General features: G+C 69.2%; 95 protein-coding genes (2 of these 95 only partly in view). 61 read left to right on the forward strand and 34 right to left on the reverse strand.

Annotated features, from left to right (window positions below; translation table 11 throughout):
• The 18 genes from T333_RS27310 to T333_RS27395 form a co-directional block, all read left to right on the forward strand.
• Positions 1-519 carry the 3' portion of a 2-amino-3,7-dideoxy-D-threo-hept-6-ulosonate synthase gene (locus tag T333_RS27310; RefSeq protein ID WP_357246902.1) on the forward strand. Its footprint begins 294 nt before the window's first position, so 519 of the gene's 813 nt are visible here — the last part of the coding sequence; its start codon lies beyond the left edge, outside the window; its stop codon occupies positions 517-519.
• An 839-nt stretch (positions 520-1,358) separates the two neighbouring features.
• Positions 1,359-1,616: an acyl carrier protein gene (locus tag T333_RS27315; protein WP_357246899.1), complete on the forward strand. Its 258-nt coding sequence runs from the start codon at positions 1,359-1,361 to the stop codon at positions 1,614-1,616.
• A gap of 4 nt (positions 1,617-1,620) precedes the next feature.
• Complete coding sequence (locus T333_RS27320; protein ID WP_357246896.1) at positions 1,621-7,557, forward strand: aminotransferase class III-fold pyridoxal phosphate-dependent enzyme; 5,937 nt, start codon at positions 1,621-1,623, stop codon at positions 7,555-7,557.
• Positions 7,554-8,399, forward strand: coding sequence for a nucleoside/nucleotide kinase family protein (locus tag T333_RS27325; protein WP_355003501.1), 846 nt, complete (start codon positions 7,554-7,556; stop codon positions 8,397-8,399). The genes T333_RS27320 and T333_RS27325 overlap by 4 nt, the downstream gene beginning before the upstream one ends.
• The gene (locus T333_RS27330; protein WP_496426289.1) at positions 8,396-8,647 is read left to right on the forward strand and encodes an acyl carrier protein; all 252 of its coding nucleotides are present in this window, start codon (positions 8,396-8,398) and stop codon (positions 8,645-8,647) included. The genes T333_RS27325 and T333_RS27330 overlap by 4 nt, the downstream gene beginning before the upstream one ends.
• Positions 8,644-10,365 carry a fatty acyl-AMP ligase gene (locus T333_RS27335; RefSeq protein ID WP_357246893.1) on the forward strand — a complete coding sequence of 574 codons (1,722 nt, stop codon included), beginning with the start codon at positions 8,644-8,646 and terminating at the stop codon, positions 10,363-10,365. The genes T333_RS27330 and T333_RS27335 overlap by 4 nt, the downstream gene beginning before the upstream one ends.
• Positions 10,362-11,747: a cytochrome P450 gene (locus tag T333_RS27340; RefSeq protein WP_357246891.1), complete on the forward strand. Its 1,386-nt coding sequence runs from the start codon at positions 10,362-10,364 to the stop codon at positions 11,745-11,747. The genes T333_RS27335 and T333_RS27340 overlap by 4 nt, the downstream gene beginning before the upstream one ends.
• 43 nt (positions 11,748-11,790) lie before the next feature.
• Positions 11,791-14,526: a PEP/pyruvate-binding domain-containing protein gene (locus T333_RS27345; RefSeq protein WP_357246888.1), complete on the forward strand. Its 2,736-nt coding sequence runs from the start codon at positions 11,791-11,793 to the stop codon at positions 14,524-14,526.
• Positions 14,527-15,831, forward strand: a complete 1,305-nt coding sequence (locus tag T333_RS27350) for an aminotransferase class I/II-fold pyridoxal phosphate-dependent enzyme (protein ID WP_355003506.1) — start codon at positions 14,527-14,529, stop codon at positions 15,829-15,831. It begins immediately after the preceding gene.
• Positions 15,828-17,228, forward strand: a complete 1,401-nt coding sequence (locus T333_RS27355) for a nucleotidyltransferase domain-containing protein (RefSeq protein ID WP_496426290.1) — start codon at positions 15,828-15,830, stop codon at positions 17,226-17,228. Before T333_RS27350 ends, T333_RS27355 begins: the two co-directional genes overlap by 4 nt.
• The gene (locus tag T333_RS27360; protein WP_496426291.1) at positions 17,225-17,962 is read left to right on the forward strand and encodes an HAD family hydrolase; all 738 of its coding nucleotides are present in this window, start codon (positions 17,225-17,227) and stop codon (positions 17,960-17,962) included. The genes T333_RS27355 and T333_RS27360 overlap by 4 nt, the downstream gene beginning before the upstream one ends.
• Positions 17,947-18,900 carry a diacylglycerol/lipid kinase family protein gene (locus tag T333_RS27365; RefSeq protein WP_355003509.1) on the forward strand — a complete coding sequence of 318 codons (954 nt, stop codon included), beginning with the start codon at positions 17,947-17,949 and terminating at the stop codon, positions 18,898-18,900. The genes T333_RS27360 and T333_RS27365 overlap by 16 nt, the downstream gene beginning before the upstream one ends.
• Positions 18,897-19,691, forward strand: coding sequence for an SDR family NAD(P)-dependent oxidoreductase (locus T333_RS27370; protein WP_496426292.1), 795 nt, complete (start codon positions 18,897-18,899; stop codon positions 19,689-19,691). The genes T333_RS27365 and T333_RS27370 overlap by 4 nt, the downstream gene beginning before the upstream one ends.
• Before the next feature lie 44 nt (positions 19,692-19,735).
• Positions 19,736-20,185, forward strand: coding sequence for a helix-turn-helix transcriptional regulator (locus T333_RS27375; RefSeq protein ID WP_355003511.1), 450 nt, complete (start codon positions 19,736-19,738; stop codon positions 20,183-20,185).
• Between the two features lie 5 nt (positions 20,186-20,190).
• Complete coding sequence (locus T333_RS27380; protein ID WP_355003512.1) at positions 20,191-20,601, forward strand: VOC family protein; 411 nt, start codon at positions 20,191-20,193, stop codon at positions 20,599-20,601.
• 226 nt (positions 20,602-20,827) lie between these two features.
• Entirely contained in the window at positions 20,828-23,248 is a 2,421-nt protein-coding gene (locus T333_RS27385) for an ATP-binding cassette domain-containing protein (RefSeq protein WP_496426293.1), read from the forward strand.
• Positions 23,249-23,433: 185 nt separating this feature from the next.
• Positions 23,434-25,785: an arylsulfatase gene (locus T333_RS27390; protein ID WP_496426294.1), complete on the forward strand. Its 2,352-nt coding sequence runs from the start codon at positions 23,434-23,436 to the stop codon at positions 25,783-25,785.
• 125 nt (positions 25,786-25,910) lie between these two features.
• Positions 25,911-27,518, forward strand: a complete 1,608-nt coding sequence (locus T333_RS27395) for an AMP-binding protein (protein WP_357246867.1) — start codon at positions 25,911-25,913, stop codon at positions 27,516-27,518.
• Here the strand turns inward: T333_RS27395 and T333_RS27400 are convergent.
• The gene (locus T333_RS27400; RefSeq protein ID WP_496426295.1) at positions 27,485-29,572 is read right to left on the reverse strand and encodes an MMPL family transporter; all 2,088 of its coding nucleotides are present in this window, start codon (positions 29,570-29,572) and stop codon (positions 27,485-27,487) included. The two genes, T333_RS27395 and T333_RS27400, sit on opposite strands and share 34 nt — an antisense overlap.
• Positions 29,573-29,661: 89 nt before the next feature.
• On the opposite strand from T333_RS27400, the gene T333_RS27405 reads away from it, so the two are divergent.
• On the forward strand, positions 29,662-30,183 hold the full coding sequence (locus T333_RS27405; RefSeq protein WP_355003515.1) for a MarR family winged helix-turn-helix transcriptional regulator: 522 nt from the start codon (positions 29,662-29,664) through the stop codon (positions 30,181-30,183).
• Between the two features lie 68 nt (positions 30,184-30,251).
• Entirely contained in the window at positions 30,252-30,458 is a 207-nt protein-coding gene (locus tag T333_RS27410; RefSeq protein WP_357246862.1) for a hypothetical protein, read from the forward strand.
• Positions 30,459-30,744: 286 nt separating this feature from the next.
• Here T333_RS27410 and modA read toward each other — a convergent pair whose 3' ends face one another.
• The gene (modA, locus tag T333_RS27415; protein WP_496426296.1) at positions 30,745-31,536 is read right to left on the reverse strand and encodes a molybdate ABC transporter substrate-binding protein; all 792 of its coding nucleotides are present in this window, start codon (positions 31,534-31,536) and stop codon (positions 30,745-30,747) included.
• Positions 31,537-31,636: 100 nt separating this feature from the next.
• Positions 31,637-32,608: a molybdopterin-binding protein gene (locus T333_RS27420; protein ID WP_496426297.1), complete on the reverse strand. Its 972-nt coding sequence runs from the start codon at positions 32,606-32,608 to the stop codon at positions 31,637-31,639.
• Between the two features lie 306 nt (positions 32,609-32,914).
• Here T333_RS27420 and T333_RS27425 point away from each other — a divergent pair, with 306 nt between their 5' ends.
• Positions 32,915-33,319, forward strand: a complete 405-nt coding sequence (locus tag T333_RS27425) for a pyridoxamine 5'-phosphate oxidase family protein (protein WP_357246853.1) — start codon at positions 32,915-32,917, stop codon at positions 33,317-33,319.
• A gap of 94 nt (positions 33,320-33,413) precedes the next feature.
• On the opposite strand, the gene T333_RS27430 is transcribed toward T333_RS27425, so the two are convergent.
• From T333_RS27430 to T333_RS27445, 4 genes are all read right to left on the reverse strand, one after another.
• Complete coding sequence (locus T333_RS27430; protein ID WP_496426298.1) at positions 33,414-33,896, reverse strand: hypothetical protein; 483 nt, start codon at positions 33,894-33,896, stop codon at positions 33,414-33,416.
• A 492-nt stretch (positions 33,897-34,388) separates the two neighbouring features.
• Entirely contained in the window at positions 34,389-34,550 is a 162-nt protein-coding gene (locus T333_RS27435; protein WP_355003522.1) for a hypothetical protein, read from the reverse strand.
• 245 nt (positions 34,551-34,795) lie between these two features.
• Positions 34,796-35,038 (reverse strand): FDXHR family putative zinc-binding protein, encoded by a 243-nt coding sequence (locus T333_RS27440; RefSeq protein WP_496426299.1) that lies wholly within the window; start codon positions 35,036-35,038, stop codon positions 34,796-34,798.
• A gap of 302 nt (positions 35,039-35,340) precedes the next feature.
• A complete protein-coding gene (locus T333_RS27445; RefSeq protein ID WP_357246847.1) occupies positions 35,341-36,090 on the reverse strand; it encodes a hypothetical protein in 750 nt (249 codons plus the stop codon).
• Between the two features lie 569 nt (positions 36,091-36,659).
• On the opposite strand from T333_RS27445, the gene T333_RS27450 reads away from it, so the two are divergent.
• The gene (locus T333_RS27450) at positions 36,660-37,127 is read left to right on the forward strand and encodes a hypothetical protein (protein ID WP_355003525.1); all 468 of its coding nucleotides are present in this window, start codon (positions 36,660-36,662) and stop codon (positions 37,125-37,127) included.
• A gap of 14 nt (positions 37,128-37,141) precedes the next feature.
• Here T333_RS27450 and T333_RS27455 read toward each other — a convergent pair whose 3' ends face one another.
• Positions 37,142-37,801: an SRPBCC family protein gene (locus T333_RS27455; RefSeq protein ID WP_355003526.1), complete on the reverse strand. Its 660-nt coding sequence runs from the start codon at positions 37,799-37,801 to the stop codon at positions 37,142-37,144.
• 154 nt (positions 37,802-37,955) lie between these two features.
• Here T333_RS27455 and T333_RS27460 point away from each other — a divergent pair, with 154 nt between their 5' ends.
• A complete protein-coding gene (locus tag T333_RS27460) occupies positions 37,956-38,597 on the forward strand; it encodes a TetR/AcrR family transcriptional regulator (RefSeq protein ID WP_496426300.1) in 642 nt (213 codons plus the stop codon).
• A 169-nt stretch (positions 38,598-38,766) separates the two neighbouring features.
• Positions 38,767-39,240 (forward strand): SRPBCC family protein, encoded by a 474-nt coding sequence (locus T333_RS27465; RefSeq protein ID WP_496426405.1) that lies wholly within the window; start codon positions 38,767-38,769, stop codon positions 39,238-39,240.
• A 5-nt stretch (positions 39,241-39,245) separates the two neighbouring features.
• Here T333_RS27465 and T333_RS27470 read toward each other — a convergent pair whose 3' ends face one another.
• From T333_RS27470 to T333_RS27515, 10 genes are all read right to left on the reverse strand, one after another.
• Positions 39,246-39,722 (reverse strand): DUF4442 domain-containing protein, encoded by a 477-nt coding sequence (locus tag T333_RS27470; protein ID WP_355003528.1) that lies wholly within the window; start codon positions 39,720-39,722, stop codon positions 39,246-39,248.
• Between the two features lie 32 nt (positions 39,723-39,754).
• Positions 39,755-41,245: a beta-ketoacyl [acyl carrier protein] synthase domain-containing protein gene (locus tag T333_RS27475; protein WP_496426301.1), complete on the reverse strand. Its 1,491-nt coding sequence runs from the start codon at positions 41,243-41,245 to the stop codon at positions 39,755-39,757.
• Positions 41,242-47,484 carry a type I polyketide synthase gene (locus T333_RS27480; RefSeq protein ID WP_496426302.1) on the reverse strand — a complete coding sequence of 2,081 codons (6,243 nt, stop codon included), beginning with the start codon at positions 47,482-47,484 and terminating at the stop codon, positions 41,242-41,244. The genes T333_RS27475 and T333_RS27480 overlap by 4 nt, the downstream gene beginning before the upstream one ends.
• On the reverse strand, positions 47,481-48,884 hold the full coding sequence (locus tag T333_RS27485; RefSeq protein ID WP_496426303.1) for an NAD(P)/FAD-dependent oxidoreductase: 1,404 nt from the start codon (positions 48,882-48,884) through the stop codon (positions 47,481-47,483). Before T333_RS27485 ends, T333_RS27480 begins: the two co-directional genes overlap by 4 nt.
• Positions 48,885-48,948: 64 nt before the next feature.
• The gene (locus T333_RS27490; RefSeq protein ID WP_496426304.1) at positions 48,949-49,809 is read right to left on the reverse strand and encodes a class I SAM-dependent methyltransferase; all 861 of its coding nucleotides are present in this window, start codon (positions 49,807-49,809) and stop codon (positions 48,949-48,951) included.
• Positions 49,806-51,335, reverse strand: coding sequence for a flavin-containing monooxygenase (locus T333_RS27495; RefSeq protein WP_355003533.1), 1,530 nt, complete (start codon positions 51,333-51,335; stop codon positions 49,806-49,808). Before T333_RS27495 ends, T333_RS27490 begins: the two co-directional genes overlap by 4 nt.
• On the reverse strand, positions 51,332-51,910 hold the full coding sequence (locus T333_RS27500) for a hypothetical protein (protein ID WP_496426305.1): 579 nt from the start codon (positions 51,908-51,910) through the stop codon (positions 51,332-51,334). The genes T333_RS27495 and T333_RS27500 overlap by 4 nt, the downstream gene beginning before the upstream one ends.
• On the reverse strand, positions 51,907-52,137 hold the full coding sequence (locus T333_RS27505) for a hypothetical protein (RefSeq protein WP_355003535.1): 231 nt from the start codon (positions 52,135-52,137) through the stop codon (positions 51,907-51,909). The genes T333_RS27500 and T333_RS27505 overlap by 4 nt, the downstream gene beginning before the upstream one ends.
• A 10-nt stretch (positions 52,138-52,147) precedes the next feature.
• Entirely contained in the window at positions 52,148-53,074 is a 927-nt protein-coding gene (locus T333_RS27510; protein WP_355003536.1) for a metallophosphoesterase family protein, read from the reverse strand.
• On the reverse strand, positions 53,071-59,529 hold the full coding sequence (locus tag T333_RS27515) for an SDR family NAD(P)-dependent oxidoreductase (protein WP_496426306.1): 6,459 nt from the start codon (positions 59,527-59,529) through the stop codon (positions 53,071-53,073). Before T333_RS27515 ends, T333_RS27510 begins: the two co-directional genes overlap by 4 nt.
• Before the next feature lie 386 nt (positions 59,530-59,915).
• On the opposite strand from T333_RS27515, the gene T333_RS27520 reads away from it, so the two are divergent.
• The 23 genes from T333_RS27520 to nicT all read left to right on the forward strand — a co-directional run bounded on the left by T333_RS27520 (position 59,916) and on the right by nicT (position 81,482).
• Positions 59,916-60,359 (forward strand): type II toxin-antitoxin system Rv0910 family toxin, encoded by a 444-nt coding sequence (locus tag T333_RS27520; RefSeq protein ID WP_355003538.1) that lies wholly within the window; start codon positions 59,916-59,918, stop codon positions 60,357-60,359.
• A gap of 34 nt (positions 60,360-60,393) precedes the next feature.
• Entirely contained in the window at positions 60,394-61,083 is a 690-nt protein-coding gene (locus T333_RS27525; protein WP_355003539.1) for an ABC transporter ATP-binding protein, read from the forward strand.
• A complete protein-coding gene (locus T333_RS27530; protein ID WP_496426307.1) occupies positions 61,080-63,575 on the forward strand; it encodes an ABC transporter permease in 2,496 nt (831 codons plus the stop codon). The genes T333_RS27525 and T333_RS27530 overlap by 4 nt, the downstream gene beginning before the upstream one ends.
• Positions 63,576-63,593: 18 nt before the next feature.
• Positions 63,594-64,091: a WKL family lipoprotein gene (locus tag T333_RS27535; RefSeq protein ID WP_355003541.1), complete on the forward strand. Its 498-nt coding sequence runs from the start codon at positions 63,594-63,596 to the stop codon at positions 64,089-64,091.
• 97 nt (positions 64,092-64,188) lie between these two features.
• Positions 64,189-65,685, forward strand: coding sequence for a sulfatase family protein (locus T333_RS27540; RefSeq protein WP_496426308.1), 1,497 nt, complete (start codon positions 64,189-64,191; stop codon positions 65,683-65,685).
• Positions 65,686-65,818: 133 nt separating this feature from the next.
• A complete protein-coding gene (locus tag T333_RS27545) occupies positions 65,819-66,190 on the forward strand; it encodes a hydrogenase maturation nickel metallochaperone HypA/HybF (protein ID WP_355003543.1) in 372 nt (123 codons plus the stop codon).
• Positions 66,151-67,014 (forward strand): hydrogenase nickel incorporation protein HypB, encoded by an 864-nt coding sequence (hypB, locus tag T333_RS27550; RefSeq protein ID WP_496426309.1) that lies wholly within the window; start codon positions 66,151-66,153, stop codon positions 67,012-67,014. The genes T333_RS27545 and hypB overlap by 40 nt, the downstream gene beginning before the upstream one ends.
• Positions 67,015-67,097: 83 nt before the next feature.
• Positions 67,098-68,153 (forward strand): NADH-quinone oxidoreductase subunit B family protein, encoded by a 1,056-nt coding sequence (locus tag T333_RS27555; RefSeq protein WP_355003545.1) that lies wholly within the window; start codon positions 67,098-67,100, stop codon positions 68,151-68,153.
• 10 nt (positions 68,154-68,163) lie between these two features.
• Positions 68,164-69,960 (forward strand): nickel-dependent hydrogenase large subunit, encoded by a 1,797-nt coding sequence (locus T333_RS27560; protein WP_357246797.1) that lies wholly within the window; start codon positions 68,164-68,166, stop codon positions 69,958-69,960.
• Between the two features lie 3 nt (positions 69,961-69,963).
• On the forward strand, positions 69,964-70,887 hold the full coding sequence (locus T333_RS27565) for a NifU family protein (protein ID WP_355003547.1): 924 nt from the start codon (positions 69,964-69,966) through the stop codon (positions 70,885-70,887).
• Complete coding sequence (locus tag T333_RS27570) at positions 70,884-71,516, forward strand: DUF5947 family protein (RefSeq protein WP_357246791.1); 633 nt, start codon at positions 70,884-70,886, stop codon at positions 71,514-71,516. The genes T333_RS27565 and T333_RS27570 overlap by 4 nt, the downstream gene beginning before the upstream one ends.
• A complete protein-coding gene (locus T333_RS27575; protein WP_355003549.1) occupies positions 71,513-72,160 on the forward strand; it encodes a DUF6084 family protein in 648 nt (215 codons plus the stop codon). The genes T333_RS27570 and T333_RS27575 overlap by 4 nt, the downstream gene beginning before the upstream one ends.
• Positions 72,157-73,509, forward strand: coding sequence for a hypothetical protein (locus T333_RS27580; RefSeq protein WP_496426310.1), 1,353 nt, complete (start codon positions 72,157-72,159; stop codon positions 73,507-73,509). Before T333_RS27575 ends, T333_RS27580 begins: the two co-directional genes overlap by 4 nt.
• A gap of 14 nt (positions 73,510-73,523) precedes the next feature.
• Positions 73,524-73,643: a DUF6893 family small protein gene (locus T333_RS27585; RefSeq protein WP_496426311.1), complete on the forward strand. Its 120-nt coding sequence runs from the start codon at positions 73,524-73,526 to the stop codon at positions 73,641-73,643.
• A gap of 18 nt (positions 73,644-73,661) precedes the next feature.
• Positions 73,662-73,985: a hypothetical protein gene (locus T333_RS27590; protein ID WP_355003551.1), complete on the forward strand. Its 324-nt coding sequence runs from the start codon at positions 73,662-73,664 to the stop codon at positions 73,983-73,985.
• Positions 73,939-74,460 (forward strand): hydrogenase maturation protease, encoded by a 522-nt coding sequence (locus T333_RS27595; RefSeq protein ID WP_496426312.1) that lies wholly within the window; start codon positions 73,939-73,941, stop codon positions 74,458-74,460. Before T333_RS27590 ends, T333_RS27595 begins: the two co-directional genes overlap by 47 nt.
• 3 nt (positions 74,461-74,463) lie before the next feature.
• Positions 74,464-74,706 (forward strand): HypC/HybG/HupF family hydrogenase formation chaperone, encoded by a 243-nt coding sequence (locus T333_RS27600; RefSeq protein ID WP_355003553.1) that lies wholly within the window; start codon positions 74,464-74,466, stop codon positions 74,704-74,706.
• On the forward strand, positions 74,703-77,021 hold the full coding sequence (hypF, locus tag T333_RS27605) for a carbamoyltransferase HypF (protein WP_355003554.1): 2,319 nt from the start codon (positions 74,703-74,705) through the stop codon (positions 77,019-77,021). The genes T333_RS27600 and hypF overlap by 4 nt, the downstream gene beginning before the upstream one ends.
• Before the next feature lie 18 nt (positions 77,022-77,039).
• Entirely contained in the window at positions 77,040-77,366 is a 327-nt protein-coding gene (locus tag T333_RS27610) for a HypC/HybG/HupF family hydrogenase formation chaperone (protein ID WP_141811080.1), read from the forward strand.
• Positions 77,363-78,475 carry a hydrogenase formation protein HypD gene (gene hypD, locus T333_RS27615; RefSeq protein WP_357246773.1) on the forward strand — a complete coding sequence of 371 codons (1,113 nt, stop codon included), beginning with the start codon at positions 77,363-77,365 and terminating at the stop codon, positions 78,473-78,475. The genes T333_RS27610 and hypD overlap by 4 nt, the downstream gene beginning before the upstream one ends.
• The gene (gene hypE, locus T333_RS27620; protein WP_355003556.1) at positions 78,468-79,550 is read left to right on the forward strand and encodes a hydrogenase expression/formation protein HypE; all 1,083 of its coding nucleotides are present in this window, start codon (positions 78,468-78,470) and stop codon (positions 79,548-79,550) included. Before hypD ends, hypE begins: the two co-directional genes overlap by 8 nt.
• A gap of 88 nt (positions 79,551-79,638) precedes the next feature.
• Entirely contained in the window at positions 79,639-80,343 is a 705-nt protein-coding gene (locus tag T333_RS27625; RefSeq protein ID WP_355003726.1) for a DUF6390 family protein, read from the forward strand.
• Complete coding sequence (gene nicT, locus T333_RS27630; RefSeq protein WP_496426313.1) at positions 80,340-81,482, forward strand: Nickel transporter NicT; 1,143 nt, start codon at positions 80,340-80,342, stop codon at positions 81,480-81,482. The genes T333_RS27625 and nicT overlap by 4 nt, the downstream gene beginning before the upstream one ends.
• Before the next feature lie 153 nt (positions 81,483-81,635).
• Here the strand turns inward: nicT and T333_RS27635 are convergent, their stop codons facing one another.
• The gene (locus tag T333_RS27635; RefSeq protein WP_496426314.1) at positions 81,636-82,844 is read right to left on the reverse strand and encodes an esterase/lipase family protein; all 1,209 of its coding nucleotides are present in this window, start codon (positions 82,842-82,844) and stop codon (positions 81,636-81,638) included.
• A 415-nt stretch (positions 82,845-83,259) separates the two neighbouring features.
• Here T333_RS27635 and T333_RS27640 point away from each other — a divergent pair, with 415 nt between their 5' ends.
• Positions 83,260-83,880 (forward strand): YdcF family protein, encoded by a 621-nt coding sequence (locus tag T333_RS27640; RefSeq protein ID WP_496426315.1) that lies wholly within the window; start codon positions 83,260-83,262, stop codon positions 83,878-83,880.
• 41 nt (positions 83,881-83,921) lie between these two features.
• On the forward strand, positions 83,922-84,869 hold the full coding sequence (locus tag T333_RS27645; protein ID WP_496426316.1) for an FAS1-like dehydratase domain-containing protein: 948 nt from the start codon (positions 83,922-83,924) through the stop codon (positions 84,867-84,869).
• 8 nt (positions 84,870-84,877) lie between these two features.
• Here T333_RS27645 and T333_RS27650 read toward each other — a convergent pair whose 3' ends face one another.
• Genes T333_RS27650 through T333_RS27665 form a run of 4 tightly spaced genes read right to left on the reverse strand, consistent with a single transcriptional unit; the run spans position 84,878 to position 88,972 of the window.
• On the reverse strand, positions 84,878-85,900 hold the full coding sequence (locus T333_RS27650; protein WP_496426317.1) for an LLM class flavin-dependent oxidoreductase: 1,023 nt from the start codon (positions 85,898-85,900) through the stop codon (positions 84,878-84,880).
• Positions 85,901-85,944: 44 nt separating this feature from the next.
• Positions 85,945-86,994 (reverse strand): alpha/beta hydrolase, encoded by a 1,050-nt coding sequence (locus T333_RS27655; protein ID WP_355003562.1) that lies wholly within the window; start codon positions 86,992-86,994, stop codon positions 85,945-85,947.
• On the reverse strand, positions 86,991-87,941 hold the full coding sequence (locus tag T333_RS27660) for an acyl-ACP desaturase (RefSeq protein WP_355003563.1): 951 nt from the start codon (positions 87,939-87,941) through the stop codon (positions 86,991-86,993). Before T333_RS27660 ends, T333_RS27655 begins: the two co-directional genes overlap by 4 nt.
• A 59-nt stretch (positions 87,942-88,000) precedes the next feature.
• Entirely contained in the window at positions 88,001-88,972 is a 972-nt protein-coding gene (locus T333_RS27665; RefSeq protein WP_355003564.1) for an RsbRD N-terminal domain-containing protein, read from the reverse strand.
• Between the two features lie 431 nt (positions 88,973-89,403).
• On the opposite strand from T333_RS27665, the gene T333_RS27670 reads away from it, so the two are divergent.
• Positions 89,404-90,954 (forward strand): acyl-CoA carboxylase subunit beta, encoded by a 1,551-nt coding sequence (locus T333_RS27670; protein WP_355003565.1) that lies wholly within the window; start codon positions 89,404-89,406, stop codon positions 90,952-90,954.
• A gap of 225 nt (positions 90,955-91,179) precedes the next feature.
• Here T333_RS27670 and T333_RS27675 read toward each other — a convergent pair whose 3' ends face one another.
• Both T333_RS27675 and T333_RS27680 read right to left on the reverse strand, forming a co-directional pair.
• Positions 91,180-91,782 (reverse strand): Rv1733c family protein, encoded by a 603-nt coding sequence (locus tag T333_RS27675; RefSeq protein ID WP_355003566.1) that lies wholly within the window; start codon positions 91,780-91,782, stop codon positions 91,180-91,182.
• A complete protein-coding gene (locus tag T333_RS27680; protein WP_355003567.1) occupies positions 91,779-92,438 on the reverse strand; it encodes a TetR/AcrR family transcriptional regulator in 660 nt (219 codons plus the stop codon). The genes T333_RS27675 and T333_RS27680 overlap by 4 nt, the downstream gene beginning before the upstream one ends.
• A 433-nt stretch (positions 92,439-92,871) precedes the next feature.
• Here T333_RS27680 and T333_RS27685 point away from each other — a divergent pair, with 433 nt between their 5' ends.
• Complete coding sequence (locus T333_RS27685) at positions 92,872-94,977, forward strand: AMP-binding protein (protein WP_355003568.1); 2,106 nt, start codon at positions 92,872-92,874, stop codon at positions 94,975-94,977.
• A 325-nt stretch (positions 94,978-95,302) separates the two neighbouring features.
• Here the strand turns inward: T333_RS27685 and T333_RS27690 are convergent, their stop codons facing one another.
• Entirely contained in the window at positions 95,303-96,247 is a 945-nt protein-coding gene (locus tag T333_RS27690) for a Sco1979 family transcriptional regulator (RefSeq protein WP_496426318.1), read from the reverse strand.
• A gap of 304 nt (positions 96,248-96,551) precedes the next feature.
• On the opposite strand from T333_RS27690, the gene T333_RS27695 reads away from it, so the two are divergent.
• Positions 96,552-97,826, forward strand: a complete 1,275-nt coding sequence (locus T333_RS27695; protein WP_496426319.1) for a hypothetical protein — start codon at positions 96,552-96,554, stop codon at positions 97,824-97,826.
• A 5-nt stretch (positions 97,827-97,831) separates the two neighbouring features.
• Here the strand turns inward: T333_RS27695 and T333_RS27700 are convergent, their stop codons facing one another.
• From T333_RS27700 to T333_RS27710, 3 genes are all read right to left on the reverse strand, one after another.
• The gene (locus T333_RS27700) at positions 97,832-98,884 is read right to left on the reverse strand and encodes a fused (3R)-hydroxyacyl-ACP dehydratase subunits HadA/HadB (protein WP_355003570.1); all 1,053 of its coding nucleotides are present in this window, start codon (positions 98,882-98,884) and stop codon (positions 97,832-97,834) included.
• A 47-nt stretch (positions 98,885-98,931) separates the two neighbouring features.
• Complete coding sequence (locus T333_RS27705; RefSeq protein WP_496426320.1) at positions 98,932-100,368, reverse strand: lipase family protein; 1,437 nt, start codon at positions 100,366-100,368, stop codon at positions 98,932-98,934.
• Between the two features lie 214 nt (positions 100,369-100,582).
• Positions 100,583-101,797 carry a lipase family protein gene (locus T333_RS27710; RefSeq protein WP_496426321.1) on the reverse strand — a complete coding sequence of 405 codons (1,215 nt, stop codon included), beginning with the start codon at positions 101,795-101,797 and terminating at the stop codon, positions 100,583-100,585.
• A 339-nt stretch (positions 101,798-102,136) separates the two neighbouring features.
• Between T333_RS27710 and T333_RS27715 the strand changes: the two genes are divergently transcribed.
• Positions 102,137-102,316 carry a hypothetical protein gene (locus T333_RS27715; protein WP_496426322.1) on the forward strand — a complete coding sequence of 60 codons (180 nt, stop codon included), beginning with the start codon at positions 102,137-102,139 and terminating at the stop codon, positions 102,314-102,316.
• 4 nt (positions 102,317-102,320) lie between these two features.
• Here the strand turns inward: T333_RS27715 and T333_RS27720 are convergent, their stop codons facing one another.
• Entirely contained in the window at positions 102,321-103,445 is a 1,125-nt protein-coding gene (locus T333_RS27720; RefSeq protein ID WP_496426323.1) for a lipase family protein, read from the reverse strand.
• A gap of 236 nt (positions 103,446-103,681) precedes the next feature.
• Between T333_RS27720 and T333_RS27725 the strand changes: the two genes are divergently transcribed.
• The 3 genes from T333_RS27725 to T333_RS27735 all read left to right on the forward strand — a co-directional run bounded on the left by T333_RS27725 (position 103,682) and on the right by T333_RS27735 (position 105,800).
• The gene (locus T333_RS27725; protein WP_496426324.1) at positions 103,682-104,233 is read left to right on the forward strand and encodes a DUF2599 domain-containing protein; all 552 of its coding nucleotides are present in this window, start codon (positions 103,682-103,684) and stop codon (positions 104,231-104,233) included.
• 29 nt (positions 104,234-104,262) lie between these two features.
• A complete protein-coding gene (locus T333_RS27730; protein ID WP_496426325.1) occupies positions 104,263-104,922 on the forward strand; it encodes an NAD(P)H-binding protein in 660 nt (219 codons plus the stop codon).
• Between the two features lie 650 nt (positions 104,923-105,572).
• Positions 105,573-105,800 (forward strand): hypothetical protein, encoded by a 228-nt coding sequence (locus T333_RS27735; protein ID WP_067778370.1) that lies wholly within the window; start codon positions 105,573-105,575, stop codon positions 105,798-105,800.
• A gap of 364 nt (positions 105,801-106,164) precedes the next feature.
• Here the strand turns inward: T333_RS27735 and T333_RS27740 are convergent, their stop codons facing one another.
• Together T333_RS27740 and T333_RS27745 are read right to left on the reverse strand one after the other, a co-directional pair.
• Positions 106,165-107,052 (reverse strand): Sco1979 family transcriptional regulator, encoded by an 888-nt coding sequence (locus T333_RS27740; RefSeq protein ID WP_355003576.1) that lies wholly within the window; start codon positions 107,050-107,052, stop codon positions 106,165-106,167.
• Between the two features lie 89 nt (positions 107,053-107,141).
• Positions 107,142-107,366 carry a DUF397 domain-containing protein gene (locus tag T333_RS27745; RefSeq protein WP_141811104.1) on the reverse strand — a complete coding sequence of 75 codons (225 nt, stop codon included), beginning with the start codon at positions 107,364-107,366 and terminating at the stop codon, positions 107,142-107,144.
• Between the two features lie 366 nt (positions 107,367-107,732).
• Here T333_RS27745 and T333_RS27750 point away from each other — a divergent pair, with 366 nt between their 5' ends.
• Both T333_RS27750 and T333_RS27755 read left to right on the forward strand, forming a co-directional pair.
• The gene (locus tag T333_RS27750) at positions 107,733-108,530 is read left to right on the forward strand and encodes an SAM-dependent methyltransferase (RefSeq protein ID WP_496426326.1); all 798 of its coding nucleotides are present in this window, start codon (positions 107,733-107,735) and stop codon (positions 108,528-108,530) included.
• A 426-nt stretch (positions 108,531-108,956) separates the two neighbouring features.
• Complete coding sequence (locus T333_RS27755; protein WP_245909838.1) at positions 108,957-109,106, forward strand: hypothetical protein; 150 nt, start codon at positions 108,957-108,959, stop codon at positions 109,104-109,106.
• 42 nt (positions 109,107-109,148) lie between these two features.
• On the opposite strand, the gene T333_RS27760 is transcribed toward T333_RS27755, so the two are convergent.
• Positions 109,149-109,793, reverse strand: coding sequence for a TetR/AcrR family transcriptional regulator (locus T333_RS27760; protein WP_355003579.1), 645 nt, complete (start codon positions 109,791-109,793; stop codon positions 109,149-109,151).
• A gap of 162 nt (positions 109,794-109,955) precedes the next feature.
• Here T333_RS27760 and T333_RS27765 point away from each other — a divergent pair, with 162 nt between their 5' ends.
• Together T333_RS27765 and T333_RS27770 are read left to right on the forward strand one after the other, a co-directional pair.
• The gene (locus tag T333_RS27765) at positions 109,956-111,329 is read left to right on the forward strand and encodes an FAD-dependent oxidoreductase (RefSeq protein WP_496426327.1); all 1,374 of its coding nucleotides are present in this window, start codon (positions 109,956-109,958) and stop codon (positions 111,327-111,329) included.
• Positions 111,322-113,106, forward strand: a complete 1,785-nt coding sequence (locus tag T333_RS27770; protein WP_496426328.1) for a hydroxysqualene dehydroxylase — start codon at positions 111,322-111,324, stop codon at positions 113,104-113,106. Before T333_RS27765 ends, T333_RS27770 begins: the two co-directional genes overlap by 8 nt.
• 6 nt (positions 113,107-113,112) lie before the next feature.
• On the opposite strand, the gene T333_RS27775 is transcribed toward T333_RS27770, so the two are convergent.
• Positions 113,113-114,342, reverse strand: coding sequence for an MCE family protein (locus T333_RS27775; RefSeq protein ID WP_496426329.1), 1,230 nt, complete (start codon positions 114,340-114,342; stop codon positions 113,113-113,115).
• Positions 114,343-114,475: 133 nt separating this feature from the next.
• Between T333_RS27775 and cyp51 the strand changes: the two genes are divergently transcribed.
• Positions 114,476-115,343, forward strand: partial view of a lanosterol 14-alpha demethylase gene (gene cyp51, locus T333_RS27780; protein WP_496426330.1) — the 5' portion only. Its footprint extends 494 nt past the window's final position; the window shows 868 of its 1,362 coding nt (coding positions 1-868); the start codon lies at positions 114,476-114,478; its stop codon lies off the right edge, out of view.

Below are 115,343 nucleotides of genomic sequence, written 5' to 3' on the forward strand. Positions count from 1 at the left end.
GGCGTCGAGGAGGCGTTGCGGCTGGGCGCCGACGCTGTCAGCGTGCACGTCAACCTGGGCTCACGCACCGAGTTCCAGCAGCTGGAAGACGTCGCGCAGGTCGCGCGGGCGTGCGACCGCTGGAGCGTTCCGCTGTTCGCGATGGTCTATCCGCGCGGTCCGCGCGTCGCGAACCCCACCGATCCGGAGCTGGTCTGTCACGCCGCCGCGGTCGCGGCCGAACTAGGCGCCGACATCGTGAAGGTGCCCTACACCGGCGACCCGGCGAGCATGTCCGAGGTCGTGGCCTCGGTCGACATCCCCGTGGTCGTGGCGGGCGGACCCGCGCAGCGCACCGACATGGCGGTCGCGCACGCGGAACGCATCCTGTCCAGCGGTGTCGCGGGTTTGGCGTTCGGCCGCAATGTCTTTCAGGCCGACGACCCCGCTTCGTTCGTCCACCGTCTGCACACCGCGGTGCACACCGATCGGCCGCACGCCGCCCCTGCGCCCCACTCCCCCGCGCTCGCGCGATCATGACGCGATCGCCGGAATACCCGGCCGAAGCGACCGCGCCCGATGTTCTGCGCGGGCCCGGCATGCGATTGTCGAAGCGGGGACGACAAACCGATTCCACGATTTCGGCGGATTTCCGAACAAACCGTACGAGTTGTGACACCCATTACAGACGTTTCTGCTACCAGACGGTAATGAAAGCGGTCACATTTTCCATCGCTGATGAAGGTTTGCCGAGCTCCGCAATAGCGCGCCGCACATGCGGCGTCGAGTAAAAACGTCGTGAATCGAGTGGGATTCGGCAATGAGATGTGGTACCGCCCAATTCAATTGGAAAGTACCGATAGGTTGGTTTCAATTTTCACCCGTCCGTTCGGTGAACCGATCGTGAACAGCGAACTTTCCCGTGAGCTACCGACCGGCGGTCTACCGCTGCCGATTCGGACGCATACCCGTAACTCGCACTCGCAGCTTCCACGGTTCGCCACGACGCGCCGTCATACCCCATTTCTTATGGGTTACAACACGTTTCACACACTGCGAACACGCTGATTAGCCACTCGATTGCTCGTCGGCCAGAGCCGCTGCGGGACACCGCTTTTCACATTGCAGCGCGCTGAGTACCGGTGTACAGATTGGTCGAAAGCGCGACTGTGATCGGTGACAGTTGTGCACAGTGACGAGATATGAGGCATAACAGTCTTGGTTGTCGATAGCGGAAGGCAAGTTTTCGAGGTTTCGGCAGTCGCCGAAACCTACGCTGACCAGGGAGAAGTCAAGCTCTGGCCACCACGGTCGAGCACTGCGGCGGTAGTCGTGCCGCTCGGGTACGGGGAAGACCCGAGCGCGACGGGGGGCTGGATATGAGCGCGCACGGAGACGTGTCCGAGCGCGTGCGAGAGCTGTTTCGCGCCGGTTTGCAGGTGCGCGACATCGATCTCGACACACCGTTGCTGGATTATGGCTTGGACTCGGTTCGATCGGCCGAGATCATCATCGAACTCGAGCGCGTCTTCGGCGTGGAGATCTCCGACGAGGAGGCCTCCGCATTGCATACCGCGCGTGACGTGATCGAGTGCGTGACGACCAAGACCGCACATCGCAGCGGGGTCGGTGCGTAACGGCATGGCCCCGAGAGCGCAAGACCATGATGCCGCGGCGTCCGGCTCGGACGCCGCGGCGCAGCAACTGTTCGACGACTTCGCGCGGCACAACCGGCCCGGGCTGGCACGCTTGCTGCGCGCCTGCCACCTGGACGTGGTGTACGCCGGAGCCGAGGGCGACCATCTGATCCGAGCGGACGGTGCGCGCGTGCTCGATCTGGTCGGCGGCTTCGGCGCGGCACTGTTCGGGCACAACCATCCGGCACTGGTGCGGGTTGCCACGGCGCGGCTGAACCAGCACACGCCGTTCGTCTCGCAGGGCAGTGTCCGTCCCGGCGCCGCCCGGCTGGCCCATCGGCTTTCGGACCTGGTCGGGGCGAGCACCGGGGGCGAGTACGTCGTCACCTTCGGGTCCACCGGCGCCGACGCGGTCGAGGCCGCCGTCCGGCACGCCGCGGTCGCGCACAACCGCCGCCTCGCCGAGTTGCGCACCGAACTGCGACGGACGCTGCGTCGGCTGCGTCGCGACGGACTGCACGCGGTACGTCCGCTCCAAGGACGCACTTCCGATCCGGAACAAGAGGAAACACGCTCGGCCGCAGCGGTTCTCGAAGACTCACTGCGTGTGGTCGAGGAAGTCGCGCGGCGCGGTCCGGTGTACGTCTCGCTGGCCAACGCCTTCCACGGCAAGACGGCGGGCGCTTTCGCGCTCACCGAGCAGGCCGACACGCCCGCGGACCTGGTGGTGCCCGGCCCCGAACGGCGCAAGCTCGACACCTGGGCGCCGGACGAAATAGCGGCGGCCTTCGCGGACGAGCTGCGACCGATCGACCGGATCAGCGTGGACGCCGCCGGACGCCCGGTACTGTCCCGGACCTCCCTCTCGCCCATCGCCGCGGTCTTCGCCGAGCCCATCCAGGGCGAAGGCGGGGTGCGCGAGGTACCTGTCGCGACGCTGCGCGCGCTGCGCGAACTCGCCGACCGGCACACGGCCGCGCTGGTTTTCGACGAGATCCAATCCGGCATGGGCCGCACGGGCACCTTCTTGGCCTCGGCGCCGTCGGGGGTCGCCGCGGACTACTACCTGCTGTCCAAATCGCTGGGCGGCGGACTGGTGAAGATCTCGGCGCTACTGGTCGAGCGCGGGGGGTCGGTCTCGGACTTCGGCAGGTACCACACCTCGACCTTCGCCGACGACGACCTGTCCTGCGCGGTCGCCGAAGCCGCGTTGGACCTGTTGCGCGACAACCAGATCCGCATCTCCGATACCGGTGTGCGGCTGCGGTCCCGCTTGGAGGCGGTGGCGCGCCGCTGGCCGCGGGTGCTGGCGGGCGTGCGCGGGCGCGGGCTCCTCCAGGGCATCGAACTCGTCCCGCCCGCGACGGAATCGGCCCTGCTGCGGGAGATCTGCGAACCCGACATGTTCGGCTACGTGGTCGCGGGCTATCTGCTGCACACCCACCGCATTCGGATGCTGCCGACGCTGTCCGCGCCGACCACGCTGCGCATCCAGCCTTCGGCGTTCCTCGCCGAAGCGGATCTGGCCCGGTTGGAGTCCGCGCTCGACGAACTCGCGGCCGTGCTGCAGCGCGGCGACATGGCCACGCTGCTCGCCCACCTCGCGGCACCGGTCACCACGAATTGGCAAGTGCCGGACAGCAAACCACTCACCGATCGGCACACCGCCGTGGTGGCGCGGGATTTCGGCGCACCCAATCGGGTGGCCTTCCTCGCCAACCTGCCCGAGGCGGCCGATCTGCGCCGATTCGCACCGGAGCTCGCCGAGTGGTCGGACGCGCAGTTCGCCGCGCTCTTCGAGCGACTGCGCGGTGTCGCCGAGCCCTTCGAGCTGACCAGGCAACTCGTCACCTCGCCCACCGGCGCCACGGTCGAGGTCTGCCTGATCGCGGTGCCGATCTCCGCGGAACAGATCATCGAATGCCAGCGCGCCGGGCACCGGGCCTGGCTGCGCGATCTGGTGCTCGACGCCGTCGAACAGGCGATCGCGCTGGGCGCCACGGTGATCGGTCTCGGCGGCTACACCTCCATCGTGACCAACGCCTCCCGCGACGTGGTGGAGGACTCCGTCACGGTGACCTCCGGCAATTCGCTCACCGCCGCCTCCGCCTACGAGGTGGTGCGCGGTGAACTGGCCCGGCTCGGTCCCGGGCGACGGCACGTCGGCATCCTCGGCGCGCTGGGCAATATCGGCGCGGTCATGGCGGAACTGCTTGCCCCGCACGCCGATTCGATCACGTTGGTGGGGCGTCCCGGCTCCGCGAGCCGACTGCGCCGCGTGGCGGACCAGCTCGGCGCGGGCGCGGTCGAGGTCAGCGAGGACCTCGCCGCGCTGCGGGACTGCGACGTCGTGCTCACCGCGACCAATTCCGCGACGCCGCTCGTCACCGCGGACCTGCTGGCGGCGGACCATCCGGTGCTGGTGTGCGATCTGGCGGTCCCCGGCGACGTGGATCCCACCGTCGCCGAGCGCCCGAACATCACCCTGGTCTCCGGCGGTCGCATGGCGCTGCCGCTCGGCCAGACACCTCCCTTCCCCGAAACCGGACTGCCCCCGGGCATCGTCTACGCCTGCATGGCCGAGACGGTGCTGCTCGGCTTCGAGCCCGACACCGCGAGCCCCTCGTACGGCGGGCTCACCGCCACGGGCGTGCACGCCGCGCGCGAACTGGCGGCTCGCCACGAGGTGCGCCCGGTTCTGCTTCCGACAGGAGCTTCCACCGTGTCCGACAACCCGACACTTGCGCCGATGTTCCTCGGCGCGGCGGATTTCGTCCCCGAACGAGCCGGCGGCAAGGCCGCCACCCTGCACGACCTGATCGTCGCGGGCTTCGAGGTGCCGCCGGGATTCGTGGTGCCCGCCGAACTCGACCTCGACGCGATCGGCGACGACGACCTCACCCGCTGGGTGCAGGCGCTGGGCGGATTCCCGGTCGCCGCGCGTTCCAGCGGCGTGCTCGAAGACCTCGACGATGCCAGCTTCGCCGGGCAGTACGAGTCCTACCTGGACATCACCGACATCTCGGCGCTGCGCGACTACATCGGGCAGTGCCGCGCCTCGGTCCACAACGACCGGGTGCGCACCTACCTCGCCAAGCACGGCTACACCGAGGCGAAAGCCACCGTGGCGGTGCTGGTGCAGCGAATGGTCGACGCGCGCTACGCCGGTGTGGGTTTCAGCATCGACGCGCTCACCGGCATCGAGGAACACGCGGTCGTCGAATGCTGCGTGGGTCTCGGCGAACGACTGGTCTCGGGCCAGCTGACGCCGACCCGGTACACGCTGCGGCTGTTCGACGGCACCGTCGTCGAGCGGGACGCGGGCGGTGAGGACGTGGAACTCGCGCCGACCGACACCACGGGACTCGCCGCGCTGATGCTGGCCGTGCAGGCGCACCGGCACCGTCCGCAGGACATCGAGTGGGCGATCGACGGTGCGGGCAAGCTGTGGCTGCTCCAGGCCAGGGCCATCACAGCGATCACCTGGCGCACCGACATCGACCAGTTCTCCGACGCGGATTTGCGCGACGGCGGTGTCTCGGCGCGTGTCTGCACACCGATGATGTTCTCGTTGTACGACAACGCCTTCCAGCATTCGATGCAGCGGTTCTTCGAGCGGCTGAAGCTCGCCGACCCCGGTGTGGAACGGGACTGGATGGCCATGTACTACGGCCGCGCCTACTGGAATGTCAGCGCGGTGAAGAACTGCTTCTTCAAGATCCCCGGCTTCGATGAGCAGCACTTCGACGACGACCTCGGCGTGCTCAACGAATACGGGCCCGAGGGTCCGCACCGCACCCCGAGCAATGCCAAGACCATCGCCAAGGCGCTGCCGGCGGCGCTGGCCGTCCAGCAGAGCTATCGCGACCAGCTGGCCGCGGTGGACGCCTTCGCGGCGGAATGGCCCGCGAAACACGCGCTCTGGCGGGAACGGGTCGCCGGCCTGGCGCAGACCGACGAGGCCACCTTCGCCGCCGACCTGACCGACTGCCTGCTGACCTTCCACGCCGGCACCGAACGCACCTACTTCACCACCATCTACAACAACTCGAGCGTGCAGACCGACTTCAAGCAGCTGCTCGACAAGGTCGACGCCGCCACGCAGGGATCGACCTCGGCCATCGACCTGATGGGCGGACTGGCCGAGATCAGCCACATGCAGTTGCAGCGCGGCATCGTCGAATTGCACCGCGTGGCAACCGAACACGGGCTCGACAGCGCCGCGTGGGACACGGCGCTCGCCGAATTCGTCGCCGAGCAGGGCTTCCACGCCGACGCCGAGCTTGATCTGACCTGCCCGCGCTGGTCCGAGGCGCCCGACCGGGTGCGCTCGATGATCGCGGTCATGCTCCAGCACGGCACCGCGCCCGCGGATCCCGACGTGACACAGGTGGAGCAGCGCAAACGCTACGAGGCCGAGCTCGCCGCACTGCGGACCAGGGTGCGGTCCAAGCCGCTGACCCGGGTGAAGTACGCCAAGGCGATCGACAAGCACGTCGACCGGATCCGGCGCTATCTGGTCGCGCGCGAACGGATGCGCGAGTTCTCCTCGCAGTGCTACGCGATCGTGCGGGCCTACGTGGTGGAAGCGGGCGTCCGGCTGGCCGCGGCGGGCACGCTCGAACACGCCGACGACGCGTTCCAGCTGAGCATCCACGAGTTGAGCGATCTGGTCGCGGGCCGCGTGGACATCGACGAGCTCGCGCCCCGAATCGCCTACCGCCGTGCGATGTACGCGGGATACCGGGATCTGACGCCGCCGCACGAACTCGGCGGCGGGGTCACCGTCGGGGCGGTCCGCGAGATCGGCGACGGCGACCTGACCGGGCTCGGTTGCAGCCCCGGCGTCGCCGAGGGCACCGCGAGGGTGATCACCTCGCTGGCCGACATCGATCAGCTGCGCGAGGGCGACATTCTGGTCACCCGCTTCACCGATCCGGGCTGGACCCCGGCGCTCGGCCTGGTGGCGGCCGTCGTCACCGAGGTGGGCGGCATGCTCTCGCACGCCGCCGTCATCGGGCGCGAATACGGGATTCCGGCGGTGCTGAACGTCGCGGGCGCGACGAGCGCGGTGCGGTCGGGTCAGCGCATCCGGGTCGACGGCAGCGCGGGCGTGATCAGCGTGCTCGACGCGGCGACGGATACTGGTGCGGGCGAAAGTGGCGGGACGGTCGCCCCGGCAACCGCGAGCGCCGAAAATGCCAGCGGCACAGCCGAATTCGACCGATCCGCAGCCGCGGCAACGTCGACCACCCCCTCCGAAGAACCACTCCGCCCGGCGCCCCCGCGCCCGGCGCCTAGAAGGGATGAACCACTGACCGCACGCAAACGCCTGATCTGCATCGCGGGGGGCGACGGGTCGGGCAAGACCACGCAGGTGGCGCGGATCGCCGCCGAGTTCGAGGCCCAGGGACAGAGCGTCGCCGCGGTCACGATCTGGGACGCCTTCCTGGATCCGAAGGTCTCCTCGAAGCTGCCGTGGCAGAGCCCGTCCGAGATCTACGGCTACCTGAAGCTGCTCACGCCGTTGAGCCGCGCGCACTTCCTGTTCCACGCCATGCAGCTGTCCTTCGATCTGGCCGCCGCGCGCGGCGTGGACATCGTGCTGGCCAACGCCTACTGGTACAAGTACTACGCCACCGAGGTCGCGCACGGCGGTGATCCCGCGGTGTTGCGTCAGCTCACGGCGGGTTTCCCGGAGCCCGACCGCACCTTCTATCTGACGGTGAGCCCGCAGGACGCGTTGGGGCGCAAGCAGTTGCGCAGCGATTACGAGAGCGGTTACGGCGACGAGAAGGCGTTCCTGGACTTCCAGCAGCGCAGCCACGAGGCGCTGGAATCGCTGTCCGAGGAGCTGGGCTGGGTGCGCTTGGACGGCACCGCCGCGCCCGCCGAGATCACCAAGGCCGTGCTGGCCCAGCTGCGGGAGGACGACCGATGACCCGCCGCGTCGCCATCGTCGGCATCGACGGCGCGGGCAAGTCCTCGGTCATGGCGCGGTTGCGCGAGCTGGCCCCGGCCGGGGATCACGTCTCGTTCGCCTCCATGACCTGCCCGGACTTCCACAACACCCGCGACGTTCCGCTCACCGATCTGTCCAAGCAGCTCAGGGCATTCAGCGTCGGCTGTGACGAGATCTCCAGCCTGGAGATGAAAGCCACCGCCATGTACCTGCAGATGACTCTGTTCGGTCCGGTGGAGCGGCACTTCCTCGACACCTGGGCGCCGGATGTCCTTGTCTTCGAACGGCATCCACTGATCGAGCTGCTGGTCTACGGCCCGCTCTACGTGGCGCTCGCGCGCCCGGAGTGGAACGGCCACGATCGCGAGGCCGAGATCGCCGAGGTGCTCGAACGGCACCGGCCGGGCACCTTCGACGACATTCTGGCCTGGCAGCGCTCCGAGTCCACCCGGCTCGGCAGCGCACCCGACATCTGGCTGCTGCTCTCCGAGATCGCCGACTTGGTCGGCCGCGACATCACCAGCTCGGTCGCGGGTTTCGCCGCCCGCTTCCGCACCACGCTGCCCGACGCCGTGCTGTGGCTCGACGTCCCGCCCGCGCAGGCGGCGGCCCGTTGTGCTGAACGATCCGGCGACGGCCCGACGGAGGCGCACGAGACCGCGGAGCGCCTCGCCGCCCTGCGCGACGGCTACCTGCGGGTGCGCGACACCCTGGCCGCCGCCTACCCGGAGGTCGGCTTCCATCGCATCGACACCGGCGACGGCGTCGATCTGGACGAGTCCGTCCGCGCCTGCGTCACGGAAGGAAAACTTTTCGGATGAGTGCACAAACCCGTTCCACCGCCGAGATCGAGGCGCGCGTCCGCGTCATCGTCGGTGAGGTGCTGTGGGTCGCGGCCGACGACATCGACACGGGCACGCAGCTGATCGACTACGGGCTCGACTCGCCGACCGCCATCGAGCTGACCATTCAGCTGGAACAGGCGTTCGCCATCGAGATCCCCGAAGACGTGGCGGCACAGTTGAATACGGTCGCCGAGATCGTCGAGTACGTGCGGGGCGAGTCGTGAACGCGCGCCTGGCGCCGCGGCATCCGAGCCTCGTGCACGCGCTGCTCGCGAACGCCGAACGCGGAACCGACGGCCCGTCCACGATCTTCGTGCCGGAACGCGGCACGGACGGCGAATTCTCCTGGCGGCACGATGATCTCGCGCTGGCGGCTGGACGCGCCGCGGCCGCGCTGTCCGACGCCGGGGTACGCCCCGGCGATCGGGTGGTGCTGTCGCTGCCCACCTCCCCCGAGTTCGTCACCGCGTTCTTCGGCGCGCTGCTGCTCGGTGCCGTGCCGACGGCGGTGGCGACGCCGGGCGGATTCGGTTCGGCGGAGCTGTTCTACGAGAAGTTCCACCGGCTGATCGGCTACCTCGAGCCGAAGGTGGTCGTCGCCACCGCGACCGTGCTTGCGGCGGCGGAACTCCCGTCGGGGCTGACCGGCCTCGACGGCGCGGCGCTGCACCGGCGCGCGGGCGATCCGGACGCGCCCGCGCTGCCGCCACGTCTCCCCGACCCCGGCGACCTGGCGTTCATCCAGGCCACCTCGGGCTCCACCGGGACGCCGAAGGGGGTGCAGATCACCCACGCCAATCTGGCCGCGAACTGCGAGCAGATCGCGCTGGCCGCGGCGATGGGACCGGGCGACACCTGGGTCGGCTGGCTGCCGCTGCACCACGACATGGGACTGATCGGCGGCTTCCTCACCCCCATGTTCCGCGGCATCGACGCGGTGCTCATGCCGCCGAGCCGGTTCCTGCGCAGCCCGGGCGACTGGCTGCGCGCGGTGAGCAAGTACCGCGGAACATTCACCGCCGCACCGAACTTCGCCTACGGCTACGCGGCGGCGCGGGTCACCGACGCCGAACTGGCCGGGGTGGACCTGTCGAGCTGGCGTTTCCTGTTCTGCGGCGCGGAGCCGATCCACCCGCCCACCGTGCAGCGCTTCGTCGATCGTTTCGGCGCGTGGGGACTGCCGTCGGACGCCCTGGTGCCCTGCTACGGCATGGCGGAAGCCTCGCTGGCCGTGACCGTAGCGCGCCCGCACGCGCCGGTCGCCTACGACTCGGTCTCCCGGCGAGGGCTGACCGGAGACGGTGTGGCACTGGATGTTTCGGCGGGCGATCCCGACGAGTTGCAGATCGTGGACTGCGGCGCGCCGGTGCTCGGCACCGAGGTCCGGATCGTCGACGGCGACGGCGTACCCTGCGGGGAGGATACGGTCGGGAGCATTCAGTTCCGCGGTCCGTCGACGACCGTCGGCTACTTCCGGCTCCCCGAGGCGACGGCCTCGGCGCTGTCCGACGGCTGGTGGGACACCGGCGATATCGGCTATCTGCGGGCGGGCAGGCTGCGCATCACCGGCAGGCAGAAGGACCTGATCATCATCCGCGGCGCGAACTACCTCCCGACCGATTTCGAGATCGCGGCCGAACAGGTGGACGGCGTGCGGCTCGGCGGAGTCGCGGCGGTCGGCCACGCGGATGCCGCTGGCCTGTCGGAGGAACTGCACCTCGTGGTCGAAACCGCCGTCGCCACAGACGAACACGAGGCGCTGCGGCGCGCGGTGCGGGTCGCGGTGAGCAAACGCACCGGCGTGCTGGCCGCCGATGTCCATGTGGTGGCGCCGCGCAGCATTCCCAAGACCACCAGCGGGAAGGTGCAGCGCGCCGAAGTACGTCGCCTGTTCGTCGAGCGACCCGCGCCGGAACTCGTCGACGCGGGAGGTGCGGTATGACGGCTCGTGCGCTCGCCGGTCCCGCGCTGCGGCATCCGCTCGGCGCCTACCTCGACTACCGCGCCGACCCGCTCACGCTGTTCTACGAGCAGGCCGTCGCGCACGGCGGCAGCGTCCGGCTGCGGCTGGTCCATCAGCAACTGCACCTGCTGGTGAATCCCGACCACATCAACCAGGTGCTGGTGACCAACGCGGCCAAGTACGCCAAGGGCATCAGTTACCAGAGCCTGAACTATCTGCTCGGCCCTGGCCTGCTGACCAGCGGCGGCGAACTCTGGAAACGCCAGCGCGCGTTGATCAAACCGGCATTCGCGCGCAGGCACGTCGACACCGAGATCCCGCTGATGATCGCGTGCGGGCAGCGGATGCTGGACCGGCTGGACAAGCGCGCCGCCGACGGCGCGGCGTTCGATCTGGTGCCCGAGGTGATGGGTTTCGCGGCGGATGTGGTGTGCCGCGCGACCATGGGCGCCGACATCGACGGTGTGCTGCCGCAGATCGAGGACGACGTGCGCGAGGGCGTCTCCTGGGTGATGCGGCACATGGCCGCGCCGATCCAGATCCCGCCGAACGTGCCCACCCCGGCCAACCGGCGCTTCCAAGGCGTGCTGAACCGCTTGCACCGGGTCGTCGACGACGTCGTCCAGGGACACCGCGCCGCCGCGTCCGGCGCGGCCGATTCGCTGCTCAGCCGCCTGCTCGTGGCTCGCGACGACGCGGGCCACGCGATGGACGACGAACAGCTGCGGCACGAGGTCCTGACCTTCCTGCTCGCCGGGCACGAGACCACCGGCGGCGCACTGGCCTGGACCATCTACGAGCTGTGCCGCAATCCCGCTGTGCTGGAACGGGTTCGGGCCGAGGTCGACGCGGCCCTCGGGACCGGAGACGTCGCGGGCGCGTTGCCCGCGCTGGAACTGACCGGCCGGGCCATCGACGAGTCGATGCGGCTGCACCCACCGGCGTGGGCGTTCAGCCGCACCGCTCTCGAGGCCGACAGCTTCGACAGCTTCGATGTGGAACCGGGCGCGATCGTGGTGATCAGCCCGTTCGTCAACCACCGATTCCCGGACTTCTGGGACTCCCCGTTGACCTTCGACCCGGACCGATTCACCAAGGAGCGCAACCGGGCTCGTTCGTCGTTCAGCTACTTCCCGTTCGGGTGGGGCGCGCACCTGTGCGTCGGCCAGCACATGGCGCTGACCGAGCTGCGCGTCGGTCTGGCGATGTTGCTGGCGCGGTACGACATCGAACTGGTCAACGGTCTGCGGGTGCGGGAGAACCCGGAGATCTCCAACACCCCCGATCCGGTGCTGGTGCGACTGACGCGGCGCGAACCGGTGGCCGCGACCACCGACAGCATGGCGGAGCCGGCCCGATGAGCGCACGCCCCCTTGCCCTTTCGATACGCAGAGGCACATACCTATGAAACCGACGAACACCGGCGCGGTGGTGCCCGCCGCGACGCTGGCCGCCCGGCCGGACGCGGCGCCGGAGCACACCGCGCGTTTCGGGGCCAAGGCCGCGAACCTCGGCCGCCTGCTGGCGGCCGGTCACCGGGTGCCGCCGTTCGCGGTGGTGACCACCGAGGCGTGCGCGGAGATCCTCGCACCCGTCACCGAGGGCATCGCCCAACTGCTGGAGACCCTGGACCACACCGACCCGGCGTCGCTGCGGTCGGTGTCGGCGGCGATCCGCGGCCTCATCCTCGGCCTCGCGCTGCCCGCCCAGACGGCGGCCGAACTCGACGCCGCGGTCGCGGAGTGGTCCGCCGACGTGCGGCTCGCGGTCCGTTCCTCGGTCAGCGGCGAGGACTCCGCTACGGATTCCTTCGCCGGGCAGCTCGATACCATCCTCAATGTGGCGCCGGACGGGGTGGCCCACGCCCTGCTGGAGGTGCTCGCTTCGGCCTATTCGGAGCGTTCGCTCTTCTATCGGGCGCATCGCGGCCTCGACAACGGCGGCGTCGAGTGCGCGGTCCTGGTTCAGGTGCTCGTGGACAGCGCGGTCGCCGGCGTGGTCTTCAGCTGCAATCCGCAGACCGGTGACCCGTCCGAATCGGTGGTCTCGGCGGCGTTGGGTCTCGGCGAAGGCGTGGTGGCGGGCACGGTGGAGTGCGACACCTACTTCGTCGACAACGCTTCGGGCGCCATCGTTTCCCGCAACGTCGTCGACAAGCGGAGCCGGGTCGTCGCCGAAGCCGGTTCCGGCACCGCCGTGGCGGAAATCGCCGGCGGCAGTGCCGATCCCGCGCTGACCGACGAACGGATTCTTCAGCTCACCCGTACCGCCGCCGCGCTCGCCGAAACCTTCGGCGCGCCACAGGACGTCGAGTGGGCCTATGACGCGGACGGCACGCTGTTCCTGTTGCAGGCCCGCCCGGTCACCGCGACGGGAGCCCGCGAGACCATCTTCGACAACGTCAATGTCGCCGAGTCCTACCCGGGACTGTCCAGCCCGCTGACGTTCTCGATCCTGCGCGCCGCCTACGAGCAGGTCTTCCGCGCCTGCCACCGGGATTTCGGCGCGACCGGGGCGATCGTGGACCGCAACGCGGCTAGTCTGTACCCGTATCTGGTCGGCACCGCGCACGGGCGGATCTACTACAACATCAGCAACTGGTACCGGCTGTTCCTGCAGATTCCCGGCATGGAGTTCGCGATCGAGGGCTGGGAGGCCGCCCTCAACATCGAGAACCGCTACCAACGCCCCGCCACACCGAAACGCGGTCTCGCCCAGCTGCGGATGTACGCGCTGCGGGTGCGGGTCTTCGCGATCATCGGTGCCGGTTGGCTGCGGCTGCCGCGCAGGCTGCGGGCGTTCTTCACCGAACTGGCCGCCTTCACCGCGGACCTCGACTACCGCCTCGACCCCGAAACGCCGGAGCGCGAACGCGATCCGGAGGCGCTGCTGCGGTGGATGGAGCGCTGCCTGCACGAGCTGGTGCCCGCGTACTCGGTGCAGATCTTCAACGACTTCCTCGCCCAGCAGCTGTTCCACGTCGTCGGGCTGCTGCTGGAACGCCAGGGGCTGGACGAGACCGAGGCGATCACGCTGCGCAACGAATTGTTCTGCGGCGAGGAAGGTGTCGACAGCGTCGACCCGGTGCGCTCGGCGCTCGCGTTGACCGCGACGATCCGCGACGACTCGGCCCTGCGCGAACTGTTCACCGGCCCGTTGGACGCGCCGACAGTGTGGAAGACATTGGCACAGCCCGAATTCACCGCCTTCCGCGCGGCCTGCCTGCGCCATATCGCTCTGTTCGGCGATCGCACCGTCGACGAGCTCAAGCTCGAGACCGACCCGCTCGGCGAGCACCCCGAGCGTCTGGTGCCGTTGTTGCGCAACTACCTGCGCGGCGGGCAGAACATCGACGAGATGGCGGCGCGCGAGAAGGCGATCCGCCGCGAAGCCGAGCGGACCGCGGCCACGCTGTTCCGCGACAGCTTCCCCCGGCGCCTCGCCTTCCGCCTCGCGCTGGGCCGCGCACGCGAGCACGTGAAGCAGCGCGAGAACATGCGATTGGGCCGCAGCCGTTCCTTCGGCTTGGTCAAGCGGGTGTTCCGGGAGTTCGGCAAGCAGATGCACGGCGCGGGCCTGCTCGACGATCCGCGCGACATCTTCTGGCTCACCTACGAGGAGATCGCGGCGCTGACCCGCGGCACCGCCGTCGACACCGACGCCGCCCGCACCGTCGCCACCCGCAAACGCGATCACGAGCGCTGGCGCGGCACCGAACTCCCCACCCGGATCGTCACCACCGGCATCGCCGCGGCGAGCATCGACGACCCCGCCTTCGACGCCTCGATTTCGGCAGTCGACGCGACGGCGCAGACCGTGCTGCGCGGCATCGGTTGCGCGCCGGGGCGTGTCGAGGCGCCCGCGCTGGTGCTCGGCACCCCGGATCCCGAAGTGGAGATCGACGGGCAGATCCTGGTCGCCGCGACCACCGATCCCGGCTGGGTCTTCCTCATGGTCGCCGCGGGCGGCCTGGTGAGCGAGAAGGGCAGTGTGCTCTCGCACACCGCCATCATCGGCCGCGAACTCGGCATTCCCACTGTCGTCGGCGTTCCCGGCGTCACCCGCCTTGTCGCGACCGGAGACCGCCTGGTGCTCGACGGACGCGCGGGCACCGCAACCATCGTGCACGAGGACAACTAAATGGGCGCCACTACTACCGCTACGACCGCCGGTCACGGCGAGAACTTCAGTCTCGAACACTATCTCGACCCCGCGGCGCACACCTTCGAGCAGCGCTTCGAGGAATTCCGGCCGTACGTCACGAACGCCAGGGGCAGCGGTTTCGTGCTGCGCGAGATCACCGGCCCGGCCGGGCCGGTCGTCCAGGTGCGCGACCCGGACGGCGGCGAGGTCCGGGAACTGATCATGCTCGGCTCCAACAACTATCTCGGGCTCGGCAGCGAGCCGGAGATCATCGAGGCCGCGGTCGCCGCGACCAGGGAGTTCGGCGTGGGATGCGGTGGACCGCCGTTGCTCAACGGCACCACCTCGCTGCACCGGCGGCTGGAGGAGCGCCTGGCGGAGACCAAGGGCTGCGAGTCGGCGATGGTGTTCTCCTCCGGCTACGCGGCGAACGTCGGCTGGGTGACCGGCCTGCTGCGCAACGGCGACACCCTGCTCTACGACGAGCAGAGCCACGCCAGCCTCTACGACGGCATCCAGCTGGGACGCGTCCGATCGATGGCCTTCCAGCACAACGATCTGCGCCACCTGCGGCACCGCCTGATGCAGGTGCGCTGGCGCAATCCTGGCGCGAACATCGTGGTCGCGGTCGAGGGCGTCTACTCCATGGACGGCGACATCGCCCCGCTGCCGGAGATCCGCGCGCTGTGCGATTCGTTCGGCGCCTGGCTGGCCATCGACGACGCGCACGGCACCGGCGTGCTCGGCGCGAAAGGCCACGGCACCGCCGAGCACTTCGGTCTCGGCGACGGGTCGGTGGAGCTGTACATGGGCACCTTCTCGAAGGTGTTCGCCACCACCGGCGGCTTTGTCGCCGGGTCCAAGGACCTGGTCGACACGCTGCGCTTCTTCGCACGCTCCTACATGTTCTCGGCGTCGCTGTCGCCCGCGGTGGTCGCGGCGGTGCTCGCCTCGATCGATTTCATCGACGCCCATCCCGAGCGGGTCGCCCAATTGCACGACAACACCGCCTATTTCGCGCGGGAATTGCGCCGGATGGGTTTCGCGGTGGATCCGCAGACGGCGATCATCCCGATTCTGGTGCCGCAGCGCCTGGCCGTCGCCGAGGTGGTCGCCGCGCTGCACCGGGCGGGCGTCTTCGTCAACGGCGTCGAATTCCCCGCGGTGCCGAGGGAGCAGCAGCGGTTGCGGGTCTCGATGATGGCCACCCTGACTCGCGATCAGCTCGACTTCGCGCTCGAACAGATCTCGACCGTCGCCAGAAGCTTCGGTTTTCATCCAGAACAGGAGGGTGCGGCATGACCGGAACCGAGATCGCCGCGGGCGGCACCGCCGTCGAACGGCTACTGGTGCACGCGGCACTGGCCGCACCGAGCGCCGACGAGCGCGCCGAGATGGCCAAGCTGGCCCACGACGTCACCGATTGGGCCGAGTTCTTCGCGCTGGCGAAGGTCAACGCGACAGTGCCGCTCGTACAGCGCAGGTTGGAGGCCGAGGAACTCTACGAACTCGTGCCGGACGCGATCCGCGCCGAGTTCGCCGCCGTCACCGACCACATCGCCGCCGTCAACGAGCGCAGGCTGGCCGGGGCACTGGAGTTGTTGCGCCGCTTCGACGCACGCGGCGTGCGGTGCGTGGTGCTCAAGGGGATGCTCTTCTCGACCGAGATCTACGGCGACCCGCGCTACAAGCGGATGAACGACCTGGACATCCTGATCGAGCTGGATCAAGTCGACACCGCCATCGAGATCTACCGGGAGCTGGGGCTTTTCGCCACCTCCGAGCTGCTCGGCAAGGCCCCGAAGATGCGGTCCGAGCGCTCGCACCATCTGCCCTCGTTCGTCTCGCGCGACGGCGCGCTGGTGGTCGGCACGCACTGGGGACTGATCACGCCGCTGGCCCCGTACACGATCGATTACGCCGCCATCTGGGATCGGGTGCGCCGCATCGACTTCTACGGTGTGCCCGCCTGGGCCATGGCGCACGAGGACAACCTGCACCACCTCGGCGTGCACCTGCCGTACTACAAGACCGGCGTGCGCGAACTCGGCGATCTGTGGAACCTCGCCCGTTACGCCACCGATCTCGACTACGACCTGCTCGCGGGCGAGATCGCGAAGGCGGGCACCGAAAGCCTGATGTACCACGCGCTCTCACTGAGCCACCGGCTGGTGCCGAACCCGGCGTTCGCCACCCTCGTCGACCGGGTGCGGCCGAGGATCAACCGCTTCACCCGCTACGACACCGCGCGCAAGACCGCCGACATCCACGCGCTGCTGCGCAGCCGCTCCACGCACACCTCGCGGATCGAGAAGGCCTACACCGAATTCAACATGACGGCGCAGGCGCACGAGAAGCGCGCCAGCTTCGGGCGGCTGTGGTCGGATCTGCTGCTGGTGCCCGCCGACGAGGCGGAGCGCATGAGTTCGCTGCGCGAGCCCAAGGCGCTCGCGGCACTCGGCGCGCGGGTGTCCGCCCCCTACCGGCTGACCCGGGTGTTCCAGCGCGATCTCGGCCGCTGGCTGTTCCCCGCGGCGCTGGCCAAGACGGTCGTCGACCTCGGGGCGGCCTACGGTGCGGAGCTCGCGCAGCGCGCGGGCCTGCGGACGGCCACCGCCCGGCCCGGGGTCGACGAGTACGCCGCGGAACTCGGGCTGACCCGCGCCGACCTGCAAGCCGTGCTGGACAGTCAGGAATGACCGGGGCACACCGCACCGTGCTGTGGGACCTGGACGGCACCTTGGTCGGCCTGCGCAGGCGCGGCTTCAAGACGCTGATGCCGCTCACGGCGGCGCTGGCCTTCCGCGACCTGACGCCGCCGCACCGGTTCCTCCGGGTGCTCTCCGGTGTCCTTCCGGAGGTGCGTCGCAACGAAACCGACCGCACCAATACCGAATTCATGGTCGACCTGCTCGCGGATCGGCTGGACATCGGACGCGAGCGGGTGGACGAGCGGCTACGGCGGCTGGCCGAGCACGATTTCGTCCGGCTGCGCCGCTGTTTCCCGGCGCTGCCCGAGGCGGTGTCGACGGTGCGCGAGCTGCGCGAGGCGGGCGTCCCGCAGATCGTCGCCACCAATCCGCTCTGGCCGCTGAGCACCGCGACCACCCGATTGCGCTGGGGCGGCCACGATCCCGGCGTCTTCGAGTTCATCACCAGCGGGGAGAGCATGCGCCGGTCGAAGCCGCGCGTGGAGTTCTACAGCGAGCTGCTGGACCGGCTCGGCCTCGCGGCGCGGGACTGCGTGATGATCGGCAACGACGCCGCCAACGACGCGCCCGCCGCCCGGATCGGTATCCCGGTCTTCCTGCTGGGTGTCGCGGAAACCGCTGTGCCGCAGGACTGTTCGCGGACCGGTCTGGTCACCACGGGAGATTGGACCCGGCTGCGCGTGTGGCTGGGCAACGAGGAGAAGTCATGCTCGTCATCTTGAATCCGCAATCCAACGCGGGGACCGCCCTGCGACGCTGGCAGCCGGTGGAACGTGCCCTGCGGGAACGTCATCCCGGCATGACCGTCGAACTGCCCGCCGATGCCGACCAAGCGGTGAAGCTGGTGCTCACCCACATCGAAACGGCCGACGGCGCGAAGCCGGAGGCGATCGTCGCGGCGGGCGGCGACGGCATGGTGAACCTGGTGCTCAACGCGATCATGGATCCGGAGACCGATCGGCCGCGCCGCGGCGCGGAGGAACTCGCGCTCGGCGCCATCGGACTCGGCAGCTCCAACGACTTCCACAAGCCGGTGCCGCCGTCGGCCCTCGTCGACGGCGTCGCGGTCCGGGTCGACGCGGCGCGCGCGGAGGCGGTCGACGTCGGCAAGGCGACGATGCTCCTGCCCGACGGCACCCGCGCGGTGCGCTACTTCCTGCTCAACGCGAGCATGGGACTGGTCGCGGCGGGCAACGATTCGTTCAACAACGCGACCGGCGCGCTGGCCTGGCTGAAGTCGCGAAACGTGGAGGCCGCCATCGTCGCCACCGCCCTGCGCAATATCGCCACCCACCGCCCGCTGCGTCTGGAGGTGCGCGGCACCGACTGGACGCACACCGCGCCGATCACCAATATCGGGGTGCTCAAGAGCGTGCACTTCGCGGGCGGCATGTACTACGACACCCCCGTCACCCGGACCGACGGCCGGTTCGACGTGAACATCTGGGCGGCCGCGGGACGACTGCGCGTCCTTGGCCTGATCGCCGGGCTGTACCGCGGCGCGTTCACCGGATCGCCGCTGGCGGTCTGTCATCGCGACACCGCCGTGGAGCTGCGGCCCGAACGGCCCGTCCCGCTGGAGCTGGACGGCGAGATCACCGTGGTCGAATCCGCGCGGCTGGAAGTGCTGCCGCGGGCGCTGAAGGTGTGTGCGGCATGAGCAAAGTCGTTTTGCTGACCGGCGCGGCCAACGGCATGGGTGCGGCGACGGCGGAGCATCTGGCGCGCGCGGGCTACACCGTGGAAGGTTCCGATCTCGTCGCCGGGCCGTCCCACGCGACCGTGGACGTCCGGGATACGGAGGCGGTGCGCGCCTGGGTGAAAGACGTGGTCGCGCGGCACGGCCGGATCGACGCCGTGGTCACCTTCGCCGCCTACGGCGTGGTCGGCTCGGTGGAGGAGACCGAACCGGACGAGGCAGCCGCCCTGTTCGACACCAATGTCCTCGGCACCCACCGGGTGGTGCGCGCGGTCATGCCGATCATGCGCGCGCAGGGCGGCGGCCGGGTGATCGTGGTCAGCTCCGGCGCGGGCGCGATCGCCGAGCCCTACGGCGGCTGGTACTCGGCCACGAAGGCCGCGGTGGAGCGGATCGGCGAGGCGATGCGGATGGAGGCGGCCGGGTTCGGCATCGCGGTGTCGGTGCTCGCGCCAGGGTGGACGGTGACTCCGATCATCGAATCGGCCGTGCGCGTGTCCGCGCCGCTGCCGGAATACGACGCCGATCGCCAGGCGGTGCTGGAACGGGTCAGCGGGTATCTGTCCGAGGGCCAACCGGCCGTCGCGGTCGCCAGGAAGGTGCACGACATCCTGAAGACCTCGCGGCCGCGCCAAACCTACTTGTGCGGCAACGATGTTCGACTGTCGTTCTGGACCCGCCGTCTGGTTCCGGGCCGGTTGTACGAACGGCTGGTCCTCGACTACTACGGACTCCCGCGCGCGCGGAGCTAGACCGTGTCACCCATGATCCGCCTCGACGTGGGACGATCGCGGAGGTGAGCAGCAATTCCGCCTCGGAGCCGTACCTGCGCGACCTCGCGCGGTTGCGCCGCGTCCGCGATCGTATCGACCGGGAGTACGCCCAGCCGCTGGACGTCGAGAAGCTCGCCCGCGACGCGCACATGTCGGCGGGGCACCTCAGCCGCCAGTTCAAGCTCGCCTACGGCGAGTCGCCGTACTCCTATCTGATGACGCGGCGTATCGAGCGCGCGATGGCGCTGTTGCGGCGCGGCGACCTCAGCGTCACCGAGGTCTGCTTCGCGGTCGGCTGCTCGTCGCTGGGCACCTTCAGCACCCGTTTCACCGAGTTGGTCGGCGTGCCGCCCAGCGTCTACCGGCGCGAGGCGGCGCAGGCGACCGAGGGGATGCCGTCGTGCGTGGCGAAACAGGTGACCAGACCGATCAGGAATAAAGAAGCGTCGGCTACCGCGCCGCATCTAGCCTGATCAGCATGGATATCAGCATTTGCGCGAGCTTCCTTCCGCAGAACGACCCGGACGCGGCTCTGGCCTTCTACCGCGACACCCTCGGCTTCGAGGTCCGCAACGACGTCGGGTACAGCGGGATGCGCTGGATCACCGTCGGCCCCGCCGACCAGCCCGGCACGTCCATCGTCCTGTACCCGCCGCAAGCCACGCCCGGCATCACCGACGAGGAACGCCGCACCATCGAGGAGATGATGGCCAAGGGCACCTACGCCACCCTGCTGCTGGCGTCCAAGGACGTCGACGCCGTCTTCGATCGGATCCAGGCCGGTGACGCCGAGGTCGTCCAAGAGCCGACCGATCAGCCCTACGGCGTCCGCGACTGCGCGTTCCGCGATCCCGCGGGCAACATGGTCCGCATCCAGCAGGTGAGCTGACCGGCCGGGCGGCACCACGAGCCGTCCGAACCGCATCGTGAAGTAGTCCCCGCCCACAGACGGTGGCCGCCGCCCGGCGACCACCGCGATGAGCAGGGCCCCTGCTTCCGACGTTTGGCCGGGCGGCTATGAAAAAGACACGACGCACTGCTCGAAGCTGGTTGGATCGAGCCAGGCCACTTCGACGGAGACCGCGAAACCGGTCCCCGAACCAAAGGGAGAAACGATGGCGACGGCCGCGAGGAAGAACACCGGAAAGGCCACGGGGACGGGCACGACATCGCCCGCACGGCACGCTGCCGACAGCCACGATCTGATCCGTGTGCACGGAGCGCGGGTGAACAACCTCCAGGACGTCAGCATCGAGATCCCCAAACGCAGGCTCACGGTGTTCACCGGCGTCTCCGGCTCCGGGAAGAGCTCGCTGGTGTTCGGCACGATCGCCGCCGAGTCGCAGCGGCTGATCAACGAGACCTACAGCGCGTTCGTGCAGGGTTTCATGCCGACACTGGCGCGGCCCGAGGTCGACGTGCTCGACGGCCTGACCACCGCGATCACGGTCGACCAGCAGCGGATGGGCGGCGACCCGCGCTCCACGGTCGGCACCGCCACCGACGCCAACGCGATGCTGCGCATCCTGTTCAGCAGGCTCGGCGATCCGCACATCGGCCCGCCCAGCGCGTTCTCCTTCAACACCGCCTCGGTCAAGGCGGCCGGCGCCATCACCGTCGAACGCGGCGAGGGCAAGACCAAGGCCGTCAAGGCGACCTTCTCCCGCACCGGAGGCATGTGCACCCGCTGCGAAGGCCGCGGGACGGTCTCGGATATCGACCTCACCCAGCTCTACGACGATTCCAAGTCGCTGGCCGAGGGCGCGTTCACCATTCCCGGCTGGAAGTCGGACAGTTTCTGGACGGTGCGGGTCTACGCCGAGTCGGGCTTCGTCGACCCCAACAAGCCAATCCGCAAGTACACCAAGAAGGAGATGCGCGACTTCCTCTACAAGGAGCCGGTCAAGGTGAAGGTCGACGGCGTCAACCTCACCTACGAGGGACTGATTCCCAAGGTGCAGAAGTCGTTCCTGTCCAAGGATCCCGAGTCGATGCAGCCGCACATTCGCGCGTTCGTCGAGCGGGCGGTCACCTTCGCCACCTGCCCCGAATGCGACGGCACCCGGCTCGCCGAGGGCGCGCGCTCGTCGCGGATCAAGGGCATCAATATCGCCGACGCGTGCTCGATGGAGATTCGCGATCTCGCCGAGTGGATCCGCGGCTTGGACGAGCCGTCGGTCGGGCCGCTGCTCGAAGCGCTCGGGCACACACTGGACTCGTTCGTGGAGATCGGCTTGGGCTACCTCTCCCTCGACCGGCCCGCGGCCACGCTGTCCGGCGGTGAGGCGCAGCGGGTCAAGATGATTCGCCACCTCGGCTCCTCGCTCACCGACGTCACCTACGTCTTCGACGAGCCGACCATCGGCCTGCACCCCCACGACATCCAGCGGATGAACGGCCTGCTGCTGCGGCTGCGCGACAAGGGCAACACGGTCCTCGTCGTCGAGCACAAGCCGGAGGCGATCGCGATCGCCGACCACGTCGTCGACCTCGGGCCCGGCGCGGGTTCGGCGGGCGGCACCATCTGCTACGAAGGCACGCTCGAGGGGCTGCGGGCCAGCGACACCGTCACCGGCCGCCATCTCGACGACCGCGCCTCGCTCAAGCCGACGGTGCGCAAGCCGACCGGCAAGCTGGCGATCCGCGCCGCGGCGACCAACAACCTGCGCGATGTCGACGTCGACATCCCGCTCGGCGTGCTCGTCGTCGTCACCGGCGTCGCCGGGTCCGGCAAGAGTTCGCTGATCCACGGTTCGATCCCTGCCTCGGAGGGCGTGGTCGCGGTCGACCAGGCGCCGATCCGCGGCTCGCGGCGCAGCAATCCGGCGACCTACACCGGACTGCTCGAGCCGATCCGCAAGGCGTTCGCCAAGGTCAACGGCGTGAAGCCCGCGCTGTTCAGCGCGAACTCCGAAGGCGCGTGCCCCACCTGCAACGGCGCCGGGGTCATCTACACCGATCTGGGGATGATGGCCGGTGTCGAGTCCCCCTGCGAGGACTGCGAGGGCAAGCGGTTCCAGCCCGCCGTGCTGGAGTACAAGCTCGGCGGCCGTGACATCAGCGAGGTGCTCGCGATGTCGGTGAGCGAGGCCGAGGAGTTCTTCGGCTCGGGCGAGGCGCGGATTCCGGCCGCGCACGCCATCCTGGACCGGCTCGTCGACGTCGGGCTCGGCTACCTCGGCCTCGGCCAGCCGCTGACCACGCTGTCCGGCGGCGAGCGGCAGCGGCTCAAGCTGGCCACCCACATGGCCGACAAGGGCGGCGTCTACGTCCTCGACGAGCCGACCACCGGCCTGCACCTCGCCGATGTGGAACAGCTGCTCGGCCTGCTGGACCGGCTGGTCGACTCCGGCAAGTCGGTCATCGTCATCGAGCACCACCAGGCGGTGATGGCGCACGCCGACTGGATCATCGACCTCGGCCCCGGCGCAGGCCACGACGGCGGCAAGATCGTCTTCGAGGGCACACCCGCCGAGCTGGTCGCCGGTCGTTCCACCCTCACCGGCGAGCACCTCGCCGACTACGTGGGCGGCTGACCCGAGACCTTCCGGTGGCGCTCCGGCGGTTTCACCGCGGGCGCCACCGGCCCGCGCAACTCGTAACTGAATAATTGCTGATATCTCGTCCGAGGCGGTGATTTCCGCCTCGAGCGGGGCGTAGTGCGCGTTATCCTCCAAACAGCGCGTCGGCAGCAATCTTCCAACAACGATCGGGGTGCTCGATGGCGACCGATTTCAAGGGCAAGATCGCACTGGACATCCGCGACTCCGAACCGGATTGGGGCCCGTTCGCGGCGCCCACCGCGCCGGAGGGGGCGCCGAATGTGCTCTACCTCGTCTGGGACGACATCGGCATCGCCACCTGGGATTGCTTCGGCGGCCTCGTCGACATGCCGAACATGACGCGGATCGCCGAGCGCGGCGTGCGGCTGTCGCAATTCCACACCACCGCGCTGTGCTCGCCCACGCGGGCGTCGTTGCTCACCGGTCGCAACGCCACCTCCGTCGGCATGGCGACGATCGAGGAATTCACCGACGGCTTCCCCAATTGCAGCGGCCGGATTCCCTTCGAGACCGCGTTGCTGTCGGAGGTACTCGCCGAACGGGGTTGGAACACCTACTGCGTCGGCAAGTGGCACCTGACGCCGCTGGAGGAGTCGAATCTGGCTGCCACCAAACGGCATTGGCCGCTGGGCCGGGGTTTCGAACGCTTCTACGGTTTCATGGGCGGCGAGACCGACCAGTGGTACCCGGAGCTGATCTACGACAACCACACCACCGCGCCACCGGCCACCCCGGAGCAGGGCTACCACCTGTCGAAGGACATCGCGGACAAGACCATCGAATTCATCCGCGACGCCAAGGTCATCGCGCCCGAGAAGCCGTGGTTCTCCTACGTCTGCCCCGGTGCGGGCCACGCCCCGCATCACGTGTTCGCCGAGTGGGCCGACCGCTACGCCGGTCGGTTCGACATGGGCTACGAGGCGTACCGCGACATCGTGCTGGAGAACCAGAAACGGATGGGCATCGTCCCGCCCGACACCGAGATGTCACCGGTCAACCCGTATCTCGCCGCCAAAGGTCCCAACGGCGAGCCGTGGCCGTTGCTGGACACGGTGCGCCCATGGGACTCGCTGAACGCCGAGGAGAAGCGGCTGTTCGCCCGCATGGCGGAGGTCTTCGCGGGGTTCCTGAGCTACACCGACGATCAGATCGGCCGGATACTCGACTATCTGGAAGAGTCGGGCCAGCTGGACAACACCATCATCGTGGTCATCTCCGACAACGGCGCGAGCGGCGAAGGCGGACCCAACGGATCGGTCAACGAGGTGAAGTTCTTCAACGGCTACATCGACACCGTCGAAGAGAGCATGCGGTTCTACGACCAGCTCGGCGGCCCGCAGACCTACAACCACTACCCGATCGGCTGGGCGATGGCGTTCAACACGCCCTACAAGCTCTACAAGCGTTACGCCTCCCACGAGGGCGGCATCGCCGATCCCGCGATCATCTCCTGGCCCAACGGAATTCGCGCGCACGGTACGGTCTGCGACAGCTACGTCAGCGTCTGCGACGTGACGCCTACCGTCTACGACCTGCTGGGCATCACCCCGCCCGACACCGTGCGCGGCATCCCGCAACGGCCGCTGGAAGGCGTGAGTTTCGCAGCGGCGCTTCATGATCCGTCGGCCGAAACCGCCAAGGACACGCAGTTCTACACGATGCTCGGCACCCGCGGCATCTGGCACCGCGGCTGGTTCGCCAACACCGTGCACGCGGCCACCCCGTCCGGCTGGAGTCACTTCGACCAGGATCGCTGGGAGCTCTACCACATCGAAAAGGACCGCAGCCAGAACCGCGACTTGGCCGCCGAGAATCCCGACAAACTCGAAGAACTGAAGGCCTTGTGGTTCTCCGAGGCCGCCAAGTACAACGGGCTGCCGCTGGCCGATCTCAACATCCTGGAGACGCTGAACCGCTGGCGGCCCTACCTGGTGGTCGACCGGACGAACTTCACGTACTACCCCGGCACCGCCGAGGTCGGCATCGGCGCCGGGGTCGAGATCCGCGGCCAGTCCTATTCGGTGCTCGCCGAAGTCACCGTCGACTCCCCCGCCGCCGAGGGCGTGCTGTTCAAACAGGGTGCGGGACACGGCGGACACGTCCTCTTCGTCAAAGACGGCCGGTTGCACTACCTCTACAACTTCATGGGCGAGGACGAGCAGTGGGTATCGGCGCCGGACGCCCTGCCGCTGGGCAGCCACCTGTTCGGCGTCCGCTACGAGCGCACCGGCACCGTCGACGGCAGCCACACCCCGCTCGGGGAGGTCTCGCTGTATGTCGACGACGCGGTCGTCGCGTCACGGTCCGGCATGCGTACCCACCCGGGCACCTTCGGACTGGCGGGCGGCGGAATCGGCGTGGGACGCAACGGCGGACAGTCGGTGTCGAGTGCCTACACCGCGCCGTATCCGTTCACCGGCGGCACCGTCGCCAAGGTGATCGTCGACACCTCGGGCACCCCGTACATCGACGTCGAACGGGAGCTCGCCGCGGCGTTCGCCAAGGACTGACGTCCGCGTCGCCGAATGCTCCCCCGACAACTAGAACATGTTCTACAGTTGGGCGTCGGTCGGCGCCCAACGAGGAAGATCCCGAACCTCTGCGGCCCGGCCAGCCGGTCTCGCGAGGAGTGGATGTGCAGTTCAACCTGGCCGATGTCTTCGAGACGGTCGCGGCCGCGGTCCCCGACCGCGTCGCGCTGACCTACGAGGGCGAGCACCACACGTACGCCCGGCTCGACGCCGAGGCGAACACGGTGGCGCGATTGTTGTCGGAGGCGGGCATCGGCGCGGGAGAACACGTGTCGCTGTTCCTGAAGAACAGCGTCGAACACGTCACCGCCATCCTGGGCCTGATCAAGATTCGCGCGGTGCCGATCAACGTCAACTACCGCTACACGCCCGCCGAGCTCGAATACATCTTCACCAATTCGGACTCCGTAGCCGTGCTCGTCGAACTGCCCGAACATCAGCGGACGCTGGCCGGGCTCCTCGACGCGTGCCCGCTGGTGCGGACCGTGATCGTGATCGGTGCGATCGAGGGCGAGCTGCGCGCCGCCGCGGACGCGCGCTCGATCGCCGTGGTACCGTTCGCCGATGCCGAAACCCTCTCCCCCGCCGTGGAATTCGCGCCGCGCACCGGAGACGAGCTGTATCTGCTATACACCGGGGGCACCACCGGGTACCCGAAGGGGGTGATGTGGCGGCACGACGATTTCTTCCGCAAGCCGCTCTCCGGCGGCAACCCCTACGGCGACGATGCCCGTCAGGATCTCGCCGAGATCGCCACCGCCGCCAAGGAATTCCCGGAACTGGCTTTCCTGATCGCCGCGCCGCTGATGCACGGCGCCGCGCTGTACTCCCTGTTCACCTTCTTCACCCTCGGGGCGCGCGTCGTCCTCATGCGCGACTTCGATTCGCGCCGTGTCGTGGAAGCGATCGAGCGGGACAAGCTCCAGGTGATCCTCATCGTCGGAGACGGTATGGGACTTCCGCTGGTCGACGAGATGGAACGTCGCCGGGGCGAGATCGACTTCAGCTCGCTGTTCTCGATCACCTCGGGCGGCGCGATCTGGTCGGTCGGCGTGCGCGAACGCATGCTCGCGATCAAGCCGGATCTCCTGCTGCGCGACAACTTCGGAGCCTCGGAGTCCGGCAACGACGGCGCCTTCACCGTCGACGAGCACGGCAATCTGCGCATGCCGCCTTCGCCGACGATGCTGCTCGTCGACGAAGACCTCGACGACATTCCCCCGGGCAGCGAGCGGATCGGATACATCGCCCGCGTCGGCAACATCCCGCTCGGGTACTACAAGGACGACGAGAAGTCCGCCCGCACTTTCCGCACGCGCGCCGACGGCACACGCATGTCGATCCTCGGCGACATGGGGCGCGTGGAGGCGGACGGCACCATCGTGTTCCTCGGCCGCGGCTCGCAGTGCATCAACACCGGCGGCGAGAAGGTCTTCGCCGAGGAGGTCGAGGCCGCACTGCACGACCACCCGTCGATCGCCGACGCGCTCGTCGTCCCCGTGCCCGACGAACGCATGGGGCAGAAGGTCGCCGCGGTCGTCGCGACCTACCCGGACGCACCGGCGCTCGAACTGGAGGAAGTCCAGCAGCACTGCCGAAAGACATTGGCAGGCTATAAGATACCGCGAACCATGGTCGTGGTCGACGAGGTCCGGCGCACACCGGCGGGCAAGGCCGACTATCGCTGGGCGGCCGCGGTCGCGGCGGGATAGAGGGCGCGCGCGGCAGGCTTGCCGGGCCACCAGACCCGGTCGCCGAGCATCGCGAACAAGGCCGGCACCACCAGTGTGCGCACCACGAAGGTGTCCAGCAGGATGCCCACGCCGACGACGATGCCCAACTGGGTCAGGGTGATCAGCGGCAGCACACCCAGGACGCAGAACACCGCGGCGAGGACCACGCCCGCGCTGGTGATGACCGCGCCGGTCGAGGCGACCGCGCGGACCATCCCCCGCGTGGTGCCGTGCGGGTTCGCTTCCTCCCGCGCCCTGGTCACCAGGAAGATCGTGTAGTCCACGCCGAGCGCCACGAGGAACAGGAAGCCGAACAGCGGGACGTTGGTGTCCAGCGCCGGGAAGCCGAACACGTTGTCGCTGAGCCAGCTGCCCGCGCCGAGCGCGGCGAGCGCGCTGAGCACCGTGACACCCACCAGCAACAACGCGGCGGGCAGCGCACGCAGCAGCACCGCGAGCACCAGCAGCACGACGGCGAGGATGAGCGGGATGACCAGAGCCTGGTCGCGGCGGGCGGCGTCGCGGATGTCGAGCGCTTCGGCATCGGATCCGCCGACCAGCGCCTCAGCACCGGGCACCGCCGCCATCGCCGACCGGATGTTCTCGATGGTGGTGAACGCCGCGGCGGAGGCCGGAGCCGCGTCGAGCACCACCGACCAACGGGTCCACCCGTTTTCGGATGTTCCCGTCACCGTGGCGCGCGAGACTCCGGAGACCGTGTCGAGCGCCGACTGGACCTGCGCGGTAGCGCCGCTCCGCGCGATCACGAGGGCCGGGTCCGACGCTCCGGGCGGAAAGTGCTCGGAGAGGACGTTCAAACCGTCGACCGACTCCGCTCGGACACGGAACTGTTCGGTGCGCGAGAGTCCGATGTCGGTGGCCGCCAGACCGGCGGCGAAGACGACGAGCACCGCCGACGCACCGCAGGCGACGACGGCCGGCCGGCGCACCACCCGCGTCGCGACCGCCGCCCACGCCCCGTCCTCGGCGGCGTCGCGGCCATCCGGCCGCGGCACGAACGGCCAGAACACCCGTCGTCCGCACAGCGCGAGAGCGGGCGGCAGGGCGGTGAGCACGAAGACGACCGCGACCACCAGGCCCGCCGCCGCGAACGCACCGAGGCTGCGGGTGTTGGGCAGCAGGGCCAGCAACAGGGTCAGCAGGGCGAGGACCACGGTGACGTTGCTGGCGACGATGGCGGGCCCGGCGTGCCGCACCGCCGCACGCAGCGCGTCCCGATGGTCGGTGTGGCGGTGCAGTTCGTCGCGGTAGCGCGACACCAGCAGTAGCGCGTAATTGGTTCCCGCCCCGAAGACCAGCACGCTGGTGATGCCGGAGGTCGATCCGTCGAAGGCGAGGCCGGTGAGGTCGGCGAGGGCGGTGCCGACGCTGGTGGCGACCCGGTCGGCGAGCCCGACCACCGTCAGCGGCACCAGCCACAGCACCGGCGAGCGGTAGGTCGCGATCAGCAGCACCATCACCACGATCGCGGTCACGGCGAGCAGCAGGGTGTTGGCACCCGAAAACGAGTCGGCGATATCGGCACCGAACGCAGGTCCGCCCGTCACTTGCAATCGGAGTCCCTCGGGCGCGTCGGCGGTGACGGCGGCGCGCAATTCCTCGATGCGTTCGGTGAGCGCGAAGCCGTTGAGATCCGCGGGCACCGCGACACGGCCGAGGGCTGCTCGACCGTCCGGGGCCACGATCACGCCGGTCGGTCGCGCCCCGGCATCGGCGCGGGTGAGCGCCGCTTCCAGCGCGGCGAGATCCGCTTGCGTCAATTCGCCGTCGTCGGAGCGAGTCGCGACCACGATGGCGGCGGCCGTTCCGGCGTCCGGGAACTGGTCGGCGACCACCGCGGCGCGAGCGGACTCGGTCGAGGCGGGTAGCGAATCGGGCGCCTGGCCCGCGCTGTCGTTGCCGCCCGCCAGCACCATGACCGCCATGGCCGCCGCCACGACCGCGAGCAGGACACCCCACGATCGTCGCCCGGTGACCAGCCTCGCGAATCCGTCCCATGCGCTCCCGTTCACGTCGGCAACTATTTCAGAAACTTAACTAATAGGCAACGGGCGCCTACCCGAGTGACTAAGCTCTGAGCCGGACAGACAGGAGGCGGCCGGTGGGCGACAGCGTCGCGAACACGACGGACCCAGGCATCGAACGGACGGCATTGGAGACCGAGATCGCTCGGGACCTTCGCGCGCTCACGGCCGTCTCGGAGCAGATCGGTCATGTCTTCGCGCGGGCGAACGACCTGCGCCCCAACGATTTCCGCGCCTTGATGCACGTCGCGACGGCCGATGCCGAAGGCACGCCGGTCACAGCGGGACAGCTGAGCAAGTTGATGGGGATCTCCGCGCCCGCCGTCACCTACCTGGTCGAGCGCATGCTCGACTCGGGCCACCTGGAACGCACGCCGGATGCCGCCGATCGGCGTCGAGTCCACCTGCGCTACACCGATCACGGCATGGCGGTCGCGGCGGGCTTCTTCGGTCCGCTCGGTGAGCGGACTCGCGCCGCGCTGGCCGAGTTGCCCGATGCCGACCTGCGGGCGGCCCATCGGGTCCTCGTCGGCGTCACCGCCGCGCTGCGCGAGTTCCACGCCGAATTGCCCGCGGCCGGAGGGCCGGTCCCGGAATAGTCGTCCGGCGAACATCGGCACGTGCGCGGCGGTTTCCGAAAGAGCAGAATGGAGCAAGGAAGGTCACCATGCGACTGCTCAAGGGTCTGCTCGACGTAGTGCTCGGAGTGCTGACCGCCGTGCTCGGCACGGTGGTGGGGATCCTCGCCGCCGTGGTGTGGCTCCTCGGCGCGGTGCTGTGCGTGACGATCATCCTTCTTCCGCTGGGCCTCCCCGTGGTGCGGCTCGCCCGCCGCCTGTTCGGCCTCTCCCGACAGCTGATGCGTCTGCCCTGAGCACGCGACGCCGTGTAAGCCCCCCCCCCGCGTCATCCCCGGAATCGAGTCAGTTGATCGCGGCGGCCCGCGCCGTACACAGTCGGCCGGGGTCAGCGATTTCGTCGTCGGCTCGGACGCTCAGGTGTGGCCGATGGTCGAAGCCGGTGCGGGCAACGATCTGATCATGGCGGCGCGCAATCTACGTCCGCTCTTCGAGAACTCGGATCGCCCCTGACGCGCGAACCCCCGCGGCAGCGGTCTGCGCGGGGGTCCGGTCACTCCTCGTCCCGAGTGATCCAAGCGCTCAAGGGGTGTCGAAACCGGCGGCGGCGAACACCTGCTTGGCCCGATCCGAACGGACGAAGTCGACGAAGGCGGCGGCCGCGTTCGGGTTGGGCGCCTTGGCCAGCGGCGCGATCGGGTAGGTGTTGACGGCCTGGGTCGATTCGGGGAAGTCGATGCCCTCCACCTTGTCCCCGGCGGCCTGGACATCGGTGCGATACACCAGGGCGGCGTCGACCTCGTCGAGCGTCACCTTGGTGAGCACGGCCTTGACGTCCTGCTCGCGGGTGTCGGGTTGGGGTGCGATGCCCGCGATCTCGAAGACCTTCTTGGCCGCGGCGCCGCAGGGCACCTGCTCGGCGCACAGCGCGATGCGCGGCTCGGTCTTGCCGAAGTCGGCGAGACCGGTGATCTTGCCCGGATTACCCTTGGGCACCGCGATTTTCAAACGGTTGCTCACGAACGTCGTGGGCTGGGCGGTGATTTCGCCACGGTCGACGACCTGCTGCATATTGGCGGGCGCCGCCGAAGCGAAGACATCCGCGGGCGCGCCCTGCCCGATCTGCTGGGCGAGCGACGAGCTGGCGCCGAAGCTGTACACCACCTTCACCCCCGGATGCGCGGCTTCGAACTCCTTGCCGAGCGCGGTGAAGGTCTCGGTGAGCGACGCCGCCGCGAACACCGTGACGGTGCCGGAGACCTGATCAGATCCCGTCGGCGTCTGCGTGTCGTCCGAGCCGCAGCCCACCAGTCCCGCGGTGACGGTGAGCACGGCAGCGGCCGCACTCAGCGTCCGGAATGTCTTCATCCTCATCAACTTTCTGTAGTTCGACCACGAACTGGGCCGAGTTCACTGTCCCGCGGATTCGTCACGGCTGGCCATATTTTGCCGCGTCTGCGGCACATAGGCCGGGTCATTGCGGAATCGGCAGGACTTCCACGAGCGCGCCGCGACCAGACCCGGGCGGAAGTAGGGCCAACGCCTGCTCGGCGCGGAGATCGGCCAGGTGTGGGGTCCGCGCCGCGCCGACGGTTCGCCAGACGCCGCCGTCGACCTGCCGGGCGGGCACGACGCGGGTGCATCCGAGCTCCAGCGCCAACGCGTCGGCGATCCGGCCCCAGCGTGGTGGCGACGGACTACGGCCGGTCAGGGCACGGACCAACGATTCGCCGGTGACCAGCAAAGCCGAGATCGCGGCCAGCGGATTGCCCGGGAGGGCCAGCAGTGTGCGACCATCGGCGAGGCGCGCCACGATCTGCGAGCCTCCCGGCCGCATGCGCACACCGTCGATCAGGATTTGCGCGCCGATCTCGGCCAGCACATCGCGCAGCCCGTCGGCGGCGCCGCGTCCGGTCGCCCCGACCGAGACCACGAGTTCGGCATCGGTGTCGAGGTCGAACCAGGACCGCAGCACCGCACGGTCGTCGGGCAGCCGCCAGACCTGTCGGCAGTAGATGTCGCGACCGCGCAGATAGTGCGGCAGCACCGGGCCGAGAGCGTCACGCACCTGCCCCTCGGCGCGGAGGCCGGGCGCACGGATCTCGTCGCCGGTGATGAGTACATCGGCGCGCAGCGGACCCCGGATCGCGGCGATCGGCGCGTCGGCACTGAACGCGACGGAGACGAGCGCCGGATCGACCCGGGCCCCGGCGGGGGCGAGTTCGTCACCGGCGCACCAGTATTCGCCGCGCCGTCGGATGTCGTTGCGGCGGGGAACCTCGGGCGCTTCGGTCACGACCCATCGCCTGCCACGCCGTTCGGTGCGGACATGCTCCCAGGGCGCATACCTGACCGGCACCGGCGGAAGGGCCGCCGCCAGAACCGCGTCGATGTCGTCCACACTCACCGCCGCGCCGGTGTCCTCCTCGAGGGATACCGCGCCCACGCATCGCCCTTCCCGTCGGCAACCATTCGGACACATATCCTCGCATAAGGAGACTTCTCGCCGAAATCGCCGCAGTTGCCGGTCGATTACCTGAATCTCACCCGCATACGCGGTCAGCGGTGCGGCGCCGGTTTCCTCATAATCCCCGACGACCGGGCAGCCAGGCGAACGTAACCGAGCCGTTGACGAGCAGGTCACAGACCGTTCCTAGCGTGGCGCGCTCACATACGGCACGAGAACGCTAGCGAATCCGCATTCGCGGAGAAATCCGCGCGTTTCACCCTCGGTTTCGCCTACCCTTGGTGAATGAGCTCGCCGGACCTCCCGCCCGACCTGGTAGACATCATCGGCAGGTACGACCTCGCCTTTCTCGTCAGCATCGGCGACTTGGGGCCGCACACCACACCCCACCATCCGGTGCTGGAGGACAACCGCTTTCACATCCCCGCGCCGGGACCGGTCACCTGCCGCAATATCACCGCGAACCCGGCGGTCACCCTGCTGTGGCCGCCGGAGGCACCGACCGGCCACGTGCTGATCGTCGACGGTCACGCCGCGCTGTCCGGCTACACCCTCGAGATCGTCCCCACGCAAGCCGTCCTGCACCACACGGGCACGGCCGACGCCATGTCGCGGCGCTGTGCCGACTGCCGCCGGTTCAATCTCGCACCGCCGTATCTGCTCGGCGAGCGGCGCGGGTTCCCGGCGTGAGCGAGCGCCAGCGAGGTGCAGTCGTGAGCTGACCCGACCGCGCCGACCTCCATCGATTGCGCCGAGCCCATCGGCGATTGCCGACGAACCGGGCTCAAACAGCCTTGAAGGTACCGAGTCCCGAGGACACATTGATGGCGACGCCACCGGCGGTCGCGAGTGCGACGATCGAACCCGCTCCGGTGAACACCCGCACCGGCGCCGGGCGGCAGTCACAGGGCCGCTGCGCCGTTTCCCGATCCGGCACGTCCACCACACCGACCGCTCCGGTCGTCAGATTCGTCCAGTGGATCCGGGCGTGGGAGTCGAAAACGGTGCCACCGCTGAACGGTCCGGGGTTGGCGACACCGAAGGTGGTGACTCCGGGTTCGTCACCGACGGTCGCGGTCAAGTAGACGCTGAATGTCGATGGAACACCCCATGTTTGGGACAACTTGATCAGTGGGAGATGAAATGTGGTCGTCTCCGCGGCGTGCGCGACGGTGTGCTGCCCAAGCACCAACGCACCGACCGCCGCACCGACGACACCCAGCTTGGCGCTCACGCCGGTAGCCCGGTGAACCACCTTGTTCGTCACTAGCCCTCCTCATAGTCGATTCCGGCCCGCATAGATGCTGGCAACGCCATGACGATCGACGAGACGATCGCTGGATCGGCGCTGCCCACAGCCGCATTCACGGTGCCGCCTGCGCCTTCGGCAGGGCTCCGTGAACGAGCAGCACGCCAAGTAAACAACCCGAGGGACGATATTCACGGCATCGACCCGCCCCGACTTGCGGCTTGCTTGCCCAGTGGTGATCGAGCTCGATCTCGACCCGCCTCGCCGCCCGGCGGCCAGCGAGACAGCGTGCCCCTCTTCGCGCAATCGGCGTCCCCATCACCTGGACATCCCTTCCGGTCCAGCGGCACGCCGATGACCGCGCGACCGGCGATCTCCGCCTGGGGTCGTGCGGCCCCAGGCGGAGACGCATCCCCAATACCTTGCGGCGGCCGCCATTCCAGACCGGTGAAACCAGGCAGCTTCGTCACCGTGGATGGTTTCGCGACCGCCGCGGGCCGGGCCGAACGACTACAGGCAGAAGCTCAGCTCGATGTGACCGAGCGGGATACCGGTGCACACTTCCACCGAACCCGACACCGGTGTGGCCGCGGTGGCGGTCCCCGCGGTCAGCGAGCCCGCCGACAGCACCAGGGCGGCGATGGCAAGCGGGCGAACAATTTTGGAGGTCATACATCATCCTCTGGTTGTGCATTCAACACGTCCCGGGTTCGGGACGGGCCCATCAGACCACGCTTCGTTACCCGCCGGTAGCCATCCGCGATCGCCTCGTGGAGATCCCAAAGTATCGGCGAAACTTTGTGTGAATCCGATTTGCAGACAACGGGATACCGCCGCGACGGACGATCCGCGGCATGTCGGTCGTCGCGGCCCTCAGCCTCGTGCACACCAATCGCCGAACTCGTTGGCGCACAACGCTAGTTCTGCGGTAACCCCCAGCAGGGGTAGTCGCGGCCGGCGTCGATGAGGCCGACGCTGGCCGGTGTCCGGCAAGTTACGTGCGGTTTGTGGCGATAATCGACCACCAAATGCAGGTTCGCGGCCTTCTCACCGGTGAACGTCTGATGGCATTGCGAACAATGGCACACATTGTGGGCGCTCAATGGCCACCAGCACTGACATCCCCGGCATTTCACCGTCTCCGGCGATTTCGTCTTCATGATCACTCACCTGCTCGCGCGAACACGCGCGGTCCACACCGACACCTCGGTCGTACCCGCACCGTGCTGCGTCACACCTTCATACTCGATCGCCGTAGCGGCGGCTTTCCCGGTTCCGAACTCGACGTGCTTGCGCGGTGAGCATCACCGATCGCGAGCGCGACGAACAGTGTATGCCTGATGTCCTGAGGGCTCGGCCTGGCGCGGAAATGCGTCCGGCACACGGTGTCCGGCGTTGGTTCGCGCAGCGTGGCGAAGACCGACGGCGCGGAAGTGATCCGCCGCCGCGGCGGGGTCTCCGGTCAGTGATGGCTCTCTGCTCGCAGGTCCTCGACCAGCGTGTCCAGGGTGTCCACGAGCCGCGCGATCGACCGGGCCTGCGGGTGCGGCAATTCGACTGCGACAGCGCTGCCGACAGCGGCTCGCAGCAGTTCGACCGCCTCGGCGATCAGCGCCGCGTTCCGCGCCAAGCGCTGCCGAGAGATACGGTGCTGGCCGACCGGGCTTGCCCAGTCCGGGCGCGGCAGCTCCTGCAGCATCTGGCTCACCCGGGCCCGGATCGCGCTGGCCAGTGCGATGGCTTCGGCCCACTGCTGGGCGAGCGCGGCGGCGCCGTGGGTGCGGCGCGGGTCGTTCGGTTCGGGGCACGCGTCGTCCAGCTTCGCCGGAAGCTGGCGCAGCAGCTCGATCAGCAGGTCCACATGGTGGCCGGTCAGGCTCGACTCATCGGTGAGAGTGGGATCGATGTCGAAGATCTCCGCCGCACTTCGCGATTGCGCGACGGCGTCGGCCAGCAGCGCCCGCGCGCGGCGGCGTTCCTCGTCGGTGCAGCCGGGGGTCGACGCGAGATGCCCGGCGGCCACGCGGATGGCCTCGAGCAGACGGCGTTGCTCCGGGCAGGGGCGGGCGATCGGGCGGTGATGCACGCCGAAATCTTCCGCACGGTCATCGCTCGTCGACGTCGGCGTCCACCCCGATCCCACCGCGGCGGGGTCGTGGGGACGACTCACGGTCACATAGCGGTCGATGACGCGGTCAGTAGTCGTGATCACCCAGCGACCTTCTCACCTGCGGCGACGGCAGCGGCTGATCCGAGCGCGTGTCTCGCCGACATTTTCGTGCGGCGTCGCGATCGACGCGGTCGGCGCGACGCACGGCCCGCGCCCACACACCCTCCGAAGCCGCGGTGACGATCGCGCGGCCCATCGAGCACGACCCACCCCGCCTGTAGTACGACAGGTACGACGCGCTTCGGAACATCGCGCGCCCGTCGACCTCGCGGCGGCATAGATCGGAGTTTTCTGAGAATTTCTCGAGATTGTGCCGACGTATGGTAACGAAGGTCACTCACTGCTATTTTTGTGACTCGCGAGTATCGCTCCAACTCACTTACATCAGGCCTTCACCTGCCGCTGCTGTCAGGTGTCGCGGAGGGTAGCGATCTCCATCCCTATCTGCAGAAGAATAATTCCAAGGCGTATGCCGCCATATCGGCGCGCCTTGCCCAGGAGATCATGTGACTGGCGAAAGAAATTCGAATCTCGCGCATTCACCGGCGACCCCCGCCAGGCCTGCCCGGCGAGCGTGACCGGAGATGGCGGCGCCAACTTCACGTTTACGTGTGCCACGGCAACACGGTCCATTTCTCGCACCGGACGATCTGCTGCGCGCGATCAGCGGACGTTCGAACTGCGATCGACCATTGTCGGGCTGGGCGCGGAAGCTCGGATCGCTGCACCGCGAGTGGCTCGGCGCGCCGTCCGAATGCCAAATCCGCCAGCAGGTAGCGGGAGTCGTCCACGAGATCGACGCGTGGATCACCGCGCAGCTTCCGCGCCCGCGGCCGGGCGCTCCCCGCGGGACCGATTCGGTGGGCGGGGTGATCGCGCGGGTCGCCGAAGCCGCGGCGTGCGCCCATTGGGCGCTGCACCACGTGGAGGACGCGGTCCAACGCCACCGGGCCTGGGATCATCTCGCTGAAATGCGCGAGGGTTACGAGGATTTGGTGGCGCTGGCATTGGACGGGTTGATCAGGCTGCCCAAATCCTGGCCCGGCATCGGCTGGCCCGCCACCGCTACCAAGAAGTAGTAGTCGGCGCCCGGTCAGGAGCTGGCTTCGGCGGCGGCCTTCAGATCCTTCAACCAGGCTTCGAGGCCCATACCGAGGAAAGCGGTGGAGGTGGGCACGTCGGCTTCGACCTGCGCGCCGGTCCAGTTCTCTTCGGTGCGCACCAGGACGCCGCCGTCGACCTCGGTGAAGGTCCAGACGTGCACGCCGTTGTCGATGCGCAGGCCGTCGCCGATGCCAGGGCCGCTCCAGCGGATGCACGTACTCGGCTGCATCTGGTGGACGCTGGAAGTGATGACCAAGGTGGTGGCCGGGGTCGTGGCGGTGGCGGGCGCCGGAGTCGTCCACTGGAACCGCGAGCCTTCCCGCAGCGGTCCCTGGTCCAAGAGCTTCATGCTCGTGACGGGCTTCTGCCAGGAGGGCCAGCGTTCCACGTCGGTCTGCAGTTCCCAGATGGTGCGCAATGGCGCCTCGATCAAGGTCTCCGTCCGGTAGCGGATCGGCGCATCGCGATCGATACCCGCCCCACCGCAAGTCAGGGGAGCCGGGTGCGCGGGGTCGGTGGTAGTCGCGGCTCGGCCCGCGGTTTCGTTCTCATCGCCGCCGCATGCGGTGACGGCAGTCAGCGCGAGCGCGGCGGCCAACGGAATGAGAAAGCGGGCGGCGCGGCGAGCGGTTCGCGGGGTGTGGGACATGAGGTTCTCCTCGTTCAGGGCTTGGAGCCGACAACCATCGAGTTAGAGTCACTCGATTTAGTTAGAAGCTATAACCGCGATCAAGTGAGTGTCAATAGTAAAAGTGATAGGGTCTAACTGTCATGTCGCGGAGGTCGTGCGGAGGTGGTGGACGATGGTCGCCAGTGGGGCGAGTTCGCGCGAGCGCTATCGGACCCAGGTGCGCGAGGAGATCAAGCAGCACGCGTGGGAGCAGATCGCCACGGCGGGCGTGTCCGCGCTGTCGCTCAACGCGATCGCCAAGCAGGTCGGCATGAGCGGCCCCGCCCTGTATCGGTACTTCGCCAGTCGCGACGAGTTGATCACCGAGTTGATCCGCGACGCCTACCGAAGCCTCGCCGACGCGATGCGCGCGGCGCTCGGCTCCGGCGCCGACGTCACCGAGCTGGCCTACACCGTGCGGGAATGGGCCTTGGCCGACCCGCAGCGCTACTTCCTCATCTACGGCACACCTGTCCCCGGCTACCACGCCCCCGACGACACCACTCAGATCTCCGCCGAAATCATGTCGGTGCTCGTCGAAGCTTTCGCCGGGCTGCCTCAGGACAATCCGACGACGCCGTTCGACGCCCACCTCGACGAGCACCGTCGATGGGCGGAAGGCCACTCGGCGCCCGCCACCGTCCTCCACCGCGCCGTGTCCTTCTGGACCCGGCTCCACGGCGTCCTCTCCCTCGAACTCGCGGGCCACTTCACCGGCATGGGGTTCGATCCCGCCCTCCTCTACGCCGACGAGCTGAACACCCTCCTGACCTGACCGCGACCTTCCACGAGTGACGACTGCCGCCGACGAGTTCGGCCATGCCGCTACGGCGCGCCCACGACTGTCGCCGGAGTCGGCGCGGCCCGTTCCGGCGGAAGCGAATTCGCGCCGCCTCGAGCGCAAGGGTTGTGCGCTCGAGGCATGGGATGATTCGATACCGCCCGTGACCGAGCAGATCGATGAGATTCGTGTAGTCAGCGCCAGCCGGGAGATCGCGGCGGACCCGGCCGACATCTTCGAGCTCATCGCCGACCCCGTGCAGCAGCCGCGGTGGGACGGCAACGACAATCTCGCCGAGGCGCCGACCGGACAGCGGGTGCGCGGCGTGGGCGAGGTGTTCAGCATGACGCTCACGAACGGCGCTGTGCGCGACAACCATGTCGTCGAGTTCGCCGAGGGCGGCCGCATCGCGTGGCGGCCGTCGGAGCCGGGCAAGGAGCCGCCCGGTCACCTGTGGCGCTGGGAGCTGGCACCGGCGGGCGAGGGTCGCACGCTGGTGACGCACACCTACGACTGGACGGCGCTGACCGACGAGAAGCGTCTGGTGCGCGCCCGCGCCACCACCGCGGACAAGCTGTCCGCGTCCATCGAACGCCTCGCCGAATTGGCGGAGCGGCAAGCGAATTCCGCCGAATAGGCCGCTCAGCTCAGGCGGCGGACGTGCAGGTCCTGGGTGGCGCGGGCGATCGCAGTGCCGTCGGCGGCGCGGATCTCGGTGACGTGCGTGGTGACGGACCGGCCGGTGTCGTCGACTCGCGCGCGGATCGCCGCCGCCTCGTCGGGCGTCAGCCGCATGGTCGCGGTGACCACGTCGTAGCCCGGGGCGAGGAACTCGATGGCGCCCTTGCTGTTCCAGATGCGATAGCCGCCGCCGAGCTGGCCCGCCGCCATGACCGCGTAGAACGGGTCGGTCATCGCGAAGAGGGTGCCGCCGAAGGCGGAACGGTTGACGTTGCGGTTCCAGGCCCGCACCCGATGCGAGACCCGTACCGAACTCCAGTCTTCGGCGACGTGGCGGACCCGCACCCCCGTGAACAGCAGTGGCGGATACAAGTTCATCAGCAGGTGGAACGCCCTCGGGCTGGACAAGGCACGGGCATGGGCCGAATTGTTCGCCATGGAAACACCTTTCGCTGAAACGCCGGATTCGCTCATCGCGCCGCGGGAACCGGCGCGGGCGGCTCGCCGAGGAAGGCGGGCACGCAGACGACGCGGTGGCGCGCCCGGCGAGCAACCGTCACGCCGGATCTCCCGTTCGGGGCGCCGTCGGCGGCATGCGCGGGCGCCGGTCCCACGATGACATGCGCGTTGGTGCCGATGATGCCGAACGCGCTCACACCCGCCAGCGGTCCCGAATCGTCCGTCGACCAGCGCGCGGACTGCCCCGACACCCGAATATCGGTGCCATCGAGGGTGATTCGCGGATTCAACGTGCCGAAATGGACCAGCGGGGGGACGACGCGTTCACGCGCGCACAGCAGTGCCTTGACCAGGCCGACGACACCGGCGGCCGCTTCCAGGTGCCCGAGATTCGTCTTCAGCGTCCCCACGTGCAACGCGCGGCCGCCGTTGCGCGCGCCGAGCGCGGCGACGATCCCGCTCATCTCGATCGGATCGCCCAGCGAGGTGCCCGTTCCGTGCGCCTCGACCATGCCGATGTCGGCCGCCGAGCATCCGGCGTCGTCCAGCGCCGACTCGATGACGCGCTGCTGCGCCCGCGCGTTCGGCGCGGTGAAACCCGACGAGCGGCCGTCCTGATTGACCGCGCTGCCGTGGATGACGCCGAGGATCCGGTCGCCGTCGCGTTCGGCGTCCGCCAGACGCTTCAACACCACCGTCGCGCACCCCTCGCCGCGCACATAGCCGTTCGCCCGCGCGTCGAAGGACTTGCACAGCCCGTCCGGCGCGAGGGTGCCCGTCTGGTCGATCAGCCGGGTCGAGTTCGGGGCCAGCACCAGATTCACGCCACCCGCGACGGCCACCGCGCACTCCCCGCGGCGCAGCGACTGGATGGCGTGGTGGATCGCGACCAGCGACGAGGAGCACGCGGTGTCGAAAGCGATGGCGGGTCCGGTGAATCCGAAGGTGTAGGCGATGCGGCCCGCGGCGAAACTGTGGCCGTTGCCGAGCGCGGCGTGCGCATCGACGTGCCGCGCGGACCAGTCGGCGTAGTCGAAACGGCCGGTGATCCCGACGAACGTGCCGATCGGTTCCTCATGCGGCCCAGCCGGTTCCAGACCCGCGTGTGCCATGGCGTCCCACGTCGTTTCGAGCAGCAGCCGGTGCTGCGGATCGATCGCCTGCGCCGCGCGCGGGCTGATGCCGAAGAACTCCGGGTCGAAGTGCAGCGCGTCGTCGACGAAGCTGCCCATCGTCGGCAGCCTGCTCCATTCGTCCTCGAACGGCCAGCGGCGGTGGATGGGCATGTCCGCCACCAGGTTTCGCCCCTCCCGCAGCGCCGTCCAGAGGCTTTCGAGGTCGGTGATGCCGCCCGCGAGGCGCAGGCCGACGCCGACCACCGCGACGGGTCCGGTCGCCGATCGCCGCGTCAATTCCTCGCGCAGCCTGCGGATCGTCTCGGTCGCGCGGCGCAGCGCGGCGTCGGCGGGCTGCGGCGCGGGCGCGAGATCCGTGTCGTTCATATCGCTTCCTCTCGGGTGGGAATCGCGGCCGCCAGCCGCTCGCCGATCGCGCCGGACAACGCCTGGGTCGTTCCGTAGGTCCACAGCACGGTCGCGGAAAGCTCCAGCCGGAAAATGAATTCCAGCTTGTTGCGCATCTCCAGACTCATCAGCGAATCCAAGCCCAGTGTCTTGAGCGGCGTCGCACCGTCCAGCCCGGCCGGTGGCATGCGCAGCACCTGCGCGGCGATTTCGGTGACCTTCGCGTGCACGAGCCGATGCCGTTCGTCGCCGGTCGCGCGCGCGAGCGTGTTCAGGAAATCGTGGGCGGCGGTGTCGCCTCCGCCGACCTCGGCGCTGTCCCGCAAAGCGTGCCAGCTCGATTGGGCCGCGCAGTCCGGGTAGGCGTCGAACCACTGCCGCCGGTTGAGCGACAGGTATCCGACCACCGGGCGGTCCTCGCACAGAAGGTGATCGAGGGCGCCCCAGGCCTCGGCGGCGGCGATGCCCGTGAGGCCGCGTGCCGCCAGGCGGGCGCCCCGGTTGTCGTGCGTCGCCGCCAATCCGATGTCGTCGAACGGACCCCACTGGACGCTCAATCCCGGCCGCCCGTCCCGTCTGCGCGCGGTGGCCAGCGCGTCGAGATAGGCGTTGGCCGCCGCGTAGGCGCTCTGCCCCGGGTTGCCGATCAACGCGGCCGCCGAGGAGAACAGCACGAACGCGTCGAGCGGGTCGTCGGCGGTGAGCGCGTCGAGATAGCGGGCGCCGTCGATCTTCGGCCGCAGCACCCGCTCGATCTGCTCCGCGGACACCGTGGCGACGGTCGCGTCGTCCAGCACGCCCGCCGCGTGGAACACGCCGCGCAACGGCGGCAGCTCCGCGCGGACGGCATCGAGGACGGCGGCGAGTGCGGCACGATCGGCGACGTCGGCCCGATATTCGCGCACCACAACGGAATCGGGATCGCGACCCGAGTCACGGACCGGATCCACCGACCACGTTCCCGGATCGGACGTGCCGCGGCTCACCAGCGCCACCGCTCCCGCGCCGTGCGCGAGCAGATGGGTGGCGAGACTGCGACCGAGCGCACCGTGCCCGCCGGTGATCAGATACGTCCCGCCGCCGCGGAACCGGCCGTCGGGCATCGGCTCGGGAACGACCCGGTCCACGGTGTCGGGACGGGTCAGCACGAGTTTGCCGAGGTGGGTACCGTCGGCCAGCTGCCGCAGCGCCCGCGGTCCTTCGGCGAAGTCGTACACCGTCACCGGCGGCGCGGCGAGCCGTTTCGACACGACCTGGCGCCAGGTCTCGCGCAACACCGTCGCGAACCGTTCGGGCCGTCGGGTCATGAGCCCGGCCAGATCTACCGCGCTCACCGTGATTCCCTTGGCGAAGGCGCCCAATCCGATCCTGCGGTCGGCGTAGATGTCCTTCTTGCCGACCTCGAGGAAGCGGCCGTCCTCGGCGAGTACGTCCAGGCCGCGATCGATGGCCGCGCCCGCGAGCGCGTTGAGCACGACGTCCACGCCGCGTCCGCCGGTCACCGCGCGCACCTCGTCCGGCCAGTCCGACGAACGCGAGTCGAAGACGTGCTCGACACCGCAGGTATCGCGCAGGTACTCGCGGCGGCGCTCGGTGCCCGCCGTGGCGATCACGGTCGCACCGAGCGAACGGGCGACGCCGATCGCGGCCAACCCCAAACCTCCTGCGGCGGAATGGATCAGGATGACATCGTCGGCGGTCGCCGCCGCCAGCCGGACCAGCGCGTACCAGGCGGTGGCGGTGACGATCGGCAGCGCGGCGGCGGTCGCGGCGGGCATGTCGTCCGGTACTACGGCCGTGTGGTCGGCACGCACCGTCAGATGCGAAGCCAGCGAACCGAATCCGCAGGCGACGACTCGATCCCCGACCGCGCGATCGCCTACGCCGGGGCCGACGGCGCGCACCACGCCCGCGCATTCCGCGCCGAGCAACTCGCTGCCCGCCGAGGTGTCGGGATAGGCGCCGGTGGCTTTCATGACGTCCATGAAGTTCAGGCTCGCGGCCTCGACCTCCACCAGCACCTCGCCGACACCTGGTGCATGAATGTCCAACGGCCGGAAGGACAGTCCGTCCCAGAACCGGCCCGGCGTCGGCCAGAGCCGGAAGGGCTGCGCCACCGTTCGCAACGGCGGTGAACTGGTGTCGTCACCGGCTGGCGTCCCTTGTTCGAGCCGACCGACGTAACGGCCGCCCTGGCGCAGCACCACTTGGTCGTCGCCCGGCGCGGCGAGGAGCTCGGCCGCGCACTCCTCGACTCCCGCCCCGCCCACCGGATCGAGATCGATGAGGTCGGCGGACAATTCGGGGTGTTCCCGGCGCAGCACTCGCACGAATCCCCAGAACAGCGCGCCACCCGGGTCCGGCCGATCCGCCGGTTCCGCGGCCTGGGCGTTCGCCGTCACCACGACCAGCCGGGCCGGTGTCGCCGTGGCATCGAGGACACGGCGCACCAGCGCCGCGAGTTCGGTCAGCCCGTGCCGCTGAGAGTCGAGTCCGTCGCGGGCGGTCGGCGCCAGGAACACGACGGTCTTGCCCGCGCAGCTGGGCGCCTCGGCGTCCGGCTCGATCGAGACCGCGGAACCACCGCCGTCGCGCAGCGCCGCGGACAATTCGGCATGCGAGTGCGCGGTTCCGGCCAGCACGAAAGTGCCTGCGGACGTGCGTTGTTCGCGTGGCACGGGCCGGAATGCGAGGGTGAACTCGCGGTCGGAGCGGCGCCCGCCGGTCCGCTCGCCGTCGATCGGGTGCAGGCGCAACCCGTTGATCCTGGCCAGCGGTGCGCGATCGTCGGTGAAGAGGTGGAGGTCCACGCGGGTCTCGGATCGGCGCGTCGCGTAGGCCCAAGCGGCGTCGACGTATCCCGCCGGTTCGCCGTAGAGCCGCAGTTCGTCGATTCCCGAGGGCAGCATCGTCCGCTCGTCGTCGAACAGGGCCAGGGCGGTCTGCAGTACCCCGTCCAGCAGGACGGTGTGCAGTTCCGCGCGGCCGGTCTGCGCGCGGCACTGTTCGCCGAGCGCGACCCGGCTCAGCGCGACTCGACTCGCACCGTCGCCACGCACCCGCAGCTCGCGGATCACCTGGAACTGCGGACCGTAGTGCAGTCCGCGCCGGTCGCAGTCGCGATAGAAATCGGCAACCGGGACCGGGGCCGCGTCGAGCAGGTCGGCGGGGAACGCGGCGGGTGCGTCCGTCGGCTCGGCGGACCGCTCGGCGTGGCCGCGCGCGTGCACGACCCAGCCGTCGGCGTCGCCGGTCAGGGATGCGACCTCGAAGCTGGTCCGCGCCGCGATGTCGTCGCGCAGGCCGACTTCCACGCGCACCGGCCGCACCCCGAGCACGAGCGTGTCGACGAACCGCAGATCGCGCAGCGCGACGGGCGTAGCGCCGAAGCGAGCGCGCGCGGCGGCGATCACCAGCGCCGTCATCATCGCGGCGGGCGCCAGCACCGCGTCGCCCACCCGATGGTCGGCCAGCCACTCCAACGCGCCGGACAGGTCCCCCACCCGCGCCAGCCAGGCGCCGGGTTCCAGGGAACTCGGCGCCACCTCGACTCGCAAGGAGGCTGCGGCGCGGCTTTCCGGTGCGGCCGAGGAAGGCAGCCAATGGCTTTCGTGCTGGAACGGATACCGGGGCAGCCGCGCCGCCCCGCGCGCCTCGACATCGGCGAACGGGAGGAGACCGGAGACGTAGGCGCGGGCGCGGCTGCGGTTCATCTCGGCGATCGGATCGCTGTCCCGGTACAGCGACGGAAGCACCGCCGGTGGTCGCGGGCGTGTCGCGGCCAGTTGCTCCGCGGCGGGCAGCAGGACGGGATGCGGGCTTATCTCGACGACATGGGTGACGCCGTCGTCGTACAGCGCCGACATCGCCTCGGCGAAACGCACACGCAGGCAAAGGTTGTCGATCCAGTAGTCCGCGGTGAGGTCCCGGGGCGTCACCTTGCGCACCGAGACGGTGGACATCATCTCGACGCGGCCGGGACTCGGCGTGACCTCGGCCAGTTCGGACAGCAATCGCGGCCGCAGCACCGACATCCGCGGACTGTGCGAGGCGTAGTCCACGTTGACCATCCGGCAGTAGGCGCCCTCGGCGGTCAGGATCTCCCGCAGCGCTTCGATGGCGTCGGTGTCGCCGGAGAGCACGCAGGAGCGCGGGCCGTTGTGCACCGCCAGCGCGACAAGGTCCTCGAAACCCACCACAGCCGAGGCGATTTCGTCGATGCCGAGGTCGACCGCCAGCATTCGCCCGGTGCCCGCGACGGTGCGGAGCGCGGCGCTGCGACGGGCGACGATCATCGCCGCGTCCGCCATGCCGAGCAGACCCGCGACAGACGCCGCCGCGATCTCGCCCTGGCTGTGGCCGATCACGACGTCGGGTTCGATGCCAGCTCGTCGCCACATCGCGGCGATACCGCAGGCCAGCGCCCACAGCACGGGCTGAACCTGGTCGACCCGATCGAGCCAGCCCGCACCGCCCGCGCCGGTGACGATCGCCTTGGTGTCCCAGTCGACATGGGGTTCGAGTGCGGCGCAGCACGCGTCGAGCGCGTCGGTGAAGGCCGGGTCCACGCCGTACAACGCGCCCGCCAGCCCGTGCCACTGGCCACCCTGACCGGGAAAGACGAAGGCCACCCTGCCACGACCGGCGGCGCGGCCGGACAGCAGCGAAAACTGTTGCGCCGATGGGTCATCGGCGTGCGCGCGCAGCGCGGCGGCCAGTTCGACGGGATCGTCGCCGAGCACCGCGCTGCGCAACGGGTGCGCGGTGCTGCGTCGGGCCAGCGCGGCGATCACGGCCTTGGAACGCGCCGGGTCGGTGTCGAGCAGATCCGCGATGTCGTGGCACCGGCGGCGCAGCGCGTCGGGAGTATGCGCCGAGACCGGAAGGAAACCGAGGGCGGGCGCGGCGCAGGCATCCGCGTCCTCGGCCACCGCGTCGGCGGACCGCAGTACGACGTGGGCGTTGGTGCCGCCCCAGCCGAAAGAGTTGACGCCGATGTAGCTCGACCGATCCGCCGGGAGCTCGATCGGCTCGCGAACGACACGCAGATTCAGCGCGTCGAAGGGAATCTCGGGATTCAGCGTCTCCGAATGCAGGCTGGGCGGCACGCGCCGGTGCTCGAGACACAGCACGGCCTTCACCAATCCGGCGATGCCGGCGGCCGCCTCCAGGTGGCCGATGTTGGTTTTGATCGACCCGATCGGCAGTGGCCCGCGTTCGACGGGTCGGTCGGCGCCGAGGATCTCACCGAGCGCCCCCGCCTCGATCGGATCGCCTCGGCCCGTTCCCGTCCCGTGCGCCTCGACGTAGGCCAGGTCGCCGAGGTCGAATCCGCTGCTGCGGTAGGCGCGGCGCAGCAGATCGCGCTGGCCCGCCGGATTCGGTGTGACCAGGCTGTCGCCGCCACCGTCGTTGTTCACCACGCTCTCGAAGACGACGGCCCGCACCGGATCGCCGTCGGCGCGGGCGGCGCGCAACGGCTTCAGGTACACGGCCGCCACGCCTTCCCCGCGAACGAACCCGTCGGCGCCGTCCCCGAACGCCGCGCAGCGGCCGGTCCGCGACAGTCCGCCGAAGTGCGTGAGACCGATCGAGACATCCGGCGCCAGAAGCAGATTGACGCCGCCGACGATCGCGGACTCGACATCGCCCGATCGGATCGCCCGGACCGCGAGGTCCAGCGCCACCAGCGCCGAGGAGCATCCGGTCTCGACGGTCATGCTCGGTCCCGTGAGCCCGAGTGCATAGGACACCCGCGAGGCGATGACGTCGAGTGCCGTACCGACCAAGCTGTGCTGGCTGGCCCCGAGTTCTCGTCGCGTGCGTAGGATCTCGTAATCGTGCCAGGACGCGCCCATGTAGACGCCGACGCGGCGACCACGCACGTCGGCCAGCGGAATGCCGCCGTCTTCCATCGCGCGCCAGACCGTCTCGAGCATGATCCGCTGCTGCGGATCGATGTCGGCGGCTTCGCGGGGCGAGATTCCGAAAAGGGCGGCGTCGAACCGATCGACGCCGTCGAGGAATCCGCCGACGCCCTGGACGCGTTTCGAACCGTCCAACGGTGCGTCGGCGTCCCATCGCTCGGACGGCACCGGACGGATGGCGTCGCCGCGGGCGAGCAGCGACTCCCACAGCTCGTCGATGTCCGCGGCGCCGGGAAACCGGCCCGCCATGCCGACGATCGCGATCGGTTCCGCGGTACGCGCGGCGCTCATCCGACCTGCCTCCCCGCGAGCAGCCCGCGCTCCCCCGGCGTCAGCGGCGGTTCGGTGGGCGGCGCGCACCGCGGGCGGCGCACGACCCCCGACAGCACCGCGGGGTGGGCCAGCAGCAGCGGTGACTGAGCCAGGAACATGACCTCGATCAGCCGGGTCCCGAGCTGCGGGCGTTCCGGTGCGGCACGCAGCAGCCGATCGCCGTACCGCTTGCCCACCCGGTCCACCCAGCGCGGTCGCGCGCCGGTGGTGTTCGGATAATGCAGATCCTGGCCGATCGCGGTCAGCCACGGATAGTTCGCGGCACCGGTGACGGCCCGCTGCAGCTTGCGCGAATCCGCCGGTCTCGCGGCGCCGCGCGCGACCGCTCGACGGAGCGTGCCCGCGCATCGTGCTGCCGCGGAAAGACCGTGACCGTAGGTCGGATTCAGCGCCGTCGCCGCGTCGCCGATCACCACGAACCCCGAGGGCCATTCCCGCATCCGGTCGAAGCGATGCCGCCGGTTGACGGTGCTGCGGGAGCGCTGGATCGAGGACAGCGGCGCCGCGTCCGCGATCAGCTCGCCGATCAGCGGCGCGCGCACCCACCGGCGGGCCGCTTCGCGGAACTCGTCCTCGTCCGCGGGCAGGCGGCACCCCCGGGTGCCGCCCACGGTGACGAGCCATCGACCGTCCTCGATCGGCAGGAGCAGTGCGTTGTATTCCGGTCTGCCAGAAGCCGGATGGGCCTGCACGATGACCATCGGAAAGTTCGTCTCCGCGCCGGGCAGCGCGCGGAACTCGCGGGTGGTGTAGGTGTGACCGGAGTCCACGATCTCCGGCGGCGCGAGGGTCGTCCCGAGACTCGCCAGCCATTCGACCGTCCGGGACCCCCGACCGGTGGCGTCGATCACCAGGCTCGCGTCGAGCCGTTCGGTCTCGTCGTCCGGCGTGTGCAGCTCCACGCCCGTGACAGCCCGCGCGTCCCCGAGCAGACGCACCGCCGCTGTGGCGGACCGGAACTCGACATTGCGCCACTGCCGCACCATGTCGTAGACGACGTGGTCCAGCAGCTGCCTGCTGCAGGTCATGCCGAACCGGCTCGTCGGATACCGCGGCATCCACCCGCCCGCACCGGAATAGAGCAGCAGGTCGGCGTTCATGCCCACGCGATGTGCCCCGGCCCGAATCAGGCGCTGGGTCAGACCGGGCAGCAATTCCTCGGCGACGGTAACGCCGCCCGGGACGAACAGGTGCGGGTGGCGGGCCTGGGGCACACCGCGGCGCAGCGATGGCTGTTCCGGGAACCGGTCGCGCTCGACCACGCTGACGTGCTCGACGTACGGCGCGACGGCCGCCGCCGCCAGCAGTCCGGCGAAACCACCGCCGACGACCACCACGTGCTCTCGAGCCGCGCTCATGCCCGCGCCTCGCTGCCCCTCGGTTCCGACGTGCGTGCGGCACGCTCGCACATGATTCGCTCACTCATGCGGCGTCCTGCCACCGCGAGTTCGCCAATCGCACCGCACCGCACCAGGAACGGGAGCGTTCGGGCTGTCGACGCAATCCGGTCTCCGGTACCCACCGCCAAGGACGGAACTGTAGCGGCGCCCGCTTCCACCGCGCGGCCGCGCGGAAGGTCGAGCGAGCCACGTCGACCGACCAGCCGTCGTAGAAGTCCAGACTGGACGCGAAACGCCAACGCGCGGAGCCGAGTTGGCGGCCCATGGTCAGATTCACCGCGCGCAGCATCACGGGTGACCAGTGGTCCAGCACCCACCAGCGAATTCCCGTTTCCCGCAACGTGTCCGACAACACGCGGACCTGCCGCGGTTCGAGGTAGGGCAGCAGTCCTTCGGTCAGCACGAGCACCGAGCGAGCGCCCGCGGCGGCCTCGGCGAGGAACTCCGCGCACGCCGTCCGGTCGGTGACGTCGACGGCGCGGGTCAGCAAGCGGCAGTGCGGATCACGGTCCGCCAGCTGGGCCGACTTGTACGCGATCAACTCGGGCAGATCCGCCTCGTGCCAGGTGAGCTCGTCGGGCAGGCGCAGCCGGTAGGGGCGCGTGTCCAGGCCCGCGCCGAGGTTGATCACCCGATCGCACCCGCGAGCGAGCGACTCGACCACGATGTCGTCGACGAGCTTGGTCCGCACGACCGTCGGCCAGTGGTTGCGCGCGCCGGGAGGCAGGATGTTCGACGAGGCCAGGCTCTCCCCTGCCGACCCGGCGAGAGTGGCCGCGAGCGGATCGTCGAACAGGGCGTCCGGCCGCGCCGACTCCATGGCCCGGTATACCGCGACCCACCGTGCTGTCTCGGAAACATCACGGATCGATGGCGTGGTCATGAAGCCTCCCGCTCGCGGTCGTCGCGGTCACGTTCGGCGACCGAGGTGAAGTCGTAATGGTCGAGCGAGACGCTCCGCACGCGGCGCCGCGCCTCGGCACTGCTCGTCGGACGGAACAGGGGGGTATCGCCGCGCGCGTCGAAGTACCAGGTGTGCACGCCTTCGCAATTGGAGTGGTAGAAGACCGAGGACTGTTGCCGCTCGATCATCTCCCGCACGTAGCGGTCGTAGGGTTCGGGTTTCACCGCCACGCGGGTCGCGCCGCGCCCACGAGCCTCCGTGACGCAGCGGATCGCGTGGTCGACCGAGTCCTCGACGCTGCCGAAGAACGTGCCGGTCTGGGCGTAGAGACCGAGCACGGTGAAACAGTTCGGCCAGCCGGGCAATGTCACGCCCTCGTAGTGGCCTTTGGGATTGGTGTCCAGGAACGTACCGAGATCGGCGCCGCCGACTCCGGTGATCGGGAACTTCGGTTGATTGGAGCGCTCCAGCACCTCGAATCCGGTGGCCAGGATCAACGAGTCGATCGCGTGGTGCCGTCCGTCGGCGGTGGTGATTCCGTTCTCGGTCACCGCGACGATGTCGTCCGACACGAGTTCGACGTGATCGCGGGCGAAGGTGCGGTAGTACCTGTTCGACAGCGTCAGGAACTTGCACCCGAAACCGTAATGGGGCCTGAGCTTTTCCCGCAGCGCGCGGTCGCGAATCTGCACGCGCATCGTGAGCAGCGACATACCCTGCAGCAAGGTCATGAAGGCGGGGAGTTTGAAACGGAAGATACAGGTGTAGATGAGTTCGAGCCAGACGAGCACCGCCCAGCGCACCGGGCGCAGCAGCCAGGGCGCGGCACGGAAGGCGCGCCGGACGATCGTGGGTATGCGGAAATCGGGCTTGGGTATCACCCAGATCGGCGTGCGCTGGAAGATGACGAGCCGCTCGGCGCGATCGGCGAGTTCGGGAATGATCTGAACCGCCGACGACCCGGTGCCGATCAGGCCGATCCTCCTGCCCGCGGGCGAATAGCCGTGATCCCAGCGGGCGCTGTGGATCACCGGGCCCGCGAACGTGTCGAGACCGTCGATCGCCGGGACTTTCGGTCGGCCGAGGCCGCCGTAGGCGACGATGAGATACCTTCCGCGCACTACGCCGCGACTGGTCTCCAGCCGCCACGAGTGCTCGTCCTCGTCGAACGCCGCGGCGAGGACCTCGGTGCCGAGCCGCAAATGCGCTCGGACGCCGTACTTCTCGGCGCAGTGATCGGCGTAGGCCTTCATCTCGTGACCTTTGGCGTACACGTACGCCCAGTCCGGATTGGGCTCGAACGAGAAGCTGTAGCCCCAGGTCGGAACGTCCACGCCGACATCGGGATAGGTGTTGTCCCGCCAGACGCCGCCGATGTCGTCGGCCTTGTCGACCACGAGGAAATCGTGGATTCCGGCTTGCCGCAGCTTGATCGCCGCGCACAGGCCCGCGAATCCGGCCCCGATGACGACGACTTCGTAGCTGTCGTGCTGAGCTGTGGTCACGCTGGTCCCCTCCCGCGCAGTATTCGCCACCGTCCGTGCGGCGCCGCGTGGTCGCGCGGCCGCTCGGGAGCGGTGGAGTGCTGGGCGCCCATGAGCAACCCGGTGATCTGATCCGCGAAGAGGTCGGCGGTGTCGAAGTCCTCGCGTGTCATGAGTTCGTTGACGACGCCGCCGACCACCTCTGGCGGCGTGATCTCGAGCAGTGTCGCGATCACCGCGGGATCCAGGTACGGCGCCGCGTCCGCGAGCACCTCCGGTCGCACGCCGGTCAGCATCGCGGTCGATTTCGCGCCTCGGCCCGCCAGCACTCCGCCGCTGAGCGACCGGCCGAGCATGCGCGGGGGCAGGACACGGGTCGCGAACGGGACGCCCAACCGCAGCGGCGCGAGTCGGCCGAGCCGGATGATCCGCCGGTAGGACTCCGGGTAGCGGCCGTGCAGGTAGCGGGCGATGTGTTCGCGCAGCGCCGCGACCTCGCGGGCCCCGAGGGGTTCCAGATAGTCGATGCGCTCCACCGGCACGTGCAGCAGGTCGGCCAGCTTTCGCAGCTGGATCGCGGTCGCGCGGGCGCTCATCGCCGCCTCCCCAGCAGCGCCGCGCGCACGACGACGCGGGCGCCCCACGGCATGCGCTGAAGCCGTTCGCGCAGCTCGGTGTCGGCCGCGGCGCGATCCCGCTGCGGCGCGCCCTGGACCAGCATGAGCAGATCGGCGAGCCGAGCGGGGCTCAACTGCCGAAGGGCGGGTTGGTCCACGCCGAGCGCCTGCTCGAATGTGGTTCTGGTATCACTGATCTCGGTCATCGTCGCCTCCTCACTTGCCGACCGAAGTACGGCGGGCCATCGAGCGCGCCAGCCGCAAGGCTCGATCGGCGGAGCGCCGACCGAGACGACCGGCCGGACGCGCGAGATCCGCGGGCTCCGGAACGATCTGGCGCAACAGCGGATCGGGCAGACCACGCGTTCGCCATTCGCGCGGATAGCCGACGGAGACCTCCTCGAACCGCACCCCGTCGAAGTAGTCGGTCCTGCGGATGTGCAGGTGCCCGTACACCACGCACCGCACGTTGTAGCGGCGATGCCATTCAGCGGTGAGCTCGGTGCCGCACCACATCGCGAACTCCGCACGCAGCAGCCGCTCGACCGGCCCGCGGATCAGCGGGAAGTGGTTGATCAGCACCAGCGGCACCGCGGGATCGAGGGCGTCGAGCCTGCGACGTGTGTACTCCACGCGCCGTCGGCACCACTGCTCCCGCGACTCGTGCGGCGCGTGGTCGAGCAGCTGCTCGTCCGTCGCCACCGTGCCCCGGGCCTCGGCCAGCGCCAGGCCTTCGTCCTTGGTCCGCGTCCCTCGGGGCAGGAAGGTGTAGTCGTACAGCAGGAACATCGGCGCGAGCACAGCTGGTCCGCCGGGACCGGTCCATACCGGATACCGATCCTCCGGCGTCACCACGTCGATCTCCCGGCAGATCTCGACGAGGCGCCGATATCGTCCCTCGCCGCGCTGCGAGACCGGATCGCGCGCGGTGGTCCACAGGTCGTGATTGCCGGGGACCCACACGACTTTCTCGAATCGTTCGCGCAGCGTGGACAGTGCCCGCCGCTGTGCTTCGGGCTTCTCCGCGACGTCGCCCGCCACAATCAACCAGTCACCGCGCGAGGTGGGCCGGATGCGGTCGAGCAGGTCCCGGTTGCCGGGATGACCGAGGTGCAGGTCGCTGACGGCGAGTACTGCGTTCACAGCACCGCGCCACTGACGGCGCCGATCCGGCCGACCGCGGTGGTGAGGCGGCGCAGCAGATCCTCGGGGACCTCGCGGTCCTCGTGCAGCGCCGCCAGCCGATCGAGCAGCATCTCCACCTCGGCGACGATCGGGTCGCTGAGTTCCGCGTCCTGCGGGGTGACCTGTTCGAGCACATGCCTGGCCAGCAGGTTCACCGTCGGATACTGGAAGATCACCGAATTCGCCAGCTTCACACCGGTCATCGCCCTCAGGTGCGCGCCGAGTTCGATGGAACTGAGCGAGTCGATGCCCAGCTCGGTGAATTCGCGATCCGGCTGTACGGCGTCGGGTGAGGAGTAGCCGAGCACCATCGAGATCGGGGTCTTGAGCAACTCGACCACCACCTCGTGCTGCTCGGCCGGACTCAGGCCCGACAGCCGCTTGGCCAGCTGCGACGCGTCGCCCATCTGCTGGGTGGCGCGCGGCCTCGTGTGCAGCAGCGCCCGGAAGAACGGTGGCAGTTCGGCCACCGAGGCGGCCACCCGCAGCAGCGACAGGTCCATCCCGATCGGCAGCACGTTCGGCCTGCCAGTCTGCAGTGCGGCGTCGAACAGTGCGAGTGCCTGGCCGGTCGGGATCGGGGTCACGCCCATCCTGCGCAGCCGGGCTCGATCCTTCTCGTCGAGCTTGCCGGTGTTGGAGGTGTCCTCGGACCACCAGCCCCAGGCCATCGACGTGGCGGGCAGCCCGCGGTGGTAGCGGTGCCGGGCCAGGGTGTCCAGGAAGACGTTGGCCGCACCGTAGTTGGCTTGACCGGCGTTGCCGAAAGTGCCCGCGGCCGAGGAGAAGAGCACGAACATCGACAGGTCCGCGCCTTCGGTCAGCTCGTGCAGGTACCACGCGCCGCCGGCCTTGGCGGGCAGGACCTTGTCCAGGTGCTCGTCGGTGAGCGCGTCGAAGGTCGCGTCGGCGAGTGCGGCCGCCAGATGGATCACCGCGCCGAGGGGATGGTCGGCGGGCACGGCGTCGAGCACCGCCCGCAAGGCGTCGCGATCACCGGCGTCGCATTGTGCGACGGTGACCCGGGCCCCCGCTTCGGCGAGCTCGGCGACCAGTTCGGCGACCCCTTCGGCCTGCTCCCCGCTGCGGCTGGTCAGGATCAGATGCCTTGCGCCATACGCCGAGACCAAGTGGCGGGCGATGATGGCGCCGATGGTCCCCGTCCCACCGGTGATCAGCACCGTGTCGTCCGGATCGAAGGGCTTCGGCCAGGTGAGCACCACCTTGCCGATGTGCTCGGCCTCGCTGAGATACCGGACGGCGGTCGCGGCATGGCGAACGTCGAAGCGGGTCAGCGGCAAAGGCGCGAGGTCGCCGCGCTCGAACAGGTCGGCGAGCTCGGCGAGCAGACCGGCCAGCGTGTCCACGGCCAGATCGCCCAGCTCGAAGGAGGCGTAGTCGGTTCCGTGCGCGGCGCGCACCTCGTCGGGATCGCGGACGACGTCCCTGGCGATCTCGACGAATCTGCCGGCACCGCCGAGCAATCCGAGGGAGTGCTCGGTGAATGTGTCCGGCAGCAGATCGAGTACGACGTCGAAGCCGCCCGCGGCGGCGAACCGCGCGGCGAACCCGTCGGATCGCGAGTCCGCGATCCGGTCGTCGCCGAAGCCCATCCCCCGCAACGCGTCCCACTTCGGCTCGGCCGCGGTGGCGTAGCTGTCCAAGCCCAGATGCGCGGCGATGTTCAGCGCGGCCATGCCGACGCCGCCGGTGGCCGCGTGGACGAGCACCTTCTCCCCGCGGCGGGCGCCCGCGACATCGCGCAACGCGTGCAGCGCCGTCACATAGCCGACCGGCGCGGCGGCCGCCTGCGCGAACGACCACGCGGCGGGGACCGGCGCGAGCAGTCGCTGATCGACGACCGCTGTCGCGGCGATCTCGCCGAACAAGCCGAAAACCCGTGCGCCGGGCGCGAATCGGGTGACGTCCGGCGCCGTCGCGACAACCACGCCCGCCGCTTCGTGCACCAGGCGAGCGGGCCGTCCGGCGGGTGCGTCGAGGCCGGTCAACGCGACCGGGAAGGACAACCCGGCCGCCCGGACCGAGACGACGACGGTTCCCGGCGCGAGCGCGGAGCCGTCGGGTTCGGCCGACTCGGACAGCGCAATGTCGTCGAGATTGCCGGAAGCCGGGATCTCGAGCCGCCACGGACCGGCCAGCCGAGTCCCCTGCGCCACCGCGGATTCGAGTCCCGAGCGGATCCGGCGGGCGTAGAAGTCGCCGCGGCGCACGGCCAGCTCGGGTTCGTCGGTGTGCAGCGCCGCGGCGATCTGCCCGAGCGAGATCCCGGCTTCGTCCACGTCGATCTGCACGATGCGGTCCTGATACTCGGACTGGGCGCTGCGCACCAGCGCCCAGACGGTCGCGCCGACCATGTCGGAGATGTCCTCGGCGGCGCCGACCGACTGCACGCCGCGCGCGAGGACGACCAGTTTCGTCTCGGTGAAGCGTTCGTCGGCGAGCCACTCCTGCACCAGTTTCAGCACCGCCGCCAGTTCGGAGCGCACCATCTGGTTCAGGTGCGCGCCCGGCTCACCGCCCACGGACGCCGCCATGCGCGGCAGCAGCACGACCTTCGGCGCCGCGGCGCCCGCCGCCATGTCCGCGCGCAACGCGTCGAGATCGGGATACGACGGAAGTTCCGCCTCGCCCGAGATGCCGAGCGGAGGCTCTCCGACGATCACCCATTCACCCTGGGCCGCGGCGAAGTTCACCCGCTGCACGGGAGTGGCCAGCCACTCGACGCCGAACAACGAGTCCTGCCGTTCCGCCAGCCCGCGGGTGGCGAGCTTGCCGACGGACACCGAGCGAACCTGCAACGTGCCCGCGGCGACCACCTTGCCGGTCGTGTCGGCGAGCACCCACCGCACCCGATCCGCGCCCGCCGGTGTCAGTTTGCAGCGCAGTGCGCGGGCGCCGACGGCACGCAGCTCCACCCGTTCCCACGCGAACGGCAGGGCCAGGCTGCCCGGTTCGGACGGCAGCAGCGCCGCGGAGGCGGCGACGGACTGCATCGCGGCGTCCAACAGCGCCGGATGCAGGCCGTACTTGTCCGCGTCCGGAACCTGCTCGGGCAGCGCGACTTCGGCGAAAACGTCTTCACCCCGCTTCCAGACCGCCTTCATGCCCTGGAAGACCGGACCGTACTGGTAGCCGAGGGCGGCCAGGGTCTGGTACGCGTTCGCGGGCTCGACCACCGACTGCGCGCCGACCGGCGGCCAGAGTTCCAGGCCGGGCGCCTCGGTGTCGTCGGGCTTGCCCGCCGCGCTGAGCTGGCCGTCGGCGTGCAGACTCCACTCGACCTGCCCCGGCGCCTCGTCGGTGTTCTCCGGCCGCGAGTAGATCGCGACCTTCCTGCGTCCGGATCGCTCGAGCTCGCCGACGGTCAGCTGGAGCTGCACCGCGCCTTCGGCGGGCAGCGTCACCGGCGTGTACATGGTCAGCTTCGCCACCCGCGGGGTGCCGAGCTTGTCGCCCGCGTGCAGGGCCAGTTCGAGCAGCATCGCGCCGGGAACGAGGACGTTGCCGTGCAGCGCGTGATCGGCCAGCCAGCCGTGCGTCGCCAGCGAAAGGCGGGTGCTGAACAGGAATCGGTCGGCGCCGGGGTTCTCGGCGACGGCGCCCAGCAGGGGATGCCCGGCATCGGCCAGACCCAGCCCGCTCGGCTTGCCGCCGCCGGAACCCGCGACGCTCGACAGCCAGTACTTCTGACGCTGAAAGGCGTAGGTGGGCAGGGGAACCGACCGCGCGGCGCCCGCCGGGTAGAGCCGCGACCAGTCGGGCGAGACACCCTTGACGTGGGCTTCGGCGACCGAGGTGAGGAAGCGCTCCATGCCGGCGTCCTCGCGCTTCAGCGAGCCGACGATCAAGCAGGACTCGGCGAACGGCCCGACATGATCGAGCGACTCGTGCACGGCCGAGGTGAGGACCGGATTGACGCTCATCTCGATGAAGGCGTTGTATCCGGACTGGAAGGCGGCCTGCAGTCCCTCGTCGAATTGGACGGGCTCGCGCAGATTGCGGAACCAGTACTCCGGACCCAGGTTCGCGGTGTCCAACTCGTCGGCGGTCACGGTCGAGAAGAAGCGGATCGGGGCCGAGCGCGGCGAGACCGAGCGCACGGCGGCCTCGAGCTGCTCGCGCAGCGGGTCCACGTGATCGGTGTGCGCGGCGTAGTCGACCGGAATGATCTTGGCGCGCAGACCGTCCCGCTCCGCCGCCGCGACGACTCGCGCGACCGCCTCGGCCCCACCGGCGATCACCGTGGTGGCGGGCGAGTTGATCGCCGCGATATGGATGTCCTCGACGCCGCTCATGAGCTCGCGCACCCGCGCCGCCGGTGCGTTGATCGATGCCATGCCGCCGGACCCGGGAAGCGCGCGCAACGGCTTGCTGCGCATGGTCACGATCCGCGCGGCATCGGCGAGCGAGAGCGCGCCCGCCACATACGCCGCGGCCACCTCGCCCTGCGAATGGCCCAGTACCGCTTCGGGTTCGATGCCGACCGACCGCCACAGCGCCGCCAGCGCCACCATGGTCGCGAACAGCGCGGGCTGCACCACGTCGACACGGTCGAGCGTCGGCGCGCCGTCGACCTCGTTCAGCACATCGGTCAACGACCAGTCGACGAACTCGGCGAACGCTTCTTCGCAGGCGCGAATCTCGGCGGCGAACACCGGGGACTCGCGCATCAGCCGCGCGCCCATTCCCGCGTACTGCGCGCCCTGACCGGGAAACACGAAGCACACCCGGCGATCGGGCAGCGACTGCCCACGAATCGGGCCCACCGGTCGGCTTTCCGCCACCGCGGCGAGTCCGGCGAGCGCGTCGACGCGATTGGCGCCGAGCACGACCGCGCGATGCTCGAACGCGGTCCGGGTCGTGCCGAGTGCGTAACCGAGGTCGTGCAGCCCGAACTCGGGATGGTCCTTGATATGGCGGGCGAGCGCGCCCGCCTGGGCGGCCAGGGCTTCCGGCGTCCGGCCCGAGACCGGCAAGACGGCGGTAGGCAACGCCGCGTCGGCGGGTCGCGCCGGTTCGGCGGGCGCGGGCGGGGCCTGTTCGAGAATGACGTGGGCGTTGGTGCCCGCGATGCCGAACGACGACACGCCCGCCCGGCGCGGCCGGTCACGCTCCGGCCAGGCCACGGTCTCGACCGGGACCTCGATGGCGCCGCTCGACCAGTCGACGGCCGAGGTCGGTTCGGCGAAATTGACGGTGCCAGGCACAGCCGCGCGGCGCATGGACTCGACGACCTTGATGACACCCGCCGCACCCGCGGCGGCCTGGGTGTGTCCGAAGTTGCCTTTGATCGAGCCGAGCAGCAACGGCTTGCCGTCCGGGCGCCGCGGGCCGAAAGTGTCGAACAGCGCGGCCAATTCGATCGGATCGCCCACCGGCGTACCGGTGCCGTGCCCCTCGACCATGTCGATGTCGTCCGGCCCGAGGCCGGCGTCGGCCAGCGCCGCGCCGATCAGTTTGCGCTGCGCCTCGGTACTCGGGACGGTGAGCCCCTTCGTCGCTCCGTCCTGGTTGATCGCGCCGCCGCGCAGCACGGCCAGCACTTCGTGACCGTTGCGCCGCGCGTCGGAAAGCCGTTCCAGCACAAGGACCGCCACGCCTTCGGACATGCAGAATCCGTCCGCGTCGGCGGAATAGGGCCTGCTTCGGCCTTCCTTGGAGATGGCGCCGTGCTGGCCGAGCGCGTAGAAGCCGGTGAGCGTGGACATGATCGAGACGCCGCCGGCCAGCGCGAGAGAGCATTCGCCGGACTTCAGCGCCCGCGCGGCCAGGTGCATCGCGACGAGCGAGGACGAGCAGGCCGTGTCCACGCTCATCGTCGGGCCTTGCAGGCCGAGGATGTAGGAAACGCGTCCCGACAGCACGCTCTGGCTGACGCCGAGCGACACATAGCCCGGGTCGAGATCCTTTTGTCCTGGAATGAGGTAGGCGTAGTCGCCGCCCATCGCGCCGATGTAGACGCCGGTGTCGCTGCCGCGCAACCGATCGGCGTCGATCCGCGCGTCTTCGATTGCCTGCCAGGCGGTTTCGAGGACCATCCGCTGCTGCGGATCCATGGCCTTCGCCTCGCGTGGGCTGATTCCGAAGAACTCCGGATCGAATTGCCCCGGCTCGTCGATGAATCCGCCCATCGGCGCCATCGCGGCGGCGACCTCGGGCGACGCCATGTCCGCCAGCTCGGTCATCGCCCGGTCACCGGGGAATTTGCTGGAGGTGTGCTTTCCCGCGACCAGGAACTGCCACAAGGATTCTGGCGAATCGATTCCACCAGGAAACCTGCATGCCATTCCCACGATGCCGACAGAATCGTCCGAAAAAGAATCGCGCGTCATAAACGCCCCCGTATCGATAATCCATGCCCTATCGGCACAAGTGAATGAACATGACCCCATGCGAGAGAAGAATCCCGGAAATCTTTCCCCACCACGTCCGGCGCCGGAAAGGATACCCCCACAGCGTCGGCAAGATCGACGGTCCACGCGTCGGACCCCGATGTCGCGACGAATCTAACACCAGTTTTCGCCGTCCGCAACGGATCCCGGCGACGCTTTCGGCGATAGCTTCGCGCTATTCCATAACGCCTTCATGCCATTAGTTTTTCGTTACTGTTACCGCCAGTCACTAGCACGCTGCGGTCCCATATGTAATCCTCGATTCATTCGCGCCGTGAAGCGCCGAGTCCGGGCATGCCCGACGCGTCACGGGGACCGGCGCGTACTGTCACATTGGGGGGCTTCGTATCCCCCCACGCTCGGCGAAATACCTTTGGGAGGGGTTAATGGCCGGCTTCGAGATAACGCAAGAGCTGGACGTCAGCGCCACGCAGATCTACTCGATCATCGCCGACACCGGCACCTGGGGCGATTGGTTCATGATGCACGACGGCTTTTTGGAAGACCCGCCCGAACACATGACCGTGAACTCCACACTCGTGCAGAGCATCCGCATGCTCGGCATGACGCACCGGCTGGAGCTGACCATCACCGCGTTCAAACCGCCTATGCAGCTGGTGTTCTCGGGAAGCAGCCCCGCTGGGGTGTCGTGCGAGTTCAGCTTCGGGATCCAGCGCATCCCCGGCGGCTGCAGCCTGACCATCGCGGGCGATTTCGCGGGCCCGATGGTGAACGGCCAGCTCGGGCAGGTGATCGAGCGGGACGCCAGGCAACTGCTCACCGACTCGATGCACAAGCTCGAGGCGATGACCGGATCGGCGGGCCGATGACACCGGGAGCTGTCGCGGCGGCCGGGAGGTGCGAGTGCTCGCGTTGAGCGACGTCGTCCGTACCTATCACCTCGGCAGCCAGAGCGTGCGCGCACTCGATGGTGTGAGCATGAAAATGGAAGCGGGACAGTTCGTCTCGATCGTCGGCCCGTCCGGCGCTGGCAAGAGCACCCTGCTGCACCTGCTCGGCGCGCTGGATCGCCCGGACGAGGGCTCCATTCGGTTCCGCGACGAGGAGCTCGCGCACCTCGACGACGACCGGCAGTCCCGATTCCGGCGTCACCACGTGGGATTCGTGTTCCAGTTCTTCAATCTGCTTCCGACGCTGTCCGCGTGGGAGAACGTCGCCGTACCGAGACTGCTGGACGGCACCCGGCTGCGCGCCGCCCGCACCCGAGCACTGGAGCTGTTGGATCTCGTCGGCCTCGGCGACCGCGCCGAGCACCGCCCCGCGGAACTGTCCGGCGGCCAGATGCAGCGGGTGGCCCTGGCGCGGGCGCTGATGATGGATCCGCCGCTGATCCTGGCCGACGAACCGACGGGCAATCTGGACTCCAAGACCGGCGCCGACATCCTGGCCTTGCTCGCCGACATCGCGCACGCCGAGGATCGCGCGGTGGCCATGGTCACCCACAATCCGGACGCGGCGGCCGCCACCGATCGGATCATCGGCTTGGCCGACGGCCGCATCGTCACCGACGAACTCGCGGCGGGTTCGCGATGAGGACGGTCGTCGATCGGTGGCGGCTGTTCGGCTTTCGCGAGTTCGCTGTCCACCGCAGCCGCGCCCTCGCGTCGGCGACGGTGACGGCGGTGTCGGCGGCGTTCCTCGTCGCGGTCTTCGGCATCTTCGGTTCGCTGACCGGATCCGTCGATCGGCTCGTCGGCGGCCTGGCCGGCTCCGCGACCCTGGAGGTGTCCGGCATCACCGACACCGGGTTCCCCGCCGCGGTGCACGCCGCTGTCGCCGGAGTCCCGGGTGTCGGCACCGCCGTGCCGATGGTGCGCGACGTCGTTCCCACCCCCGCGGGGGACGTGCTGCTGATCGGCACCGATATGAGCGCCACCGCGCTGGAAAGCGATCTGCAACGGGCGCTGCAAACGCACCTGAACGCCCTCGCCGCCACTCCCAACGGTGTCATCGTCGGCACCGGAGTCGGTGCGGCAGCGGGTGATTCACTCCTGCTGGCCAGTACCGAGGTCACCGTCGCCGGTGTGGTGCGCGACGGAAGGGCGGCGCGTCTCAACGAGGGCCGCTTCGTGCTGGCGGCCCTGCCCGTCGCCCAGCGGGTGACCGGTCACGCCGACCGCATCGATTCGGTCCTGATCGTTCCCGCCGCCGGAGCGGACGGCGCCGCCGTGCGCGCGGCGGTCGAGGACGCGGTGGACGGCCGCGCCGTGGTGGCCGCGCCGAGCCTGCGAGCGGTGCAGGCGGGCAACGGAATCCGGATACTGCAGTACATGATGCTGATGGGGGCGGCGCTGGCGTTCATCGTGGCCGCGTTCCTCATCTACACCACGGTGACGATGGCGATCGCCCAACGCCGGGCGACCATCTCGATGCTGCGCGCCGTAGGCGGCCGCGGGCGGACGCTGGTGGCCGATCTGCTCGTCGAGGCGTTTTTGGTCGGCGCGATCGGCGGCCTGATCGGGTCGGCGCTCGGAGCCGTACTCGGCCGTCTGGCGGTCGGCACCCTGCCCGCGGCGCTCATGCAGTCGGTGGAGGCGCGGACGGTGTACATCCTTCCGCTGTACGCGATTCCGGTCGCGGTCCTCGCCGCGGCCGGTACCAGCGTGGCCGCCTCGGCGGTCGCCGCGCGGCAGGTGTACAAGGTGTCGCCCGTCGAGGCGCTCGCTCCGGTCGGCGCGTCCACCGCGGACCGTATTCCGGCCTGGCTGCGGTGGGGCGCGGCGGTCTCCGCGATCGGGTCGGTGACGATCGCGGTCGGGCTCGCGGTGCTGCGGCTCGGCGAATTCCTGTGGTCCGGGATCGCGCTGTCGATGTTCTTCGGCGCGAGCGTCACGCTGTGCTTCGCGCTGTCCGAGCAGCTGGTCCGAGCCGCTACCGCGGTGGCACGGCGTCTCGGCCACGCGGGCGAGCTGGCTGCGGCGACGCTCGAGCGCGCGCCGCGGCGGGTCTGGGCGACCCTCATGACGGTCTTCATGGCGGTCGCGGTCACCGTGACCATCACCGGCTCGAACGGGGATCTGCTCGGGTCGGTGCGCGATTCGGTGACACCCGCGGGCGGTGTCGACGTCTGGGTGGCTTCGCACTCGCCCGACCAGCTGCCCACCGGCCCCACGCTGCCGGACGACCTCGCCCCCACGATCGCCGGACTTCCGGGCGTGGCGCGGGTCAGCGAAGGGCAAGTCGCGTACGCGACGCTGGGCGAACACAAGATCGCGCTACACGGACTCGGCGAGAACGCGGCCAGCCCGCTGTTCGACGACCTCGATCCGCGGACCCGCGCCGACATCGTCGCCGGACGCGGCGTCGTGCTCTCCAGGGATCTGAGTCGCACCCTCGAACTCGAGGTCGGTGACGAGCTCACGCTGCGCACGCCGGGCGGAACACAGCGCACCGCAGTGCTGGCCGTCGTGCCGTACTTCACGACCCTGTCCGGCACGGCCGGCATGGGTTCGGCCCAGATGCGGGACTGGTTCGACCGGCCGGGGGCGACCGTTTTGCAGGTCGAGGGCGCCCCGGGGACCGATGCCGACCGGCTTCGCGAGTCGATCCGCGCGGTCACGCCGGATCGGGTGCACGTGTACTCCAGCGAGGAGTCCACCGCGGGCGTCGAAAGCGCCCTCCGGCAGGGCATGGCGGTGAGCAACGCCCTGTGGGTGATCGTCGCGCTCATCGCCGCGATCGCCCTGCTCACCACGCTGACCCTGTCGGTCCTGGAACGCCGCCGCGAGCTCGGTGTGCTGCGAGCGATGGGCTCGAGCCGCAAGCTCACTCTCGGCATGGTGCTGGCCGAGGCGGCGAGCGTCGGGATCATCGGCGGCGGCCTCGGGCTGTTGTTCGGCATGGCGAGCCAGTACTTCTTCGACCGGCTCAGCGTGGACATCATGAACATCGACGTGGCCTACCGGCCGAGTGCGGCGGCATTGGTCTTCGCGGTCGGCGCGGTCGCGCTGAGCTTGCTCGGCGCCGTCCCACCGGCGATCCGGGCGGCGCGTCTGGACATCATCAAGGCCGTCGGCGTCGACTGACGGCCGGAAGGAACGACCATGCGCAGGCAACCATTCCCACGCGCCCGCGTTCTCCTCGTCGCGGCGGCGATCGTCGTTGCGGGATGCGGAGATTCGGGCGGCGACTCCCCCGCCCAGCCCGCCTCCGTCAGCAGGACGCAGCAGGCGAGCGACAAGCCACCGGTCCCGCTGCCGAGCCCGGCCGAACTCAACGCTGGACTCGGCATCGCCTTGAATCCCGCCACACCGGCGGACCAGAAGCTCACCTTCGTGCAGGGGGCGGAGAACGACCCGGATCTGATCGCCCGAGTGACCGAGGCGGCCACGAAGAACGGCGTCACCATGACGGTGACGCAGGTGGAGTACACCGGCGGCGAGACCATGCAGGCCCGAGCGACGTTGTCCGTCAACGGCACACCCGTCGAGGGCCAGTCCGTGATCCCCTTCGTCGCCGAGAACGGCCGCTGGAAACTGCAGAAGGCATGGGCTTGCCAGATGCTCGCCAACGCCCAGACCACCTCCCCCAGCTGCTCCTAGGAGGGCTCGCCGCTGCACCGGGCGCTTGACTGACCTTTCGTTCGTAAGTGAAGATATCGTCAATTGCGTGTGCAGTCGGCGAAAGGTTGTGTCCCACATGCCCGAACGAACGATGGTCGGCCGCCGCGAGGTGCTCGCCATGATGGCCGCGGCGCCCGTGCTGGCGGCCGCGCCCAACCCCCGCACGGTGGCCGCGCCCTCGTCGCATCGCCCGAACATCCTGGTCGTCATGACCGACCAGGAACGCGCGGACGTCACGTTGCCGCCGGGATTCACCCTGCCCGCACGTGCCCGAATAGCGTCTACGGGAGTGCGTTTCGCCATGCACCACACCCCGACCGCGCCGTGCTCACCCGCCCGGTCGACGTTCTTCACCGGTCGGCAGGCGCCCGTCACCGGCATGCTCGACAATGTTCGCGGCAGCGAGCCGATGGGGGCGCTGCTCGGCGCGATGGAGGCGTTCAGCCCGAACCTCGACACGACCATCCCCACGCTCGGCACGGTTCTGCGCGACGCCGGGTACCGCACCGCCTACATCGGCAAATGGCATCTGTCCGATCCGGGCGGCACGGAGCTCACGGCACTGTCGCGGTACGGGTTCGACGAGGCGCTCGACATCCTGTCCGGCGGCGGGCCGAACGAGGGAATGCACGAGGATCCCGGGGTCGTCGACCATGCGGTGGACTGGCTGCGGCGACGCGCGGGCACTCCCGAGCCGTGGCTGTGCGTGGTGAGCATGGTCAACCCGCACGACATGATGTTCTGCCCGCGCTTCTACCGGCTCGAAGACGTTCCCGACTACGGCGCGGACGTACCGGCGAACTTCGAATCCGACCTGTCGACCAAACCTCGTGTGCAAACCGCTTGGCGCACAGCGAATTCCATTGTCGGCGGCGTGATGCCGGAGGAAACAGCCTCCCCGCTCGCCCAACGGCAGTGGCGGCAGTGGGGCAACTGGTACCTCGAATTGTTGCGCCGCACCGACGAATTGATCGACCGGGTGCTCGGCGCTCTCGACGACAGCGGCGCGGCCGCCGACACGGTCGTGGTCCGGGTCGCCGACCACGGGGAACTCGGTGGCGCGCACGGACTTCGGCAGAAGGGGGCGATGATCTACCGCGAGAACAACCGGGTGCCGCTGGTCATCGCCGACCCGCGCAGTCCCGGCACCCACGGGACGACCGCCACCGGCCTGACCTCGCACGTGGACCTGGTGCCCACCCTCGCCGCGCTGGCCGGAGCCTCCGCACAGGCGCTCGGCCCGGTCGCGGGCCGTGACCTGACGCCGCTGCTGGCCGATCCCGGTCGAACGGTGCGCGAGGCCCTCCTGCTGACCTCCGACGCCAAGTCCAGCGGCGGTCTGCTGCCCGGCGTCGGCTACTGCCTGCGCGGGGCGATCACCTCGCGCTACAGCTTCGCCCGATACTCCACACCGGAGAACCTGTCCGGACCGCGCGCGGAGTTCGAGTACGAGCTCTACGACCGTCAGGAGGACCCGCTCGAGCTGCGCAACCTCGCCCACGCCAGCGGCGCCGCGAACCTGGTCGCGGAGCTGAACGACCTAGTGGATTCCCTCATCGCCCAGGAGTTGTGAGGGCGGCTCACCTATCGATTCGCCGATCCGCCACCCCACCGCAGGTCGAGCGAACGGATTCTCCGATACGACTCCGCCCCATGTGCCACGGAGTAGCCTCGATAAGGGTCATATCCCAAAAGCCGAGGCCACGATGCACGAAATGGCGATAACTCGAAGTGTCGTCGACGCCGTGTGTGAGCATGCGGCGGGACGACGGGTGCACAGCGTCACCGTAGAGGTCGGCGCGCTGTGCGCGATTGTGCCCGAGGCGATGCGGTTCTGCTTCGAGCTGGCGACCGAGGAGACCGTGGCGGACGGCGCCGAGCTGGTCGTGCAGACCGTGCCCGGCGCCGCGATCTGCCGCTCCTGCGGCGCCGAGTTCGCCCTCGTCGACCTGATTCTGCTGTGTCCGTGCGGTAGCGCCGACGTCGAGATCAGGTCCGGGCGGGAGCTTCGAATCCGAACGATGGAAGTGAGCGAACCATGTGCGCGACCTGCGGATGCGGCGACTCGACAGCCATGATCACGGTCCTGCGTGACCACCCGCACGAGCACGACCCCGACCACCGGCACGACCCCGACCACCAGCACGCGCACGGCCACCACCACGAGCACGACGACGCGCACGGCCACGAGCACGCGGATCACGTGCACGTGCCGATCACCGAAACGGTGACGTTGGAGCAGAAGGTGCTGGCCAAGAACGACCGGCTGGCCCAGCACAACAGAGAACGGCTGCGGCGCGGCGGCATCGTGGCGCTCAATGTCACCAGCTCGCCGGGAGCCGGTAAGACGACGCTGCTCGAGCGGACCATCCGCGATCTCAGCGATCGCCCGGTCGCGGTCGTCGAGGGCGATCAGGAGACGCTGCTCGACGCCCAGCGAATCAAGGCGACGGGCTGCCGGGTCGTGCAGGTCAATACCGGAGCCGGTTGCCATCTCGATGCCGAAATGATGCGGCATGCCCTGGACGAGCTCGATCCCGCGCCGGGCACGCTGCTGTTCATCGAGAATGTCGGCAATTTGGTCTGCCCCGCGCTGTTCGATTTGGGCGAGCTCGCCAAGGTCGTGGTGTTCTCGGTGACCGAGGGCACGGACAAACCGCTGAAATATCCGCACATGTTCGCCGCGGCCGGATTGGTGTTGGTCAACAAAATCGACCTGATTCCCTACGTCGATTTCGATCTGGACCGGTGCGCCGAATACGCGCACTCGATCAATCCCGGCGTGCCGATCATGCCGGTCTCCGCGATCACCGGCGAGGGCTTGCCGAGCTGGTACACATGGCTTTCCGGACAGATGTCGCCGCCGTCGGCGTCCCTTGAGGAAGCCTCCAGCCCCGCCTAGACTGACGTGACGAGTGTCACATTCCGGACGGTTTTCTGAATCAGAAGCCTGTGCGGCGCTCCAGCTTCGAAAGGTGGCATCTCATGCCGACTAAAGAAGCAGTCAAAGCCGAAGAAACGCTGATCCACGTTCTCTGGATCAACGCCGGCCTCAGTTGTGACGGTGACTCGGTGGCGCTGACTGCCGCCTCCCAGCCCAGCATCGAGGAGATCGCCCTGGGTTCGCTCCCCGGTCTCCCCAAGGTTGCCGTCCATTGGCCGCTGATCGATTTCGAATGCGGTCCCAACGGTGGGGCCGACGATTTCCTGGAATGGTTCTTCCGCGCCGACCGCGGCGAACTCGAACCGTTCGTCCTCGTGGTCGAGGGATCGATCCCCAACGAGCAACTCAAAACCGAGGGTTACTGGTGCGGGTTCGGCAACAACCCCGAGACCGGCCAGCCGATGACGACCAGCGAGTGGCTGGATCGCCTCGCCCCGAAAGCCACCGCCATCGTGGCCGCCGGTACTTGCGCCACCTACGGCGGCATCCACGCCATGGCGGGCAACCCGACCGGGGCGATGGGCGTGCCGGACTACCTCGGCTGGGAGTGGCGGAGCAAGGCCGACATTCCCATCGTCTGTGTGCCGGGGTGCCCGATCCACCCGGACAACCTCTCCGAGACCCTGACCTACTTGCTCTACATGGCCACCGGCCAGGCGCCGATGATCCCGCTCGACGACGCGCTGCGGCCCAAGTGGCTGTTCGCCGCGACCGTCCACGAGGGATGCGATCGCGCCGGGTACTACGAGCAGGGCGACTTCGCCACCGAGTACGGATCGCCGAAGTGCATCGTGAAGCTCGGCTGCTGGGGTCCGGTCGTGAAATGCAATGTGCCCAAGCGCGGTTGGATCAACGGCGTCGGCGGCTGCCCCAACGTCGGCGGTATTTGCATCGGCTGCACCATGCCCGGTTTCCCGGACAAGTTCATGCCGTTCATGGACGAACCGCCCGGCGGCAAATTCTCCTCGGCGGCCTCTGGACTGTACGGGTCGGTGATCCGCAGCCTGCGCTCGGTCACCGGCCGCACCGTGGACAAGGAGCCGCGCTGGCGGCACCGCGGCGAGAAGCTGGAAACCGGCGCGACGCGCACCTGGTAGGAGGACTTCGATGACTCAGATCATTCCGGAGCCGTCACACCGCACGATCGACCCGAACGCCCTCGTGGAGATGGCGTGGGATCCGATCACCCGGATCGTCGGCAGCTTGGGTATCTACACCAAGATCGATTTCGAGAATCAGCAGGTCGTGGAGTGTCACAGCACCTCGTCGATCTTCCGCGGCTACTCCATCTTCATGAAGGGCAAGGATCCCCGCGACGCGCACTTCATCACCAGTCGCATCTGCGGCATCTGCGGCGACAACCACGCCACCTGTTCGTGTTACTGCCAGAACATGGCCTACGGCGTGCAGCCGCCGCACTTGGGCGAGTGGCTGGTCAACCTCGGCGAAGCGGCCGAGTACATGTTCGACCACAACATCTTCCAGGAGAACCTGGTCGGCGTGGACTTCTGCGAGAAGATGGTCTCCGAGACCAATCCCGGCGTGCTCGCCCGCGCCGAGCGCACCGAGGCGCCGCACGCGGAAAGCCACGGATACCGGACGATCGCCGACATCATGCGCGCGCTGAACCCGTTCAGCGGCGAGTTCTACCGCGAGGCGCTGCAAGTCAGCCGGTACACCCGCGAGATGTTCTGCCTCATGGAGGGCAGGCACGTGCATCCGTCGACGCTGTATCCGGGCGGTGTCGGCACCGTCGCCACCATCCAGCTGATGACCGACTACATGACGCGTCTGATGCGGTACGTGGAGTTCATGAAGAAGGCCGTGCCGATGCACGACGATCTGTTCGACTTCTTCTACGAGGCGCTGCCCGGCTACGACAAGGTCGGTCTGCGCCGCACGTTGCTCGGCTGCTGGGGTTCGTTCCAGGATCCCGAGTTCTGCAACTTCTCCTACAAGGACATGGAGGACTGGGGTCGCAAGATGTTCGTGACTCCCGGTGTGGTGGTGGACGGGAAACTGCTCACGACCAGCCTGGTCGACATCAACCTCGGCATCCGAATCCTGCTGGGCAGTTCGTATTACGACGACTGGACCGACCAGGAGACATTCGTGAAGACCGATCCGCTGGGCAATCCGGTGGATCGGCGCCACCCGTGGAACCAGCACACCAACCCCAAGCCGCAGAAGCGCGACTTGGAGGACAAGTACAGCTGGGTGATGTCGCCGCGCTGGTTCGACGGCACCGACCACTTGGCGCTGGACACCGGCGGCGGACCGCTGGCACGGCTGTGGTCCACGGCGCTGGCCGGCCTGGTCGACATCGGCTACGTGAAGTCGACCGGGCACAGTGTGCAGATCAACCTGCCCAAGACCGCACTGAAGGGGCCGGTCGAACTCGAATGGAAGATTCCGTCCGTCGGTAGCAACACCATCGAACGCGACCGCGCCCGCACCTACTTCCAGGCTTACGCGGCGGCCTGCGCCCTGCACTTCGCCGAGAAGGCCATCGAGGAGATCCGGGCCGGGCACACCAAGACCTGGGAGCCGTTCGAGGTGCCCGAGGAGAGCATCGGGTGCGGTTTCACCGAAGCCGTACGCGGCGTCCTCTCCCATCACATGGTGATCAGGGACGGCAAGATCGCCAACTACCACCCGTATCCGCCGACGCCGTGGAACGCCAGCCCGCGCGACAGCTTCGGCACACCGGGCCCCTACGAGGACGCGGTGCAGGGCCAGGCGATCTTCGAGGAGAACAACCGCGAGAATTTCAAGGGCATCGACATCATGCGCACCGTGCGCAGTTTCGATCCGTGCCTGCCGTGCGGCGTGCACATGTATCTCGGCAAGGGAAAGACGCTGGAGAAAGTGCACTCCCCCGCCCAGACGCTGACCCCGGAGTAGCGGATGGCGCGCCCGCAGCGGGAGATGGGAAACGGACACGGCGAGGCAGCAGTCGACGACGATCGCTGGCGCGGTGCGGGCGAACGCATCGAAACGCTGCTCGAATCGAGTTCGGTGGGCGGCGTCGCGGCCAGGGAGCGGGCCGAGGAATTGGTCCGCGAGGTCGCCGATCTCTACGGCGCGGGCCTCGAGCGCATCGTCGGCATGCTCGACGACGCGGCGCTCGAACGTCTGGCCGGCGACGACCTGATCGCGAGTCTGCTGCTCGTGCACGGGCTGCACCCGCACGACGTGGCGACGCGGGTGCGCACCGCGCTCGACAGCGTGCGGCCCTACCTCGGTTCGCACGGCGGCGACGTCTCGCTGATCGAGATCGAGGACGGGATCGTGCGGCTCGAGTTGGCGGGCAGTTGCCGCACCTGCCCGTCGTCGTCGGTGACGCTGGAATTGGCCGTGGAGGACGCGGTGCGCGCCGCCGCGCCCGAGATCGAGGCGATCGAGGTGGTCGCGGCGGCCGCGGAGACGGGCTCGGGGGTGATCGCGGCGGAGTCGTTGTTCGCGCGCGTGCACGGCCCGCAGTCCGGCAGCTGGATCGCCGTCCCCGAACTGGCGGCGATCGGGGCGGGTGAAGTCGGCGGGTTCGCGGTCGCCGGTGTCCCGGTGCTGGCCTGCCGGGTCGGCGACGAACTGTTCGTCTACCGCGACCGGTGCGGCGCCTGCGGTCGTTCGATGGCGGGCGCGGTCCTGCACCGACGCCTGGGCTTCCCCGTCGGCGACGCCGTGCTGCGTTGCCCGGCGTGCGGCGCGCATTTCGACGCGGTGCACGCCGGTGCGCGGGTCGACGGCGACGGGCACCTCGAACCGCTGCCGGTGCTGGTGCGCTCCGGTGAGCTGTCGGTGGCGGTGCCCGCGGAGGTGCCCGGATGACCTCGGCGTTCGGCGTGTTGCGCCGCCTGACCGCGCCGCGACCGCCCGCACCGGCGGGCGAGCGCTGCGAGATGTGCGCGGACCCGATCGGCGAAGCCCACCAGCACGTGGTGAATATCGAAGGCAGACAGCTGATGTGCGTCTGCCGCGGCTGCTATCTGCTGTTCACCGACCAGACCGCCGCATTGCGGTACCGCGCGGTGCCGGACCGCTACCTGTCGTTCCCGGACGTGGTCATCGACCAGGACGAGTGGGACTCGCTCGAGATCCCGGTCGGTCTGGCCTTCTTCTTCCGCAATTCGACGCTCGAGCGCACCGTCGCGTTCTATCCGAGCCCCGCGGGCGCGACCGAGTCCGAACTGCCCTTGCCACGCTGGCGCGCGATCCTGGACCGGCACCCGGAGATCGATATCGCGGCCGACGATGTCGAGGCTTTGCTGATCCGCATGCCGCACCGCGGCCGCCCCAGGGCCTGCCTGTTGTTGCCCATCGACGCCTGCTACGAGTTCGTCGGCCGGATGCGGTTGCTGTGGCGCGGGTTCGACGGCGGCCAGGAGGCGCACCACTACATCGAGGAGTTCTTCACCACGATGTCGGCGCGGGCGCGAACCGAGAGGGGCGCGCGATGAGCCCGGCCTACTCGATCACCTTCGGCGTCCTGGACATCCGGCCCGAACCGTACTCGGCGACGCCGACGCTGTCGGCGCGCGTCGGGATCGCGGCGCTGCACGAGGAGCCCGTGCACGCCATCGCGCTGCGCGCGCAGGTCAGGATCGAACCGCGCCGCCGTTCCTACACCGACGAGGAGGCGGCGGGGCTCACCGACCTCTTCGGCGCACGGGAACGGTGGCACGACACGCAGCGATCGTTCCTCTGGATGCACTGCGCGACAACGATTCCCGGGTTCACCGGCGGCGCGGAGGTGGATCTGCCGTTGCCGTGCACCTACGACTTCGAGGTCGCGGGATCGAAGTACCTGCACGCGCTGCGCGAGGGCACGGTGCCGTTGCTGTTCCTGTTCAGCGGCACCGTGTTCATCAGGGGCGCGGGCGGTTTCGCGGTGCAGCAGGTGCCGTGGGATCGCGAGGACAAGTTCGACATGCCGGTCTCGGTGTGGCACGACCTGATGGCCGCGCACTTCCCCAACTCCGGCTGGATCCGGCTGTCCCGCGAGACGCTCGACGCCCTGTCGGCCTACAAGCACGAGCGCGGGCTCCTCGGCTACGACGACGCGGTGACCAAGCTGCTCGCCTCGGCCCAGGAGTCGACGTGAGCACCCCTCGCTCGGTCCGGTCCGCGCGCGCCAGGGCGCGGGCGGTCGCCGACGCGGTCCTGTACGAGGGCTACCTGCTGTACCCGTACCGGGCGAACGCGCGAAAGAACCAGTGCCGCTGGCAATTCGGCGTCCTCGGTCCCGAGGGCGCGGCGCACGCCGGTCTCGGTGAGGATTCGATGCTGCGCGCACAGTTCCCGGTCATCGCCGACGGTGACTCCACGCTCGTCCTGAGCGTCCGGTTCCTGCAATTACAGCGGCGCACCGTCGAAGATCGCCACGGAACTCCGGTGGCCGAACTCGATGTCGGCGGGCGCATGCTGATCAGCTGGGACGAGGCGGTCGAGCACGAGATCGAGCGCGGGCCGATCCCGCTGGCGGACATCGTGTTCGATGTGTCCGTCCCGGGCGGCGTCGACGCCGAGGACGTGCACGACGCCGCGGGCGCTGTCGCGGGGCGGCTGGTGCGCACCCGGCGGCCGCTCGACGGCCGGGTCGAGGTATCGGTCGACGAGCTGCCCGGTTGTCACCGCGTCACGATCACGGTGCGCAATGTCGCCGCCGCCCAGCCGAACTCCGACGATGCCCTCGCCCACTCGCTGCTGGGCACGCATGTGATCGCCGAACTCGACGGCGGCGAGTTCGTGTCGCTGCTGGAGCCGCCGCCCGAAGCGGCCGCGGCGGTCGAACAGTGCGACAGGCACCGCTGCTTCCCGGTCCTCGCCGGGCCGCCCGGCGACCACGGTCTGCTGCTGATCTCACCGATCATCCTCTACGACCACCCGGAGATCGCCGAACAGAGCGAGGGCCCGTTGTTCGACGCGACCGAGATCGACGAGATCCTGACCCTGCGCGTGATGGGCATGACCGACGAGGAGAAAGAGCAGGCCCGCGCCACGGATCCGCTCGCGGCGCGGATCGTCGACCGCTGCGACGCCACCACGGCCGACCAGCTGAACCGGCTGCACGGCGTGCTGCGCGAACCGGCGAACCCGCCGCGCGTGCTGCCCGAGGTGCCGGACGGTGTCGACTGGTGGGACCCGTTGGCCGACAACGCCGTTCGTCCCGATGCCGACGCGGTCGCCGTCGCGGGCGTGCTGGTCAGCCGAGGCAGCCGGGTGCGTCTGCGCCCGGCGCGGCGCGCCGACGCCCACGATCTGTTCTACGACGGCGAGCTCGCGCGGGTGGTGTCGGTGCACGAGGACGTCGACGGCGACGTGCACGTCGGAGTCGTCGTCGAGAACGACCCGGCCGCCGACCTGCACGAGTGGTACGGCCGCTACCTCTACTTCGCGCCCGACGAGATCGAGCCGATCGACGGGCCTTCCGAGGAAGGACGAGACGAATGAAAGGAGAGTCGGCCATGGACACGGTGGGAGTAGTCGCGATCGCACTCGCCGCAGTGATCGGAGGTGTTCTCACGGTCGTCGGGGTGCGGTCGATACCGGACATCCGGCGCTATTTCCGGATCCGCAACATGTAGCGAAGGTGAGGACAAGCCATGGGTGAGAGGAAAGAAGAGCCGCAGTCGGCCCGCGGAGCGCCTGGCTCGCGCGACACCGGTTCGGACACGGTCGCCGGCGGTCCGACGGACCGCGAACCCGGCGACATCGGGCACGAGGAGCTGACCTCGGCCGAAGGCGAGCGCCCCGAGCGCAAGACCGAATTCACCACGACGCCGGGCAGCGACGCCGAGCCGGCCGTCCCACCCTACGACGACCGCAAGGACACCGCGAACCGGCCGGGTGAGACGGCCGCGGGCGAGGTGGAGGGCGCCGATGTCGGCGGCGCGACGACGCCGACGCCGACCGACGAACAGGGGTGAGACGACGACGAAGGTGCTGGTCGCCGGGATCGGGAACATCTTCCTCGGCGACGACGGATTCGGCCCGGCGGTGGTGCGGCGGCTGCCCGCCCCCACCGCGGCGGACGTGCGCGTCGCCGACTACGGCATTCGGGGCATGCACCTCGCCTACGACCTGCTGAACGACTGGGACGCGCTGGTGCTCGTCGACGCGCTGCCCGATCGGGGCGCGCCGGGCCGGGTCGAAGTGTTCCGCGCCGAGCACGCGGAGCACTCCGGCGCCCGGCTCGACGCCCACGCCATGGATCCCGAGGCCGTGTTCTCGATGGTGCGGACGCTGGGCGGCACGGTGCCGCCGACGGTGATCGTCGGCTGTCAGGTCGGCTCGGTCGCCGAGGGGATCGGCCTCACAGAGCCGGTCGAGGCGGCCGTCGCGCCCGCCGCGGCCGCGGTCGGTTCGGTATTGGCGGACCTGCTCAGCCGACAGGAGGTGTGAACGATGTGCCTCGGGATTCCGGGCCGGGTCGTGCAGATGGCCGAGGGCTACCACGATCAGGTCGCCCTGGTGGACGTCTCGGGTCAGACGCGCAAAGTGAACATCGGCATGCTCGACGACGGCCCGGTCCGCCCCGGCGAGTGGGTCATCATCCACATGGGTTTCGCGGTCGAGCGGACCGACGAAGCGGGCGCCGCCGAGGCGCTCGCGGGGCTGCGACTGCTGGGGCGCGGGGAGGAGCCGTGACCGCGGCGCGAACCCGGCGGCGGATCCTGGTCCGCGGCGTGGTGCAGGGTGTCGGATTCCGGCCTTTCGTCTACACCACCGCCGCCGAACTGTCGCTGGCCGGTCGCGTGTCCAACGACAGCTCCGGCGTGATCGTCGAGATCGAGGGCGCCGCGCGCGATCTCGACGAGTTCGAGCGCCGCGTCCGCCACCGGCCGCCACCGCTGGCCGTCGTCGAATCCGTCGAGACGACCGAGATACCGGTGCGCGGCGGCACCGGGTTCCACATCGCCGACACCACGCGCGACGGCGCGGGCCGCACGCTGGCCTCGCCCGACGTGGCGATCTGCGCCGAGTGCGCCGCCGAACTGCGCGATCCGGCCGATCGCCGCTACCGGCATCCCTTCGTGAACTGCACCAACTGCGGCCCACGATTCACCATCATCGCGAGTCTGCCCTACGACCGGGACCGGACGTCGATGGCCGAGTTCCCCATGTGCGCGGCGTGCGCGCGCGAGTACGCCGACCCCGCCGATCGCCGCTTCCACGCGCAGCCGATCGCCTGTCCCGCCTGCGGCCCCACGCTCGGCTACACCGGCCCCGGCGCGGGAGACCCGATCGCGGCCTCCCGAGAGTTGTTGCGGCACGGTGGAATTCTCGCGGTCAAGGGCATCGGCGGTTACCACCTGGCCTGCGACGCGGCGAACGAGGCCGCCGTCGCCGAGCTGCGTCGCCGGAAACGGCGCGGCGACAAGCCGTTCGCGCTGATGGTGCCGGACCTGACGACCGCACGGGCGATCGTCGAGGTCGACGCGGCCGCCGCCGAGTTGCTGACCGGCCCCGCCCGGCCGATCGTCTTGCTGCCGCGGCGTGCGGAGCCCGAATCGGCTGCCGCCGAGGCATTCCCGGCTCCGGCCCGATCGGTGGCCCCGCGCAATCCCGATCTCGGCGTGATGATCGCCTACTCGCCGTTGCATCTGCTGCTGTTCGGGCTGCCCGGCGACCCGCCCGGACCGCGGGCATTGGTGATGACCTCGGGCAACCTCGGCGGCGAGCCGATCTGCTACGACGACGCCGACGCGCGCGAGCGCCTCGCGGGCCTCGCCGACGCGTGGCTCACGCACAACCGGCGCATCGTGGTGCCCTGCGACGATTCGGTGGTGCGGCTGGTCGACGGCGTCGAACTGCCGGTACGCCGCTCGCGCGGGTACGCGCCGATGCCTTTGGCCCTGCCGACGCCGATGCCGCCGACACTGGCGGTCGGCGCGGATCTGAAGAACACCTGCGCGGTGGCCGACGGCCGCTACGCGTGGCTGAGCCAGCACATCGGCGACATGGACGACCTGGCGACGCTGCGCGCGTTCACCGAGGCCGAGCGCCATCTCGAAGAGCTCACCGCCGTGCGGCCGATCCAGTTGGCCGCCGACGCGCACCCGCGCTACCGGTCCACCGCATGGGCCGAACAACACGCCGACGGGCGCCCACTGCGGACGGTGCAGCACCACCACGCCCATATCGCGGCGGTGATGGGCGAGCACGGCCTGGACCCCGCCGCGACGGTGCTCGGAATCGCCTTCGACGGAACGGGTTTCGGGCCGGACGCGGCGATCTGGGGCGCCGAGGTGCTCGCCGCGGGATACAAGGGCTACCGGCGGCTCGCGCATCTGCGCTACGTGCCCCTCGCCGGCGGCGACCTGAGCGTGCGACGGCCGTACCGCATGGCGCTGGCGCATCTGCGCGCCGCCGGAATCGACTGGACCGAGGACATCCCCGCGGTGCGGGCGTGCCCGGCCGAGGAGCGCACAGTGCTGGCGCACCAACTGGATACCGGCTTCGGCTGCGTCCCGACCTCGAGCATGGGCAGGCTCTTCGACGCGGTCTCGTCGCTGGCCGGAGTGCGCCACGAGGTCGACTACGAGGCCCAGGCGGCGATCGAACTGGAGGGACTCGCTCGCGGCGCGGATCCCGGTGCGCGCGGCTACGCGTTCGTCATCCCGGCGAACGACGACCCGCGCGGTCGCGGCGCCACCGCCATCGAACCTGGCGCGGTGATCGCCGCGGTCGTCGCCGATGTGCGGGCCGGGGTCTCGCCCGAGGTCGTCGGTGCGCGCTTCCACGCGGCGGTCGCGCGCCTGATCCTCGACCTCGCCGTCGGATACGGAGCCGCGTCCACGCCCGTCGCCCTGTCCGGCGGGGTGTTCCAGAATGCCCTGCTGCTCTCGACGACTCGAAAACTGTTACAGAAGAAGGGCTTCGAAGTCCTCTGCCATCGCAGGCTGCCACCGAACGACGGCGGCCTCGCGTTCGGCCAGCTACTCGCCATCGGAGCGGGATGAGCGGAAGGAGAAGCGACGATGTGCCTGGCAGTCCCAGGAAAGGTGCTCAGCCTGCACGAGCGGGACGGCACGCTGATGTCGACCGTCGATTTCGGCGGCGTGCACAAAGATGTGTGTCTGCAATACATCCCCGACGCGGCGGTCGGCGACTACGTCGTCGTCCACGTCGGATTCGCGATTCAGCGCCTGGACGAGCAGTCCGCGCTACAGACCCTGGCCGAGTTCGAACGCCTCGGGGTGCTCAACGAAGAGTTCGGCGACGGTTTCGCCATCGCCGCGAAACAGGCGGGAGTCGAGAACCCCGAAACGACCGAGCAGCGAGACGATCCGGAGGTGACGTCGTGAAGTACCTCGATGAATTCAGCGATCCAGAACTGGCCAAGGTCCTGCTCGACCGGATCCGCGGCGCGACGAACAGACGGTGGTCGATCATGGAAGTCTGTGGCGGACAGACTCATTCGATCATCCGGCACGGTATCGATCAGCTGCTGCCCGACCAGATCGAGATGATCCACGGCCCGGGTTGCCCGGTCTGTGTCACCCCGCTCGAGGTGATCGACAAGGCGCTCGAGATCGCCGCCCGGCCCGGAGTGATCTTCTGTTCGTTCGGCGACATGCTGCGGGTACCCGGCAGTTCCAAAGATCTGTTCCGCGTCAAGAGCGAAGGCGGCGACGTGCGCGTGGTCTACTCACCGCTCGACGCGCTCGAGCTGGCGCGCGCGAATCCGGACCGGCAGGTGGTGTTCTTCGGCATCGGCTTCGAGACCACCGCGCCCGCCAACGCGATGACCGTGTACCAGGCCAAGCGGCTCGGCGTGCGGAACTTTTCCCTGCTCGTCTCGCACGTGCTGGTGCCGCCCGCCATCGCCGCGATCATGGAGTCGCCCGATTGCCGGGTCCAGGGGTTCCTCGCCGCCGGTCACGTGTGCACCGTCATGGGCACCGGCGAGTATCCACCGCTGGCCGAGAAGTACCGGGTTCCGGTGGTGGTCACCGGCTTCGAGCCGCTCGACATCCTGGAGGGCATCCGCCGCACGGTGATCCAGCTCGAGGCCGGACGCCACGAGGTGGAGAACGCCTACCCGCGCGCGGTGGCCGCGGCGGGCAATCCGGCCGCCAAGGCGATGCTCGAGGACGTCTTCGAGATCACCGACCGGGCCTGGCGCGGCATCGGCGTCATTCCGCGCAGCGGCTGGCGACTGTCGGAGCGGTACCGCGACTACGACGCCGAACAGCGGTTCGCCGTCGACGCGCTGCACACCGAGGAGTCCTCGATCTGCCGGTCCGGCGAGGTGCTGCAGGGCCTGATCAAGCCGCACGAGTGCGCGGCCTTCGGCAAGGAGTGCACGCCACGAAATCCTCTGGGCGCCACCATGGTCTCGTCCGAGGGCGCGTGCGCCGCCTACTACCTGTACCGGCGGCTCGACCTACCCGCGGAGGTCGCTCATGCTTGACGAGACCGGGTCGCCCGCGCCCGCGCGCGTCGACATGGGCAGCTGGGTCTGCCCGATGCCGCTGCGGGATTCGCCGAACATCGTGATGGGGCACGGCGGCGGCGGTGCGATGTCGGGCGAGCTGATCGAGCATCTGTTCCTGCCCGCCTTCGGATCGGCCGCCGAAGCGGGGTTCGGCGATTCGGCGGTGGTCACCCTCGGCGGCGCCCGGCTGGCGTTCACCACCGATTCGTTCGTGGTGAAGCCGATGGAGTTCCCCGGCGGTTCGATCGGCGACCTCGCCGTCAACGGCACCGTCAACGATCTCGCGATGTCCGGCGCCCGTCCCATGGTGCTGTCGACCGCCTTCATCCTGGAGGAGGGCACCGCGCTCGCCGATATCGCGCGCATCGCCGCCGCCATGGGTACCGCGGCCCTCGGGGCGGAGGTCAAGCTGGTCACCGGCGACACCAAAGTCGTCGACGCCGGTCACGGCGACGGTGTGTACGTCAACACCGCGGGCATCGGCCTGATCGACGACGGCGTCGACATCCGCCCGCAGCGCGCGCGACCCGGCGACGTGGTCTTGGTCAGTGGGGAGATCGGCCTGCACGGTGTGGCGGTGCTGAGCTGTCGCGAGGGCTTGGAATTCGGCACCACGGTGTGCAGCGACACCGCGCCGCTGCACGGACTGGTCGCGGCGATGCTGGCCACCGGCGCCGACGTGCACGTCCTGCGGGATCCGACGCGCGGCGGTGTGGCCGCGACGCTCAACGAGATCGCGGGAGTGGCGAAAGTCGGTGTGTCGCTGGACGAACGGAAGATCCCGGTGTCCTCGCAGGTTCGCGACGCCTGCGGATTGCTCGGTCTGGACCCGCTCTACGTCGCGAACGAGGGCAAGCTGATCGCCTTCGTCGCGCCGGAGGACGCCGACCGAGTCCTCGCCGCCATGCACGAGCATCCGCTGGGCGGGCGCGCCGAGGCGATCGGCGTCTGCGTCGAAGAACACCCCGGCATGGTGGTCGCCCGCACGGCGCTGGGCGGAAACCGGGTGGTCGACCTACCCGCGGGCGAACAACTGCCGCGAATCTGTTGACATGGGCGGTGATTCGGCTTCCGCCGGGGCGGCGAGAGGAGGTGGCGCGATCACCGGACTGGACGTGGCGGGCCTCGACGGAACCGAGATGTTCGCCCGATACGCCCACGCGCCCAACGCACTCGGCTACTGCGGACCCGCCGCTAGCGGGTCGATGGTCGACTTGCCGACGGCGGAGGTCAGGGCGATGGCGCGCCGGTTCTCCGGCGCGTGGCCCTACCTGCGGGTCATGGCACGGCTGACCGGCATCGCCGACCCGCTGGACCGGCGGCTCGTCGAATCGTATTGGCTCGGAGGGGGAATCGGCGCGCGGCTGGACCCGGCGGAGTTCATGGCGGAACTCCTGGCGGTGATCGGTCCAGTCGCCGGTCAGTACTGGGCGCATCTGACCACGGAACTGGTTCCCGAGGCCGCCGCCAACCACTGCTTCCACGTCTTCGGCGTCTACCCGTGGACCAGGCTGCTGGGACGGGGCGAGCACCCGCTGTTCGTGCTCGACAGCTGCCGCATCACCTGGGGAACGGTTCTGGCTCGCACGGACGACCAGATCACGGTGTCGACCCGCCGCCTGTCGTGGGACGGGGGCCGACTCGCGTTGTCCCACCCCGAGGCTCGACAGGTAGCGGTGTGGATCGACGGCTACTCCCCCGCGCCGGACGTGCGCGAGCACGATCTCGTCGCGCTGCACTGGGATCGGCTGTGCGGACTGCTGGAGCCGGAGCAGGTTCGCGACCTCGCCGACAGCACGGCCCGTCAGTTGCGCGTCACGAACGACAGGCTGAAGCGGACGTGACCGTCACCTCCGGCACCGGACGATCCCGCCTCGACGTCGTTCGACACTCGCTGACCCGCTCCGAATGGCTCGGCGTGGCAGGCATGTTCGCGGTGATCGCGGCCCTGCACCTCGTCGGCTGGATCACCCTGATCGCCTTCGTCGTGCCGCGGAACCTGGACATCGGCGCGCAGACGCTCGGGGTCGGCGTCGGCCTGACCGCCTACACGCTCGGTTTGCGGCACGCCTTCGACGCCGACCACATCGCCGCGATCGACAACACCACCCGCAAGCTGATGAGCGACGGGCAGCGCCCGCTCTCGGTCGGATTCTTCTTCTCCCTCGGGCATTCGACGATCGTCTTCGGACTGGCCTTCCTGCTGTCGATCGGAATCAGGTCGATCGCCGGACCCGTCGAGGACGACTCGTCCAGCCTGCAGCACTACACCGGACTGTTCGGCACCACGGTCTCGGGCGCGTTCCTCTACCTCATCGCCTTCGTCAACATCGTCGTGCTGATCGGCATCCTGCGCGTCTTCCGGCGCGTGCGCGCCGGGGACTACGACGAGACCGCGCTCGAAGATCAGCTCACCAAAAGGGGACTGCTGAATCGTCTCCTCGGACCGGTGATGAAGGCGGTCACCAAGCCGTGGCAGATGTACCCGGTGGGTCTGCTCTTCGGCGTCGGCTTCGACACGGCGACCGAGGTCGCGTTGCTCGTGCTCGCCGGGACCAGCGCCGCCGCCGGACTGCCGTGGTACGCGATCCTGTGCCTGCCGATCCTGTTCGCCGCGGGCATGAGCCTGCTGGACACCATCGACGGGACGTTCATGAACTTCGCCTACGGGTGGGCTTTCGCCGAGCCCGTCCGCAAGGTCTACTACAACATCACCGTCACGGCGCTGTCGGTCGCGGTGGCCCTGCTCATCGGCACCGTGGAGCTGCTCGGCCTGCTCGCCGAGCAGCTCGGCTGGTCCGGTGGTTTCTGGGACTGGCTCACCGGTATCGACCTGAACATCATGGGCTACGTCGTCGTCGGCCTGTTCGTCGTCACCTGGGCCCTCGCGCTGTTGGTGTGGCGCTACGGCCGCATCCAGCAGCGGTGGGCTCGGCAGCCTTCGGTCCCGCGTCGGCCGACATCGCCTCCGCCGATGCGATGACGCCCAGGAGACCGATTTGCACGCCGAAGCCCACCGGGCGGCAGTGCGTGCGTTACTCCGCTCGGTGGGCTCGGCGCCGGGGGCCGGGTCGCGCCTGCACAGGAGGGTTCGAGGTTCCCGCCCGACATCCCGACCGCCCGATCGGTCAATAGATCACAGGGCGCCACCACCTCCGATCAGCCAGGGGTTGAAGGTGCAGTCGAGCTGCGGGTGACCCACCGGGTCCAGGGCACGCAGCGCGATCGACAGGGCCCGCGGCGAGTACATCATCGTGAGATGGTCGGAGACGTCCTGCTCGCAGCCGTCTTGCAGGGTGATGTTGTCCACCTTCACACCGGGACCGGCCTGCAGGAAGGTCAGGTCGTAGGGGTTGGTGATCTCGTCGTAGCGGGTGCCGACGATGGTGTAGTCCACGCCGGGCACGGTGTCGCCGTTGGCGTTGAGCCTCTGCACGAACTCCGAGCCGATCGTCTGCTGGATGCCCGCGTGGCCGACGAAGATCTCGACGAAGCCGAGGATGTCGATGCCGAAGTTGTTGATGGCCCGGCCCAGCGCGCCGATTCCGATCAAGCTGGTGCCGTGGTGGGTCGCGCCGTAGGTGACGAGGTTCTGCACCTTGGCCGCCCCGCCCTCGAACTTGGTGTACCAGTTGGCCATCGCACCGCCCTGCGAGTGGGCGATGATGTCGACCTCGTCGGCTCCGGTGGCCGCGAGCACCCGGTCGACGAAGGTGGCCAGCTGCTTGGCCGAGTCCCAGATGTAGCCGGTGCCCATGACGCCGGGCAGCACCGAACCGAGGCCGCCGCCCTCGAGCAGATTGGCGCGGCCGTAGTTGAAGGTGAAGGTGCAGAAGCCGGCGTCCTTGATCGGCTGGCCCATGAAGGCGTAACCGTTGTAGGCGTTCATCCAGGTACCGTGCAGCATCACCACCGGACGGGGGTGTTCGGCGGTGGGCTTGCAGTTCCAGTCGTTGGCGCCGGGTGGGGCGACATCGGGATTCAGCAGACCATGGCCGAACGCGGCCAGCCACGACGTCATCGGCGGGCCGTAACCGACTGTGTCACTGGCGAATCCGCCCGAGGACCCGGAACTGCTTCCGGATCCCCCGTAGCAGCCCCCCGAGCCGTTGCCCGAACCCGCGCCGCTGCCGGAGGTGCAGGCCGAGCCGGAGCTGCCCGCGCTGCCGGAGCCGGCGACCGGCGCCGCCTTGCGACCCGCGGCGATGAGGTCCGCCAGGGCCTGTTCGGTCGCCGCCGGCTCGGGTGCCGCCTGGGCCGCGACACCGGTGAAGCTCATGGCGAGCACCGATACGATCGACACCGCCGCGGCGCCGAGCGTTCGGCCGCAGGTACTTCGTTTCATCAGATGCCTTTCGGTCGGAACGACGTCGTTCCCTCGTTCTCGGTTCTTGCGGTTCACAGCCCCGCCGTGCTGGTCGGCGGGTCTGAAACTGCGCCAACGCTAGGACCGGCGAAACGGCGAAACCCACACCGCGAGCGGGTATCTGGACACTTCACGAAGCGTTTGCCGCGACAGTAGGGAACGTGCACAGTCACCGCCGAGCGGGCGTGCGCTGGTTCGGGTGACAGGCGCGTCGAAAAGATTTCAGGTAGCGCGCACAACCTCGAGTGCAACCCTCCAATTACGCGGTCACCGAACGATGACATCTCCAAATATTCCGGGCCGGCACTATGTGCCGGGCCGATTACGGCGCAATCATGGAGCGAGGTTTCCCAGCCGTCGAAGGCCACTCGATGGCTAATCGATGGAGATGCTCATGTTGCACACGATGTTTCCGAGAGGGCGGTCCCGCCGCGGCACGATGCGCGGTCTGCTCGGCGCGGCGACGGTGGTTACCGCGCTGCTTCACGCGCCGTGCGCGATGGCCGACGGCACCGGTTCGGCCGCGGCGTCCCCGCCGCTGCCCCGCTTCGCCTCGGCGCTGCCCGCACTGGGTTTCCGCGGCCCCGGCACCGCGATCGTGGTGCTCGGCTACGGCCTGCTCCCCGACGGCGAGATGCGCCCGGAACTGCTCGCACGCCTGCACGCCGGATTCGTGCAGGCGTTGCTCGCTCCCGCCTCGCCGGTCATCGTGACCGGCGGAAACCCGCGCAACGGCGTCACGGAGGCGCGGGCGATGGCGGATTGGCTGATCGCACGCGGCATTCCGGCCGAGCGGGTGATCGTCGAGTCGGACGCCGCGTCGACGGTGCAGAACGCCGAGCACTCGGCCAGGATCATGCGCGACATCGGCGCCAGGGACGCGGTGGTCGTCACCTCGGCCGATCACATCGACCGCGCGGTCGGCGATTTCCTCGGCGCCGGGGTAGACGTCGTCGCCACCGTGACACCGGATCAGGTGCCCGCGCTCGCCGCCCCTTTCGGTCCGCGCGCCTGATCGGCGAAAGCATTCCCCCGCACGGCAATTCTGGAGCAAATATGACCGATCTCGTCACACCTGTGTCTCGCACCGAATCACCGTCGTATCACGACGTCCCGGCGTCGTGGCGCGGTGTGGTGCGCGACGAGACAATTCGCGAATTCGCCCGCGTGGTTCGCAATTTCCATCCGGCGCACCTGCGCGAAGACGCCGCGCACCGGCTCGGGTATTCCGGTCTCGTCGCCCCGCCGACGTTCGCCACCGTGTTCCTCGGACACCTGTACCGAGATCTACTGCACTCCCCGCGCACCGGCGGCGCCGCGCCGCACACCGCACCGCGCGTCTTGCACGCCGACCACGTGCTCGATCTGGCCAGGCCACTGCTGGCGGGCGATCGACTGGACTGCCGGGTGCACGTCGAATCCTCCTGCTATTTCTCGGACTACGAGGTACTCACGATCAGGAGCGCGCTGGTCGACGGCGCCGGTCGCGCGGTGCACACCGGTACGACGACGGTGCTCGGGCGGGTGCGGGCCGTCACCGCGCCGGGAGTCGCGGAGGCCTACGCCGACCGGCGCAGCGCCGAAACCGCGCTCCCCCACTCCTATGACCGAACACCTTGCACCACAGTTGATTTCGATTCTCTCTCGGTCGGCGATCAACTGCCGGTCCAGCTGCTCGAGGTGTCCGGGGCGGATCTGGCCGAGTACTCGTACGTGACCGGCCTGCCGAGCGCCGAGCCGCCGGGCATCTACGAAACCGGCCTCGCCACGGGCTATCTCACCGACTGGCTCGGCGATCCCGCCGCCATCACCAGGCTCCGCACCCAGGTCGCCCCCGGCGTCCACGGCCTGCGCGTCCGGCCCGCGCAACGGGTCCGTCTCGCCCTCCGGGGCCGGATCACTGCGCTGGATCGACGCCATCGCGCCGCCACCCTCGCGGTGGACCTGCGTTGCGAAGGCCGTCGGCTGTTCGGGTATGCCGCGGTCGAGGCGCGATTTCGCTGAGGCGGACCCTACGCCGCCCGCCGTGCCGCGGCCGGGAGCAACCCGGTGAGCCGCGCCAGTCGTCGATGCGACTCGAGCCGCGCGGCGCGATCGAAAGTGCTGGTATGCACCAGGATCTCGTCCGCTCCGGTCCGGGTGATCAGCCGCTCCAGCGCCTCGGCCACCTCGTCCTCGGTGCCGTGGATCTGATCCCGCATCGATTCCGCGACCAGGCGCCGTTCGCGTTCGGTCATCGGCACCGACTCGATCTCCTCCGGCGGCAGCAACACCGGGAACTCGCTGCGGGTGCGCGAGTACGCGCTCGACCAGGCCTCCGGCAGGAGCATCCTGCGCGCTTCCTCGGCGCTGTCCGCGATCAGTACGGTGCCCGAGACGACGACATACGGCGCACTCCCCCAAACGGTTTCGCGAAATTCCGCGCGGTAGCGTTCGATCGCCTGGACCATCCGATCGTTGCCCGCCACCGCCGCGACGACCAGTGGCAGCCCGAAGCGCGCGGCACGTTCCGCGCCGGAGCCGGTGGCCAGCAGGAACGCGGGCACCCGCAGGCCCTCCGCGGGCCAGGCGTGCACACCGTGCCTGCCGTGCGCGAAGTAGTCGAGCACCGCGGCGAGTCCGTCGTCGAAATCGTCGGCGTCGGCCTTGTCGTGCCCGAGCGCGCGGCGCACCCCGTCGGTGAAGCCGACCGACCGGCCGAGACCCATGTCGATCCGTCCCGGGTAGAGCGATTCCAGCACACCGAACTGTTCGGCGACCACCAGCGGCTGATGGTTGGGCAGCATCACCCCGCCGGTGCCGATACGGATGCGCGAGGTGGCGGACGCCGCCGCGGCGGCGAGCACGGTGGGCGCCGACCCGGCGACGCCCGGCACGCTGTGGTGCTCGGACACCCAGAACCGGTGGTAACCCCACTCCTCGGCCAGCCGCGCGAATTCGACCGTCTCGCGCAGCGCCGCCGGATGCGACTGCCCGCGCCGCACCCGAGAGCGGTCGAGGATGGAGAAGCGAACGGAAGGCAGTGCCGCGGTCATACCTGTTGTCAACGCGCCCGCCGCTCGCCCATTCCACCGCGAGGTCAGGTCGCGGGCACCCCTAGCGCCCCGGCCAGCACCCGCCAAGCGCGCGGCAGCTGCGCCTCGAAGTCCGGCCAGGTGTGCATGCCCGCGTCCGAGTACTCGACCTCGGCCGGAATCCCCAGTTCGGCGAGCCTGCCCGCGAACCGTTCGGTGCACGCGCGGGCCCCGGCCTCGAGCGCTGCGCCTCCCCCGGCGAGGCGCAGCGCGTCGACGACCGACGGCGCCGCCGCCACCGCGGCCAGATCGGCGGCGGTGGGGGCGCCCGAGGCGGCGGACAGGTAGATGGCGGTGCCGCGCAGCTTGTCCGCGCCGAGCAGGCTGTCGTGGGCCGCCCACTCGGGGGAATTCGGTGGGCCCCAGAGGTTTTCCACGTTCCCGCCGCGCGAGGCCACCGTGATCGTGGTGACGGCGTGACCGAGCGGATCGGCAGTGGAATAGCAGCCGCTCATTCCCGCGACCGCCAGATAGCGGCCGGGATGGCGCTGCGCGAGCATCATCGCCGCCTGCGCGCCCATGGAGACGCCCGCGATGGCACGACGGCCGTCGGACTTCAGCAGCGATTCCACGATCGGCGGCAGTTCGTCGGTGAGGAAGGTCTCCCAGCGGTTGAGCCCCAGCGCGGCGTCGTGGCGCTGCCAGTCGCTGTACATGCTGCCGGTGCCGCCGGTGGTGAGCACCACATCGACCGGTTTGTCTGCGAAGAACTGCTCCGCGCCGCCCTTGGTGAGCCAACCGGAGGTCGGTTCGCCGTCGACGCCGTCGAGCAGGTACAGCGTCGGGCGCGGGCCCGACCCCGAGCCGCGCAGGACGTCGACCTCGATGACCCGGCGCATCGCGGCGGAGGCGATGTGCAGGCGGTCGCGGCGCGGACCCAGGCTCTCGATGGTCAGCAGACCGGTCCTGGTCATCTTCGGATCGACCGCGGGCGCCTGGGTCGGCGCGGCCGCCGGGCTCGCGGGCGCGGCGAGCACTTCGGCAAGCACGGGCGCGGTGGTCGCGGCGGCGAGCACGGCCAACGCGGCCGCGGCGATCGAGACTCGGCTGCTCATGAACTCGCGGCGGCCCGCTCCGCCTGCCGGGCCGCGGCCCGTTCCCGCTGTTCCTCGAAGCGCCGCGCCCGCTGCTCCAAGTCGTCCAGGAAGGCGTGCAGCTCGTCGCGGGCGCGCTCCCCGTCGCCAGACAGGTCCGTGCGCTCGAAGACGTTCCACGCGCGGAGTACGGGCCGCACCACGACGTCCAGATGCTGGCGCAGATCGTAGATGCCGTGCTTGGCCAGCAGTACGGCGTTGCGGCGGAAGCCGGGCTGGGTCAAACCGGGCATCTGGAACTGGGTGACGATGTCGGTGATCGCGCGCAGCATCGCGTTGGGCGTGAGGTCGAGGGCCGCGGCGCTCAGATTCCGATAGAAGATCATATGCAAGTTCTCGTCGGCTGCGATTCGTTGCAGCATACGCTCCGCGAGGGGGTCGGCGCACGCGGCCCCGGTATTTCGATGACTGATTCTGGTCGCCAATTCCTGCAACGTCACATAGGCCACCGAACGCAGGAACTGTGGCCCCTTGACAGGTTTCGCGATTCCGGTCGTCATGTGCCGCATGCGCGCCGCCTCCAATGCGACGGGATCCACCGCGCGGGTCACCACCAGATAATCGCGCATCACTATGGCGTGCCGATTCTCCTCGGCGGTCCAGCGGCCGACCCAGGTGCCCCAAGCACCGTCCAGCGAAAAGGATTCCGAGATCTCCCGGTGATAGGACGGCAGATTGTCCTCGGTGAGCAGATTCGTGATCATCGCGACCTGAGCGACTTCGGACAGCCGGGATTGTCCCGGCTCCCAATCGATTCCGCCGAGGGCGGCGAAATTGCGGCCGTCGTCCCACGGCACGTAGTCGTGCGGCTGCCAGGCCTTCGCCTTGCGGAGATGGTCGTCGAGGAGACGCTCCGCGACCGGTTCCAGTTCGCGCAGCAGGTCCAGATCGGTCGACGCGGTGGTCACTGGTCGAACTCCTTGCCCGCCTCGAACATCGAGGCTTATCCGACGATAAGGCCGAAAACTCAGGCCGAACGCCCCATTCGCGGTTTGTTGGGCGAGGTGACTACCGCCCCTCTGGCCTGCTGGGGCCCGTCACAACCGAACGATTCCCCCAGGTCCGCCACCGGATACAAGCCGGGAGGACGGTTCGCCGCCCGTATCCTGCCGAGCAGATCGTGCGCGCGTCCGGCGAGTTCCGGTATGCGGCAACGAGCTCCGGCCGTGACCGTCGCCGTCAGCGGGACTTCCGCGGCCTCGCTCACCACGTCGAGCACCTCGGCGGTCATGGCCAACGGCGTGAGCGCGGAGGCCTCATCGATCGGCACCAGCACGGTGCCGCCCTCGGTGGACAGCAGCGACAGCGCACGCGAGCCGAGCGGATTGGCCAAGGCGGCCTGCACCCTGCGCAGCTTCCGGCGCCCCGCCGTCGCGCCGCCGCCGGGACGCAACTCGTCGCTGTGCTGCGGGATCGACACCGCGACCACCTGGTACGACGGCGCGATGCTGATGCCGGTCTGCTTGGCCAGCTGGGCCACGCCGTGCCCGCTGAGCAGGGCCGAGACGAGGGTCTGCGCCGCCGTCTGATGCTCCTTGGCGACCAGCCGGTGTTCCTCGACGTAGGCCGTCGACGCCCCCACCGTCACCATCTCCAGCGCGCGCACGATCAACCGGGCGCCCGCCACCAGCTGATCGGAGTCGCCGCCGCTCGCCGCGAGGAATTCCAATCCGGAACGAATCCCGTCGTGATACGCCCCGAGCACCGTTTCCAGCGCGACGCCTTCGCGCGCCCAGCGCATCGCGCTGCCCGCGATCTCCGCCGGTTCCGGAGCGGCCGGAAAAGAGCCGGGTTCCAGCACTTTCACCGCCTCGGCCAGACAGTTCCGCGTTATCGTCGCGAGATCACCGGGCGGCACTCCGCGCGGCCGATATCGCAGATGTTCCACGAGTTTCGAGTGCAGAGTCGTGATGCCCGAACCGGCCTGTGTGCCCGCCATGACTGTCGAACAGTAGCGGCGATCGGGGCGAAATCCCGAGCCGTTACCGAGTTCCGGGCATTTCATCAGGCCGTACCCAAGCCGTTGGGCGAAATCACAAGCAGATCACGGCTTTTCGCGCGGCGGACGGTGCCGATGGCGGCGCGACCGACAGCTCGGGATCGTACCGGTTGGAATTGTCGAGCGTCCGACCGCCCGGCCCACCGAATATTTTCCGGGCCGCTCGGTGAATTCTGTCGAGCACCCGTAACTCGGAGCGGCCGGGAAGCGATAGGACATCCGACCAAGAGCGCGGTATCGCCCGCTCGGAGTTGTCGCATGAGTAGGGTGGCCCGTGGTGTGCCGCACGTCTCATCAGCGATAGCATCGAGCGCCGCGCCTCCGTACCGCGGACCGGGCGCCACGTCGAGTGCGAAGGACTACACGGACATATGACCGGTACGCGAGAGAAGCTGGAGCAGCTCCGGGGCATCCTGGAGCTCGCCGAGGAGCCCGCAGGCGAGGCGGGGATCGCCAAACGCAAGGCCAAGGAGATCCCCAGCGCCCGCGAGCGGGTCCGCATGCTGCTCGACCCCGGTACTTTCGTGGAGATGGGCGCGCTGATGCGCCAGCCGGGCGCGAACAACGCCATGTACGGCGACGGCGTGGTCACCGGCCGCGGGTACATCGACGGCCGGCCCGTCGTGGTGATCGCGCACGATCAGACCGTGCACGGCGGCTCGGTCGGCGAGATGTTCGGCCGCAAGGTGGCCGCGGCCATGGAGTTCGCCTACGAGAACGCCTGCCCCGTGATCGCGATCAACGACTCCGGCGGCGCGCGCATCCAGGACGCGGTCGCCTCGCTGGCCTGGTACGCGTTGATGTGCCGTCGCCAGGAGGATCTGTCCGGCTTCGTGCCGCAGGTGGCGATCATGCTCGGCAAGTGCGCGGCCGGTTCGGTGTACGGCCCGGTCAATATGGACGTGCTGGTCGCGACCGACAAGTCCTACATGTTCGTCACCGGCCCCGAGGTCATCAAGGCCGTCACCGGCGAGAGCGTGAGCGCGGACGAGCTCGGCGGCGCGGCCGTGCAGGCGCGCACCGGCACCGTGCACCACGTCGCGGACAGCGAGCGCGCCGCGTTCGACTGGGTGCGCGAGTACCTCGGCTATCTGCCCTCCAGCTGTCTGGAACAGCCGCCGATCGTCAACCCGGGGCTCGAGCCGGAGATGACCAAGCACGACCTCGAGCTGGACTCGATCATCCCGGACGCGGACAAGGTCGGCTACGACATGCACGACATCCTCGTGCGCATCTTCGACGACGGCGCCTTCCACGAGGTCAGCGCGGGTACCGCGCAAAACCTGATCACCGGCTTCGCGCGCGTGGACGGGCGCAGCATCGGCGTGATCGCCAACCAGCCGATGGTGCTCGGCGGCGCGCTCGACGCGCAGTGCTCGGACAAGGCCACCCACTTCATCCGCCTGTGCAACGCCTTCGGCCTGCCGCTGGTGTTCGTGGTGGACACGCCCGGTGTGCTTCCCGGCATCGAGGAGGAGCGCAGCGGCGTCATCAAGCGCGGCGGGCGGTTCTTCCGCGCGGTGATCGAGGCGACCGTGCCGATCGTCACCGTGGTGACGCGCAAGGCCTACGGCGGCGGCTACGCGGTCATGGGCTGCAAGCAGCTCGGCGCCGACATCAGCCTGGCCTGGCCTACGGCCCGGATCGCGGTGATGGGCGCCGAGAGCATGGTCGGCATCATCGGGCGCAGGCAGCTGGAGGCGACGCCCGCCGACCAGCGCGCCGAGGTGCGCCAGCAGATGATCGACTTCTACAACGCCACCATGGCGACGCCGTGGATCGCCGCCGAGCGCGGCTACATCGACGCGGTCATCGAGCCGTCGCAGACCCGCTTGGAGATCCGCAAGGCGCTGCGGCTGTTGCGCGACAAGGATCCCAAGCCGAAGCACAACCCGCGCAAGCACAGCCTCTTCCCCGTATAACCGAAAAGCACCGGTTGTGCTGTCTCACAACACATCCGACGAGCGGTCGTAGGATCGCCGGATGTTCCGTGAGGTGGCGACACGGGGCTGTCCCATCGCCTAATCTCGGATCCGTGTCCGGCCCTCGTTCGCCGCGCAGTGGCCGGACACGGTGGCGTGCCTGCCGTGGTTTGTTCCCTACCCTTACCCGGCGGGCACGCCGCACTTCATCGTGCGACGCGCCAGTCAGACCGCGCCGCGGCCGCCCCAGGTGAGACCCGCTGTCGCCCATTCGGTTTCCCACAGTCGCGCACGCCTGCGGTCCAGGCTCGCGCGCAGCAGGTAGTAGCCGGTCGCGAAGCACACGAGCACCGCGCCGGCCACCGCGCTCGACATCAGCACCGCGCGGCTCAGCGCTCGCGTCTCCGACGGCGGCTCCACGACCCGGCCGTCCCGATCGAGCCAGATGCTCACGGCGGCACCGGGATTCACCATGGTGCTGGAACGGTAGTCCTCGACACGGGTGACGCCCGCGCCGTCGACCCAGGACACCCGCGCGGGCGTGATCGGCGCGTACAGCGGCGCCTTGCCGACTTCGACCACGGTGGCGTCGACGCGGTGCAGTTCGGCGAGACGACTCTCGACCACCCGGGATTCCGTCTCGTAGACCCGGCCGCCGATCCCGATCGCCACCAGCGGGACGATGGCGAGGAACAGCAGGGTCAGCAGCATGCCGACCCCGGATTGCAGCCGATCCTCTCTGCGCCGCATGGGATTTCGGTCCAGACCCATCCGTCGGCAGGTCCGGCGCACGATGCCCGCCGATCCGACCGCGCGTTCCTCGGTCATGACGCCGACTCCTCGTACTCGATGTCGCACTGGATGTCGTTCGCCACCCCGGCGAGGGTGTCGAAGAAGCTTTCGATGAGGTCGGGCAGGCCGTTCGGGTCCGCCCCGGCCGCCCAGGTCTGCAAGGCCGCGACGATGAGCCCGGAACACGCCGCGACGACGGTCGCCGGGCGCAGATCCCGCGCCGGGTCCACGCCGAGGCGGGCGGCCAGAATGCGCACCGATTCGCGTTGCCCCTCGTTGCGGATGCGCTGGTAACCGGCGAGCAGAGCCGGTTCGTCGTCGAAGCGCTGGAACAGCGCCCAGCGCCGGGCGAGCAGGCCCGCTCGTTCCCCGGTGTACTCGGCGGTCAGCCAGTCGTGCACCGCGTTGCGGTAGGCCCGCAACGGCGGCTCGTGGGCCGGGCGGCAGGCCAGCGCCTCGTTCAGCAGGTGCATGTCTTGGTCGATGTCGCCGAGGATCGCCGCCTCGATGGACGGGAAGTGGCGGCTGAAGGTGCGCCGGGTGACGCCCGCGCGCTCGGCGATGTCCTCCACGCCCACCGCGGCCAGTCCCCGCTCGGTCAGCAGATCGAACGCGGCGCGCGACAGCGCCTCGCGGCTGCGACGGGTGCGCAGCCTGCGGCCATCCAGGTCGACGGCGTCGTCGGTGCCCATGCCCTCATCCTACCCATTTTGTCCCTACGGGACATTAGTTTCCGGTCGCACTCTCATCAGGGCAGTACCCGCTACGAGTACACGGAACCGCGGGTGCCCGGCGTTCGCTTCGCCGGTGACGACGACCAGCCCCCGAACCGAGGCGATCGGCGGAACGACAGTTCGCGGCGCCACCCGATCATGACTTCTCACAAAGCTGTCCGAAATAGCCCGGAAATCGTCTCCGTGTGCATCTCCGAAATCGCTGTCCGAGAAACCCGGCGACCCGAGCCGCGTTGTGCTCGAACACAGCCGAATTCGCCTCCGGATAGGTCCGAAAACAGTTTCCTACCAGGTGAAATACCGGACTCTTGACCAGAATTGCGGCGGGAGCTACAAATGAAATCTCCGCCGACCCGAGCTGTTCGAACCGGCCGACGAGAATTGCAAGCCAGTGGTTACCGACGTCATCGATGTGACCGTGGAATTCGCGATCCCCCGCCAGTCGGTGTGGGACCTGCTCCGCGAGCCGCAGACCTACCCCCGCGTCTTTCCCGGTATCGGCGCGTGCGAACCGCTGGAAGCCGCGGGTGGACATCAGATGCTGCGCTTCCGCGTCGGCACCGCCGAGCTCGGGGTCCGCACCCAGGTGATCCAGCTGCGGATCGGCCGCTGGTACGAAAGCCTCGAGCTGGTCAGCCCGACGCTGGGCAGCTTCGCCTCGATCCGGCTGCGCGGCACCGAGGAACGCACCCGCGTCTCGGTCACCTTCTTCGGACCGGGCCGCATCCATCCGGCCGTCGCGAAGCTCGGCAACGGCGCGATCATCGCCTGGACCGAGCGCGGCCTGCGCCGCATCGCCGACCTGGTGCGCGGCGCGACCACCTCGGTCGTGGTCAACGGCGAGAACTCGCCGGTCCGCCGCCGCGCGGAGGTGGCCAGGCAGATGATGGCCACCGGCGTGGTGCGCGCCCACCGTCCCGACCTCGGCTTCAAACAGCTGCGCAGACTCTCCGAGTGGGGGTTCAACCTCGCGGGCGGTTACGCGGCGGCGGCCGCGTTCGCACCGGAGCGCACCGCGCTGATCGACGCGCGCGGCGCACGCACCTTCGCGGAGATGCACGCTCGCACCAACGCCATCGCGGGCGCCATGTCGATGCTCGGGCTCGCGGCGGGCGATGCCATCGGCCTGCTCGCGCGCAACCACGGCGGGATGGTCGAGACCATGGTCGCCGCGGGCAAGCTCGGCATCGACGTGGCGCTGCTGAACACCGGCCTGCCCGCACGGCGCATCGAGGAGGTGGTGCAGCGCGACAAGCTCACCGCGCTGTTCGTGGACGGCGAATTCGACCATCTCGTGCAGTATCTGCACGCCGATCTTCAGCGCTACGCCACCGACCGGGCCAAGCCGGTGCCGGGCCGAACCACCCTCGACGATCTCGCGGGTATGGGGCACAACGACTTTCGCAAGCCCGCGCACCCGGGCAAGCTGATCGTGCTGACCTCGGGCACCTCCGGCACCCCGAAGGGCGCGCGCCGTCCGCACGCCAAGGGATTCAGCACCATCGCGGCGCTGCTGTCCCGTATTCCGCTGCGGATGGACGAGACCATGCTCATCCCCGCGCCGCTGTTCCACACCTGGGGCTTGGCCGCGCTGCAATTGAGCACCGCGCTGCGTTCCACCGTGGTGCTTCCCGAGCAGTTCGACGCCGAGGACTGCCTGCGCCTGATCGCCGAACACCGGGTCAGCACGTTCATCGCGGTGCCGATCATGGTGCACCGCATTCTGGAGCTGCCCGCGCACGTGCGGGCCCGCTACGACACCTCCAGCCTGCGGGTGGTGGCCAGCTGCGGCGCGCCGCTCGCCGCGAGCACCGTGCTCGACTTCATGGACGCCTACGGCGACGTCCTCTACAACGTCTACGGCTCCACCGAGGTGTCCTGGGCGACCATCGCCGACCCCACCGACCTGCGCGCCGCGCCGACCACCGCGGGCCGCCCACCGCTCGGCACCAAGGTCGCGGTGCTCGGCCCGGACCGCAAGCCGCTGCCCGTCGGCGCGACCGGGCACATCTACGTGAGCAATCACATGCTCTTCGACGGCTACGTCAACGCCGCGCCGCCGGACGAGGCCGACGGCATGCTCGACACCGGCGATCTCGGCTTCCTGGACGCCACGGGCAAGCTGTTCATCGCGGGCCGGGACGACGAGATGATCATCTCCGGCGGCGAGAACGTCTTCCCGCGACCGGTCGAGGAGGCGCTGGCCTATCTGCCGCAGGTCCGCGAGGTCGCGGTGGTCGGCGTCCCCGATCGCGAATACGGCCAGCGCCTCGCCGCCTTCGTGGTGAAACGCGAAGGGTCGGGCCTTGATTCGGATATGGTCCGCAACTACATCCGCAATCGGCTGAGCCGATTCTCGGTGCCGCGCGACGTCACCTTCCTCCACTCGCTGCCCCGCGGCGAGACGGGCAAGATCCTCAAGCGCCTGCTCACCGGCGGCGCCGAGGACGCCGCCCAGCATCCGATCATCGGGACGATCGCCCCCGGCTCGTACTGACCGCTCGGCTCGACCGCTCGGCGAAACCGCGCTTCGCCGGACACCCGGCGGGCCGACACGCGCCGCGTCGTTGTGAGAAACCAACGCCCGGCTCGCGTCCGGCTGGACATGCCCCAGTGTCCGCTCGCCGACCTGTCCGCGCACCGTGTCCGCGCCTATGCTCGCCGGGACGGCTCCGGCGGCAGGCCGACCCGCAGCGGCCCGCCGCGCGACGAGTTCCGGAGCCGCTGAGGCAGGCCGTCCCGGTCGGTGCGACACCGCTCCCAACACCGTCGCGTCCGCTGGGGCGGTCTGTCCGTCTGTCGTCTCGGCTGGCCTGTTCGGCTCAGCCCTGCCCGGTCGGCTCGTCCACGGTGGGCGGCTGACGATCGCGCAGCGCTTCGAGCAGCCCGCGCGTGTACTGGGGCGGTGCGGCGTGCACGGAGAGCATGTTGGCGACGGCCCGGTAGGCGGCGATGTCGGACTGCTTGTCCAGATACAGCGCGCTGGTCAGTTGCTGGAGATAGACGATGTCGGGCAGATCGGACTCGGTGAAGCGCAGCATCGTGAAGGCGCCGTCGGCCAGGGCCGGGCCACCGACGTGGTCGGCGAGCACCTGCAGCGTGATGTTGGGCTGATCGGCCGCCTCGAGCAGCCTGTCGAGTTGTTCGAGCCAGACCGCCGAACCACCGATGCGCCTGCGCAACGCGGCCTCTTCCACGATCACCCAGATCCGGGGCGGTTCCGGCCGGGTGAGGATGTGCTGGCGGCGCATCCGCAACGCCACCCGGCGCTCGATCGCCGCGAACGACTCGTTGGGATGCGCGAGGGACAGCAGGGCCCGCGCGTAGTCGGCGGTCTGCAGCAGCTCGGGCACCGCTCTCGGCTCGTAGCAGCGGATCAATCGGGCCGCCTGCTCCAGGCCGAGGTAGGTGTCGAACCACTTCGGCAGCCAGTCGTTGTCGCGGTGCCACCAGCCCGAGGCGTTGGCCTGGCGGGCGAGCTCGAGGAACTCCGCGCACTCGGTCGGATCCGTCACGCCGTAGAGCGCGAGCAGGTCCACCAGGTCGCGTTCGCGGAACCCGGTACGGCCGAGTTCCAAGCGGCTGATCTTGGAGTGCGATCCGCGGATCGACTCGCCCGCGTCCTCGCGCGAGATGCCCGCGGCCTCGCGTAATCGCCGCAATCGACCGCCGAGCAGCATCCGCAACACGGTCGGACCGCCGTCCGGGCCGGGAAGCTTTCTGGGAAAAGGGGTTTCGCCCGAGAGTCGCACTTCCGGAGCACGCATCCACCGATGATGCCATGAATCGAGGGCGACGCTCCAGGGCACACGGCGGTATCGTTCTGAATGCATGCACAGGCGCACGGGCACGTTGGGGCCGAGCACCAGCCACGAGCCGGAACCCCTCCCCGATAGGACGCACAACTCGGTCACGCGCACGACGCCCAGGACCGGCCCTGGCAATCGTCGCGCTAACGTTTCCGCGCATTCCGCCGCTATATCGAGTGTGTGGCAGACAGGTCTCGGGCCCATCGGCACACCGGCCCGCGACGAATCGAGTAGGAGAATCGTGTAGGCAGAGGTGATTCGTATGGCGACCGTGGGTGTCACGGCGGACCGAACGACGGTTCGCGCGGTACTGCTCTCCAATCCGGTGGCGGACGAACCGCCATCGGCCCCGCTCGAGGAGGTGGAGTGGGAGATCGGCGAGGCCACGGCGGCCGAGTCGATCGCGGCGGCCCTCGAGAATTTGGCCGACCGGACCCTCTCGCTCATCGAGAACATCGCGCTGACCTACCGCACGGTGGAGGAACGGCGCGACATCGTCACCCATCTGGCCACCGGCCGATGGCGGACGTCCTCGCTCGTTTCGGTGCGCGCGGCACTGCTCGCCTACGTGCGGGAAGTCGCCGACCTCGACCGATTCGAGACCATTCTGGCGCTGGAGATCGCCGATCGTGACCTGACCTTCATCCTCACCGACGCGGCGCGCTCGCGGATCCTCGCCTCGGCCGCGTGGCGGGCCGGACCCGATCCCGCGGCCGAAGCGCTCGATCGCGTGCGCCCCGCGCTGCTGGCCAAGGGCCTGACGCTGGACGGCGTCGTGCTCTGCGGCGCGCAACCCGTGGCTCCCGAGCTGCTCGGCGATTTCGAGCGCGTTTTCCAGATTCCCGCGGTCACCGTGGACGACCAGTACCCCGCCGCCGCGGTCGGCGCCGCCCGCATCGCGGCCGCTCAGCTGCCGCAAGATCCCAGCGGCGAACCCGCCGCCCCGATCGCCACCGGCGAGCGGCGGCGCGCGGGTGTGGCGCTTCCGCTCGGCGCGGCGGCGGTCGCGGTGCTCGCCGCGTCGGGCATCGCGCTCTCGCGCGGTACCGACGACGCGACGTGGACCCGCGAGGCGTACCGGACGACCCCGCCCGCCGTCGCGCCCGCCACCCCCGATACCGCGCGACCCGACGCGGCGCCGCCGATCATGATCGAGGACACCCACCAGCCGGGAACGCACCCGGCCGTCGCACCGGCGAATCCGGTCCGGCCGGCGCCGGGGTCGGCGCAGGCGAGGCCCCTCGACCCCGGCGACCCGGCCGATCCATTCGACCCCAACGAACCGACCAGGGAGCAGCGTCCGCAGATTCCGACGACCACGCGTTTTCCTGCGCAGGCGGCACCGATCGGAGAACCGGCTCCTGGCGCGGAGCCGCCCAGCAGGCCGGCGGCGACGGCGCTCGGCGCGCCGAACGACAACGGCCTGTACCCCGGCGAATCACCGCCTCCGCCTGCTGGTTCCGATCCCGCCGTCATCTCGGCATGGTCGGCGAACCACCTGCGGCTCAGCCAACAGTGGCTGCTGCAGGGTGGGTGAGCCGATCAGGAGAGCCGCACTCGCGCGATGCCCTTGCCGAACAACTTTCGAGCACCGCACGTGGCGCCGACTTGCACGGTCGCGGCGCGGAGCGCCGGATCCAATTCCTTGACGCGGCCGCTGAATTCGATCGTGCTCTTCCGGTCCGCGGGCACCGGCGCGAAACCGCCGAAGCGCACGCCGTAGTCGACCACCGCGCCGGGATCGCCCAGCCACGAGGTCAGATATCCCGCGCCGAGGCCCATGGTCAGCAGCCCGTGCGAGACGACATCGGGCAATCCGACCGCCCTGGCGACCTCGTCGCTGAAGTGGATCGGATTGGTGTCGCCGGAGACGCCCGCGTAGTTGACCAGGTCGCCGCGCGAGAGCGCCACCTCGTGCGCGGGCAGTTCGTCGCCGACGCGTAGATCCTCGAAGCGGATCAGCCCGCGTCGATCGCTGTCGTCGAGCGCGTCCGGCGGGCCCGCCGCGCGCTCGGTGAGCCGAGCCGCCGAGGGATGCGGGCTGGCGCTGTCGGGCGCCGCGGGCCTCTGGCCGCTCATCATCACGCCCGCCACGGCGGCGGCGAGATCGCCCGCCATCTCGACGCCGGTCTGCGCGATGACGGTGCTGTGCGTCGTCTGCAGCGGCCGCCCCGCGCCGTCGCTGAGCAGATTCCGGATGACGAGCAGATCCCTCGCGCCGAACTGGCGGAACGATTCGAACGTGCACTCGGAGACCAACTCGTCGCCCGCGACGATCGGGCGGTGCACCCGCACCCGCTGCTCGGTGTGCAGCACCTGGCTGACGTCGTAGCCCGTCAGTTCGGTCTCGAACATCGTTCGCTGCATCTGCAGCCACACGATCGCCGGGAAGGTCAGCGGCGCGACGAGTCCGCCGTAGCCGAGCGACGCCGCGGCGTCCTTGCTCCAGTGCGCCGGGTGATAGTCCTGCACGGCCTTGGCGAACTCGCGAACCTTCTCCCGGCTGACCTCGTAGCGGTCGGCGAGCCGGAAGTGGCGCCCGACCAGCGCCGCGGCTTGCTGGGCGGCGGAGGGTACGTCGAAGTGCGGCGTCATACTGTTGAATCGCGCCGCGGCGGGTCAGCGCAACGTTCGCCGTGACATCAGCATTCGTTCGGGGCGGGCACACCGCGCAACCGCTCGTCCAGCCACAGCATCACCTCCGGGTAACCGGTGGCCGCCCCGATCACATGTTCGCCGAGCACCCCGCGATAGACCGCGGTGACACCGAGCCCGCACTGTTCGCGGTAGAGATTGCGCGCGCCTTCGGCCGGGATCCAGAACTCCTGATCACCGTTGTAGATGTAGAGCGGCACCGCGGAGGGCATGTCCTCCATGCGTGTCACGCGGTAGATCTCGGCGGCGAACTCCGAGCCGAGCGGGTCGGGGAAGTTCGCGGCGATGTCGATGGGCAGCATCAGCACACCGACCGCACCGAAGGTGCTGCCGCACAGGTCCTTCGCCGGTGAGGTCGCGATCCATTTGGCCAGATTGTTCATTCGCGCCAGGATTTCCGGACGCTCCCTTCCGATGGCGAACACCGCGGCCATGAAGACCGCGGACGCCAGATTGCCGTTCATGCTGCGCGCCAGGATCTCGTAGTCGGCGGGTACGCCGCCCAGCGCGGCGCCGACCACGACCTCGGACAGTTCCGGCGCGTAGCCGCCGATCAGTTTGACCGCGCCGTGCGTGGCGATGGCCCCGCCGGAGTAGCCGAACATCCCGAAAGCGCTGGCGCCGAACTCCTCGGGCAGCAGATTTCGCACGGCGCGGATGCTGTCGAGCACCGCGTGGCCCGCGACATACGGTTCGGCGTAAGCCATCCACGGGCCCTCGTGATCGGGGATCAGCACCGCGTACCCGCGCAAGATCGCCAATTGCGTTGTGGGCGGGATGAAGTCGGTAACGCTGGTGTTGTCGGTCCAGCCGTTGGCGAGGCTGTAGCCGGGGGTGCAGTCGCGACCGAGCGCGTCGATCGGCAGGTTGTTGACCACCACCGGGCGATCGCCGTCACCGGTCCACGCGCCGGCGGGGACGACCAGGGTCGCGGTGGCGAAGGACGGTCTGCCGTGCGCATCGGTGGTGCGGTACTTCATCAGCAGCGCCTGACGGAACGGCACGAGTACGAGCAAACCCGCCGTCGCGGTGACATCACGGACCTCGATGATCTCGCCCGGCGCGTAGTCGGCGAGGTCGGGCGGCCAGAAATCGAAGATCGGATCGCCCACTCCCGAGGGCAGCGCGGCCTCGTGCAGCGCGGCCAGTGTCGGCGAGACGCCCGCGGTCTCCAGTACCGCGCCGTCCTGGCGCGGTGTCGGAACGATCGGAGGCGGCGGAATCACCCGGTCGATCCATTCCTGCACGCCGGGCAGCAGCGATCCCGAAACGGTGGGCAGCGCGGGCAGTCCGGACAGATCGGGAAGGACGGGCGGCGGCCCGGGGGGCGGTGCGGGTACAGCGGGCGGATCGGCCGCGGCGTGGCCCATCCCCGCCGAAGCGACCAGCAGGGCTGTCAGGAGCAGGGCACGCAAAGATCTCATGGCACACGCCTCTGGGTGCGACGTCGGGTTCGCCTGGTGCCCAAAGAGATCGGGCCGTCGACCCCCGAAATGCCCCTTGGGGGCCAGGGACTCAGGCTAACCGGACGCGCCGAAGCGGCAGCCGGTCCGTGCTCGAGTTGTGTGTGTCATGACGCCGAATCGCAACAACCGAGCCGAATCCGCCTGCCTCGAGGCGGATTCGGCTCGGTCGGCGTCAGCAGTTGCTCGGCGCGGGCTCGCCGCGGAAGCGGGCGTCGAGCCAGCTCAGCGCGGTGGGGATGCCGAGAACGGCCGCGGTCAGGTGATCGGGCACCGGAATCTGCTCGGCCTGCACCGGCACGCCCGCCGCGCACCACCTGCGGTCGGTGTTGACGATCGCGTCGACCGGAACCAATCCGTCGATCGGAGAATGCCATTCGAACACCGGTGTGCGCGGCACGCCGTCGTAGAGCTCGAGGCTGTTCTCCTCCACCACCGCGCGCGCGTCGCGGTCGTCGATCATCGAGGTCGTCTTCGCGAAGTCCATCGCGCCGCGCCCCGCGCCCGTCGCGATGATGTCGTTGGTGCAGCTGTTGGCGATGGCGTCGCGCGCGGCCAGCCCGCGATCGTTGAGCTGCTCACTCAGCGGGAACCGCTCCGGATACTCCCGTTCCAAGCCGAGGCCCGCGGCCAGCGCGAGACCGAACACCGGATGCGAACCGAGGCCGAGACCCTCGAGCATCTTGACCAGGTTCATCGGCACCCCGCCCATCGCGGCGCCCGCGAGCTGGAGTTCCGGCGCGTACTCCGGCGCGAGCGCGGCGGCCCACGCGGTGGCCATTCCGCCGCCGGAATAGCCGACCATCGCGGTCGGGCTCTGCGCCAGTCGCAATTCCGACACCTGCTTGACCGCGCGGATGCCGTCCAGGGTGATCTGACCGCCCAGCTTCGCCGCGCCGTAGGCGAACTGCGGGCCGAGGTGATCGGGCAGCGCCACGGTCCAGCCGCGCTGCAACAGCACGTTCCAGCCGGGCGCCTCGCGCACGATCAGATTGGGATCGCCGGTGTAGAGCACCCGGGAGACCGAGCACTCGGCGCCGAGCCCGTTGATGATGTGCTGGAAGGACAGCAGCGGTCCGTCCGCGCGGTGTGCCTTCGGGGTGAGCACCGTCGTGGTGGCCGCGATCGGTTTGCCCGTGGAGTTGGTCGAGCGGAAACGCACCAGGGTGACGGTGGTGTCCGGGAAGACCAGCAGCGGCGGCATCTGGCGCACCGCGATCACGTCGCCGGGTTTCTTGTCGGCCAGGTCCGGGGGCGCGGCATAGAACGGATCCGGGTCCGGCGCCGGGTAGAGCGGTTCGCTGTGGCTCGCTCCGGCCACCGCCACCACCATCAGCACGCCGAGCGCCGCGGCTCCGAGTGCGCGCACCGAACGTAGGGCCTTTCTCATGGACTGTGCCTCCCCAGTGGGTCCAACGTTGGAGATCATCCTGATCAATGCCCGGTCGGCATGGCAAAAAAGACAGGCAACGTGTGGACTTCTCACAAGTTTGGTCATGACACGCTGTGACCGGCGCGCACACACACTCGTGAGAATCCCCACCGAGGCCCGCGAAGCCCTGTGACTTGTCCAGCCAGTGGGATGGAACATGTTCTTCACTATGGTCCGGGATCTACCGTCGAGTAACCGGCGCGAGGCCGCGCCGGCCCGGAAGAAGACCGTGACATGGACGGCACGCAGCACATCGCAGAACATCGGCGGGGTGTCGCGGACGCGCCGACTCGGCGCGTGACTGTCTACTTCGACGGCCCGACGCCCGAGGACGAGATCGTCCTCGAGTACGCGGCGACGAGCACCGAGGCGTGGGAGTTCACCACCGCGGCGCTGCACGCGGGGCTCACCGTCACGGTGGACGGCAAGATCCGGCCCGAGCTGCGCAGGTTGCCCTGCCGTTCGCTGTGGCGCTGAGCTTTCACGGGTTGTCCAGCACGCGGTGCAGGAAGGCCAGCGTGTCCGGCAGCGAATCGCGCGCGGTCGCCAGGTGGTCGCCGGGGTAGACCACGACTTGCAGATTCGCACCGGCCAGCGTCAGTTCGGTGACCAGTCCGGCGCTCAACGGCGCGGGCACGTCGCGATCGGTCAGTCCTTGGCCGATGAACAGCGGCACCGTGTGCCCCTCGGTCGGTATCCGCAGCATCGCGCGCGCCGCGGCGAGCAGCGCCGGATCCCACAACGGCTCGGCCAGCATCTCGCCGATCGAGATGTCGCGCACGAGGGCGTCTGCCTCGGTGACGCATTCCCGTTCGACCACGTCCAGCACTTCCCTGCCCGCCGGGGTCAAATAGCCGTCCACATCCAGTTCGGGCGCGGTCGCGCGCAGCCCCGCCATGATCGAGGCGAAATACGCGGTCGTCATCCGCAGCGGTAGGCGCGGCACCCAGGGGCCCATCAGCGGGGCGAGATGCTCGAGATTCGACGGCGGACCGGTGGCGGCCGCGCCACGTAGCCGCAGCTCCGGGGCGTCTTCCGGGGCGATACGCGCGGTGAACAAGGCGGTCTGCCCGCCCTGGGACTGCCCGAGCCCGGCCCACCGATCGCTCAATTCCGGCACCACCGCACGTGCGGCGCGCACGGCGTCGATCATGCTGCGCGCCTGCGAGGGGCCGTCGAGATACGGGTGGGTGCCGGGGGTGCCGAGGCCGACGTAGTCCGTCAGCACCACGGCATAGCCCGCGCGGAGCAACTCCGGGTAGACGGTGTCCAGGTACAAACGGCGCGGCTGCAGCGTGAACGCGCAGTGGTCGGCGATCCCGACCGTGCCGTGCGCGTAGGCGACGATCGGCCAGCCGCCCGGCGGCGGCGCGCCTTGCGGCAGATAGATCGCGCCGCCGCTGCGCATCGGCCCGCGCGGACCGCGCGACCAATAGACCAGCCGCAGCGCGGCGCCCGCGTTCGCGACGGCGACCACGTCCGGTAGCCGAGACACCTCCGTGACGGTCCCCGGCCGCTCGGCAGGGTTCGCCGAGCCGGTGCCGTCGGGCGCCGACACCGAGATGACGACCCCGAGCACGCCCGCCATGATCAGTGCACGCTTCATCGGCCGATGATTGCCGGATCGATGCCCGCGCGGCAAGACACCACATTCGGTGTCCCGGCCGACGTAGTCGGACGCGGTCCCCAGCAGACCCGCGTGCGGCCGCGGCGAAGGCGGAGGCACGCCCTCCTTCCCGGCTGGCGCGAGTTGTCGGCGAACGCCGTCCCGCCGCGCGCGATTACGCTCGACGGAGACGTCCGCGCCGCGCGGACGCGACAGCGCCTCGGGAGGGATCGATAGTGAGACAGCGGACGCGGAAAGCACACGACCGGCGACCACGCTCGGCGTGGGGTGCGGGGTTCGCGTTGCTGGTGTCCGTCGCGGTCGCCGGATGCGGGGCCGAGGAGGCGTCCACCGCGTCGCCGTCCAGCACCGGCTCACGGGCGCTGTCCGCCACCTCCGCGACGCTGACGCGTCCGCCAAGCACGAGTTCCGATCGCGCGACGCCCCTCGCGGCGCAGCCGACGGTCGATCCGTACGAGGGCATTCCGCTGGTCGACCACGTCGAGTGGACCGAGAACGTAGACGGCCCACGCCTGCTCGTCTTCCCCTCGGAGGCGGGCCGCCGCACCACCTATCCCGGTTCGGACGAGCGGGCCTGGCAGGAGGTGCTCGTCCAGTCCCCCGCCGCCGACGCTCCCGGCATGCGCGACCAGTTCGTCTGTCACTGGGACTGGGCGCGGCTGGTGCAGCCGAACAAGCCGAGCTGGAATCTCGAACCGTGGCGGCCCGCCGTCGGCTATCCCGAAACCGTGCAGGCCTCGTGCAACCCGGGCGGACCCGAACGCTGACGGTTCGCCCGCTACCGGAAAGGACACCCATGCGCATCGTGATCGCCGGTGGACACGGCAAGATCGCCCTGCTGCTCGCCGAAACGCTCGCCGCCGCAGGTCACTCCGTGTCGAGCCTGATCCGCAACCCCGACCACGCCGACGACGTCGCCGCCGCCGGAGCGCGCCCGGTCGTGCTCGATCTGGAACGGACCGACCTGCCCGCGCTCGTCGACGCGCTCGCCGGAGCCGATGCCGTCGTCTTCGCGGCGGGCGCGGGGGCCGGTAGCGGCGCGGCCCGCAAGTACACCGTCGACAAGGGCGGCTCGGTGCTGCTCGCCGACGCCGCCGAGCAGGCGGGTGTGCGCCGTTTCGTGCAGATCTCCACCATGGGGGCTGGTCAGCCGCCCGCGCCGGGCACCGACGAGGTGTGGGCCGCCTATATAGCCGCCAAAACCCAAGCCGAGGACGATCTTCGGGCCCGCGATCTGGACTGGACCATCCTCCGCCCCGGCAGGTTGCTCGATACCGAGGCCACCGGCCTGGTCACCCTGAGCCAGTATCCGATCGGTCGCGACACTATTGCCCGCGCCGATGTCGCCGCCGTTCTGGCCGCCTTGCTGTCCGCTCCGAACACCGTGCGCACCACACTCGCGCTCGTCGCGGGGGATACGCCACTGGCGGACGCGGTCTCCACAATTGGTAGCTGATTGATTGCTGAATGTTCTGCGTCGCAGCGGATTCGATCGGCGTGATCCCAAAGTCGGTTCCGTCGGCCGAGTTATCCGCGCCACCCGAGCGCTTGATTTCCGCCGCGATTCCGGAACGATTTTCGATGTCACCGATTCGAGACTCGCCGCGGCTACGCCCGTCGGCGGAATGACGACACTTCACTCCGCCCGAAGATCGCACGCCGTCCGGTCCGCCCGCCGCGCCGGGCCGTCCGCACCGGAACGGCGACACCACCCCGGCGAGCAGCCTCCGACCTGGCCAAGTGCCCACCCGGCAGTGCGTAGCGGACCGTGCGGGCGAGCGGAAACCCGGACGCCGAGACGCCGATCCGATGAACCGTCCGGTCGGAACGGTCGGCGACTCGAGCGGGAAGGGTGAAAAACCTTTTGTGCGAATACAATCGATCGTGCAGATGTACTTGCATCTGAAAGGCACGCGGACATAAACTCAGTTCCGCATAGCTATATAGGGGACAACCAGGGGAGGCCGCGTGGGCGAACCGATGGCAAAGTCGCCGGAAGTTTGCTGCCGCCTACATCAGGGACGTCTTATGGACCAACCACTAGTCGGCGGCCGGCTCGGGTTCGCCGAGGCCGCACTGGCCGACCAGCCAGCGAACGGTAGAACTATGAGCACATCGCCGGCCCGCAGCGGCCACCGAAATACCACGTACTCGCGAGAAACGGCGGTCGCGTTCGTCATCGATGCCGTCGAGTCCACCGGCGCGGCCACCCGGAACGATTTCGACATCGATCGGATCGTATCGACGGCGCACGCCATGGCCGACGACTGGGACCTGAAGGCGCTCCAACCGGCGACCTTCTGGCGCATCGCGTCCACCTTCATCAAGCAGTAGCCGGTTCACCTCGCGGCGCCGCAGCCGAACAACGCTGCGCGCCAATGGGTCTCGCCTGCGACAGCCTCGGCCGGACACCACCTCCGTCCGCGAGGTCTCGGCGCGCGACGCACATCGCGACCTACTTCCCTCGCGTCATCCGGACGCTCACCCAGGCGGCCATCTCCGCCTTCGCGCTGTTCTCTACGGTTCACGGCGGTTCGCACTCCTGCGAACTGTATGAATGGTCCGTGCGGTCCCCCGCTCCGGCGAGTGCGCACGGCGACCCAGATGCCGACGCGATCAATCGCTTTCGGTCCGCACGCGCCGCCGCGCGGGAAGCGAAAAGAGACCGCTCGTAATCTTCAGTGCCGACGCGTGATCGTCACAGTCCGGCCGCGATCGACGACAACATCTCGATCGACTTCTGCGGCGGCAAGGCTTGGACGCTCAGGCGGTCCATCACCGAGAGGTACAGCGCCAGATCCTGCCTGCGGTCCAGGTACAGGGCGCTGGTCAGGTGCTCGAGGTACACGATGTCGGGTAGCTCGGGCTCGGCGAAGCGCAGGATGCTGAAGGAACTGCCCGCGGCCGCGTGCTCGCCCGCCGAGTACGGCAGGACCTGAAGGGTGACGTTCGGCAGAGCGGCGAGCGCGATGAGGTGTTCCATCTGCTCGCGCAGCACCTGCGGCCCGCCCACCGGACGGTGCAGCGCGGCCTCGTCGATCACCGCCCAGACGATCGGCGGATCGGTGCGGTGCAGGATCTCCTGCCTGCGCTGACGCACGGCCACGCGCCGATCGGTGTCGGCGTCGTCGTAGCCGAGAGCCAGTACGGCCCTTGCGTATTCGGGTGTCTGTAGCAGGCCGGGCACGAGATGCGCTTCGTAGGTGCGGATCTTGTTGGCCGCCTGCTCCAGGCCTAGGTAAGTGCCGAACCAGGACGGCAGCAGATCGCTGTAACGATGCCACCAGCCGGGCTCGTTGGCCTGCCTGGCCAGCGTCAGGAACTGTTCGCGTTCCATGGGATCGCTGACGCCGTAGAGGGTCAGCAGATCGCGGATGTCGCGTTCTTTGAAACCGGTGCGGCCCAACTCGAGACGACTGATCTTGGCGTGCGAACCACGGATCGCGTCACCCGCGGCCTCGCGGGTGATGTTGCAACTCTCGCGTAGCTTGCGCAACTGCCCACCCAGGGCGATCCGGAGCACGGTCGGACCACGCTCCGCGACAACCGATTGCACGATGCCGTCGTCGTTGGGTTCTGCGATCATGGAGTTCGTCTCCGATACTCTTGGTTGCCCACCAGTGTGTCACATACTTGTCGTTTCGAGACACACCGCACCGATCGCAATGTTACCTTTCAGCTAGTCAAATCGTCGAATTCTCCGGCTTTCGCTCCACGGACGAACGCGTCGATCTCCGGACGGGTGTAGAACAGGACAGCGCCCTCGGGGTCGCGCGAGTTGCGTACTGCGACCAGGCCATTGGACACCTCCGCCACTTCGACGCAGTTGCCCCCGCTGGGTCCGCTGAACGAACTCTTGCGCCAGGCGCTGGTGATCTTGTGCGTGGTTGTACCCGACATTTCCCACTCCTCGGTTACTGCCAGTGTGAGGGACTTACGGCTTGAGTGCTTGCAGATGCACGCTCAAACGTTCTTGCATTTGCACCTACGTTCGGACGATAGCACGAAGTTCACCATGCGGCGCAGAATAATTCGGACCTACCGGCCGGTTTTGATGCCGGTGATTCGCGGAGTCGTGTAAAGCCCCCGTTCACCTCGCGCATCCGGACCGCTCGCGGCAACCGAATCTTGTACTGTCACAGAGCACATCGGATGACCGTCCATTCGCGACAACCACGGAGTCAGACGCGCGCGGCGCGCCCCGCACATCGGTCAAGGGCGGCGGACATCCGGCCACGCACATATGTTCCAGAGGAGTCCTACGCGATGCCCGAAGACCACAGCCCACTCATCCGGACCGACATTCCCCATTCCGCGCGAATCTGGAACTACTGGATGGGCGGCAAGGACTACTACGAAATCGACAGGATCGCCGGCGACGCGGGCATCGAGGTCGACCCCGACATCACCACCATGGCCGTGCAGTCGCGGCAGTTCCTGATCCGCGCGGTCCGCTACCTGGCCAGCGAGGTCGGTATTCGTCAGTTCCTCGACATCGGCACCGGCCTGCCGACCATGCAGAACACCCACGAGGTCGCGCAGAGCGTGGCGCCGGACTCGAAAATCGTTTACGTGGACAACGATCCGCTGGTGCTGACGCACGCGCGGGCGCTGCTGACCAGCACGACGCCGGAGGGCGTCACCACCTACGTGGACTGCGATTTCCACGACACCGATCAGATCGTCGCCGACGCGCGCAACGTGCTCAACTTCAACAAGCCGATCGCCGTCATGTTCATGGGCGTGCTCGGCCACGCCAAGAGTTACGAAAAGCTGCTGGAGATCGTGGGCACCGTGCTCGAGGCCGTGCCATCGGGCAGCTACCTGGTGATGTGGGACGGCACCGACGACAGCAAGGAGTACGTGACCCTCTGCGAGAACTACACCGGCACCGGTGGCGTTCCGTATGTGCCACGGACACAGGCCCAGATCAAGGCGGTCTTCGACGGATTGGAGATGGTGGAGCCCGGCTTCACCTCCATCACCCAGTGGCGCGCCCAGAATGCCGAGGTGGGCGAGATCCGGCCCATTTCCGCGTACGGCGCCGTTGCGCGCAAACCCTGACGCGGAACCGAATACCCGACGCGTCGGCGAAAAGCCGTGCGGCAGCGAAAATAGCGTGACGCGTCATCGAGAACGTGGTCCGCACCGATGATTTCCTGACACGTCAGGAAATGGCCGGGTGCCACGTTGGGAAAGACGCTGTGCCACAACGGCGGCCACCGAATCGTTCGGTGGCCGCCGTTTTACATACCTGTTGGTCGTTCGTGCAAATGTACTTGCATCTGTAAGGTACGCGGCTCTAAACTCGGGCGGTAGATAGCGGGGAGACGTGCTAGGGAGTTCGCGCCGGCGTCGCCAGACAATTCGCCTCCCCATCGCCAGACGCGAGGGGCGGTCGACATGAGCCAGCCATTTCGAACTCCCCACCGGGACTTCCTTCTCGGAGGCACCGGTGTCGAGACCTTGCGGCCACGCGCCGTGAGCGAAGTGTCCACCGCCGATTGCGGCGCCGAACCCGGCGGCCTCACCTACCGCAGAGCGCGTGAGATCTTGCACGTCCACGAGGTGCACGGACCGCAGTGCAGGCAATGGCTCGCGGCGGCGGCGTACCTGTCCGCCGGTCTCGACGACGAGTAGTCACGCCGATACCGTTCCGGCGCGGCCTTTTTCGTGCGCCGCTCACGCGCAGGGCGCGTCACCGTAGACGACCAGCCAGATGGCTCGCCCCAAGGACTCGGCCAGCGCGGCATCCGTGACGACCGAATTCGCAGCGAAGGCGGCGGTGATCGATCGCTCGACCATGGCGGTCAGCACCAACGCCGTGGCGGTCGAATCGACGGCCGAATCGATCCGCCCCGCGGCGCGATCCGCCTCGAGCCGAGTCCGCACCACGTCCACGAAGGCCGCGACCCGACCGCTCCAATAGCGCCCCACGTCCCGGTCGTAGCCGGCGACTTCGCTGAGTGCCAGCAGCAGATAGCGATGGTCGCGGAACCCCGCGATCATGCTGCCGATCGCGCGCACCACCCCGGCTCGGTGGTCGCCGTGGTCGGCGCGCCACCACGTCTCCGCCGCGTCGAACAGGTCCGCGGTGGCCAGTTCGGCCATTCGGATCAGTAGCTGGCTCTTGTCCGGAAAGTAGCGGTAGAAGGTCGATCTCGCCGCGCCCGAGGCGGCGGCGATCTTGTGCACCGCGATCTCGGTGTAGGGCGTCCCGTCGGCGAGCAGTTCTTCGACGGCGCGCAGGACGCGCCGCTCGAACTCCGTCCGCCGGTCGTCGACCGGCTTGCGTGCGTTCTTCGGGGCTCTCGTCAGCGAAGGCATCCGCCACCCGCACGCAGGCCGACGGCCAGGTGCCGCCGCGATCGTTCGCCGGAGGGATTCACGAGTTCCATTCTGCCGTGCGGGCGTTGACACCGGGGCGCGACGAGTCGCACCATCGATCGGACACTGTGTCCGAGACGTTGTGACCGAGGTGGTTCGAAAATGCCTGGCGCCCCTGCCATTCCGGTCGAGGACACCGAGGTTGTCGTGGTGGGCGCCCGCTGCGCGGGTTCGGCGACGGCCGCCGCGTTCGCACGGGCGGGCGTGCGGGTCGTGTTGTTGGAGGCGACCCGATTTCCCTCGGACACGCTCTCCACACACCTGTTGTGGCCCGGCGGTGTCGCGGAATTGGCGCGTCTCGGCGCGCTCGATCGCGTCACCGCGTTGGGAGCGCCGCCGCTGCGGACCGCCTACGCGGCGGGCGCGGGCCACACCATCCGCTCGCCGTTCGCGCCGGTGGACGACGTCGACTACGCGCTGTGCGTGCGCCGCACTGGCCTGGACGCCGCGCTCGCGGCCACCGCGGTCGACGCGGGCGCGGACTTGCGCGAGGGTGCCCGTGTCGGCGAATTGCTGTGGCGCGGAGAACGATGCGCGGGTGTCAGGTACTCCGACGCCTCCGGTACCCGTGAGCTGCGCGCTGCCCTCGTGGTCGGCGCCGACGGACGGCGCAGCACGGTGGCCCGGCTGGCCGGGGCGTCCGGTCCCCGGCTGTCCGCGCCGAGCGGACGGGACTGCTACTTCGCCTATTGGCGCGACACCGCGGCCGGATGGCGCGAGGTGGCCGCGCAGTGGCGCGACGGTCCCGATCTGGGCACCGCCTTTCCCTGCGACGACGGACTTCTGCTCGCCCTGGTGCAACCTCCGGCGAGCGCGGACCGTCCCGGCCCCGGCGGCGCCGAACGACGCTATCGCGAAGCGATCGAACGGATTCCCGGGCTGGCGACCAGGCTCGCGGGGTGTGAGCGAGTCGGTCGCGTCCGCTCCGCGACGGGGCTGCTCTCCTACTTCCGCCGATCCAGCGGCCCGGGCTGGGCCCTGCCCGGCGACGCGGGACATTTCAAGGATCCGGTGACCGCCCAGGGCATTCGGGACGCGCTGCACTACGGCCGACGTCTCGGCGAACTCGCCGCCCCGGTGCTGCACGAGCCGCAGCGGCTGGACGCGGCACTGCGCGCCTGGGAGTCCCAGCGCCTCGCCGACTGCCTCGGCATCTACCAGTGGACCAACCGGCTGGCCCGCGGAACTGCCATGAGCCCCTTGGAGATTCAGCTCTATCGCCGCGCGACGAGCGACCCGGAGCTGGCGCAGGCGGTCACCGCGATCTTCTCGCGCACAAGGGATCCGAAGGACGTCTTCACCCCCGCGCTCGCGGCGGCGCTGGCCGTCGGCGCGCTGCGCGAGGCCTGGCCCTCGGTCGGTCCGGTGCTGACCCATCTCCTGCACGAGGCCCGCGACACCGCCGCCGACTGGTGGCAGTCGCGCGCCCACCACGCTCTCGCACCCGCCACCTGCTCAGGAGAACGACATGCGTGACAAGCGACCGCCTTCCGGCCCTTCTCTCACCCGCCGCGAAGTTCTGCGCGGCGCCGTGGCCGCGGGTGTCGGCCTAGCCGCGACCGCTTCGACAGCCACCGCCACACCGGGAGTGCAGCGGACGCCCGCGCCCGGACGATCGGTGGCGATCTTCGGCGGCGGCGTCGCGGGACTGTCCGCGGCCCACGAGCTCGCCGAACGCGGATACCAGGTCACCGTGTACGAGCCCGCGTTTCTCGGCGGCAAGGCGCGCAGCATGGGTGTGCCGGGCACCGGCGTCGGCGGACGCTTGGATCTGCCCGGCGAGCACGGCTTTCGTTTCTTTCCCGGCTGCTACCAGAACATCCCGGATACGATGCGGCGCATTCCGTTTCCCGGGAACCGTGACGGTGTCGCGGGAAACCTGGTCCGGGTGGAGGGCACGGTCGCCGGGTTCCGTGGGCGCCCACCGATTTTCGTGCCCGTCGAGCTCGGGGCGATCGATCAGTTGACACCGCAACGCTTGCAGAACACCATCGTCGGCGCGTTCGGCTTCGTCCCCGAGCTACCGCCGTGGGAACTGGCGTTCTTCGCCAAACAGATGACGGTGTGGTTCACCTCCTGCGCGGAGCGGCGCTACGGGCAGTGGGAGTACGTCACCTGGGAACAGATCCTGCACGCCCAGGGCAAGTCGCCCGCCTATCGCGACTACCTGGTCAACGCGCTCACCCGGATCACCGTCGCCGCCAAACCGCACGTCAGCTCGGCGCGCACCATCGGAACGATCGGCGAGGCGCTGGTGCTGGCCGCGACCGGGGCGATTCCGCAATACGCCGCGGGCATCGACCGCATCCTGAACCGGCCGACCAACGAGGCGTGGATCGATCCGTGGGTCGGCTACTTGCGTTCGCTCGGCGTCCGTTTCGTCATGAACAGGGGCGCGAGCGCACTGGAACTGCGTGGCGGGCGCATTGTGTCGGCGACTGTCCGCGGGGCGAACGGCACGGCCGAGAATGTCACCGCGGACTGGTACGTCTGCGCCATGCCGGTGGAGCGGACCCTTCCGCTGCTCAGCGACCGGATCCTCGACGCCGATCCGCGGCTGGCGGGCATGCACCGGCTCCACACCGACTGGATGGTCGGCATCCAGTACTACCTCACCCGCCCGACCGAGCTGCCGGAAGGCCATATCGCCGCGCTCGGTTCGCCGTGGGCGCTCACCGCGCTGCGCCAAGCGCCCATGTGGGTGGGCGATTTCGCCGCACGCTACGGCGACGGCGCGGTGCGCGAATGTCTTTCGGTGGACATCTCCGACTGGGACTCCCCCGGCGTGCTCTACGGCCGACCGGCCAAGGAATGTGGCCGCGAGGAGATCGCCGCGGAAGTGTGGGCGCAACTGAAGGAATGGCTCAACACCGCGACGGGCTGGCTGCGCGACGAGGACGTGCGCTCCTGGCACCTCGATCCCGGAATCACCTGGCGCGGTGGCGCGATCGACAACGCGACACCCTTGCTGGTCAACACCGTCGGCTCCTACGATCACCGGCCGGAGGCGCACTGCGCCGTCCCCAATCTGTTCTTCGGCGGCGACCACGTGCGCAGCAACATCGATCTCGCGACCATGGAGGGCGCCAACGAATCCGGCCGCGCGGTGGCCAACGCGATCATGGACGCCGCCGACGACCCCGGTCCGCGCGCGCCGATCTTCCCGCTGGTCTCGCTGCCGATCTTCGATCAGGCCAAACGCGTCGACGCCGAGCGCTATCGCGCGGGCCTGCCCCACCTGCTGGACGGCTGAGGCTCCTCACCGGCGGGCGACGCCGGGCAGCCCACCGAAGAAGATCTCGAACACCGTCGGCGGATCCGCGTGCAGCCGGGCGCTGGTCGACGGGACGAACAACGCGCCCTCGCTGGTGTCGGTCACGACGTAGTCCGCGTGCGCGCCCGGTGCGCGCTGTTCGATGCCGGAACAGTCCGGACCGCCGGTCGCGTTGACCTTCGGCAGGTCCTCCGGATATTTGTACGGTTCCGAGGCCAGCATGAAGTTGGTGTTGAACACCGCTCCCGGCACCATGCCGCCGAATATCGTCTCCGCCAACGGCATCATCGCGGCGACGCCGTTGACCACGCAGCGCAGCGCAGGCCGGTACTCGTTCAGCAGCGCGCTCCCCGGGCGCAGCAGCCGCAGCGCCGTCGCCATCGGCTGCTCGGTCTCGGTGAGGACCGCGCGGGTGGTCTCGGCCAAACCCACCACGTTGAGCAACATTTCGTCCAGATCCGCGGCCCGGTCCGCGACCGTCGCGCCGATCACGGTCGCGTTGTCGACCGTGCGCAGCAACTCCCCCGCCGTGTCGGCGTAGAGTTCGGTGACCTCGGCGGTGGCCGTCATGTCGTGGGCCAGCTGGGGCAGGCTCGGATTCAGCTGGCGCAGTGTGACATCCGCGCGCTCCAGCAGATCGCCGAGCCGCTCACCGCGACCCTGCAACGCGGCGCTCAATGCGGCCAGTGTCGAATTCAATTGTCCCGGTTCTACTTTCGCGAGCACCGTGGAGAGCCGCTGGAACAAGGTGTTGAACTCGACGGTCACCGATTCCGCCCGGACCACCGCCCCCGGCGCCAGCGGGCGCGGTGACGGCGCGGCAGGCGGCACGAAGTGCACGAATTTGGCGCCGAAGACCGTCGTCGAGCGGATGTCGACGAGGGCGTTCTCCGGGACCATCCGCAGCGACTCCGGATCCAGCTCCAGCCGCAGCCGCACCCGGTCGGCGTGCGGTTCCACGGCGGCGACGCGGCCGATCTCCACGCCGCGCATCCGCACCGCGGCGTCCGGATCGAGCACCAGCCCCGAGCGCGGCGCGTCGACGAGCACCGTCGCCGTCGACTCGAACCGGCCCGCGTACATCGACATGGCGAGCAGCACCACCGCCGCGATCATCGAAACGAACGCCAGCCCGGCGAATTTGAGCCGCACCGTCGCCCAGGTGGCCCACAGGATCGGGAAGCGCCCCCGCGAGGACTGTTGCCGTGCGTCCACTCTTCACCCCTTCGAGAGGGCCCTGCGCGCGATCACGCGACCGCGAATCCCTTGCTCGCGTCCGGTCGACAGTAGTACTGTCCAGACACGTGTCCAGCATATGTCTGGACAGGTATCTGTGGAAGGATTTCCGATGACTCTGGTGAAACCACAGCGCGTCTCCGGCGGCGAGCACGAGCACGGACATCTCGAGGAGTTCCGCTCCGACCCGATCGCGCTGATGCGCCGGGTGCGCGCCGAGTGCGGCGATATCGGTGCCTTCGAACTCGCGGGCAAGCGGGTGGTCCTGCTCTCCGGGGCGGAAGCCAACGAGTTCTTCTTCCGATCCGGCGACGAGGATCTCGACCAGGGCGCGGCCTATCCGTTCATGAAGCCGATCTTCGGCGAGGGGGTGGTCTTCGACGCCAGCCCGGAACGCCGCAAGGAGATGTTGCACAACCAGGCGCTGCGCGCCGAGCACATGCGCGGGCACGCGGCCACGATCGCCACCGAGGTCGAGCGGATGCTCGCGCGCTGGGGCGACGAGGGCGAGATCGACCTGCTCGACTTCTTCGCCGAGCTGACCATCTACACGTCCTCGGCCTGCCTGATCGGCGTGAAATTCCGCGACGAACTCGATGGCAGGTTCGCGCATCTCTATCACGAACTCGAGCGCGGCACCGACGCCTTGGCCTACGTGGACCCCTACGCGCCGATCGAAAGCTTCCGCCGCAGGGACGAGGCCCGCGCCGCGCTCGTCGAGCTCGTCCAGGGAATCATGGACAAGCGGGCTGCCCGTCCCGCCGAACGCGGCGACCGCGACATGCTCGACGTGCTGGTCTCGGTGCCCGGCGAGAACGGCGAACCGCGCTTCAGCGCCAGCGAGATCACCGGCATCTTCATCTCGATGATGTTCGCCGGTCACCACACCACCTCCGGCACGGCGGCGTGGACGGTCATCGAGCTGCTCCGCCACCCCGAGCTGCTTGGCAGCGTCGTCGCCGAGCTGGACGAGCTGTACG

This window comes from Nocardia sp. CNS-044 (genome assembly GCF_059570515.1).

Excerpts from the sequence above, each read along its gene's own strand:
- T333_RS27440 (WP_496426299.1), bottom strand. The coding sequence starts at position 35,038 with ATGAAGACGAAATCGCCGGAGACGGTGAAATGCCGGGGATGTCAGTGC.
- modA (WP_496426296.1), bottom strand. The coding sequence starts at position 31,536 with ATGAGGATGAAGACATTCCGGACGCTGAGTGCGGCCGCTGCCGTGCTC.
- T333_RS27320 (WP_357246896.1), top strand. The coding sequence starts at position 1,621 with ATGGCCCCGAGAGCGCAAGACCATGATGCCGCGGCGTCCGGCTCGGAC.
- hypB (WP_496426309.1), top strand. The coding sequence starts at position 66,151 with ATGTGCGCGACCTGCGGATGCGGCGACTCGACAGCCATGATCACGGTC.
- T333_RS27650 (WP_496426317.1), bottom strand. The coding sequence starts at position 85,900 with ATGACCGCGGCACTGCCTTCCGTTCGCTTCTCCATCCTCGACCGCTCT.
- T333_RS27575 (WP_355003549.1), top strand. The coding sequence starts at position 71,513 with ATGAGCCCGGCCTACTCGATCACCTTCGGCGTCCTGGACATCCGGCCC.
- T333_RS27635 (WP_496426314.1), bottom strand. The coding sequence starts at position 82,844 with ATGAAACGAAGTACCTGCGGCCGAACGCTCGGCGCCGCGGCGGTGTCG.
- T333_RS27460 (WP_496426300.1), top strand. The coding sequence starts at position 37,956 with ATGGTCGCCAGTGGGGCGAGTTCGCGCGAGCGCTATCGGACCCAGGTG.
- T333_RS27740 (WP_355003576.1), bottom strand. The coding sequence starts at position 107,052 with ATGATCGCAGAACCCAACGACGACGGCATCGTGCAATCGGTTGTCGCG.
- T333_RS27535 (WP_355003541.1), top strand. The coding sequence starts at position 63,594 with ATGCGCAGGCAACCATTCCCACGCGCCCGCGTTCTCCTCGTCGCGGCG.
- T333_RS27505 (WP_355003535.1), bottom strand. The coding sequence starts at position 52,137 with ATGACCGAGATCAGTGATACCAGAACCACATTCGAGCAGGCGCTCGGC.
- T333_RS27545 (WP_355003543.1), top strand. The coding sequence starts at position 65,819 with ATGCACGAAATGGCGATAACTCGAAGTGTCGTCGACGCCGTGTGTGAG.
- T333_RS27765 (WP_496426327.1), top strand. The coding sequence starts at position 109,956 with ATGCCTGGCGCCCCTGCCATTCCGGTCGAGGACACCGAGGTTGTCGTG.
- T333_RS27600 (WP_355003553.1), top strand. The coding sequence starts at position 74,464 with ATGTGCCTCGGGATTCCGGGCCGGGTCGTGCAGATGGCCGAGGGCTAC.
- T333_RS27370 (WP_496426292.1), top strand. The coding sequence starts at position 18,897 with ATGAGCAAAGTCGTTTTGCTGACCGGCGCGGCCAACGGCATGGGTGCG.
- T333_RS27355 (WP_496426290.1), top strand. The coding sequence starts at position 15,828 with ATGACCGGAACCGAGATCGCCGCGGGCGGCACCGCCGTCGAACGGCTA.
- T333_RS27680 (WP_355003567.1), bottom strand. The coding sequence starts at position 92,438 with ATGGGCACCGACGACGCCGTCGACCTGGATGGCCGCAGGCTGCGCACC.
- T333_RS27435 (WP_355003522.1), bottom strand. The coding sequence starts at position 34,550 with ATGACCTCCAAAATTGTTCGCCCGCTTGCCATCGCCGCCCTGGTGCTG.
- T333_RS27570 (WP_357246791.1), top strand. The coding sequence starts at position 70,884 with ATGACCTCGGCGTTCGGCGTGTTGCGCCGCCTGACCGCGCCGCGACCG.
- T333_RS27530 (WP_496426307.1), top strand. The coding sequence starts at position 61,080 with ATGAGGACGGTCGTCGATCGGTGGCGGCTGTTCGGCTTTCGCGAGTTC.
- T333_RS27695 (WP_496426319.1), top strand. The coding sequence starts at position 96,552 with ATGGCGACCGTGGGTGTCACGGCGGACCGAACGACGGTTCGCGCGGTA.
- T333_RS27410 (WP_357246862.1), top strand. The coding sequence starts at position 30,252 with ATGCGACTGCTCAAGGGTCTGCTCGACGTAGTGCTCGGAGTGCTGACC.
- T333_RS27475 (WP_496426301.1), bottom strand. The coding sequence starts at position 41,245 with ATGAACGACACGGATCTCGCGCCCGCGCCGCAGCCCGCCGACGCCGCG.
- T333_RS27470 (WP_355003528.1), bottom strand. The coding sequence starts at position 39,722 with ATGGCGAACAATTCGGCCCATGCCCGTGCCTTGTCCAGCCCGAGGGCG.
- T333_RS27315 (WP_357246899.1), top strand. The coding sequence starts at position 1,359 with ATGAGCGCGCACGGAGACGTGTCCGAGCGCGTGCGAGAGCTGTTTCGC.
- T333_RS27485 (WP_496426303.1), bottom strand. The coding sequence starts at position 48,884 with ATGAGCGCGGCTCGAGAGCACGTGGTGGTCGTCGGCGGTGGTTTCGCC.
- T333_RS27340 (WP_357246891.1), top strand. The coding sequence starts at position 10,362 with ATGACGGCTCGTGCGCTCGCCGGTCCCGCGCTGCGGCATCCGCTCGGC.
- T333_RS27455 (WP_355003526.1), bottom strand. The coding sequence starts at position 37,801 with ATGTCCCACACCCCGCGAACCGCTCGCCGCGCCGCCCGCTTTCTCATT.
- T333_RS27770 (WP_496426328.1), top strand. The coding sequence starts at position 111,322 with ATGCGTGACAAGCGACCGCCTTCCGGCCCTTCTCTCACCCGCCGCGAA.
- T333_RS27640 (WP_496426315.1), top strand. The coding sequence starts at position 83,260 with ATGTTGCACACGATGTTTCCGAGAGGGCGGTCCCGCCGCGGCACGATG.
- T333_RS27350 (WP_355003506.1), top strand. The coding sequence starts at position 14,527 with ATGGGCGCCACTACTACCGCTACGACCGCCGGTCACGGCGAGAACTTC.
- T333_RS27720 (WP_496426323.1), bottom strand. The coding sequence starts at position 103,445 with ATGAAGCGTGCACTGATCATGGCGGGCGTGCTCGGGGTCGTCATCTCG.
- T333_RS27705 (WP_496426320.1), bottom strand. The coding sequence starts at position 100,368 with ATGAGATCTTTGCGTGCCCTGCTCCTGACAGCCCTGCTGGTCGCTTCG.
- T333_RS27625 (WP_355003726.1), top strand. The coding sequence starts at position 79,639 with ATGTTCGCCCGATACGCCCACGCGCCCAACGCACTCGGCTACTGCGGA.
- T333_RS27480 (WP_496426302.1), bottom strand. The coding sequence starts at position 47,484 with ATGAGCGCCGCGCGTACCGCGGAACCGATCGCGATCGTCGGCATGGCG.
- T333_RS27730 (WP_496426325.1), top strand. The coding sequence starts at position 104,263 with ATGCGCATCGTGATCGCCGGTGGACACGGCAAGATCGCCCTGCTGCTC.
- T333_RS27595 (WP_496426312.1), top strand. The coding sequence starts at position 73,939 with ATGTCGGCGGCGCGACGACGCCGACGCCGACCGACGAACAGGGGTGAG.
- T333_RS27360 (WP_496426291.1), top strand. The coding sequence starts at position 17,225 with ATGACCGGGGCACACCGCACCGTGCTGTGGGACCTGGACGGCACCTTG.
- T333_RS27345 (WP_357246888.1), top strand. The coding sequence starts at position 11,791 with ATGAAACCGACGAACACCGGCGCGGTGGTGCCCGCCGCGACGCTGGCC.
- T333_RS27390 (WP_496426294.1), top strand. The coding sequence starts at position 23,434 with ATGGCGACCGATTTCAAGGGCAAGATCGCACTGGACATCCGCGACTCC.
- T333_RS27365 (WP_355003509.1), top strand. The coding sequence starts at position 17,947 with ATGCTCGTCATCTTGAATCCGCAATCCAACGCGGGGACCGCCCTGCGA.
- T333_RS27540 (WP_496426308.1), top strand. The coding sequence starts at position 64,189 with ATGCCCGAACGAACGATGGTCGGCCGCCGCGAGGTGCTCGCCATGATG.
- T333_RS27690 (WP_496426318.1), bottom strand. The coding sequence starts at position 96,247 with ATGCGTGCTCCGGAAGTGCGACTCTCGGGCGAAACCCCTTTTCCCAGA.
- T333_RS27665 (WP_355003564.1), bottom strand. The coding sequence starts at position 88,972 with ATGGCGGGCACACAGGCCGGTTCGGGCATCACGACTCTGCACTCGAAA.
- T333_RS27745 (WP_141811104.1), bottom strand. The coding sequence starts at position 107,366 with ATGTCGGGTACAACCACGCACAAGATCACCAGCGCCTGGCGCAAGAGT.
- T333_RS27490 (WP_496426304.1), bottom strand. The coding sequence starts at position 49,809 with ATGACCACGCCATCGATCCGTGATGTTTCCGAGACAGCACGGTGGGTC.
- T333_RS27515 (WP_496426306.1), bottom strand. The coding sequence starts at position 59,529 with ATGGGGTCATGTTCATTCACTTGTGCCGATAGGGCATGGATTATCGAT.
- T333_RS27565 (WP_355003547.1), top strand. The coding sequence starts at position 69,964 with ATGGCGCGCCCGCAGCGGGAGATGGGAAACGGACACGGCGAGGCAGCA.
- T333_RS27645 (WP_496426316.1), top strand. The coding sequence starts at position 83,922 with ATGACCGATCTCGTCACACCTGTGTCTCGCACCGAATCACCGTCGTAT.
- hypE (WP_355003556.1), top strand. The coding sequence starts at position 78,468 with ATGCTTGACGAGACCGGGTCGCCCGCGCCCGCGCGCGTCGACATGGGC.
- T333_RS27710 (WP_496426321.1), bottom strand. The coding sequence starts at position 101,797 with ATGAGAAAGGCCCTACGTTCGGTGCGCGCACTCGGAGCCGCGGCGCTC.
- T333_RS27520 (WP_355003538.1), top strand. The coding sequence starts at position 59,916 with ATGGCCGGCTTCGAGATAACGCAAGAGCTGGACGTCAGCGCCACGCAG.
- T333_RS27585 (WP_496426311.1), top strand. The coding sequence starts at position 73,524 with ATGGACACGGTGGGAGTAGTCGCGATCGCACTCGCCGCAGTGATCGGA.
- T333_RS27590 (WP_355003551.1), top strand. The coding sequence starts at position 73,662 with ATGGGTGAGAGGAAAGAAGAGCCGCAGTCGGCCCGCGGAGCGCCTGGC.
- T333_RS27750 (WP_496426326.1), top strand. The coding sequence starts at position 107,733 with ATGCCCGAAGACCACAGCCCACTCATCCGGACCGACATTCCCCATTCC.
- T333_RS27325 (WP_355003501.1), top strand. The coding sequence starts at position 7,554 with ATGACCCGCCGCGTCGCCATCGTCGGCATCGACGGCGCGGGCAAGTCC.
- T333_RS27700 (WP_355003570.1), bottom strand. The coding sequence starts at position 98,884 with ATGACGCCGCACTTCGACGTACCCTCCGCCGCCCAGCAAGCCGCGGCG.
- T333_RS27670 (WP_355003565.1), top strand. The coding sequence starts at position 89,404 with ATGACCGGTACGCGAGAGAAGCTGGAGCAGCTCCGGGGCATCCTGGAG.
- T333_RS27655 (WP_355003562.1), bottom strand. The coding sequence starts at position 86,994 with ATGAGCAGCCGAGTCTCGATCGCCGCGGCCGCGTTGGCCGTGCTCGCC.
- T333_RS27385 (WP_496426293.1), top strand. The coding sequence starts at position 20,828 with ATGGCGACGGCCGCGAGGAAGAACACCGGAAAGGCCACGGGGACGGGC.
- T333_RS27380 (WP_355003512.1), top strand. The coding sequence starts at position 20,191 with ATGGATATCAGCATTTGCGCGAGCTTCCTTCCGCAGAACGACCCGGAC.
- T333_RS27735 (WP_067778370.1), top strand. The coding sequence starts at position 105,573 with ATGAGCACATCGCCGGCCCGCAGCGGCCACCGAAATACCACGTACTCG.
- T333_RS27675 (WP_355003566.1), bottom strand. The coding sequence starts at position 91,782 with ATGACCGAGGAACGCGCGGTCGGATCGGCGGGCATCGTGCGCCGGACC.
- T333_RS27500 (WP_496426305.1), bottom strand. The coding sequence starts at position 51,910 with ATGAGCGCCCGCGCGACCGCGATCCAGCTGCGAAAGCTGGCCGACCTG.
- T333_RS27560 (WP_357246797.1), top strand. The coding sequence starts at position 68,164 with ATGACTCAGATCATTCCGGAGCCGTCACACCGCACGATCGACCCGAAC.
- T333_RS27760 (WP_355003579.1), bottom strand. The coding sequence starts at position 109,793 with ATGCCTTCGCTGACGAGAGCCCCGAAGAACGCACGCAAGCCGGTCGAC.
- T333_RS27330 (WP_496426289.1), top strand. The coding sequence starts at position 8,396 with ATGAGTGCACAAACCCGTTCCACCGCCGAGATCGAGGCGCGCGTCCGC.
- T333_RS27610 (WP_141811080.1), top strand. The coding sequence starts at position 77,040 with ATGTGCCTGGCAGTCCCAGGAAAGGTGCTCAGCCTGCACGAGCGGGAC.
- T333_RS27425 (WP_357246853.1), top strand. The coding sequence starts at position 32,915 with ATGAGCTCGCCGGACCTCCCGCCCGACCTGGTAGACATCATCGGCAGG.
- T333_RS27555 (WP_355003545.1), top strand. The coding sequence starts at position 67,098 with ATGCCGACTAAAGAAGCAGTCAAAGCCGAAGAAACGCTGATCCACGTT.